This is a genomic window from Xanthomonas sp. NCPPB 1325, assembly GCF_041477645.2.
GTDB classification, from domain to species: domain Bacteria; phylum Pseudomonadota; class Gammaproteobacteria; order Xanthomonadales; family Xanthomonadaceae; genus Xanthomonas; species Xanthomonas cannabis.
The window spans coordinates 2,406,447-2,521,789 of the sequence record NZ_CM192985.1 but is presented as its reverse complement, the minus strand read 5'-3'; the positions used below and the strand labels follow the sequence as shown (position 1 = coordinate 2,521,789).

Here is a 115,343-nt window from a genome sequence, read left to right as displayed (position 1 = left end):
ACCGACAATGCGCCACCGCCCAACGCCGTGTTGCTGCCAACCGCCAGCGTGCCGGCGTTCAACACCGTGCCACCTGCGTAGCTGTTGGCGCCATCGAGCGTGAGCGTGCTGGTGCCATTCTTGATCAGGCTGCCCGCGCCGGCGATCGGCCCGGACAATGTCAGGTCGTTGCTGCCGAGCACATTCACCGCACCGTCGAGCACCACTGCATTGCCAACCGCCAACGCCTGATTGCTATCGAGGTTGGTGCCGGCCGCAGCCGTCAAGGTGCCAGTGCCCAGTGCCTGCGCATCGCCCAGCACCAGCGTGCCGCCGCCGAGCGCGGTGCCGCCGGTGTAGCTGTTGGCTGCATCCAGGACCAGGGTGCCGGTGTCGAGTTTCTGGAGCGCGCCGGTGCCGCCGATGGCGACATCGATCGTGCCGGTGACACCGGGGTCCACCCGGATGATGGTGGTGGCGGCATTGGCGCTCAGCGCGCCTGCTCCGCCATCGCCAAGCACATAGCCATCGGTGATGAACTGCATGCCGGTGATGCCCTGGGTGCCCTGCACGCCCACCGTGCCGGCGCTGCCGGCAAACACTGCAAAGCTGTTCTGCCAGGGGCTGTTGGTGAGACCGTCGATCGAGGTCCAGTTGGTGCCGCCCGCGGTCCACGCGGCGGTTCCGCCATCGACGCTGCCGTTGGCCACGGTCTGCGCGCCATCCCAGAACTGCACATTGCTGCCAGGCGACAGCACCACCACGTTGACCTGCTGGGCGAGTGCGGTCTGCAGCGTCAGCTGGGTCGGGTCGATGGTGCCGGGCAGCGTGCCGATATCCAGCCCATTGTTGGTCAGCGCGCCGACGTAATCGATCAGGCGATACACACCCGTGCCGAAGCCGCCGATGTCGGTGATGTTGAGCGTGCCATCCAGGGTCAGGTCGCCGTTGACCGCCAGCACACCGGTCTGGCTGGGCGTGCCCAGCAACGCATCGAGGGTGGCGTTGGGGGCCATGTTCAAGCTGCCGGTGGTCAACACTGCACTACTGGTCACCACCAGCCGACCACCGTCGTTGACGGTGACAGCCGCATCGACCACGCCGCTGCCGCTCAGCGTGCCGCCGGTGCCCACATTGACCCCGCCGATGCTGGCGAGCGTGCCGTCCACATCCAGCGTGCCGCCAGAGATCTGCGTGGTGCCGCCCAGTGCGCTGGCACCGGTGAGCTGCACGGTGCCGTTGCCCACCTTGTCCAGGTTACCGGCACCGCTCAGGCTGCCGGCAAAGCTGCTGCCGACGTCGTTGACGCCGAGCTGCAAGGTGGTGCCGCCGAGGATGGCGACGTTGCCCTGCCCGGTCACCGCGCCCAGCGCGGCATTGCCGCCCAGCGACAATCCGGCGCCTGCCGCCACATCCACCGTGCTGGTGGTGCCCAGACCGCCGGCAGCGGACGTGGCCAGCACGCCGGCCTGCACGGCCACCGGACCGCTGAAGCTGTTGGCGCCGGACAGGGTCAAGGTGCCCAGACCGGTCTTGGTCAACGCACCGGTGCCGCTGAGCGTGCCGGTCAGCGCCAGATCGGCTGCATTGGCAATGCTCAGGTCCGCACTCAGGTTGATGCTGTTGCCCAACGCTGCGGCAATCGCGTTGCTGAGCACCGAGTCGGCGGTGACCGACAATGCGCCACCGCCCAACGCCGTGTTGCTGCCAACCGCCAGCGTGCCGGCGTTCAACACCGTGCCACCGGCGTAGCTGTTGGCGCCATCGAGCGTGAGCGTGCTGGTGCCACTCTTGATCAGGCTGCCTGCGCCGGCGATCGGGCCGGACAATGCCAGGTCGTTGCTGCCGAGCACGTTCACGGCGCCGTCGAGCACCACTGCATTGCCTACCGCCAACGCCTGATTGCTATCGAGGTTGGTGCCGGCCGCAGCCGTCAAGGTGCCAGTGCCCAGCGCCTGCGCATCGCCCAGCACCAGTGTGCCGCCACCGAGCGCGGTGCCGCCGGTGTAGCTGTTGGCTGCATCCAGGACCAGGGTGCCGGTGTCGAGTTTTTCAATGCCACCGACGCCGGAGACAGCGACGTCGATCGTGGCCGTGGCGCCGGGGTCGACACGGATGGCGGTGAGCGGCGTGGTCAGGTCCAGCGCACCGCCACCGGCATCGCTCAGGCGGTAACCGTCGGTCACGAACTGCAGCCCACCCACGCCTTGCGTGCCCTGCACGCCTACCGTGCCGGCGGTGCCGGAGAACACCGCAAAGTCGCCCTGCCAGGTGCTGTTGGCCGTGCCATCCTGGCCGGTCCAGTTGGTGGCGGCGCCCCATACACCCGCGCCGCCATCGACCGTGCCGTTGGCCACGGTCTGCACGCCGTCCCAGAACTGCACGATGCTGCCCGGCGCGGTGACCACCAGGTTGATCTGTTGGCCGATGGCGGTCTGCAGTGCGAGTTGGCTGATGTCGACACTGCCCGGAATGGTCCCGAACAGCACGCCGTTATTGGTCAACGCGCCGGTGTAGTCGATCAATCGATAGACGCCGGAACCGAAGCCGCCGATGTCGGTGATGTTGAGCGTGCCGTCCAGGGTGAGATTGCCGTTGACCGCGAGCAGACGCGTGGTGCTCGGTGCCGCAAGCGAGACATCCAGCAAGGCACCCGGTGCCAGCGTCAGCCCACCGACGCTGAGCGAGGAGCCGCTGGTCAATGCCAGCCGCCCGCCGTCGCCGATGGTCACCGCACTGGCAATGCTGCCATTGCTGCCGCTACCGGTCAGGGTGCCGCCCAGCGCCACATTCAACGCGCTGGTGCCCAGGCTGCCAATCACGTCCAGGGTGCCGGCGCTGACCTGCGTGGCACCTCCGATCAGGCTGTTGCCCAGCAGCCGCACGGTGCCGGCGCCGACCTTGTCCAGGTTACCGCCCCCCCCAAGACTGCCGGCGAAGTCGCCACTGCCCAGCTGCAAGGTGGCGCCGGCATCGGTATCGACGCTTCCGGCGCCGCTGAGGGCGTTGATCAAACCGCCACTGGTCAGGTTCAAGGACGCGCCAGCGGCCACATCGACCGTGCTGGCGTTTCCGAGCGAGGCGGCCGTGCTGGCCACCAGGGTGCCGGTCTGGATCGCGAGCGGGCCGGTGTAGGTATTGCTGCCACTCAGGGTCAAGGTGCCCAGACCGGTCTTGGTCAGGCCGCCCGCACCGCTGATCGTGCCGCTGGCCAGCATGTCTGCTGCGTTGTCGACGGTGAGTGCCGCACCCAGATCGATGCCATTGCCCAGCGCCACCGCAATGGCACTGCTCAACACCGCGTTGCCGGTAACCGACAGGCTGCCGGTGCCCAGCGCGGTGTCTGCGCCAACCGCAATGGTGCCGGCGGTGAGTGTGGTGCCCCCGCCGTAGCTGTTGCCGGCCGTGAGCGACAAGGTGGTGGCGCCGTTCTTGATCAGGGCGCCGGTCCCGCTGACCACACCGCTCAAGGTCAGGTCGTTGCTGCCGTCCAGGCTGAGCTGGTCATCCAACTGCACCGCGTTGCCCACAGTCAGCGCCGCCGTGGTGTCCAGTTGCGCTGGCCCGCCGACCAGCAGGCCGCCTGCACCCAGGGCCGCCGCGTTGCCGAGCACCAGCCGGCCTGCATCCAGCGTGACGCCACCGCTGAACGTATTGGCATTGCCCAGGGTCAATGTCGCGGCGCCCTGCTTGTCGAGACTCCCGGCACCGCCGATCACCCCGTTCAATGCGATGTCCTGGGTGCCGGGCAAGCGCAACGCGCCGTTCAACACGAGCGCGTTTGCCAGGTTCACCGAAGTGCTTGCATCCAGCGTGGTGCCACCGGCCGCCGTCAGCGTGCCGATGCCCAACGCCGCATCGCTGCCTGCCACCAGCCCGCCGGATTGCAGCTGCAGGCCGCCGCCCCAGGTATTGGCGCCGTTGAGGGTGAGGGTCTGAGTTCCGCTTTTGACCAGGCTTCCTGCACCATCGATGACGCCGTTGAGTGTCAGGCTCCCACCGTCGATGCCGAGTGCGCCGTTCACCGTGAGCGCATTCTGCAAACTGAGCGCCGTGCCAGCAGTGAGTTGCGTGCCATCGGCTGCGGTGAGTACCCCGGTGCCGAGCGCGGTGTTGCTGCCGACCACCAGGGCGCCGGCGTTCAACGCGGTGCCGCCGGTGTAGAGGTTATTGCCGGTCAGCGTCAGTGCGCCGGTGCCTTGTTTGATCAGGCTGCCCGCACCGCTCACGGTGCCGCTCAGGTCGAGGGCGTTGTTGCCGGTGAGCGACAGCGCGCCGTTCAAGGTGACGTCGTTACCTACCGTGGTGGCCGTCGTGGCCTGCAGCTGCGTGCCATCGGCTGCGGTCAACGCGCCGCTGCCCAAGGCGGCGCCCGTGCCGATCAGCAGTGCCCCCGCGTTGAGATCCACACCGCCGGCAAACGTGTTGGTACCAGTCAGTGTGAGCGTCGCGTTGCCGTTCTTGACCAGACCGCCGGCACCACTGACAAGCCCGGTGAGCGAAAGATCCTGGCTGCCGCCGAGTAGCAGATCGGCATCCAGCACCACGCTGTTGGCGAGCGAGCGCGCGGCCGTGCCATCCAGCAGGCCGCCGGCAACGGTCAGGGTTCCGGTGCCCAGCGCTGCGTCGCTGCCCAGCAGCAGGCTGCCGGCGGTCAGACGCGTGCCACCGGCATAACTGTTGTTGCCGGCCAGGGTGAGGCTGGCGGGGCCGAGCTTGTCCAGGCTGCCGACGCCGGTGATGTCGCCAGTGAGTGAGAGTGCATTACTGCCCGCGATGTTGACCAAGCCGGTCAGTGCAATGGCGTTGGCGAGCGTGCTGACTGCAAGGGTATCCAGCGTGGTTCCCGCCGCGGCGGTGAGCGCGCCGACACCCAGGGCGCTGTTGCTGCCGATGGTGAGCTTGCCCGCACTCAGCGTGGTGCCGCCGGTGTACGCATTGGTGCCGCTCAGGGTGAGATCGCCGCTTCCGGACTTGACCAGGCTGCCGGCACCGGTAATGCCGCCGTTCAAGGTCAGCGCCTGCGCGCCGTCGAGCGTCAGCGCGCCCGTGGCGAGCGCGATCGCATTGCTCAGCACCGTCGGCGTGGTGCCCTGCAAGTTGGCGTTGCCGGTCACGTTCAGCGCGCCGCTGCCCAACGCGTTGCCATTGGTGAGCTGCAAGGTGCCGGCGCTGAGGGTGGTGCCGCCGCTATAGGTGTTCAGCCCTCCCACGGTAAGGGTGCCGGTGCCGAGCTTGTTCAATGCACCGGTGCCGCTGATGGTGCCCGCCAGATTCAGGGCGGTGCCATTGCTGCTCACCCCTACGCTGCCGGTCAGTGCGATGGCATTGCCGAGCGTGGCCGCAGCCGCTGCATCGAGCACGCCACCGCTGGCAGTAAGGGTGCCGGTGCCAAGGGCGGCATTGTTACCGACCACCAGGCGCCCACTGCTCAGCGTGGTGCCACCGGTGTAGCCATTGGTGTTGGACAGCGTGAGATCACCCGCGCCGCTCTTGATCAGGCTGCCGCTTCCGTTGATGACACCGCCCAGCGTCAGGGCCTGGGCGCCGGTCCAGCTCAGGGGCCCGGACAGGTCGACGGCGTTGCTCAGGGTCAGCGGTGCACTGGTGCTCAGGTTGGAGGCACCGGTGACATTCAACCCACCGGTACCCAGTGCAGCTGCATTGCCCACCTGCAAGGTGCCGGCGGCGAGCGTGGTACCGCCCGTATAGGTGTTTGCAGCATTGAGCGTGAGTGCGCCGGTGCCGGTCTTGGTGAGGCCGCCCGTCCCTGCAAGCGTGCCGTTCAAGGTGAGCGCATTGCCGCTGGCGCCCAGCCCCAGGGAGCTGTTCAGCGCGAATGTATTGCCCAAGGTCAATGGCGCCGTCGTGTCCAGCAGCCCGCCTGCCGCAGTGACGGTGCCGGTGCCGAGTGCGCCAGCGGTTTCCAGCACGGTCGTGCCGGCACTCAGGGTCGTGCCGCCGGCATAGGTGTTGGTCCCGCCAAGGGTCAGCGTGCCCGTGCCGGTCTTGTTCAGTGCTCCGGTTCCACTGATGGCGCCTCCCAGGCGAACGTTGTTCGTACCGCCGATGCCCAGCGCGGCATTGAGCACCACCGCGTTCGGCAGGTTGAGGGCGGTGCCGGCCACCAGGCTGCCACCGGCTGCGGTCACGGTGCCGGTTCCCAACGCGCTGTTGTTGGCAACGGTCACTGCACCGGCACCCAGGTTGACGCCGCCGCTGAAGGTGTTGGTCCCGGTTAGAGTCAATCCGCCGGTCCCGGTCTTGGTCAGTGCCCCGACACCGGCCAGCGTGCTGCCGATGGTGAGGGCATTGCTGCCCTGCACCGTCAGGCCGCCGGCAGCGAGGGTGATGCCACCGGCGGGCGCGAGGGTCAGGCCGGCGGCAGTGGATTCCAAGGTGCCGCCATTGGCAGTGATCGCGGTACCGAGCTGCGCCGGTGTCGAAAATTGCAGGACGCCACCATTGAGCGCGCTGCTACCGAAGTTGCTTGCACCACCCAAAGTCCAGGTACCGCTGTTGACGCGCAGGCTGCCGAAATTGATGTACTGATCCGTGCTCACGGTGCCGGCGCCGGTGGTGCCACTGCCGGTCCCGGTGACGGCGTTCTGCAGGATCAATGTATTGGTGCCGCCGGCACCACCGTCCACGACACCGGTGCGCGCAAAAGTCAGCAGGCCGCTGGGGCCCAGCAATTCCAGCGCCAGGCCACCGCCATTACCGATGCTGCCGCCGGTGACTGCGGTGAAGGTGTTGGTGCTGTTGGCACCCATCGACACGCTACCGGTGATGGTGCCGGCATTGACGAAACTGTTGCCTGTGGCCGAACTCTGAAAGCCGACGCGCCCCTCGATGGTGCCGGTGTTGACCGCGTTGACGGTTCCGCCGCCCGTGACTGCAATCACCGGCGTATCAGCCCCCAGCACCGACAGGTTGAGCAGCGGGCGGTTGCTGATCAGGCCAGCATTGTTGATCTGCACGACACCGCTGTTGGCCGAGGTGAGGCCCAGCGCCATGCCGTCGAGATTGAGCAGGTTCGCTCCCAGCAGGCCTCCGGTGCCGTAGATGCTGCCGCCGAGAAGATTGTTGGCCACCACCGACGTGGACGTCGCATTGCCCATGGTGACGCCGCTGCTCAACACGGACAGCAGGCCGAGCACGGACGGATCGATCGAACCACTGTTGTTGAGCGTCGCGTTGGTGCCGTTCAGTGCGATGGCGGTGCCACCGAGCAAACCGGCGGTCATCTGCGTACCGGATGCCACATTGACGGTCAGGTTGTTCGCGCTGCTCGCAAACGCATTGCCGGTCAGCGCCAGCCCCGTGCAGGTGACAGTTGCGCCCGCTGCAGGCAGGGCCGGTGTACACGCGCCCCAGGCCAGCGCCGGCGCGGCGGCCCCCACCGCAAGAATGATCAGGCTCGGCAGTGCGCGGCGTGTGGACCCAGGTTTACGTCGCCGCCGTACCAATTCATGCGTGACCACCCAATTGCCAATGGCCGCATTCCAGACAAGCGCAAATGCACGATTCATCCTGATTCCCCCTGATAGCCGCGCTAAGAAGTTGCGTGCACACGCACACGCGCCCCCCAAGACGAGTGAAATAACCATCGAGATGCTGAAAGCGTGAGCCGCTTCAGCTCAGTCGCTTGAGGCCGATAATGATTAATACCAATCCCGGTCAACCGACTGCGCAGATTAATAGGCGATCCGCCTCGAATTAAACTGTGACGAATATCAATAACCTTGAACGCACCTGTTGCACGGATATAATCTGCGAACCAGTTTGCATCTGCCCGCTTAGACGTGAAGTGCCGGGAATCGCGAGCGAGAAACTCGTTCTTGCGAGGTATCTTTCCTAGCTATATCAGCCGTTTGGCGGCCCGCGCCATACGGTTATCGCGCTGCTCTGGCTGAATTCATCAAGCGAGCTCATTGGAATAACGAAGGTGAAAGCGAGCCGAGCGATATGTCGACATGGTTTTGGAAACCATCTCGCACTGCAATACAGGAGCGGCAAGGGATTATCTGCCTGAGTCCGTTTAGATCGATATAACCACTGCAATGGTCGACGCCGATTGTCCGATGCGTTATTGGTATATCGCATCCGTCCTCAGCCCTTTAAATTACTAATCGCATGCCGCGGTCGCGCTTGTTACTTCCGGCGCTCCGGGCAACGGGTGAGGAGTGTGTGATGGAATATGGCGGCGCAGGTCGTCACTCATCGATGACCTCGGTTTGTTTCTAGTAGCCATGCAGTGTGTGATCTTCAACACGGAACCTGACGACATGACGCTTGCTCTGGACGACAAAACGCAGGACCGCCAGTTCGACTGGTCAGGTGTGCCAATCGATCTTGGCGGAATGGAACCGTTGGAGCAGATTGCACGGCTGGTGTGCCATGCACTGGTAGCGCCGGCCGCCGCGTTGACCATCACCGAAGGCGGCCGCATGCGGGTTCTTGCGGCGCGCGGCATCAGCACCAGCCACGTCGAACAAGCCATGGCCCTGTGTGAGCGTGTGCCGGCGTCGGCCAATGGCGTCTTCGAACTCATCGAACACGCGGCGCTCGCGCCGATCCAGCTCGGCGATGCGGCATTCCCGGGTCTTCCCGCACGTTTCATCGCCTGCGTGCAGGTCGGCGCGCCGCAAGCCGGGATCACCGGCGCCTTGTGCGTGATCGATACACGCGAACGCAGGCTGGCCAGTCAGGAGCATCAACAGCTGCTGATGTTTGCCAACGTGGCAGCCGCGCAGCTGGAACTGCAATTCGGTGCCGGCCGCCGCGAGCCGCATAGCGGCCTGCTCAATGCGCGTCAGCTGCAATCGGATCTGGATGCGCTCGCCTTCGGCAGCCATGCAGTGCCGACCATCGCCGCCTTCATCGAGGTCTACGACACGCAGGCTGCCAATGAGGCGCGTCAGGCACTCGGGATGCAGCCCCTGGAAGAATTGATCCGGCATGCCAGCTTCGTGCTGACCCGTGCGCTGCGTGGTAAGGCCACGGTCTACCACGTCGCGCCGATGCGCTTTGCGTTCTTCCTTCTGAACTCCGCGCCCGACGAAATGGAGGACCTGCTGCTGGACCTGCGCGACATGCTGCACAAACCAGTGGACGCGGCCGGCGTACCGATGTCGCTGACCTTCCATGCCGGTGTGGTGCGCTTCGCACCGCAGCAGCCGGACACCAACGATGTCATGCGCAAGGGCCTGGTGTCGCTGGGCGATGCGATCAACAACCATGCCGTGGTGTGCTGGTACAGCGCCTCGCAGGACGACGCCATCCAACGCTCGTATCGCCTGGCGCTGGATGCGGAAAAGGCGCTGGACGCCGGCGACTTCCGGTTGGTGTTCCAGCCGCGTATCGATCTGGAGGATCTGTCGGTCATCGGTTTCGAGGCGCTGCTGCGCTGGCATCACGCCAGTCTGGGACCAATTGGCCCGGATGAATTCATCCCGCTGTTCGAAAAGACCGCGCTGATGTGCACCGTCACCAACTGGGTGATCGAGAGCGCCCTGACGCAGTTGGCGCAATGGCGCGCCCAGGGGCTGGATTTCTGCATCTCGATCAACCTGTCTTCGCGCGATTTCGGCAACATCAATCTGGCCGCGGACGTAATCAACCGCTGCAACGACCTGGGCATTCCGACCACGCGGATCGAGCTGGAAATCACCGAGGGGCGCTGGTTGCGCAGCAATGTGGAGGCCGTGCCACGCCTGCGCGCCTTGCGCGACGCCGGGGTCAGCGTGGCGATCGACGACTTCGGTACGGGCTACAGCAATTTTGGCTATCTCACCGAACTGCCGGTCAATGTGCTCAAGCTGGATCGGTCACTGGTCACCGGCATCGCCACCAAGGCCGGCATGCAGATGCGCGCCGAAGCAGTGGTACGGCTGGCCAGCGCCCTGGGATACCGCACCGTCGCCGAAGGCATCGAGCATGCCGACGAGATCGCGCTGCTGCGCAGTTGGGGCTGCGATGAAGCGCAGGGCTACCTGCTGTCCAAGCCAATGGAAGCCCACTTGGTCGCCGCCTATGTGCAGGAGGCCAGCGCACGTCGCCGGCTGCCCTGACCTGCGTGCCCGGGGCGCATGCGGCGCCGCTGCCGTGGCCCGGCCACCTCAGTTCCGCACCAAGGCGGCAGGTTGAACGCGCCGTGCCGGCGCAGGCCGCTCAGCGATGTTGCAGCGCGTACTCCAGCGCGGCGCAGACGGCCGTCACCTGCGCCGTATTGCATTGTGCAGGCGTGGCGCGCGGGCTGTCCGGATAGACTTCGGTGGTGGTGCGATAGCGTGCGTTCGTGACTCCCGCACACAGGCCCAGACGCCGCACCGGGTAATGGATGAGGCCATGGCCGGCCACCGGCGCGCCGATGAGCTGGCCTTGCGCATCGGCCGGCGCAATATGCGTCACCTGCCCCACCGCAGCGATCACCGCCTGCTGAAAGGCGGGCTGCGGGTCTTCGCTGTCGCCGACCAGATAGAAACCATCCGGGATGCTGCCGGGAACGAATGCAACGCCGTCGCGTGCCGCCAGCGCAGGACGGAACTCGCTCTCGTCGCTGTCGGTGGTCTCATGCAAATCGATATGCACCAGCATCGTGCCGACGGTGGCCGCCACCAGTTGCATCAGTGCCGCAGATTCCGCGGCCGGGCTGTTGGCGCGGAACGCGCGATTGGGGTCGACTGCCTCGGCGTTCCAGCGCTGGATCCGCTCATAGCCCCACGGATTGACGCAGGGCGCGACCAGCAGATTGCACTTGCCCGCGTAATCGGCTGCGCGCTGCTGCAGGAACTGCAGCGCGCCGTGGACCCCGCTCGTTTCATAGCCATGCACGCCGCCGGTCACCAGCGCGCACGGCAGGCGCGGGTCCCAGCGGGCGCTGCGCAGCGCCAGCAACGGGTACCGGGTTTGTTCGGCAACGAGAGTGCCGTAGGGAATCAGTTCGTAGCGGTCGGCCAAGGCCTCGACCAGGCGCACAACCTCGTCCCTGTAACTGCGCTGCACGCGCTGACGGGCGCGCCATGCCTTGCGTTCGCCCTCGCCCCAGGCGTGGCCGGGGGTGCCGATCGGATAGCCGGAATGCGCAATCATACGTAAAACCATTGCCAGAGAGGGCGCTAGGGTAAGCGCTTGCATTGCAGAAACAAAAAGGGCCCCGCCGTGCGGGGCCCATCGGGCTGCCGTTGACATCAGCAGACCAGGTTCACTTCTTGGCAGTGACGCCCGGTGTGGCATCGCGGACCAGGAATTCTTCGGTCAGCTCGGGCAGATGCGCCAGCAGCCAGTCGGACATGGCCTGCTCCTGCGGCAGGATCTGCTCGCACACGCGCTGGGTCTCGATGTCGCCCACCGTCTTTGCCGCACCCAGCAGCGCGGTGTAGGTGGCGATCTCCAGGTTCTCGAACACGTAACTGGCCATCGCTCCCTTCACGATCTCGTCGGAGGTGGTCATGCCGCCCATCGCCTGGCCGAAGGCAGCCATCTTGCCCATGGTGTCCTTGATCACCGACGGCGAGCCGCCGAGGCGTTCGATACAGGACTCGACCAGGCGCTGCTGGCCCAGGGTCTCTTCCAGGTGCTGCTCGATGCGCGCCTTGAGCTTGGGGTAGTGCTCGATACGCGCGGCCTGGGCCTTGAGCATCTGCTCGGCCTGCTGCTCCATGGCGTGCGCGTCGCGCAGCCAGTCCATCAAATTCTCTTTGGGTTCGGCCATGTGCAATCTCCTGTTGGTGTGCGATGGCTCCAGCCTGGCCCGCAGCGCATGAAAGATGCGGCTGCTTGGAGTGAATGGTGCGTGGCGCTTGCACACGCCGTTGACATGGGGGCTGCATGCGTGACAGCGCAGCGCATGTAGCAGCCGCTGGCTTGGCCAGCGTGGTCCTCAGGAGCGTGGGCTTCAGACACGGGGCAAGACGCGTTGGCTCGGCATCGTGCGTGGTCGCGGCTGATCACACCACACTGCATCGTCAACTTTCTTGCCGCGCAGGCAAGGCGCTCGTCCACGCCCCTGCAAATTCTGCCGAACGTGCCCCCTGCGTACGGCCAATAGCGAAATTTTTCCCTGCAATCGATGGCGTGCGAGCGGAGGGGTGCAAAAATTTCCGCTGGGCGCGTCGGCATGTTTCGGATCAGGCGGTTATCGCTGTCCCGTTTATTGCGGTATCACCATGGGTGCTGTCGAAGCCGGCGGCGTGCAATCGATTGTCTACCAAGCCCGTAGCAAGCGCCGGGCGCACAACGCAGCAGGCCCCACGCCGCATGGCGCAGGGCCTGCATTCCACGCGCCGCGTCGGCATGCCCTCGCATGCCGCTGCGGGTTACGCGGATTCTTCCTGTGGCTTGGCCTGCTTGGAGCGCCCGCCCTTGCTGCCGATACGCGACATATGATCGCGATCGCGGCTCACCGCCTGGCCGCCCTTCCGACCTGCTTCGCGTGCCTCGTCACTGGTGAATTCGTGCGCATTGCCGCTGGCATGCGCGGCCTTCCCACCGCTGCTGGCCAGCAGGCGGCGCTTTTCCGGGTCCAATGCGGCAAAGCCGCGCCGGCTACGAGTACTGTTCTGACCGTCTTCCACTGTGCCTCCTCTCGATGCTTCGGGTACGTCATTGGGTAATGGGCTTACCGCAACAATCGTGCCAACCCGAAACACCAGGCCCGGCGGGGGCAGACGGACACAGGCAGGAAAAAACCGCTGCGCTCGCTGTGCAAATCTTGCACACCTGCCCGACCTGCGCCGGGCCCACTGCGGTGCAAATGCAGGTAGCGCTACCAGCCCAACCCGAACGGCATCACTCCGAGGCCTCCGGCGCCCCTAAAGCAAGGTGACGTCATGCGCGCGGACGATCAGCTGGTCCTGCCGAAAGCGCCGTTCCAGCTCGGCGCGATAGCTGTGCCACCAGGCTGTATCGAGGGTGTCGGCCATGACCTCGTAGATCACCAGATCGTCGCGCACCAACCGCGCGTCATCTTCCCGCCAGGCCCCGCTCACCGGCGCCCGGGTGTAGGCGGTGATGCCGCCGAAGCGCTCGGCCAGCTCGCTGTGGACACGGTCGAACAGGCTCGATGCGAACGGCTGGCGCTGGTTATCGGTCAGCGGCAGCAGCAACTGGATCAGATACATGCGGTGCCCACCTTTGGGTCGGTCGGAGGTATGTCGACAGGAGCCGGGTGTTCCTGCAGCAGCGCCAGCACATGTTCGGCGATGCTCAGGCACGCGGTCAGCCCCGGCGATTCGATGCCGAACAAATTGACCAGGCCAGGGATGCCGTGCCGTGCCGGTCCATCGATGCGGAAGTCCGCGTCCGCAAGCTCCGGCCCGTGGATCTTCGGGCGCACGCCGCAGTAGCCGGGCTGCAGGGCATCGTCCGGCAGGCCTGGCCAGTACCGACGGATGGCAGCGACAAACGCGGCCGTCGGCGCCGGTGCGCAACGGTAGTCCGGTTGCGCCACCCATTCCACGTCCGGGCCGAAACGCGCCCGGCCGTGCAGGTCGAGGGTGAGATGCACGCCCAGCCCACCCGGCTCGGGCAGCGGATAGATCAGCTGCCGAAATGGAGCCCGACCGGCCAGGGTGAAATAGCTGCCCTTGGCGAAGTACGCCTGCATCTGCGCATGCGCGGGCAGGCCCGCGATCGTAGCGGCCAGCGATGGCGCGCCATGACCGGCCGCATTGATCAACCAGCGGCAGGTGAGCGAGGTGGCAGCGTCGTCGGCAATCACCACGCGCACTCCCTGCGCCACCGGTTCGACGCGCTGCACCGCCGTGCGTAACGCGAAGGTGGTGCCGTGCGCCTGTGCATCGCCCTGCAATGCCAGCATCAGCGCATGGCTGTCGACGATGCCGGTGCTCTGCGATTCCAGTGCAGCGACGCACTGCAGTGCGGGCTCGCGGGCGCGGACCTGGGCAGCGCTGAGCGGAACCAATGCGGGGGCATGACTGAGCGCCGCATTGTGCTGCAGGCGATCGAGTTGTTGCTGCTGTGCGTGGTCGCAGGCGACGACGAGCTTTCCGCAGCGTCGGTGCGGCACGTTGCGGTGTGCGCAGTACGCATAGAGCAAGGCATTGCCGCGGACGCACAACCGTGCCTTCAACGAACCGGGCCGATAGTACAGACCAGCATGTATCACCTCGCTGCTACGCGCACTGGTGCCCGTACCGATGGCCGCTTCCGACTCCAGCACCAGCACCGTGTGGCCCTGCACGGCGAGGCAACGTGCGATGGCGAGCCCGACGACGCCTGCGCCCACCACGATGCATTCGACGTCATGCATGACTACGCTCGTTCGACGGCGGGCCAGTGTAGCGACACGGCGCACTGCGCGGGTTGTTGCGACCGTTCTCACCGGCCTCTCACGATCAGCTCCTACTATCGATGTGCGTTTTGCCACGATTTACAGCTGTTTTCGAGTGGCCTCCCCCGCCGCATTCGACACATGCACGTCTACCCCACCCGAGCGCGACCATCGGTCGCACGGTTCGGATGTGCATTGGTCAAAGGAGTTTCAATGGACGCACCGCGTTCGGTCTTGCTGGCCTCCAACTACCAGGCCTGGCCAGAAGCATTCAATGGACAGGCGTATGCATTGCTCAACGTCGTCCGCAACCTGGAACATGCACAGCTGCTGTGTCCGCCGGCAGCGGACTATACAAGCGGGCGCGGCGTCACGCCGAGCGTGTCGTACCTGGTCAACGAGCTTGCGTATCGCAGTGTGTCCGCACTGCGGCGTTTGAGCGGCCGCCCCGCCCTGTCCAATGCGCAACCGCAGCGGCTGGACCGTGACTACGACCTGTTCTTCTACGTGTGCCAGTTTCCCAAGGAGTTGAGCACGCTCGCGCGCATCGATGGCTGGCACCAGCGCTGCCAGCTACGCGCGGTGTACCTGCTGGAGACCTGGCCGGAACTGCTGCACGCGCAGAGAGCCGAGCTGCAGGTGCTGGATCAGTTCGATCACGTGTTCGTGCTCAATGCCAGTTGCGTGGATGCATTGCAGCAGTACACCCGCACGCCGGTGTCGTTTCTGGCCAGCGCCTGCGACACGGTGCTGGCCACCCCCGTGCCACGGCCGCCGCAGCGCTGCATCGATGTGCTGAGCATCGGGCGGCGCATGCCCCAGGTCCATGCGCAACTGCTCGACCATGCGCGGGCACACCCGGAGTTCTTCTACCTGCACGATGCACTGCGCGGCGGCGCGGTGCCGGACTGGTCTGCGCATCGCTTGCAGTCCGCGGCGATGATCAAGCGCGCCAAGTTCTTCATGGCACACGACTTCACCGTGGATACGGCCGGCGTCTTCAAGGGCGTGCAAAAGCAGGCGTTGGCTACACGGTATTTCGAAGGCGCGGCCGGCGGCGCCGTGATCGTCGGCTCGGCGCAACGCTGCCCGGAGTTCGGCCAGTTCTTCGATTGGGAGGACGCGGTGATCGAGCTGCCGCCGGCACTGGACGACATTGGCGCCTTTCTGCAGGAGCTGGAGCAGCAGACCGACCGCCTTGCACAGGCGCGCGTCCACAACACGGTGCAGTCACTGCGCCGGCACGATTGGGCACACCGCTGGGTGCAGGTGCTCGACACCCTGCAGTTGCCGCGCCCACCGTTGCTGGCCGAGCGCATTGCCCTGCTCGACAGTCTGGCCGCCATGGCCGAGCACGCCGCCTCCCCGCCGATGCTGGCGATGAGCATGACCGCGTGACCGCAGCGCCGCATGTGTTTCAGATCAAGGGATCAGCAATGAAAGCAGTCATTCTGGCGGGCGGGCTGGGCACGCGCCTTTCCGAGGAAACCGCCATCCGCCCCAAGCCCATGGTGGAGATCGGCGGCAAGCCGATCCTCTGGCACATCATGAAGATCTACGCCCATCACGGCATCCAGGATTTCATCGTCTGTCTGGGCTATCGGGGCGAGGTGGTCAAGGATTTCTTCATGAACTACCACATGCGCGAATCGGACGTGACCTGCGACCTCGGCAGCAATACCACCACCTTGCACAACACCCGCGCCGAGCCGTGGCGGGTGACGCTGGTGGACACCGGCGCGCAGACCATGACCGGCGGGCGCCTGCGTCGGGTGCGTGAGCATCTGCGTGGCGAATCGGCGTTCTGCATGACCTATGGCGACGGCGTGGCCGACATCGACATCGGTGCGGCCATCGCGCTGCATCACCGCGAAGGACGGCTGGCCACGGTCACCGCCGTGCAGCCACCGGGGCGCTTTGGCGCACTGCGCCTGGACGGTGGGCAGGTGACCGGTTTCCGCGAGAAGCCGGTCGACGGCGATGGACTGATCAACGGGGGCTTCTTCGTGCTCGACCCGCAAGTGATCGACGTGATCGAGGACGACAGCACGGTCTGGGAAAACAGCCCGCTGGAAGCGCTGGTCGACCGCGACCAGTTGAGCGTCTATCGCCACGACGGGTTCTGGCAGCCCATGGACACCCTGCGCGACCGCAACCATCTGGAAACCCTCTGGTCCACCAATCGCGCGCCCTGGCGCGTGTGGGAGTAAGCATGCGCATTCTGATCACCGGCAACATGGGCTATATCGGCCCGGTCGTGGCCGCGCACCTACGTCAGCGCTATCCGCAGGCCTGGCTGGTCGGCATCGACCGCGGCTGGTTTGCGCACTGCCTGTCCGACCCGCGACGGCTGCCGGAAGTGGTGCTGGACCAGCAATGGTTCGGCGACGTGCGCGATCTCGATGCGCAGCAGCTGCGCGGGTTCGACGCGGTGGTGCATCTGGCGGCGATTTCCAACGATGCGATGGGCAAGCGCTTCGAGCAGGTCACCGATGCGATCAACTGCCGTGCCAGTGTCGCCGTGGCCGAGGCCGCCGCGCAGGCGGGCGTGGGGCATTTCGTGTTCGCGTCCAGCTGCAGCGTGTATGGCGCAGCAGCCGATGGCACGCCGCGGTCGGAGCGCAGCGATGTCGCGCCGCTGACCGCCTATGCGCACTCCAAGATCGACACCGAACGTGCGCTCGCGCGCCTGGACACCCGCATGGTGATCACCTGCCTGCGCTTTGCCACCGCATGCGGCGCGTCGCCACGGCTGCGGCTGGACCTGGTGCTCAACGATTTCGTCGCCGGCGCGGTGGCCAACGGCAGCGTCGAGGTGCTGTCGGACGGCTCGCCGTGGCGGCCATTGATCCACGTGCGCGACATGGCACGTGCCATCGACTGGGCATCGCGTCGCGCACCGGACAACGGCGGGCAGTTCCTGTTCGTCAATGCGGGCGCGCAGCGGTGGAACGTGCAGATCCGCGATCTCGCCCAGGCCGTGGGCGTGGCATTCCCCAGCGCAAGCGTGTCGATCTGCGCCGATGCACCGGCAGACAACCGGTCGTACCGGGTGGATTTCTCCCTGTTCGAACGGTTGGCGCCTGCGCATCAGCCGCAGGAGACACTGCGCTCCACCATCACCGAACTGCGCGACGACCTGCAGCGTGCCGGCTTTGACGATCGCGACTTCCGCCGGAACTCGGACTTCATTCGCCTGCGGATCCTGCAGCAATTGGTCGACGCGGGCACGCTGGCCCCGGACCTGAGGGCGGCGGCATGATCTTCCATCCCACGCCTCTGGCAGGTGCGTTTGTGATCGCGCCGGAACCGCGCGGCGATGCGCGCGGCTGGTTTGCACGGGTGTTCTGCAGCGACGAAATGGCGCAGGCCGGTCTGGCCTCTGCGTTCGTCCAGGTCAACAACTCGTTCAATGCCGAATCCGGCACCTTGCGCGGCATGCACTACCAGTTGCCGCCCGCCGCCGAGGTCAAGATCGTGCGCTGCATCGGCGGGGCGCTGTGGGATGCCATCGTCGACCTGCGCCCGGATTCGCCCACCTATCTGCAGTGGTACGGCACCGAGCTCAGTGCTAACAACCGTCTGGCGCTGTATGTGCCGCGCGGCTTTGCGCATGGCTTCATCACCCTGCAGCCGCAGACCGAAGCGCTGTACTTCGCCAGTGCCATGTATGCACCGCAGGCCGAACGCGGGCTGCGCTGGAACGATGCGCGCATCGGCGTGCGCTGGCCGCGCGTACCGCAGTGCGTCTCCGACAAGGACACCGGCTGGCCGGACTTCGATGCGCAGGCCCACGGCATTCCCCTGCTGGCCGGGCTCACCGCGCAGGAGCGCGCATGAACGTCGATCGCTTGTTGCAGGCGCGTGCAGCCGCCGGGCGCCCGTTGCAGGTGGGGTTGTACGGCGCCGGTTTCATGGCGCGCGGGCTGGTCGACCAGATCGCCCAGGCAGTACCGGGCATGCGCGTGGCGGTGATCTGCAACCGCAGCGTGGACAAGGCGCTGGAGGCCTATCGGCAGGCCGGCCAACAGGCGCAGCGGGTCGATGGCGCCAGCGCCTTGCAGCGCCAGATCGCTGCCGGCATCCCGGCCGTCACCGACGACCCGGCGCTGGTCTACGAATGCGCCGGCCTGGATTGCCTGATCGATGCCACCGGCGCCATCGACTACGGCGCCCGCATCAGCCTGGGCGCGATCGCCAACGGCCGCCATATGGTCACGATGAATGCCGAGCTCGATGGCACCGTCGGCCCGCTGCTCAAGCGCAAGGCCGACGCGGCCGGGGTGATCTTCAGTGCCTGCGATGGCGACCAGCCGGGCGTACAGATGAACCTGTACCGCTTCGTGCGCTCGATCGGCCTGACCCCGTTGCTGTGCGGCAACATCAAGGGACTGCAGGACCCGTATCGCACCCCGGCCACGCAAGCCGCATTTGCGGCGCAGTGGGGGCAGGACCCGCACATGGTGACCAGTTTCGCCGACGGCACCAAGATCAGCTTCGAACAGGCCATCGTGGCCAATGGCACCGGCATGTCGATCCTGCAGCGTGGCATGACCGGCTACACGCACCGCGGGCATGTGGACGAGCTGACCACCCGCTACGACATCGACGCCTTGCGCGCGGCCGGAGGCGCGGTGGATTACGTGGTCGGCGCCCTGCCCTCGCCGGGCGTGTTCGTGCTGGCCAGCCACGACGATGCCAGGCAGCGGCACTATCTCAATCTCTACAAGCTCGGCGAGGGCCCGCTGTACAGCTTCTACACGCCGTATCACCTGTGCCATTTCGAGGTGCCGCTGTCGGTCGCGCGCGTGGTGTTGATGGGCGATGCGGTGTTGCAGCCGCTGGGGGCGCCGCTGGTCGAGGTGGTCGCCACCGCCAAGCGCGACCTTGCCGCGGGCGAGATCATCGACGGGCTGGGCGGTTACATGAGCTACGGCCAATGCGAGCGTGCCGACCTCACCGCGGGGGCGCGGCTGCTGCCGATGGGCGTGGCCGAAGGCTGCGTGCTGCGCCATGCGGTGCGCAAGGACCAGGTGCTCAGCTACGACGATGTGCAGCTTCCCGGGCACCGTCTGATCGACCGCCTGCGCGCCGAGCAGGCCGACATGTTCGGCAACGCTGCCGTGCCGGCCGCCTGACCGCAGGCGGGCCTCCCGCACCTGCGCTGCCGCTCGCGATGGTGTCCCTTCCCGCCCGCCCCACCATCCGCATCCTGCAGGCCGGGCGCGCACTGGCCGCGCTGCTGGTGGTGCTCAGTCATAGCGTGCTGCCGACCACGCATCTGGTGGAGCCATTGCCGGCTGCCGTAGCCGCCGCGCTGGCGCACGGCTATCTGGGCGTGGATTTCTTCTTCGTGCTGTCCGGCTTCATCCTCTACTACGTCAACCACGCCAGTACCCACACGCCGGGCTGGAGCCGCGACTACGCCAGCAGCCGCCTCACCCGGATCTATCTGCCGTACTGGCCGGTCGGCCTTGCGCTGGCGTTGGCCTACACGCTGCGTCCGGCCTGGGACAGCGGCGAGATGGGCTGGTCGTGGCTGGCCACGCTCAGCCTGCTGCCGGTACACGGCCAATCCGCGTTGGGCGTTGCGTGGACGCTGAGTTACGAGCTGATGTTCTATGCGCTGGCGTGGCTGTTTTTTCGCAGCGGCTACCCGCTGCGCTGCGCGCTGGCATGGGCCGCGCTCGTCGCGCTCCATCATGTTGCCGGTGCGCCGTTCGAGCAGCCCGTCGATCTGTCCTGGCGCGCGTTGCTGCTGCACCCGATCACGCTGGAGTTTGTGTTCGGTCTGTTGGCTGCACGGGCAACGCTCGGCACCGCACGCTGGCCGGTGTGGGCTGGCGGTGCGATCGCGGCGGTGGCGCTGTGCTGCTTCGTCGGCAGCGGGCTGCAGCGCGCCTATTCGCCGCTGTTTGGCCTGGCGGTGGCCGGTGCCCTGGTGGTGCTGGTGCGTGCGGAATGGCGCGACTGGCTGCGCGTGGGCCCAGCGCTGGTGTTGCTCGGCAATGCGTCCTACGCCATCTACCTGGTGCACATGCCGCTGATGTCGCTGGTGGCGCGTGCCACCCGGCGCCTCGGTGCGCTGGCGAGCTGGCCGGTGAATCTGCTGCTGAGCGTGGCCGCTGCGCTGTTGCTGGGCGTGGCGTATCACCTGCTTTACGAGAGGGTCGCGCTGCGCTGGGCCAAGCGCGTGCTGGCGCGCCGCTAGCGTGAGTCAACGCTCGCAATCACCTTGCAGCATCGCGCCTGCGGTGCCCGCACCGCTCAGCCAACGGCCTGCTCCGGCATCGAAGCAAGGCGGTCGTCGCACCCGGCAGAAGCCTCGGACAGCGCCTCTCCCACCAGCAGCAAGGTCGGCAGGCCCGGCAGCATGGCGGCGGCGGTAACGCCGAGCTCTCCCAGCGTGGTGAGCCGGCGTTGTTGCTCCGGCCGCGTTGCCGCCTGCACGATGGCGGCCGGCGTGCTGGCCGGCAGATGCGCCAGTAATGCCGTGGCCACGGCATCGGCGCGGCGCAAACCCATGTAGATGCCCAGCGTGGTGCCGCTGGCAGCGAGCGCACCCCAGTTCGGCTCGCCATGGTCGTGGGTGTGCGCCGTGACGAAGCTGATGCCGTGGCAGTGACTGCGATGGGTCAGCGAGACGTCCAGCGCCGCCGCTGCCGCAAACGCCGCGCTCACCCCGTTGATCACCTGCACGCCCACACCGGCGCGGCGCAAGAAACCGATCTCTTCGCCGGCACGGCCAAACAACAATGCGTCGCCGCCCTTGACCCGCACCACGCGCAATCCCTGCAACGCATACCGCCGCATCAGCCGGCAGATGAACTCCTGCGGCGTGGAGCGGCAACCGCCGCGCTTGCCCACGCGGATCACCCGCGCCTGCGGTGCCAGTTCCACGATGTCGGGGTTGGCCAGGTCGTCGAGCAGCAGCACCTGTGCCGAGGCCAGTGCCTTGACCGCCTTGAGGGTCAGCAGGTCCAGATCGCCGGGGCCGGCGGACAACAACACCACATCACGCGCGCAGGAAGGAATGACGGACATAGGAGATCTCGCAGTGTGTGGAGGGTGGAGGTGCATCAGGCCAGCCGCGGTTGCCGGCACAGCCGGGTCAGTTGCGGAACGCACGAGCCGCAGACGGTGCCGCAGCCGAGCCGTTGCTTGAGCTGCGCCACATCGGCGCCGTCGTCGATGGCAGCGTGGATCGCCGACGCCGCAACGTTCATGCAGGTGCAGACGATCGGGTCGCTGGGCGCGACCGGCGACTGCGCAAATACCGCCAGCCGCGCCGCGCGCCACGGCTTGCCGGCCAATGCGGTGGCCAGCAGCGCCTGGTCGGCGTCACTGGGCTGGGCTGCGGTGAGCAACAGGCCATCGATATGGCTGTGCCCGTCCTGGGTCCGCCAGCCGACCCGGCGCATCAGCCCACGGCGCAGATCGCGGTATTCCAGCACGTCGGCGCCGGCCGGCAGTTGCAGCGCCGCCACCAGGCGCTCGATCCACGCCGTCTCGGGTGCGCGTTCGCAGGCAGCATGCAGGACCGCCCATTCGCCGCCGCCGTCGCTCGGCGCTTCGGCATGCAGGCGCAGGCTGGCATAGCCGCACTCGCGCAGCAGCGGTTGCAGCGCCTGCTGCAGCGCCAGCGCATCGCCGCGGCGTGCGGCCAGCAGATGCCAGCCGAACACCGCCTTTTCCACTCGCACCGCCGCATGCTTGAGCTCGGGCTGCTGCGAGCGCGCATCCACCGCCGGCGTGCTGACCTCGTTGATGCCCCCGCTGGACAACGCCTGCCCGCTCCAGTGCATTGCCGCAAACACCGTGCCGGAGCGCAATTCGTCCGACAGTTCCAGCGGCAGCACCAGCGCCCCGCGCTTGCTGGCCACCTGCACCAGCTCGCCCGCAACCAGCCCGCGCCGTGCGGCATCGTCCGGGTGCATGCGTAGCGCTGGCTCGGGGCTGTGTGCATAGGCGGCGGCCACGCGACCGGTGCGCGACATGCCATGCCATTGGTCGCGCAGGCGGCCGGTGAGCAGGCGCATCGGAAAGCGCGCCGAGGTGGCTTCGGCCACCTTGCGATACGGTGTTGCATGGAACTGCGCGCGGCCATTGGCAGTGGCGAACACGCCATCGGCATAGCGTCGTGCCTGCCCATGCGCAGCGCCGGCAGGAAACGGCCATTGCTGCGGGCCGTTGTCCAGTTGCGGGTAATCCAGCCCGCCGATGTCCAGATCGCGCCCCACCGTCAACGCACGGTGCTCATCGAAGATCTGCGCGGCGCTGTCGAATGCGAACAGCCCCGCGCCGGTTGCCGGCACCAACCGGGCTTCCAGCCGTCGCGCAACTTCGTTGGCGATCCACCAGTCCGCACGCGCCTGGCCCGGCGGCTCCACGGCCTTGCGCACCCGGGTGATGCGGCGTTCGGAGTTGGTCACCGTGCCGTCCTTTTCGCCCCAGCTGGCCGCCGGCAGCAGGATGTCGGCATACGGCACGGTGTCGGTGCCGGAAAAGGCGTCCTGCACGATCACCAGCTCGGCCTGTTCCAGCGCGGCGCGGATGCCGGCCACCTCCGGCATCGAGTGCACGGGGTTGGTGCAGACGATCCACACCGCCTTCAGCGTGCCGGCACGCAGGCGCTCGAACAACTGCACCGCCGGTGTGCCGGGGGTCGGCGAGATACGCCCGGCCGGCACGCCCCACAGGTGTTCCACCTCCGCGCGATGCTCGGCATTGCCGATCTCGCGATGGGCGGCCAGCATCGTCGCCATGCCGCCCACTTCGCGCCCGCCCATTGCATTGGGCTGGCCGGTCAACGAGAACGGCCCGGCGCCGGGCTTGCCGATCTGCGCCGTGGCCAGATGCAGGTTGATCAACGCCAGATTCTTGTCGGTGCCGTGCGCCGACTGATTCAAGCCCATGCAATACAGCGACAACGCCGCCGGGCTGCGCCCGAACCACTCGGCCGCCTGCACCAGGTCCTCGTGCGAGATCCCGCAAATCTCGGCGCTCATGCGCGGGGTGTATTCGCGCAGCATTCGCTTGAGGGCATCGAACTGATCGGTATGCGCCGCAACGAAATGCGCATCCACCAGACCCTCCCAGATCAGGTGGTGCAGCATGCCGTTGAACAAGGCGACGTCGGTGCCGGGTTCGATGGCCAGGTGCAGGTCGGCCATGGCCGCGGTATCGGTGCGCCGCGGGTCGATCACGATCCAGCGGGTGTCCGGGTTGCGTGCGCGCGCGTCTTCGAGCCGACGAAACAGCACCGGATGGGCGTACGCCATATTGCTGCCGGCAAACAGCACCGTCTGTGCCAGCTCCAGATCGTCGTAGCAGGTCGGCGGACCGTCGGCGCCGAGCGCAAGCTTGTAACCGGTGACCGCGCTGGACATGCACAGGCGCGAATTGGTGTCGATATTGTTGGTGCCGAGCAGACCCTTGGCCAGCTTGTTGAAGACGTAGTAGTCCTCGGTGAGCAACTGCCCCGACAGATAGAACGCCACGGCATCGGGGCCATGCTCCTGCACGATCGCCGCCAGCTTGCTGCTGACATGCTGCAGCGCCTGATCCCAGCTCACCGCTGCACGCGGAGCCTGCCGATGACGGCGCAGCTCCGGCGCGACAACCCGCCCCTGCGTGCTCGCCACCGTCTGCGGCAGCGCCAGGCCCTTGCTGCACAGACGCCCGCGGTTGGCAGGATGCAGCGGGTCGCCTTCGATCCCGACGATGCGTTCGCCGTCGGCGTCGTGCTCGCTGTGGATCAGCACACCGCAGCCCACCCCGCAGTAGCAACAGGTCGAGCGCGTGATGCGATGCATCGGCGCAGCCCCTTGCGGCAGGGCTGCGGTGGCGGGCGACGGCGGCTGCAGGCCTTCGCTCATGCGGCCGGCTCGGCAACGGCGTCCGGCTGTGCCACCGCCTGCAGCACGATCCACACCGCGTCGGCCTCCACCTTGATCGGGTAGCGCGGCGCGCAGCCCACGTCCGGTGCGCAGGCCTGCCCGCTCTGCAGCGCGATCGCCCAGCCGTGCAGCGGGCAGGTCACGGTGTCGCCGGCCACGATGCCTTGCGACAGCGGACCACCCTTGTGCGGGCAGCGGTCGCGCAACGCGAACACCTGGTCGCTGGCGGTGCGGAAGATGGCGATCGGCGGCAGGCCCTCGACCTCCAGCACGCGCGCGCCCAGCGTCGGCAAATCCTGCAAGGCGCACACGCGCACCCATGCATCGTGCGGCATGTTCATTCCTCCACCGTGGCGGCCGGCGCGGCAATGCGCAGCGGTTGATATTCCTGCCGGCGCTCGCCGGCGATGCGCGCCTTCCACGGGTCGACCAGGCCTTCGAGCGAATACAGCAGCCGCTCGTACAGCGCACGCCGGTTGGCCGCGTCGTCCACCACCTGCGCGCGGATGTAATCCAGGCCGACGCGCGCGATGTAGTGCACGGTGCGGTCCAGGTAATAGGCCTGCTCGCGATACAGCTGCAGAAAGGCGCCGGTGTATTCGCGCACTTCCTCGGCGGTGCTCACCTTGACCAGGAAGCGCGCCACCTCGGTCTTGATGCCGCCGTTACCGCCAACATGCAGTTCCCAGCCCGAATCCACCGCGATGATGCCCACGTCCTTGATGCCGGATTCGGCGCAGTTGCGCGGGCAACCGGACACCGCCAGCTTCACCTTGTGCGGGCTCCACATGTTGGCCAGCATGGTTTCCAGGTCGATGCCCATCTGCGTGCTGTTCTGCGTGCCGAAGCGGCAGAACTCGCTACCCACGCAGGTCTTCACCGTGCGGATCGATTTGCCGTAGGCGTGACCGGAAGGCATGCCCAGATCGCGCCACACATCCACCAGATCTTCCTTCTTGACCCCGAGCAGATCGATGCGCTGGCCGCCGGTGACCTTGACCATCGGCACGGCGTATTTGTCGGCCACGTCGGCAATGCGGCGCAGCTCGCCCGCATTGGTCACCCCGCCCTTCATCTGCGGAATGACCGAGAACGTGCCGTCCTTCTGGATGTTGGCGTGCGCACGCTCGTTGATGAAACGCGATTGCGGGTCGTCGATGGCTTCATGCGGCCAGGTCGAGAGCATGTAGTAGTTGATCGCCGGCCGGCAGGTGGCGCAGCCGTTGGGCGTGCGCCATTCCATGAAGGCGTAGGCCTGCGCATGGGTGAGCAGCTTGTGCTCGCGGATGGCGCGACGCACCTCGCCATGACTCAGGTCGGTACACGCGCACACGGCCTTGGTCTTCGGGGTTTCCTGGAAGTTGGAGCCCAGGCAATTCATCAGGATCTGCTCGACCAAGCCGGTGCACGAGCCGCAGGAGCTGGCCGCCTTGGTGTGCTTCTTCACCTCATCGACGGTGAACAACCCCTGCTCGCTGATGGCTTTGACGATCGTGCCCTTGCACACGCCGTTGCAGCCGCAGACCTCGTCGCTGTCGGCCATCACGCTGGCGCGGTCCTGGCCGCCGGTTCCGGCGTCGCCCAACGCGCTCTCGCCGAAGATCAACTGGTCGCGCTGCGCCTGGATCGGCGTGCCGTCCTTGAGCAACTTGAAGTACCAGCCGCCATCGCTGGTGTCGCCGTACAGGCACGCACCCACCAGTACGTCGTCGCGGATCACCAGCTTCTTGTAGACGCCGCCGGCCGGGTCGGACAGCACGATCTCTTCGCAGCCATCGCCGCCCATGAAATCGCCTGCAGAGAACAGATCGATACCGGTGACCTTGAGCTTGGTCGAGGCCACCGAGCCGCGATAGATGCCGATGCCGAACTGCGCCAGATGGTTCGCACACACCTTGGCCTGCTCGAACAACGGCGCCACCAGGCCATAGGCAATGCCGCGATGGTTGGCGCACTCGCCCACCGCATACACCCGCGGGTCGAAGCTCTGCAGGCTGTCGTTGACCACGATGCCGCGCGAGCAGTGGATGCCGGCTTCTTCGGCAAGGCGCGTATTGGGGCGGATGCCGGCGGCCATCACCACCAGATCGGCCGGAATCTTGCTGCCATCGGCAAACTTCACCCCGATCACTTCGCCCTGCGCATTGCCCAGCAACGCGCTGGTGGCGGTGTTGAGGCGGAACTCCAGCCCGCGTGCACGCAGCGCCTGCTGCAGCAGATTGCCGGCCACCGGGTCGAGCTGGCGCTCCAGCAACCAGCCGGCCAGATGCACCACGGTGACGTCCATGCCGCGCAGCTTCAGGCCATTGGCCGCCTCAAGGCCCAGCAGCCCGCCGCCGATCACCACCGCGTGCTGCTTCGTGCGCGCGGTGTCGATCATGGTGCGGGTGTCCTGGATATCGCGATACCCGATGACGCCTTTTAAGTCATTGCCCGGAACCGGCAGCACGAACGGGACCGAGCCGGTGGCGATCAATAACCGGTCGTATTCGGCCTCGGTGCCATCGGCGGCAATCACGCGGCGGCGCACCCGGTCGATGCGCGTGACTTCGGTGTCCAGATGCAGCTGGATGCCGTTGTCGCGGTACCACTGCAACGGGTTCAACACGATATCGTCGAACTCCTGCTCGCCAGCCAGCACCGGTGAAAGCAGGATGCGGTTGTAGTTGGGATGCGGCTCGGCGCCGAACACGGTGATGTGGTACATGCCCGGCATCAGCTTGAGCAGTTCTTCCACCGTGCGGATGCCGGCCATGCCGTTGCCGATGACGACCAATCTGGGTTGCTTCATTGCCTGGATTCCTGTCGACATGTCAGACGCGTGCCGCGCCGGCGGTGGACCATTCGCTGCGCCACTGGGTCTTCACGCCAGCCAGCAAGCCCCAGCCGCCGAGTGCGAACGCGGCAAACAGCCACATGCCCAGGGCGTAGTTGCCGGTGTGCTGCTTGAGAACGCCCAACCCGGCGGCAAGTGCAAAGCCGCCGATGCCGCCGGCCATGCCGATCAACCCGGTCATCACGCCGATCTCCTGGCCGAACCGCTGCGGCACCAGCTGGAACACTGCGCCATTACCGGCGCCCAGGCACAGCAACGTCAGCACGAACAACGCCAGCGTGATGGTGGCGCCGCCTGCGCCAAACCCGGCAATGCCCACCAGCGTGGCCACCAGCAGATACACCGCCAGCAAGGCGCGGGTACCGCCGACGCGGTCGGCAATCACCCCGCCCAGCGGCCGCATCACCGACCCGGCCAGCACGCAGGCCGCGGTCGCCCAGCCGGCGGTACGCGCATCGAAGTCGAACTGGTCGTGGAAGTAGCCCGGCAGCGCGCTGGCAAAGCCGGAGAACCCGCCAAAGGTGATCGCGTAGAAAAACATGAAGCGCCACGCGTCGCGGTTGCCCACCAGCACGCGCCCGTAGTCGGACCACTGCTTGCGTGCCACTGGCGTGGGCGCCTCCTTGGCGATGGAGGCAAACACGATCAACGTCAGCACCAACGGGATGCACGCCAGCCCGAACACGTTCTGATAGCCGAACGCTGCCGCCAGCATCGGTGCGAACAATGCCGCCAGCACCGTGCCGGAATTGCCGGCACCGGCAATGCCCATCGCAGTACCCTGATGCTCGGGCGGATACCAGCGCGATGCCAACGGCAATGCCACCGCAAACGAAGCACCGGCGATACCGAGCAACACGCCCAGCAGCAGCACCTGGCCCATGCTCTGCACGCCCAACTGCCAGGCACCGAACAAGGCCGCGATCACGGCAAGCTGCGCCATCACGCCGGCACGCTTTGCCCCGATGCGGTCGGCAAACATGCCCAGCACCAGGCGCAAGACCGCGCCGCACAGGATCGGCACCGCCACCATCAGGGCGCGCTGCTGCGTGTCCAGCCCCAGCGATTGCGCAATCGGCACCTGCAGTGGTCCCAGCAGATACCACACCATGAAGCTCAGGTCGAAATACAGGAAGGATGCGAACAAGGTGGGCGTGTGCCCGGATCGCCAGAACGAGCGCTGCATGGAGACCTCTTCGAGTGCGATGGCCAAAAAAAAACGGCGCCCCTCCGGTAAACCGGAAGGACGCCGTTGTCCTGGATGCGTGCGGGTCGCCGTTGAACCGCTGCACCGTGTACGTGTTGTTGCAGGCACGCCGTTGCACCTGCACGTGAGTGCTACGCAATCACCGTGCCAACTTATTCACCATGGCGTGACGGCATCGCAAGTGATTGAAAAATAGTCATTTTGCGTGGGAGGTCCGTGGCTTTTCCAGCGGCCCCGCAGTGCCGCTTGCATCTTCCCGTTCCCGGCTTTCGTGCAGTGATGCACCAAGACCGTGCGGTAGCCGTCGGGCACCGAGGTGCCAGGTAGCGACGCGTGCATCGCGCGTATTGCGATCGCTTGGCGATCCTCAAGTCTGGTCGAGGGCGCGGCGTCCTCACCGCTCGCGGGATTGAGCAATCAGGTAGCGACACTCGCATCGTGCGTGTCGCGAGTGCTTGGCGATCTTCAAGTCCGGTCGAGGGCGCGGCGCCCTCACCGCTCGCGGGACACGCCGTGAATCCGTCCGTGGAGGCTCGGTGGCGGCATCCATGCCGCCACACGGTCCCGCAATCGGTGAGGACACCACGCCAGACAGTTGGCTTGCGGTTTTGTCGAAGAGCAAAGGTCACCGCGCAGCCAGCTTGCGAGGCGCTGTTGAGATCCATGCACACCGACCAACTCCACTGGTCCTTGCCCGCCCACCGTCGCGGGACCCTTGGCGGCATGGATGCCGCCAAGGAGCTACATGGATGTACTTGCGGCGTGTCCTGCGATGGTGGGCGGGCAAGGGCTCTGCAGCAAAGGCGCAGATGATCCGCTTTTCGCCTGATCTACCAGTATTGAGCAATCAGGCAGCGACGACCGCATCGTGCGTCTCGCGATCGCTTGGCTATCTTCAAGCCTGGTCGAGCGCGCGGCGCCCTCACCGCTCGCGGGACACGCCGCAAGTACGTCCCTGTAGGCTCGGTGGCGCGCCACACGGTCCCGCAATCGGCGAGGACACCACGCCAGACAGTTGGCTGGCGGTTTTGTTCAAGAGAAAAGGCACCGCGTCGCCAGTTTGCCAAGCGACTGGTTGAGAGCCATGCTTACCGACCAACTCCACTAGTCCTTGCCCGCCCACCGTCGCAGGACCCTTGGCGGCATGGATACCGCCACGGAGCTACATGGACGTACTTGCAGCGTGTCCCGCGATGGTGGGCGGGCAAGGACCCTGCAGCAAAGGCGCAGATGATCCGCTCTCTGCCTGATCCACCAGTATTGAGCAATCAGGCAGCGACGACTGCATCGTGCGTCTCGCGATCGCTTGGCTATCTTCAAGCCTGGTCGAGGGCGCGGTGCCCTCACCGCTCGCGGGACACGCCGTAAACCCGTCCATGGGGGCTCGATGGCGGCATCCATGCCGCCAACGGTCCCGCAATCGGCGAGGACACCACGCCAGATAGTTGGTTGGTGGTTTTGTCGAAGAGCAAAGGCCACCGCATCGCCAGCCTGCTCGTCGCTTGTCATATACAGGCGCACCGACCAACTCGACTGGTCCTTGCCCGCCTCACCTTCGCGGGACCCGTGGCGGCATGGATGCTGCCACGGAGCTACAGCGACGTACTTGCGGCGTGTCCCGCGACGGTGGGCCGGCAAGGCCCTGCAGCAAAGTCGCAGTGCATCCGCCCCGCGCTGATCCCCACTCCAGCGCGTCACCACCGCGTGAGTTGTCAGTCGTCGCTGGGTGTATCGAACAAGCGATTGCGGCGGTCATTGCCTTCCGGCACAGCCACGCCAATGCGCGCGGCGGCGCTGCGGTAGTTATCCAGGCGATGGATGTCCCGTAGCCGCGCGAGGTCGTCGTCCCTGATGTCGTGCCACCCCCAGCGCTGGAACTGGCTCAGGAACCACCGGCCATCCGATAGCCACGGCATGTTGACCGCGCCATCGCGATGGAAGGCCAGCGCCGTCGCATCGACGTTGGCCGCATCGGCGTCGGCATTGGCATCCAGGCACGCGGCAAGATGCGCTGCCGACACCCCGATATGCTGCGGCTCGGCCAGCCACTGCGCACACTGGGCCCGGTTGGCCGGCCCCGCATCCAGCCAGCGGCAGGCGTCCAGCACGCAGGCGGTCAGCTGCTGCGTCAGCTCCGGCTGCAGGGCGGCGAACTCGCGCCGGCACGCCAGCACCTTCTCTGGATGGCCAGGCCAGAGCTCGCCACTGCGGATCACCCGCGCACCACTGCCCTGCGCCTGCGCCACCGCTGCCCACGGCTCCCCGGAGCAATACCCATCGACCAGCCCACTGGCCAATGCCTCGGGCATCCGTGGTGGCGGAATGGTGAGCACATCGACATCGTGCATCGGGTCTACCCCGCCTGCAGCCAGCCAGTAGTACAGCCACAACGCGTGCGTGCCGGTGGGAAACGTCTGCGCGAACACTGCGCGCCGACCCAGCCCGGACAGTGCCTGCGGCAGTGTCTGGCCATTGGCCAGCGCCTGCGCCAGGCCCGGCGCCATGGTGATCGCCTGGCCGTTGTGGTTGAGCGTCATCAACAAGGCCATCGGACATTGTGGCCCGGCAATGCCCAGGTCGATGGCGTACACCAGGCTGGCCAGGGCATGCGCCGCATCCACCTCGCCGGCCAGCAGGCGGTCGCGCACGCCGGCCCACGAGGCTTGCCGCTGCAACTCCAGGTGCAGGCCATGCGTGCGGTCCAGGCCCAGCCGCTGCGCGGCAACCAACGGGGCGCAGTCGATCAACGGCATGTAGGCCACGCGCAGCACAGGAACGTCAGGTTGGCTCATGTCATCATCCCAGCAATTCGGCCATGGCCACGATGCGTCGCGCCACCTCGGCCAGCTTGACGCCCTGCTTCATCGCCTGCTGGCGCAGCGCAGCGTATGCATCGGCCTCGCTGAGGCCGCGTTTTTCCATCAACAAGCCCTTGGCGCGGTCGATCTGCTTGCGGTCCTGCAACGCCTGCTGCACATCGTCCAGGCGTTTGCGCATGCTGCTTTCGTGCGCAAACCGCGCCAACGCCACCTGCACGATCGGCGCCAGCCGCGCCGGCGCCAGGCCATCTACTACGTATGCCGTCACGCCCGCACCGACGGCGGCGTGGATCAGCGCATCGTCCCCATCGCCGGAGAACATCACCACCGGGCGCGGCGCATGGGCATGCAGCATCGACAATTGTTCCAGCGTGTCGCGCGAGGGCGAATCCACATCGATCACCACCACATCCGGTTGCTGGCTTTGCACCGCGTGCAACAGCGCACCGACCGAGGCCACATCGTCGAGCACCGTATAGCCGGCGCGCGTCAATGCCTGGCGCAGTTCGCCGATGGGCTTTTCGGTATCGTTGACGAGCAAGACACGCATTGGTGGCAGCGAGGCGTGTGGACGTGCGCCGATGGTGCCATGCAACATGCCGTCGGTGCGAGTCATCCTTTCGGAGCGAGTCTGATGCCGTTGTTTCCGTTGTTCGCAAATCTGCAAGGACGCGCCGTGCTGGTGATCGGCGGTGGCGAGGTCGCCACGCGCAAAGTGCTGGCGCTGCTCAAGGCCGGCGCGCACATCCGCCTGTATGCACATGCACTGTCGCCAGAGCTCGCAGAACTGATGCAGGCCGGGCGCTTCGAGCAACTGGGGGGTACGTTCGATCCGGCGTGGATCGACACGGTGTGGCTGGTGGTCGCCGCCACCGACGATACCGAGCTGAATCAGCGCGTGGCCGCAGCGGCCGGCGCACGTCAGCGCCTGGTCAATGTGGTGGACGATGCCGAGCTGTCCACCTACCAGGTGCCGGCGATCGTGGACCGCGACCCGCTGGTGATCGCCATTTCGTCAGCCGGCGCCGCGCCGATGCTGGCGCGTCGCCTGCGCGAGCGGCTCGAGCGCGAGCTGGATTCATCGGTTGGCCGGTTTGCCGCTCTGTTCGCGCGTCATCGCGAGCGTATCCGCAGCCAGTTCCCCGAGATGAACCGCCGCAGGCGCTGGTTCGATCGCGTCATCGACGGGCAGGTGCCGCTGCTGTTGCAGGCCGGCGACGATGCGGCCGCCGAGGTGGCCTTCAACACGGCCCTGGACGATGCCGGCGCCGTGCCTGCGCGCGGCAGCGTGCAACTGGTCGGCACCGGCCCCGGCGACCCGGGGCTGCTGACCTTGAAGGCGCTGCGTGCGATGAACCTGGCCGACGTGCTGCTGGTTGCCGCCGATGTCCCCGATGCCGTGCTCGAGCTGGCGCGCCGCGATGCAACGCGGCGTGCGCTGCCGGCGGATGCGCAGGCACAGCAGGCCTTGCTACTGGAACTGGCCAACGATGGCTTGCACGTGGTGGCGTTGCGCGGCGGCACGGGCTACGACGACGCAGCGGCGGCGCCCATCGAAGCGGCGCTGAAAGCCGGCGGGATTGCCTGCGAGCGCGTGCCTGGCCTCTGCCGCACGCCATGTGTGCGCCTTGGCAGGGTGAACGTCGCGCGTCATGCAGGCGTGTCGTCCAGGAACACGCAATAAAACCCACCCGTAGCGGCCAGGCTTGAGCAGCCGGTACGCCGACGCGGCAGGGACCAGCCGCACTCCGGTTCACCCGCGCCGCGCGCACCCACCTGCGAGTGCTCACGCCGTTTTGCTGGCCGCTCAAGCCGCAGCGCTGCAGGCGTCGGATGCCTGTGCACTGCCCCGGTCCGCTGGTCGACTTATCTGGCTGGCAACAGGCGCACCCGCTGAGCTGCCCGCTACGTCTTCGGAAACCGCGTGCGCGCACTGTCGCGCACATCCACGTCGAAGGTCACCTGCAGCGTCATCGGCTCGGCGTGCCCGGCGCCCGCATCGAAACGGAAGCTCAGCCCATCGCGGCTGGGCAGTTGGCGCGCATGCTCTTCGAGTACACCGCGCGGCACCTGCAATTGCCAGTGGTCGGTGGCGCAGTTGCACGCCGCATGGCCGCCGGTGAGGCTCACGCTGTGCCGCACCAGCCGTGCACCCTGCCCGCTCGGCAAGCGGCTCAGATTCTCCACGCTGCGTCCGGCGAGCAAGGTGGCCAGCTCGGCTTCGTCGATACGGAACCGCAGGTGCTGGCCGTCAATCTGGATTTTCATGGATGAGCTGACTCCACTGCTCGGGCGTATTGCAATTGACGAACGCGGCGCGTTCGCTGGCGGTGACTGCAAGGCGATGGCACTGCAGTGAACGCTGCAGGGCGCGCAGCGAACGTGACGATGCCTCGCCTGCCATCAGCCTGGCTAACGCCGTGCGCACACGGGTATCCACAGCCAGCCGCATCGGCAGCATCTGCTCCTCGAAGGTGACGCAGCGCTGCGCTGAGGGCGCCAGCAGCCGCGCCAGCAAGGCCGTGGACAACAGCGGCATGTCTACCGGCACCACCACCAGCGTGGTCGCATCGGGCACGCGCTCGATCACGCTTGCCAGGCCGCCGAGCGGGCCCAGGTCCGGTTGCGTATCGGCGATGCCGTCGTACTCCGGGCGCAGGCCGCTGACAAGTACCGTCTGCGCCCCGGCGCCGCGCAGCAGGGCCTGCATCTGCGCGATCAGCGGACGCCCATGCCAGGGCAGCAAGGCCTTGTCGCGGCCCATGCGCGAGGAGCGCCCCCCGGCCAGCACCACGCCGGTCCATGCAGGGAGCGCGCTCATGCAGTGCGCACAAGCGGACGAATGGACACTGGCCGCTTCACAACAACGGCACCGGGGCCGCCGGCTGCAGATGCCCCAGCCCGAAGACGTCCACATGGGTGACGGGTGCGGCCGCATCCGCCTGCGGCTCCAGCACCGCCCAGACATTGGCCTGCAACAACGGCGCCACCCGAAACGACTCCTGCTGCGGCAGGATGTGCACGCCCAACACGCCCGCCGCGTTGCACTGCAGCCGGGCACGCAAGTGCTGGCGCCAGATCGGCCGCGCCTGTATCGGGGTGTCCAACGCCACGTGCAGTCCCCCCTCGGCAGGCATGCCCAGCAATCCACGCAGCGCCGGCTCGACAAAAAACCGCAGCCCCGCCGCGCTGGCCATCGGGTTGCCCGGCAACCCGACATACAACACGCCATCGCCAAAGCGCGCCAGCAGCACTGGCTTGCCCGGGCGCACCGCAACCTTGTGGAACAGCAGGCTGGCCGCATGCCGGGCCAGCGCATCGGGAACAAAGTCGTAGCGCCCGCGCGACACCGCACCGGTACTCAGAATCACATCTGCGCCGGCACCACGCGCCTGCGCAAGTGCGGCGTCGAACGCGGCATCGTCATCGCCTACCTGCCCCTGCCATACCAGCTGCGCCCCCGCCGCGCGCAACTGGCTGCGCAGGTAGCTGCTGGTGCCATCGCGGATCTGGCCGGGCTGCAAGGGCTGCGTGGGGTCGCTGATCAACTCGCGCCCGGTTGCGATCAAGGCGACGCGTGGCCGGCGTACCACCTTGACCTGCGCGCACCCCAGGCCGGCCAGCAGCATCAGGTGCGCACCACGCAACACGGTACCGACACTGATCACTCCGTCCTGCAGGCGCACATCCTCGCCACGGCGACGGATATGCTGCCCCGCACGCACATCGGCGCGCAGACGGATGCGCCCAGGACCCGAGCCCACCGGGCTCAACACGTCCACCTGCTCGATCGGCACCACCGCATCGGCGCCGGCCGGGATGCCAGCGCCGGTCATGATCTCCCACGCAGCGCCCGCCTCGGCATCGAGTGCATCGGCGCCGGCGGCAATGGTGCCGGCCACGTCGTGCGCGCTGCCGGCCGCCGCACCACGGCCACCCGTGGCGATGGCAAAACCGTCCATCGCACTGTTGTCGAAAGGCGGCAGCTCGGCCGGGCTGGACAGCGTCTGCGCAAGCACCCGGCCCTCGGCCGCGGCGCTGTCCACCCACTCGCCGGCGAGCGTGGTGACCTGCTGCTGCACGAGGGCAAGTGCTTCGGCGTAGCTGATCATGAGCGAGACACTGCCGACCGAGAGACGTGGCGGTTAGGATACCGGGCTGCAGCGTGGACGGTACAGCCGGGCTGGCCGGGTGCACGCGGAACGGCGTGGCTAGCGCGCACAGGCGCCGCGCTTGAACTTGCTCGTACGCGCTGCCCACATCATGCGTCGCACAGTCGCCGGCATCTCCCTCACCATTACAGCGCATGCACTTCGTCGACCTCGTCGGATGGCTGGCCAGCGCCATCCTCATCGCCACCCTGATTCGCCAAATCTACAAGCAATGGACGTCCGATGAGGCGCAGGGGGTGTCGCGCTGGTTGTTCATTGGCCAGATCAGCGCCTCGGTGCTGTTCATTCTGTACAGCTATCTGGTGGGCAATGCCGTGTTCATCGTCAGCAATGCGCTGATCCTGCTGACCGGTATTACCGGCTTTGTGTTGCACCGGATCAAGCGGCGGCGACTGGGCCTTGCTGGTTGAAAGGTGTTGGCTGTGTCAGTCACTGCGCCTGCGTGTGCGTACTCCGATTGGGGCATCGAAACACGCGCGTGCAAACAAACGGTTGAACATTGCTCAAAGGCGACGGCAGAAGCCGTAGGCGAACAGCGGCACCGGCCCGGCTGCGTCGCTGCATGGACATGCCAGCGCCACCGGTCGTTGGCGCGCGTGAGGGGCCAGGCGTAACGAAGTGACTGTGGCTGGCTCCGGATGTGCGCCACAGCGAGTGACGACCGCTTTCCTGCGCAATCTCGCTACGATGTGCCGACTCGACGCGTACGCTTCTTCGCTGCCGCCTTGCGGGCGGGCGCAGCCTTGGCAGAAGGCACACTGCTGGCCTTGCCTCTGTTCGCCGCCGCGCCTGCACCGGCAGTCGTCGCCACGCGCTTGGCGACCGCCTTGGTTGCCTTCTTGGCTAGCGCCTTGCGCGCTGGCGTTTTCTTCGCCGCCACACGTTTGCGTGCTGCCGGCGCTGCCTGCGTGCCGACAGTCGCTTCAGGCATCGCATCGGGCACGCGCACGCTGATCCAGGTCGGCGCATGATCGCTGGCCTTCTCCAGCGCCCGCACCCACTTGTCCACGCCGGCATCCTGCAGGCCCGGTGCCAGTGCGCGGTTAAGCAACAGATGGTCGATACGCAGACCGCGATCGCGCGCGAAGTGCTGCCGAAAATAATCCCAGAAGGTGTAGATCGGCGCGTCGCCATGCACGGCCAGCAGGCTGTCCGTCCAGCCCTGCTCCACCAATGTCTGGTAGGCCTGGCGGGTTTCCGGTTGCAGCAAGGCGTCCTTGCGCCAGCCCTTGGGGTCATAGATATCGGCATCGGTGGGCACCACATTGAAGTCGCCGATCAGGGCCACCGGATGCGGCAGGTCCACCAGCGTCTTCGCATGGCGGATTAGGCGCTCAAACCAGCCAAGCTTGTAATCGAACTTGGGCCCGGGCTGCGGGTTGCCGTTGGGCAAATACAGGCAGGCCACCACCACGCCATGAATCGCCGCCTCCAGATAGCGGCTCTGCGTGTCGCCCGGGTCCCATGGCAGGCCGCGGCGGATCTCCACCGGGTCGGCGCCGCGCGCCAGCAATGCCACGCCATTCCAGGCGCGCTGGCCTTGCCAGATCACGCCGTAACCCGCGTCGCGAATGGCCTGTTCCGGAAACGCCTCCTGCACCGCCTTCAGCTCCTGCAGGCCCACGATGTCAGGTTGCTCGCGCTTGAGCCATTCCAGTAGATGCGGCAGGCGGCTGGCGATTCCGTTGACGTTGAACGTGGCGATCTTGCGGATGGTGGTTGCCATGGCGTGCCGGCCGGTGCTCGCAGTCGTAAACGCGCAGCATGGCGGCCAGCGCATGAAGCCGATGCTCAAGCGAGGTGAAGCTGCGCCGCGTCAGCCCGCCAGCGCTCACGTCGTGCCCACCGCCGGCGCTCTTAGCTTGGGCACACTCACCTGTATTGGATTGCCATGCGACAGTCAGCCTTGTTGATCGGTATTGCCCTGTGCGCCAGCTGTTCGCGCAGTCCACCATCGGTCACCCCGCCGGGCGCACCGGAAAGCGCCAAGACCAATGTCCTGGAGGCCGGCGCCAAGGTACTGCAACCCAACGGACCAGTCGGCAAGCTCGACATCTATCTGGTGGGCTTCCATCCGATGAAGGACGCGCCGGACCAGCAGATGGAAGCGCATCACTACTGCCAGCAGGTTAACGAAGACCTGGCGCAATGTGCGCTCTACGACGGCAACACCGCCCGCGCCAATCTCACCGGAGTGGAGTACATCATCTCCGAAACGCTGTTTGCGCAGCTGCCCGAACCGGAGCGGGCGTTCTGGCATCCGCACAATGGCGAAATCCTGTCCGGCCAGCTGTCCGCTCCCAACCTGCCGTTGGTAGCGGAAAAGGAGCTGATGCGCAGCAAGATCAATAGCTACGGCAAGACCTGGCACACCTGGCATTCGCGCAAGGATGGCGGGCCTGGCGATACGCTTCCGCTTGGCGAGCCGATGCTGGCCTGGTCGTTCAACCGCGATGGCGAGTTGCAGAAACCGTTGATGGATCAACGTGATCGGGCCACGTCGGTCTCCACCGCCGAGCGTCGCGCCAATCGCCAGGACCTTACCCCGCTGGCAAAGCCGCAGCACGGGGTGGACGCATTACGCAGCCACTTCAACGACGCAACAGCCATCCCGGGCGTTGTCGACGCAGATGCACACGTAGCCGGCCACTGACGCCAGCAAAAGAACCCTGCTGCATCTGCAGCAGGGCGACTGATCGCTGCACGCGCGGTGCGCGTGAGCTAGGGAACAAATCCCGCACGCACGCAGCCGTCGTGTTTGTGCTTGAACATGTCATAGCCGCGCACGGCATCTTCCAGCGGCATCTTGTGGGTCAGCAAGAAGCCGGACTTCAGCCGCCCGGCCTGCGCCAGCTCCAGCAACCTGGGCACATACCGCTGCCCGTGCTGCTGCGCGGTACGCACGGTGAGCCCCTTGTTCATCACGGCGCCCAGCGGAAATTTGTCCATGACCCCGTACACGCCCAATACCGAGAGAATGCCGCCCTTGCGGCAGGCCAGGATCGCCTCGCGCAGCGCCTGCCCGCGGTCGGTATGCAGATGCAAGGCCTGCTTGACGCGGTCATACGCATGGCCGATGCCGGTGCCATGGGCTTCCATGCCGACCGCATCGATGCACGCATCCGGCCCGCGACCAGCGGTCATTTCGCGTAGCACGTCCACCACGCTGTCGACCGCCGTGTAGTCGATCACTTCCAGGCCCAGCACGTCGCGCGCCATCGCCAGGCGCTCCGGTAGCCGGTCGATGCCGATCACGCGCTCGGCACCCAGGATGCGCGCGCTCTGCATCGCCATCAGCCCCACCGCACCGCAGCCCCAGACCGCAACCGTATCGCCGGGCTGGATATCGCAGAAATCCGCGCCCATGAAACCGGTGGGACCGGCATCGGACAGAAACAAGGCGTCTTCATCGGAGATGCCGTCAGGCACCTCGAAACAACCCACATCCGCATGCGGAACGCGGATATAGGTGGCATGCGAGCCGGCATATCCCCCGAATGCGTGCGTGTAGCCGTATATCCCGGCAGTGGGATGGCCCAACAGCGGCTCCTGCAGGTCCCAGTTGGGGTTGGTGTTGTCGCACAACGAGAATTCCTTGCGCTCGCAATGCCAGCAGCCGCCGCAGGAAATAAACGACGGCACCACCACCCGTTGCCCGACGCGCACATGCTTCACCGCACGCCCGACCTCGACCACCGTACCCATGAACTCGTGGCCGATGACATCGCCCTCGCGCATGGTGGGCAGATAGCTATCGATGAAATGCAGATCCGATCCGCACGTGGTGCTGAGCCCCACTTTCAGAATGACATCGCGTGGGTTGACCAGCACCGGATCGGGCACGGTTTCCACGCGCAAATCGTTGACGCCGTTCCAGCAAAGCGCTCGCACGGAGTAGCCTCCTCAGGAAGTGGGGTGCGCGCTGCCGCGCGCCGACGGGGTATGCAACAAGCTGGGCATCTCGCCGGCTTCCAGCCATGCACGCAGGCGGCGTAGGCCCTTTCCAGCCAGGACGTACGGTGCCGGGTTCACCAGCTTGGTCAGCAGTTGCGCGATGACCCCATCCACGGCGTACTGCAGGGTCAATATGGCCTCGCAGCCCTCGCGTCCGCGCGCCGGTTGTACCTGCAACAAGATGTCCAGCCGCAGCCCATGCTCGCCCTCAACCTCGTAGCGCACCGATTCGCCCATGCGCGCTTCGCCGCGCCGCAGGGCCACCGCCAACTGCTGATGCAAGGGTGCTTGCAGTGTCCAGCGCGACGCATGGCCGTCGCCGGACACCAGGTCTGCAGCTCCCTGCAACAGCGCTTGCTGCACATTGGCGTCGCACCAGGCATCCAGGATCTGATGCGGCTCGGCACGGATGGTCATGCTGCGCACGATCCGCGTGCCGTCGCCGTCGACGATGACAGGGTTGAGCGTCGATACAGACATGACTTAGCGGGCTCCGCCCTTGGTGCCGGCCTGCAAGGCCTTGGCGTCGGCCAGATGATCGGCCACATGATGACGGGTGGTCTGCAGGTGCTGACGCACCTGCGGCGAGGTGGCATCGGGGATCAGCTTCTTGTCGAGCGCGGCCAGCGCATCGGTGTGGTCCTTGACCATGGCCGTCACATAAGCGGTCGAAAACGCATCGCCTTCGAGCTTCTGCAACTTGCCTAGCTCGGCCTTGGACTTGGTCATCTGCAACTTGGCGCCCATGGCCGAGGTGTCGGGCTGCCATTTGGCGATCTTCTGGTTGTTGTCGGTGTGCTCCTTGACCATACGGGTTGCATAATCGCGCACGCCGCCCTGTACCTGTTTCTGCAACGCAAGGTTGGACGCATTGATTTCGCCCAGATTGATCGCGCTCAACATGCCCAGCGCCTCGCGCTCGTCCTCGCTCGGCGCGGCGGCGCCGGTCGGCTGCTGAGCCGATGGCCTGGCGCCGGGCGCCGTGTCCTGCGCGTGGGCAGAGAGACTGATGCCGGCGCACAGCGCCATCAGGGCGAAAAGCGGGCGACGTGTCTTCATGGCAAAACTCCAGCTGGATGAGGTGCCTGTCATGCTGGGCAGCATGACGTGACTCGGTCGTCGCGCCCGCGTCGCAACGTGGCGAAGGAATGTTGCTGCGCCGCACTGCGTCCTCACACGGCATGAAGGTCGCGCGGTGTGCGTCTGGCGCCCGGCTGGAAATGGCTGAGCACCATGCCGCTGCGCGGCTGGCTCGGGAAGCGGTTCAGGGGATAACGCAGGTCCTGCACCGGCAGCACGTAGTCGCTGGCGGCCAATGCATCCACCGCCGCCATCAGCAGCGAGATGGTCGGGTTCTCTCCGGGACACCGATGGTCGCGGTCGAATACACCACCACCCTGCGCGACAAAATCAAACGCGCTGCCCTGCCACTGCCGAAAACGTGAGGGGTCCAGCACATGCGGCTGTCGCCACACGCCCGGGTGGTGGTTGCTTCCGTACAGGTCCAGCATCATCCGGTCGCCTTGCCGGAACGGCCGGCCGCGCCATTCGAAGGGTACCCGCACCCGCCCCGCCACCATCGGAAAGAGCGGATAGTGGCGACGCACTTCCTGCACCAGGTTCTGCAGCAATCCCGGCTCGCCGGCGCATAACCGCGGGCGCAACGTCGGGTCTTCATGCAGCGCGAGCGCGGCAAAGCTGATCCAGCGTGCAATCGCCACAATCGGCCGCAGCAGATTGATCAGCTCGGTCGTGGCGACGGCCTCACTCACTGGCTGGCCATCGAGCTCGCGGTGCGTCACCACGGCCGCTGCAATGCTCGACTGCGCAGGGGTTTTTGCCCGGCACAGATTACGTACGCTACGCCCTAGCCACTGCTCGACCCGCCGACGACCGTGCCAGCCGCGTAACCAGCGCAGGCCGACTGCACCGGCGCCGTCGATCATGGCCGCCACATCGCGTGCCATCGTGCGGCTGTCCTGCCCGTGCAGCGCCAACCCGGCCCAGCGACACGCTGCGCGATACAGCACATGCTCGGCTTCGTGCTGCAGTACGACGTAGGCGCTGCGTGCCCAATTGCCGGCCTGCTGCTGCCACTCGTCCATAAAGAAGTCGACCAGGCGCGAGGTCTGCGCCGGCGATAGCACGGCCATGAACAACTGCTTGCGGTGCAGGTGCGCATCGCCATCGAGCTGCTGCACGCTGCCCTTGCCCTGCAGCAGGCGCAAGGTCGTAGGTGGGAGCGCCGCAACGCGCGTGAAGCGCCCCGGATGATAGAACGTGGCAACCGCATCCGGGCCGCGTGCAAACACGACCGGCCGCAATGCCAGCCGCGCGGCAAACGCGTCACTGCCCAGTGCGTCGCATTGTTTGCCGACAAACAGATAGCCATCGCGTAGCAACTGCGGCAATACATCCCAGTGGGGTGCCTGTGCGATGGCTGCATCGGGTGGAGCGACATCTGACACCGGTGCCTGTGGGCACTGGTGCGGCGTGGTCGGCGACGGCATCGTGAGTCCTTGTGCATGACCTGGCCACGCTGCGGTTTGCCAGGCTAGCAGCGCGTGAACCCGGCGCAGCGTGCGGAACGCGGCGCATGCGCCGGCTTCACGTCTCGCCGAAGCAGCGTGTTAGCGGCGCATCGCGTCGCTGGCCAGGCAGCCAGTTGGCTTCACTGGCTCGCAATCCCAGGGCACATTGGCCCATCCGGGCAAAGGTAACCACGTGCACCCCGAGCACACGGCCGGCTGATGCGGCGACGGAAGTAGCCGGTGCCGCGCTGGTGAGAACCGGCCGGCATCGGGGCCTCTACCAGGCAGTCACGCCAACGGAAGCATTCGCCAGATCGCATTGGATGCGCACACGTCCCGCCGGTCACGCACCGGGATCGGCGGGCCCAAGCTGGTTGGCTGCCAGAATCTCGTCGATGCGCTTGACGATCTGCGAGGCCTGTTCCTGGGATTCGGCCGCGCCGGTGATCTTTTCGGCACGCGCATGGAACACATCCCAGAAATCGTCCGGATGCTGGCTGCGCATCTCGGGTAATTGCTCTTCCAGCTGTTTCAGTTGCGCATCGATGTCGGGGGTCATGAAGGATTCCTTGTACATAAAGCCGAAGACGGAAGGCCTGGCGATCATCAGACGGAATGCGGCTGCGCTGGGCATGCCAGCGCCTGCGCGCTGCCGCGAGCGCGAAGCTGGCGCCGCACCGTCCGTGTGTGCTTACGGTACCGCTGTGGCGGTGAGCCTGATGCCAAGGCCGGTCATAGCCGGAGCCGAAAGCCCAGCGTATAGGTGCGCTCCGGCGATGCGATCTCGCGCGGAAAATCGCCGCCACGACGGCCAAAGTAATTCGTGGTCGTGGTTCCCAACAGATTGGTCGCCTCGGCGAACAGGGTCAGGCGCTCATTGAGCTCGTAGTTGAATGCCACGTCCAGCCACTTCTCCCGCCCCTGATTGATCTGCTCGGGCTGGTCGCCGGAGCTGTTGAAACTCACCGCGTAATCGCCGCGCCAGTTGTAGGCCACGCGCGCAGAAAAGTGCGCGTACTCATACATCAGGATCGCGTTGTAGGCATTCTTGGACACGTTGGTCAGTGGCTGACGAATGCCCTCTGGCGAGTCGGCTTCTGCAGAAATATAGGTGTAATTGAGCTGGCTGCCAAAGCCGGACCACCAGCCCGGCAGGAAGTCGTAGAACTGCGTGTACCCTACTTCCACACCCTTCAACGTGCCCTCGCCCGCATTGCGCGGCCGGCTGATCGAATACACGACGCCGCCGATCGGCTCGTCGGCCGCGTAGTTCTGGATATAGCCATCGATCCTGCGATGGAAGCCGGCCACCGACAGCAACGAGCCCGGGCGGAAATACCATTCCAGCGACACATCGGCATTGCGTGATTCCACCGGGCGCAGCTGTGGATTGCCGCCGTTGCCGCGTGCCGGCAGCGATTCGGTGGACTGGTACAAGGCCAGCTGCGGGTTGAGGTCGGCAAACTCCGGCCGCGTGATGGTGGTGCTGCCGGCCAGGCGCAGCATCAGGTTGTCGTGCAGGGTCAGGTTGGCGCTGTAGTTGGGCAACACCTTGTCGATGCGCCGATCGATGCTGACCGGGCTCAATACACCATCCAGCGACTGGCTCCCCTGCAGCACGGAATCCAGCCGCGTCGCGCGCGCACCGATACGTCCATCCACCGGAATCGAGCCCATGGAAAAGCCGTAATTCACCTGCGCGTAAAGCGCGTAATTGTCTTCGCGGTCGTCGAAGAACAGCGCAGGATTCTCGTCCGGCGCATCCGCGCCATGCCCCATCGCCGAGCGCAAACGTGCGCTCTGCTGCAGCAGCACGTCCTGATTGGCTGCGGCCCAGCGGTCGCTGGTAAACGCACGCGCACCGTCGAGCATGTTGCCCGGCGTCACCGATGCCAGCCCAGGCACACCGCTCAACAGCAGCGGCGCACCGCTGATGTTGTTGCGCGCACCGGTGTCGCCGGAATGGTTGGTCGCCGTGCGCCTGCTGGCGCGCGCACCGACCTCCAGCGACCGCAGCGGCCCAAGCTCGAGTGTGATGTCGGCATCGCCGCGCCACGCCCACTCCTCGCCTTCCTGCGCGTTCCAGCTGTCGTAGTACTGCGTCAGTTCCCAATTGCCCGGCGCGGCGATGTCGTACCTGCTGCCGTCGGCCTGGGTGATCCAGGTGTCGGCTGCGCCGCCGCCGGAGCGCATGTGCAACAGCGGCGCCTGGGTGGTCATGTCCAGCGTGAAAGAGCGGTTCTTGGCGGTGCTGTAGGTATAGGCAACCTCGCTGCTCAAGCGCATGCGTTCGCCGCTCCAACGCCCGCCCAGGGCGGCCTGATAGGTATCGGAGGCGTTCTTGTGCGCCTGCGTGCTCGACAGGGTACGCATGTCGCGCGCGACCAGGCCATCCAGCACGTTGGTGCCGGGCCGCACGCTCACCGACGCGGTGTTTTCCGGCGTGGCCAATCCGGGAAATGGCAGCCAGTAGTTCACCTGTGGCCGATTGTCGTAACCGATGTACAGCGTGTCGACATATACCTCGCTGTTGTCGCTCGGCGCCCACTGAAAGGAAAAATTGGCCGATTTGCGCTTGCGATCGCCACGCGCCATCAGCCCGCCCGCGCTGTAGGGCACGTAGAGTTGCTGGCTGGGATCGGCCGGATCCGGTTTGAGATCGTAGGTGCCGTAAAGCGTGTTGGATTCCTGATACGGCCGACGCTGGTACGACACGCTGCCCATCCAGCCCATCCGCCCCACCCCGGTATCGCGGCGCTGGCTCAGGGTGAGGCTGCCGTTGGGAACGGTCTTGCCGGACTGTTCGCCGCGCAATGCGCTGACGCTTCCGGCAATGGTGCTGTCCTGATCGAAATCGAACGGCCGTCGCAAGTGCACGTCGACCACGCCGGCAATGCCGCCTTCCTGAAACTGCGCGCCGGTGGTCTTGTACACATCCACGCTGCGCAGCAACTCGGCCGGCACATCGGCCAGCTCCATGTCGCGCCCCACCGTGGTGAACGCGTTACGCCCGTCCAGGGTGGTGACCACGTTGGGCAAGCCGCGCACCAGCACCTGCCCCACCTCGCCACCGGCACGCGCCACCTGCACGCCGGTGACACGCTGCAGCGCTGCAGCCACGCTGTTGTCGGGCAGCTTGCCGATGTCTTCGGCCACGATCGAATCGCTGATCTCCGCGTTGGACTGCTTGGTCGCAATTGCACTTTCCACGCTGCTGCGCACGCCCTTGACCTGTACCGCGTCCAGGGTGGCGGTGGGCTGCGCGGCGGCCGGCTCCGGTGCATCGGCGGCGTCTGGCATGGCCTGCTGCGCCTGTGCGCTGCCGCTCAACGCCAGCCCGATCCAGAGCGCCAGCGGACGACGGGCAACGAGGTGGCGCGCAACAGCGTTGCGCGGGGATGCGATGAACATGTGTCTCTCCTGAGGCGGTCGTTGCGATGGCCCGCGAGGGAGCGCGTTACGCAAGACGGGGCGAACCGGGCCGGGCAAGCCGCACTGCCCTGACGGGTGCGAATTACAGCCGCGCCGCAGGCAATGCAGCGTGATCCCGAGGACACGCATGCCTGCGCTGTAACGCGGTCTTCATCGGCGTGCGGCAGCTTCGAGCAAAGCGACACCACACTGCAGCTACGGCGCCTGCGTTTGCGCGACAATGGCCCCATGAGCAGCCACGACATCTCTCCCGCCGACGCGCGCGCGCGCGCCCTGCACGGCGCCCTGCTGATCGACATCCGGCAGCTGCACGAACGTGCCGGCGGCCAGGCCGAAGGTGCGCTGGCGATCGCGCAGACCGATCTTGAAACCGCACCCGACCAGCATCTCTCCACGCTTTCGCGCGAGATCGTGCTGATCTGCCAGAGCGGCAAACGCTCCGCACACACGGCCGAGGTGCTGCGGGCGCACGGGTACGGCAACGTCACCTCCGTGCTGGGCGGCACCACTGCCTGGCTACGCGACGGGCTGCCGGTCGTGCGCCCGACGCTGCCAGCGGACGAGCAGGATTTTCTCGAGCGGTATTCGCGGCATCTGCGCCTGCCGCAGGTGGGCGTGGAAGGGCAGCGGCGGCTGTCGCGCGCGCGCGCGCTGCTGATCGGCGCGGGTGGGCTTGGCTCGCCAGCCGCGTTCTATCTGGCCGCCGCCGGTGTCGGCCACGTGCGCATCGCCGATGACGATGTGGTGGACCGCAGCAATCTGCAGCGCCAGATTTTGCACACCGAAGACAGCGTCGGCCTCGCCAAGGTGAACTCCGCAGCGCAACGCATCGCTGCGCTCAATCCGCGCGTGCAGGTCGATGCGGCGCAGACACGCGTCACCGTGGGCAATGTCGAAGCATTGCTGCACGATGTCGATGTGGTGATCGATGGCGCGGACAACTTTCCAGCGCGTTATCTGCTCAACGATGCCTGCGTCAAACTTGGCAAGCCCCTGGTGTACGGCGCGGTGCAGCAGTTCGAAGGCCAGGTGAGCGTCTTCGATGCCGGGCGCCATCGTGGACATGCGCCCTGTTACCGCTGCCTGTTTCCCGAACCCCCACCGCCGGAATTTGCACCCAGCTGCGCCGAGGCCGGCGTGCTCGGCGTGCTGCCCGGCGTCATCGGGCTCTTGCAGGCCACCGAGGCAATCAAGTTGCTGCTCGGCATCGGCGACAGCCTGGCCGGCCGCCTGCTCAGTTTCGACGCACTGTCGATGCGCTTTCGCGAGATCCGCCTGCCACCTGATCCGCAGTGTCCGGTGTGCGCGCCAGGCGCGGTATTTGCCGGTTATGCCGATTACGCCGTGTTCTGCGGTAGTGCGGTTGGTTGAGAGTGGGTAGTGAATTGACCGTGTGATGTCGGTTGGCCGACTGACTGATTGGGGTGCGATGCGGGGTTTATTGGCTTGAGGATTACGGCAGCTTGGGCAGCACAGATGGCTGTCTTCCGGCGTACCCTCACCCCAACCCCTCTCCCGCAGGGAGATGGGCTATAGAGCGACTCGCTGTGGCTGTTCAAGGCTTCAGCTGCAAAGCCACGCCACCTGTGCGCACGCCTGAGGAATGCGCACCGTGCCGTATTCACGCTCGGCGCCAGGCGCGTCGCATGCTTTGCGCCGTCCATCATCCTTCCAACAACGCACTACATGGCCGAGCACAGTCGATCCATGGCGCGCTCACAACGCGTAAGGAATCACCCGCACGATCTCGCCGGCCTCGAAACGCCGCGCCTGCTCGGGCAAGACGATCAATGCATTGCTGTCGGCCGCGCCACGCAATAAGTGCGAAGCGTCGCCGCGGTGCGGCAGCGCGGTCAGACGTCCGTCTTCGCTGCACTCCAGCCGTCCGCGCAGGAACTCCAGGCGTTCGTGGCGCTTTTCCCATGGGGCTGCCAACGCCGCATGCCAGACCGGGCGCGGCTCGCTGCGCCCCTGCAATCCATCCAGCAACGGCACCCCGTAGGCGATCAGCGTTGCCAGCACCGACACCGGGTTGCCCGGCAGGCCCAGCACCAGGCAGCGGCCAATCTGCCCCAGCACCGCCGGCATGCCCGGGCGCATGCGCACGCGCCAGAAGTGGATGCGGCCCAGCTCACCGATCAGCCGCGGCAGATAATCCTTTTCGCCGGCGGAGACACCGCCGCAGGTGATCACCACATCGAACGCAGCCGCCGCATCTTCCAGCACCGTGCGGATGCGCTGCGGGTCGTCCGGCAAGGTCGGCCACGCAGTTGGCGCGTAGCCCAGCGCCCGTAGCTGCGCCATCAGCATGTCGCGGTTGCTGTTGTAGATCTGGCCCGGCCCGAGCGGCATGCCCGGCTCGACCAACTCATCGCCGGTGGCCAGCACCGCGATGGTCGGGCGCGGCGCCACCGCAAGGCGCGACACGCCAAGTGCCGCCGCCAGGCCAATCCGCGCCGGCGTCAGCACCTGCCCGGTCTGTATCACCAGATCGCCTGCACGTACGTCGCTGCCGGCCAACCGCACAGCTGTGCCCGGTGTGGGCGTGGTGCGAAACCGCACGGCGCCGTCGTGCTCGTCGGCCTCTTCCTTGGGAATCACGGTGTCGGCGCCATCGGGCAGCGGCGCGCCGGTGGTGATGCGCAGGCATTGGCCTGCGCCGAGCGTGCCGGTCCAATGCTCGCCAGCGAATTGTTCGCCGACCAACTGCAACGTCGTATCACCCGCAGCGACATCGGCATGCCGAAGCGCAAAGCCATCCATCGCGCTGTTGGCGAATGGCGGCAGCGCCAGCGGTGCAATCAGATCGCCGGCAGAGATCCGCCCATCGGCACGCGAGGTGGCGATGTTTTCATCGGGCGAACGGTTGCTGGCCGCGACAGCACGCAGAATCTGCAGCGCCTGCGCATAGGGGATGCGGGAAGGATAGTCGGTCATGCCGCGCAGGATACCAGCGCCCCGCTACCGCGTATGACGGCCGCGTCACTCGGCTATTGAAGCAGCATGTGCCTTCGAACAACGCACGCCATTGCGCGTGAACTCAAGATTTCGGCCGATCTCGAGGTCGCCAAATGCTGAAAACAGGTACGTCCACGTGGTGGAGATTACGTTAGCCGTTGGTCGAAAGCTCAAGCACATCGTTCAGAGCTTCATGGCCCCGATCTACAGAGCTGATCTGCAACTCACAGTTCGACAGACCAGCGCGCTTCCAACACCGCCTGAAACATTGCGTGTCAGGCAGCCTCGATGCACTTACTTACCCTTGACGTGCCGGATCAGGCGCCGCTTGCGTGCGACCTGACGTTCGGTCAGCACGTTCTTCTTACCCTCGTAGGGGTTTGCACCCTCGCGGAAGATAAAATGCACCGGCGTGCCGACCAGCTTGAAGCGCTTGCGGAAGAAGTTTTCCAGGTAGCGCTTGTACGACTCAGGCAGCACCTTCAGGCGCGTGCCATGCACGATGAAGGTCGGCGGGTTCGCCCCGCCCGGATGCACGTAGCGCAGCTTGGAGACGTGGCCACGAATGCTCGGCGGCGGATTGGTCTCATAGGCGATTTCCAGCGCCTGATTCACTTCGCTGGTGCTGAACTCGTGCGTCGCTGACGCGTGCGCGCGGTGGATCGCCTGGAACAGCTCGCGCATGCCCGAGCCATGCAGCGCGGAGATGCGCACCGCCTCGGCCCAGCTGACGAAGCCGAGCTTGCGCGACAGCAGATCTTCGGCCTGCGCGCGTTGGTAATCGCTTTGCCCGTCCCACTTGTTGATCGCAACGACCAGGGCACGGCCGGCATCCAGGATCGCACCGAGAATCGTCGCGTCCTGATCGGTCACACCTTCGGTGGCGTCCAGCATCAACACCGCCACCTGGCATTGCTCGATCGCCTGCAGCGTCTTGAACGCACTGAACTTCTCGACCGCCTCTTCCACCTTGCCGCGACGGCGCAGGCCGGCGGTATCGATCAGGCGGTACTGGCGATTGTCGCGCTCCAGATCCACCGCAATCGAATCGCGGGTGGTGCCGGGCACTTCGGAAGCGATCATGCGCTCTTCGCCCAACAGGCGATTGACCAGCGTCGACTTGCCTACATTCGGGCGGCCCACGAAGGCGATCCGCACGCGCGCCGGGTCGTTGTCCAGCAACTCGCCGGACCCTTCCTCGGGCAGGCGTGCGCCCACTTCCTCCAGCAGTTCGTCGATACCCTGACGATGCGCCGCAGACAACGCCACCACGTCGGAGAAGCCGTAACGCGCAAATTCCGAGCGCACGGTCTCTTCGTCGGTGCCGTCGATCTTGTTGATGACCAGCACGGTCGGCCGCGCCAGCTTGCGCAGCCAGGCCAGGATCTCGTCATCAAGCGAGGACGCACCTTCGCGGCCATCGACCACGAACAGCACCAGATCCGCTTCGCCGGCGGCGGCACGCGCCTGACGCGCCGTGGCGCCGGCAAGGCCTTCCTCATCACCGGCGATACCGCCGGTATCGACAACGATGAAGGGTTGCTGCTCGTCCAGCCGGCAGACGCCGTAGTTACGGTCGCGGGTGACGCCGGGCTGGTCATGGACCAGCGCGTCGCGGGTGCGCGTCAGCGCATTGAAGATGGTGGACTTGCCGACATTGGGCCGTCCAACCAGGGCGACCAGGGGCAGCATCGCAAGGTCCTTATTGTGCCAACCGGAAGGCGGTGAGATCGCCGTCGGTGTTTTGTACCAGCAGAATGCCATCGACGACCTGCGGCTGCGCCAGCAGCGTGTCGCGTCCAGCGCGAGCGCGCGCGGCCAGTGCACCGTCGCTGAGTTTCAGCCAGTGCAGGTAGCCCTTGTAATCACCGACCACGGCGTAGTCGCCCTGGATGGCAACACCGGTCAGCGAGCGACGTGCCAGGGCAGCCTGCGACCACATCGCCGCGCCGCTGCTCTTGTCCAGGCCCCACACCGAACCGGCGTTATCGGACACCACCACCACGGCCGACGACACACCGACGCCACCGGCGCCGCCGTGATCGCGCGTCCATAGTGGGCGACCGCTCGGGCCTTCCAGCGCCAGGGTTTCGTTCTTGAAGCTGGTGGCGTACAGCGTGGTGCCATCCAGCACCGGCGCACCATCCACGTCGGACATGCGCTCCAGCTCGGTGCGGCCTTCCGGCACGCCGATGGCCTGCTCCCACAACGGACGACCGTCCTGCAGCGCCAGCGCGCTCAAGGTGCCGCTGTCGTTGCCCACGAACAGCACGCCCGGGCCGGTCACGATCGGCGCGTTACCGCGCACCGACAGCGTCGGACCTTCTTCGGCATGGAACCAACGACGCTCGCCGGTGGCTGCATCGAAAGCGCTGACGCGTCCATCGTTGCTGCGTACCAGCACCAGGCTCTGCGCAATGGCCGGCGCGGCGATCACTTCGTTGGGGACCTTGGCGCGCCACTTTTCGGTGCCGTCGGCCTGGTTCAACGCGATCACATCGCCGGACAAGGTCCCGATCACCACCAGGCCTTCGCCCACGCCCGGGCCACCGGACAGGCGCTGCTTGAACTTGCGATCGTTGCGCTCTTCCTTCTTGGGCTTGTATTCCCATACACGCTTGCCGGTCTGCAGGTCCAGCGCCTGCACGCCGCCGGTGATGGCCGCTGCATACACCTTGCCATCGGCCACGGCCGGGCGCTGACGCACGCCGATATGCCCCTCGCCCTTGCCGACGCCGGTTGACCAGATCTTGTCAACCTTGACCGACGGCTCGAACTTGACCAGCTCGGCAGGTTCCTGCGCCTTCTTGGCAGCAGCATCCTTTCCGGCAAACCAGCCCTTGACCGTGCTGCAGCCAGCCAGCGACAGACCCATCACCGCAATCAACGCAACGCGCTTATACATATCAACCTGCTTCATCAAATCTGCTCCGCCGGATCGGGCACCTTGCCGCCTACATCCATCAGCTTGGTTTCCAGCAAGCGGCGCTGCGGCGAGGCCACATCCACCGTGGTCAGGGCCTTGGTGTACAGCGCACGCGCCTCGTCCGGCTTGCCCTGGGCCACCAGCGCATCGGCGCGGATCTCCAGGCTGGCGTGGTCCTGCGCATCGGCCAGCAGCTTGATCGCTTCGTCCGGCTTGCCACTCTCGGTGAGCACACGCGCCAGGCGCTGCTGCACGATCTGCTTGAGTTCGCCTTCGGCGGGCACGTCACGCAGGGTCTTGATCGCTTCGGCATTCTTGCCGGCATCGACCTGCGCCTTGGCCAGGCGCAATGCGGCCAATTCGGCGTAGATACCGCCCTTGCCGTCGTCCAGCGCCACGATGTCCTTGGCTGCTTTCTCCAGGTCCTTGCCCTGGATCGACTTCACCACTGCTTCGTAGCGGGTGTTGGCTTCCACCAATGCAGTCGTGGTGTGCTTCTGCCACCACTTCCAGCCCAGGATCAGGGCCAGGCCGAGCACCACACCGCCCACCAGTCCCGCCCCATTCTTTCTCAACCAGGAACGAACGCGTTCGCCTTGTTCGTGTTCGTCCAGCAGATCGTCGATCGCCATGCGTACTCTCGCTCCGTCATCCCGGAGGCGCGGAACATCAAAAGGGATAAATGAAAAACCGCAGTCCGCTTCACTCGGAAGCAGGTACCACGGAGCCGTCGGAGGATACCGCAAAACGGGCCACGTTAGCGCGCTGGAACGGTTTCACGTCGACGATACTGCCGCCTTGCTGAACCTGTACCGCCGACGCATTGCCCAGCACGATGCGGCCCACCTGACCTGGCGAATAACTGCGGCGTTCGCCAGCGCGGATCAGCGCCTTTTCGACCGCGCTGCCGTCCGGTGCCAGGATCTGCACCCAGCTGTCGCCGCTGAAACTCAGCGACAGGTCGCCGGATCCGGCAGCTGCCGACGCTTCATCGGCGGTGGTGGTACGCGGCACCGGCGTCATCGACGCGATATAGGGCGCCGGCTGTTCGCGCGGTGCGGCAGCGGGCGGCATCGCGGCAGCGGGAGCGCCGGCCTTGGCCGCAACCGGCATGCTGTCCAGCGATACCGTGCTTGGCGCCTTGCCATCCAGGTGCGAACGCGTTGCGTACCAGACCGGCACGGCGAACACGCCGGTGATGACCACATACATCGCCTTGCGCGCAGTGCTTTCGAGAATGCGCCGGGCACGCGGGGTATGCGTATGACTGACCAACTTGACCGGTTCGATGGGTGCAATGGTCGCCTGCTGCAGCAGCGGCTCCAGGTCGACCTGCAGCAGGCGCGCATAACTGCGCAACTGGCCGCGTACGAACACCGGCGCACCCATGCGCTGCCACTCTTCCTGCTCCAGAGAATGCACCACCCGCGCAGGCATGCGCAGCTTGCCGGCGACCTCGTCCACGCTCAGACCTGCAGCTTCACGCGCCTCGCGCAACTGCGTTCCGCAGCCCTTTTCCTGCTCGAAAGGGTTCGGATTGGAATCACTGATCACAATGCATTGGCCCCGGGGTTAGCGGTCGCTGCGTCAGGAAATTCCTTGACCAACCGCTGTTGGTAACGGCTGGCAGCTACCTTGTCGCCTAGCCCTTGCTCAATCTGAATGGCGAGTTGTAACACGGAAGCCGTTGCCCGTGCAGCCGCAAGCCGCCGTTCGATGAAGGCGCGCGCCTCAAAAAAATGACGACGCCCCGCTTCCAGGCGCGCCATCGACTCCAGCGCATAGGGATTATTCGGGTCCAGTTCGAGCGCCTTGCGCAAATCGCTGGTTGCGCGTTCGGGTTGGCCGGCCTTGATCGCACAGCCACCGGCATTACCGAGCGCAGACGCTGGAGATGCATAGGTGCGGTCGGTCAGCGCCCGGTCGAACCACAGCAGCGATTCGGCAGGCGAGCCGTTGGCGCACAGCCAGGCACCGTAGTTGTTCAGCACATCGCCCCGCTGCGGCGCCAATTCGGCCGCACGGCGATAAGAAGCGCCGGAGCCGGCCACATCGCCCCGCCCCCCTTGGATCAGCGCCAGCATGCCGATGGCATCCACCGACTGCGGATCCTTCTTCAGTGCGGCTCGAACCTGCTCCTCGGCACCTGCGTAGTCGCCGGTTTGCAGCCGGTTACTGGCAAGCCCCAGCTTTTCCTGCACGGCAAGGCGATTCTTGGTGGCCTTGTCGTCGCGGAAAGAGTACACCGGCGCGACTTCCTCCACGCTCTTGGCCGAGCCGGCCTTGGCATTACGACCACCGCAACCGACCGCACACAACGCGATCGCCACGGCCGCCATTAACGCGAGTTCACGCTGCCGCATCTCGATCGGCCTGCCCTTCCAATGTGCGGCGGAACTCCGCCTGGCGACGGGTACGGTCCATGACCTGCCCCTTGAGTTGCCCGCATGCCGCATCAATGTCGTCGCCACGGGTGCGGCGAACCATCGTCAGCACCTGCGCATCGAGCAGGATCTTCTGGAATGCGCGAATCTCCGTCTCGCCCGAGCGCTCGTAACGCGTACCGGGGAACGGGTTGAACGGAATCAGGTTGACCTTGCCGGCGTCCTTGGACTGCACCGCATTGTCGAACTGCCGCATCAACCGGGCCAGCTGGCGCGCATGCTCCGGCTGGTCGTTGATGCCCTTCATCAAGGTGTATTCGAAGGTCACCGAATCGCGCTTCTTGCTGCCGCGCAGATAGCGCGCGCACGACTCCATCAACTCGGCGATCGGGTACTTCTTGTTCAACGGCACCAGGCTCTCGCGCAGCGTGTCATTGGCGGCATGCAGGGACACCGCCAATGACACGTCGCTTTCCGTGGAAAGCCGGTCGATCATCGGCACCAGGCCGGAGGTCGACAGCGTCACCCGCTTGCTGGCCAGGCCGTAGCCCAGATCGTCGCGCATCACGCTCATCGCGCGCACGACGTTGTCGAAATTCATCAACGGCTCACCCATGCCCATCATCACCACATTGGTGAGGCGGCGCTGCTGATGCGGCACGTTGCCCAAGTGACGCGCAGCGACCCACACCTGACCGATGATCTCGGCGGTGGTGAGGTTGCGGTTGAAGCCCTGGGTGGCTGTTGAACAGAACGTGCAGTTCAAGCCGCAGCCGACCTGGGAGGACACGCACAGCGTGCCGCGGCCCTTGTCGGGGATGTACACGGTTTCGATGGCGTTCTTGCCGTCGGTACCCATGGCCAGCAGCCATTTGTGGGTGCCGTCGGTAGAGGGCTTGTCGAACACGACGTTCGGGACGAGGACCTCGGCATGCTGGTGCAACTTCGCACGCAATGCCTTGCCGAGGTCGGTCATCTGGTCGAAATCGGTGACGTAGCGATGGTGGATCCACTTCATCACCTGATGGGCACGGTAACGCGCCTCGCCGAGTGTGTCGGCGAAGAAGCGCTCCAGTCCCTCGCGATCGAGGTCGAGCAGGTTCTGCTTGCGCAGTTCCGGGGTACGGACAGGTACGTCCTGCAACACGGAGGGGATCACGACCTCATTCACGATTCGACTCTCTCGGCCTCAGCGCGAGACCACTTCGGTGGCGGCAAAGAAATACGCGACTTCGTTGGCAGCGTTCTCGACCGAGTCCGAGCCGTGAGCGGCGTTGGCATCGATCGAATCGGCGAAGTCGGCGCGGATGGTGCCCGGCGCAGCGTCCTTGGGATTGGTCGCGCCCAGCAGGTCACGGTGTGCGGCAACGGCGTTCTCGCCTTCCAGCGCCTGGATCATCACCGGGCCGGAGATCATGAACTCGACAAGCGCGTTGAAGAACGGACGCTCACGGTGCACGGCGTAGAAGCCTTCGGCTTCGCGACGCGACAGCTGCTTGTACTTGGCGGCCACGACCTTCAGGCCAGCCTTCTCGAAGCGGCTGTAGATTTCGCCGATGACGTTCTTGGCAACGGCGTCGGGCTTGATGATGGACAGGGTGCGCTCCAGCGCCATGGGAAGTTCTCCGTTGGGCGGGCCACTGAAGGCCCGAGGTTATCATGAAAAAAACCCGCGTCAAAACGCGGGCTTAGGCTTCTTTGCGATGGTCAATTCTATCGTGTCGCCCATCCATTTGCACACCGCCCCCTGAATCGTGCTGCATTGCCGCATGACGCGCCTGCAACCAAGCCCGTAGACTCAAACAATCGTTTGATTGAGCCTCACCCTTAGCGCATGCCCAAGCCTGCCCACTTCTCCACCAAGGACCGCATTCTCGGTGCCGCCGAGGAGCTGTTTGCCCAGCATGGGTTTGCCGGTACCTCGCTGCGGCAGCTGACTACCCAGGCCGACGTGAATATCGCTGCGGTCAACTATCATTTCGGCTCCAAGGAAAACCTGGTCAACGAGGTGTTCCGCCGCCGCATGGACGAGATGACTGCCGCACGGCTGCAGCAGCTAGAGGCAGCAAGGAAATCACGGCCCGGCGAACTTACTGCCGTGCTTGCGGCCTTCGTCGAGCCGGCACTGGCGATGGCGCAGGACCGCCAGAACGGTGGCGCCTTCGTGCGCGTGATTGCCCGCGCCTATGCGGAAAAGAACGACAACCTGCGCAAGTTCCTGTCCGACCATTACGGTCATGTGCTGCGCGAATTCGGCAAGGCCATCGCCGTCTGCGTGCCGGGCCTGAGCAAGGAAGAGCTGTATTGGCGGCTGGACTTCCTGGCCGGCGCGCTCACCTACGCCATGGCCGACTTCGGCCTGATCAAGCGCCCGGCGGGCGTCAGCGAGGCCGACCACCGCGCGCGCGCGGCGCGCGAACTCATTCGTTTCGCGGAACCCGGGTTCCGCGCTCATTCCACACCGTAAACGCTCCACCAAGAGGCCATTGCTATGTCCAATCCGTTGCTAGTCCGTCGCGCCGCCGTGCTCGGTGCCGGCGTCATGGGCGCGCAGATCGCCGCGCACCTCACCAATGCCGGTGTCGACACCGTGCTGTTCGACCTGCCTGCCAAGGAAGGTCCGGCCGACGGCATCGTGCTCAAGGCCATCGCCAATCTCGGCAAGCTCAGCCCTGCCCCGCTCGCCAGCAAGGCGCTGGCCGAGGCGATCACCCCGGCCAATTACGAGAGCGGCCTGGAGCAGCTGCGCGACTGCGACCTGATCATCGAGGCGATCGCCGAGCGGATGGACTGGAAGCAGGACCTGTACAAGAAGATTGCTCCGTTCGTGGCCGATCATGCCGTGCTGGCCTCCAACACCTCCGGCCTGGGTATCAACAAGCTTTCCGACGTGCTACCCGAGCAGCTGCGCCACCGCTTCTGCGGCGTGCATTTCTTCAACCCGCCGCGCTACATGCACCTGGCCGAACTGATTCCGGCCAAGGGCACCGACAAGGCCGTGCTCGAAGGTCTGGAAGCCTTCCTGGTCACCACGCTCGGCAAGGGCGTGGTGTATGCCAAGGACACCCCGAACTTCATCGGTAACCGCATCGGCGTGTTCTCGATCCTTTCCACCATCCACCACACCCAGGAGTTCGGCCTGGGCTTCGACGAAGTCGATGCGTTGACCGGCCCGCTGGTCGGCCGCCCCAAGTCGGCGACCTATCGCACCTCGGACGTGGTCGGCCTGGACACCATGGCGCACGTCATCAAGACCATGGGCGACACCCTGCCGGACGACCCGTGGCACCAGTACTTCACCGCGCCGAAGTGGCTGGAAGCGCTGATCGCCAAGGGTGCCCTGGGCCAGAAGGTCGGCGCCGGCATCTTCCGCAAGGTCGGCAAGGACATCGTGGTGCTGGACCTGCAGAAGCAGGACTATCGCGCTGCCGATCGCACTGCTGCGCCGGAAGTGGTGGAGATCCTGAAGATCAAGAACCCGGCGGAAAAGTTCGCCAAGCTGCGTGAAAGCCAGCACCCGCAGGCGCAGTTCCTGTGGGCCACGTTCCGCGACCTGTTCCACTACAGCGCGTTCCATCTGGCCGACATCGCCGAAACCGCGCGCGACGTGGATCTGGCGATCCGCTGGGGCTACGGCTGGTCGCTCGGCCCGTTCGAGACCTGGCAGGCCGCCGGCTGGAAACAGGTGGCACAGTGGATTGCCGAAGATATTTCCAGCGGCAAGAGCATGAGCAGCGCGCCGCTGCCGAACTGGGTGTTCGACGGCCGCGATGGCGTGCATGGTGCGGAAGGCTCGTACAGCCCGGCGCGCGATGCCAAACTGCCGCGCTCTGCCCTGCCGGTCTACAAGCGCCAGCGCTTCCCCGATCCGTTGCTGGGCGAGCAGTTCTCGCCGGGCGAGACCGTGTTCGAAAACGACGGCGTGCGCATGTGGCACGACGGCGACGATATCGCCGTGGTCAGCTTCAAGACCAAGATGAATACCGTGTCCGACCACGTGCTCAACGGCCTGCAGGAAGTCGTCGGCCGCGCCGAGAAGGACTTCGCCGGGTTGGTGATCTGGCAGCAGAAGGAGCCCTTCTCTGCCGGTGCGGACCTGGCCGGCGCGCTTGGCCTGCTGCAGGCCGGCAAGGTCGATGCGTTCGAAGCGTTGGTCGCCAATTTCCAGGCCACCAGCCAGCGCATCAAGTATGCGCAGGTGCCGGTGATTTCCGCGGTGCGCGGCCTGGCACTGGGCGGCGGTTGCGAGTTCCAGATGCATAGCGCCAAGACCGTGGCCTCGCTGGAAAGCTACATCGGCCTGGTGGAGGCCGGCGTCGGCCTGCTGCCGGCCGGTGGCGGCTTGAAGGAAATCGCGGTCCGCGCTTCGATTGCGGCGGGTCCGGGCGGCGACGTATTCGCCGAACTGAAGAAGACCTTCGAAACCGTCGCGATGGCCAAGGTGTCCAACTCGGCGGTCAACGCCAAGGAGCTGGGCCTGCTGCGTGCCACCGACAAGATCGTCTTCAACAGCTACGAGGCACTGCACATCGCCAAGGCCGAAGCCCGTGCGCTGGCCGAGGGTGGTTACCGCGCTCCGCTGCCGGCCCGTCGCATCCAGGTCGCCGGCGATGTGGGTATCGCCACTTTCAAGATGCTGCTGGTCAACATGCTGGAAGGCCGTTTCATCAGCGAATACGACTACGAGATCGCCACCCGCATCGCCACCGTGGTCTGCGGCGGCGAAGTCGATCGTGGCGCACTGGTGGACGAAGAATGGCTGCTCAAGCTCGAGCGCAAGCACTTCGTCGAACTGGCCCAGCAGGAAAAGACCCAGGCACGGATTGGGCACATGCTCAAGACCGGCAAGCCACTCAGGAATTGATTGAAGCCGGGACCCGGGACTCGGGACCCGGGACCCGGAAAGGCAAGAGCCGCTACTGGGCGCTTTTGACCTTCCGGGTCCCGGGTCCCGGGCCCCGGGACCCGAACAAGCACTCTCCCAGCCATTCGAGACCCATCCCATGACCCGACAGATCCAAGAAGCCTACATCGTCGCCGCCACCCGTACCCCGGTCGGCAAGGCGCCCAAGGGCGTGTTCCGCAATACCCGTCCCGATGACATGCTGGCGCACGTGCTGCGCGCAGTGGTCGCGCAGGCGCCGGGCATCGACCTGTCGCGGATCGACGATGCCATCATCGGTTGCGCCATGCCCGAGGGCGAGCAAGGCATGAACGTGGCGCGCATCGGCGTGCTATTGGCCGGCCTGCCGAATTCGGTCGCCGGTCAGACCATCAATCGCTTCTGTTCGTCCGGCATCCAGGCCGTGGCGATGGCGGCCGACCAGATCCGCCTGGGCAATGCCGACCTGATGCTGGCCGGCGGCACCGAGTCGATGTCGATGGTGCCGATGATGGGCAACAAGGTCGCCATGTCGCCGAGCGTGTTTGCCGACGACCACGTGGCCATCGCCTACGGCATGGGCATCACCGCCGAAAAGGTCGCCGAGGAGTGGAAAGTCTCGCGCGAAGATCAGGATGCGTTCGCATTGGCTTCGCATCAGAAGGCGATTGCCGCGATTGCTGCCGGCGAATTCCGCGACGAGATCACCCCGTACGAAATCCATTCGCACCAGCCCGACCTGGCGGGCAACGTCATCGCGCTGCGCAAGCGCCTGGTCGACACCGACGAAGGCCCGCGCCCGGACAGTTCGCTCGAAGGCCTGGCCAAGCTGCGCCCGGTGTTCCGCAACGGCCAGTTCGGCGGCAGCGTGACGGCTGGCAATTCGTCGCAGATGAGCGATGGTGCCGGTGCGGTGTTGTTGGCGTCCGAGCAGGCGATCAAGGATTACGGCCTGACCCCGCTGGCCCGCTTCGTCAGCTTCTCGGTCGCCGGCGTGCGCCCGGAAGTGATGGGCATCGGCCCGATCGCCGCCATCCCCAAGGCACTCAAGCAGGCCGGTCTGACCAAGGATCAGCTCGACTGGATCGAGCTCAACGAAGCCTTCGCCGCGCAGGCGCTCGCAGTGATCCGCGACAGCGAACTGGACCCGTCCAAGGTCAATCCGCTGGGCGGCGCGATCGCGTTGGGCCATCCGCTGGGCGCCACCGGCGCAATCCGCGCCGCCACCCTGGTGCACGGCCTGCGCCGTCGCCAGCAGAAGTACGGCATGGTCACCATGTGCATCGGCACCGGCATGGGCGCAGCGGGCATCATCGAGGCGCTGTAAGTCAGGCATCGCAAGATCGGCCGCCATGCCGCTCTCGTCAAACAGGTCAGATGCTCACCGAAGGCGTGCGAAAGCACGCCTTCGGATTTTTCGAAGAGCACGGCTTACCGAGCACGCAAGACGCGTCTGCCTGTCGCGAGGATGCGGCAAGCCGCAACCTAGCGTGCAATCAACCACTGCCCGGCACGCGCACCGGCAAACACCAACGCCAGCCCAGCCACCAGGGTCACCGCCAGATACACGCCGATCAGCGTCGAGCGGTCGCTGCGCGCGAACATCAGGCACTCCATCATCAGCGACGAAAAGGTGGTCAGCCCGCCGATCACGCCGACAATCAACAAGGCGCGTAGCGGCCAGCTCGAAGGACCACGCGCCTCCAGCCACACCATCAGCACGCCGGCGACGAACGAGCCCACCAGGTTGACGGTCAATGTTCCCCACGGGAACCCGCTGCCAAAGCGCTGCAGCAACGATGCGCCGATCGCAAACCGCAGTCCCGACCCCAGCGCTCCGCCGGTCATTGCCAGCAACAGTTGCTGCCACCACACCGGCGCGCTCATGCAGGAACCCCGCAGTCGGCGGCCGGCAGTGTCTTTGAAGAACCAGCATGCAAAAACGGCATCATCCATCCTCGGTCAAGAAGCGATGCCGGCCACGGACCTGCCGCCCCGGCGGGGTGGGCAGGCATCATCAGCACGCAGAACGCGTGCGGTTCAAGGAGGAATGCCATCTCCTGCGGCTCGATTATGCCGTGGACTTGCCAGCCTTGTCAGCCCGCGCCTGGGCACGCGCGGCGCGCAACCGATCGAGCTTTTCCTTGAGCTTGATCTCCAGCCCGCGCGGTACCGGGTTGTAATAAATCCGCTCTCCCATCGCATCCGGAAAGCCGGTCTGATCCAGTGCGATACCGCCTTCGGCATCGTGGTCGTACTGGTAATCCTGGCCGTAACCAAGCGTCTTCATCAGTTTGGTCGGTGCATTGCGCAGATGCAGCGGCACCTCTTGCGTGCCGGTGGCGCGCACTTCGGCCTTGGCCTGATTGAAGGCGGCATAGCCGGCATTGGATTTGGCCGTGCTGGCCAGATACAGCACCAACTGCGCGAAGGCCAGTTCGCCTTCCGGACTACCCAGGCGCTCGTACATATCCCACGCCTCCAGCGCCATGCTCTGCGCGCGCGGATCGGCCAGGCCGATGTCCTCGATCGCCATGCGGGTCAGCCGGCGCGCCAGATAGGCCGGGTCGCAGCCGCCGTCGAGCATGCGGGTGAGCCAGTACAGCGCGGCATCCGGGTTGGAACTGCGCACGGACTTGTGCAGTGCCGAGATCTGGTCATAGAACTGTTCGCCGTTCTTGTCGAAGCGACGGGTGCGGTCGGCCAGCACCTGCAGCAGCGTCTGCGGCGTGATCTCGCCGCCCTCGCCGGTCGCCAGCTCTGCAGCGATTTCCAGCAGGGTCAAGGCGCGCCGCACATCGCCATCGGCGGCGCCGGCGATTTCCAGCAGCGATGCATCGGTGACCTGGATCGTCTCCTGGCCCAACCCGCGCTCCGGATCGTGCAAGGCACGCTGCAGCGCTTCGACGATGTCCTGCGGAGACACCGCTTCCAGCACGTGCACGCGGCAACGCGACAGCAGTGCCGAGTTCAATTCGAACGAGGGGTTTTCAGTGGTCGCGCCGACGAACAGAATCGTACCGCGCTCGATATGCGGCAGGAACGCGTCCTGCTGCGCCTTGTTGAAGCGATGTACCTCATCGACGAACAGCACCGTGCGGCGACCACCAGCAAAGCGCTGCGCGGCTTCGGAAAGCACCTGCCGCACCTCCGGCAACCCCGACAACACCGCAGAAATCGCCTTGAATTCGGCATCCGCGTAATGCGCCAGCAGCAGCGCCAGCGTGGTCTTGCCGCAGCCCGGCGGGCCCCACAGGATCATCGAATGCACGCGGCCGGATTCCACCGCGCGGCGCAGCGCGCTGTCGGCTGTCAGCAGACGCTTTTGACCGACCATTTCATCCAGCGTGCGCGGACGCATGCGCTCGGCCAGCGGACGCAGGTGATCGGCGTCCACGCTGAGCAGATCGGCGGTGCCTTCAATGGGGGATCTGGTTCGTGCCACGCCCCATTCTATCCCGCCATCGCGTTAGGGCATTGCGGTGACGGTGCGCGTTGGCGGCATGCACCGTGCCGGCCACGCATGGGTCTTGAATGCGAACGACGATGTGGCGGCAGACGCCTTCCCAAAGAAAGACATCTGCACGTGCAAGCGACCCGTTACTGCGCATCGCCTACCACATCCACACCCTTGGCCGGGGTGTAGCGGAAGGTGTCGGCGGCAAACGCAGGATTGCGTTTCCACCCGCTGAAGCTGATCGCGGTGCGCTGGCCGACCGCATCGACGACTTCCATCCTGGCCAGGCCGTCCTTGCCGAACCCGAGCGAGGCCATCTGGAAGCTGGCTTCGGTGTCGACCTTGGGCGTCAGCGACAACCACTGCAGCCCGTCGCGCGGTGCGGCTTCTTCGCTGACGTCGTACTGCTTGTCCAGGCGCGCCGGGTCGATCAGGGCCACCAGCGGGCTGTTCTGCTCTTCGCTGCCCTGCGCACGCACCGTCACCTGCTCCAGGTCGGGGTCAAATACCCACACCTTCCTGCCGTCGGCCACGATCAATTGCTTGTAGGGCTTGGCGTATTCCCAACGAAACAGGCGCGGTGCCGACAAGGCTACCCGCCCGCTCGAGCGCTCCTTGACCCGGCCATTGCCATCGGTGACCTGCTGGTTGAACTGCCCGTCCAAGCCTTTCAGGCCGCGCGTGAACGTATCCAGCTCCTGGCGCGCACCGGCAAACGCGGTACCGGCGAACAGGGCGGTGGCGAGGACGGCATAACGGAGCTGGCGATGCATCGCGGTCTTCCTGAAGGAGTGCGTCAATTCTGAAGCTTCGTAGATGAATGGGCGAGCGCTATCGCATCGACCTGTTCATGCGGCGCACTCGCCCGCCGTCATGGCGCGGTCTGCCCCTTGGCGAGATCGCCATACACGATCTGCCCGCGAAAACCGCGTCGCACCTGCTGGTAGAGCTCGCGAAACGCGCGGTAGTCCTGCGGCTGGCACAGCGCCTGCGGCCCACGCACGGCGGCACGCTGCAGGCGATGCACCGCGGTGACGGTCTGCCCCTGCCGCGTCCAGTCCACCGCGTACTCGCCCGCGGCATTGCGAAACCTGCTGCTGCGCGGAATGGCGATGATCGGCACCGTCTCCGGGAAGGTCACCACGTAGGTTTCCTCGCGCACGCTGTCATTGCAGTAGAACGGGGTCAGATTGTCTTCGGCCGAGGTGGTGGTGTAGATGCCGCGCGTGGATTCGGCCCCCGGCATGTCCGGCAAGGTCATGCCGCCGACCACCGAGAAATCCACCGCGTCGTCGGCCTGGAAGCGATAGCGATAGTTGAACGGCGCGTCCAGATCCAGCGGGTCGCCCTGTATCAGCAGATCGCCGGTGCCGTCGAAGCCGGACTGGGCAATGATCGACTCTTCAATGCGGTTGCGGTTTTGCGCATTGAGCTGCACGAACATCGCGCGCAGGCCCACCTCGCCGGTTTGCCCGCTATCCAGTGTGGTCAGGCCCTGCAGGCCGCCCTGCGGCGTGAACCGGTACTCGGTGCGCGCGACATAGCGATTGACCTTGCGGTCGTTCGGCGGCGTGTGCGTGACCTTGCCGTCGCGCGTGTGCACTACCGGCGCACCGAGATCGCCGGCCGGCAACTGCCCGAAGCGTGCGTACGGGTTGGTTGAATCGACATACAGATCGAACGCCGGGATGTAGGTGATGGCGTGATTGAAGCGCCCCAGCACCGGGATCGGCGGCAGCGTCGGCCCGCCCTCGGCGCCGATCAGCACCGGCGTGCTGGCGATGCCCTTGGCGGCCAGCAGCGCTTCGAGGATGACGGTGTGGTCCTTGCAGTCGCCGTAATGGTTGGCCAGGATGCTGTCGGCGCTATTGGGTTCCAGCCCGCCGTTGCCCAGATACACCGCGACATAGCGGATGTTGCGCGCCACCCAGGCGTACAGTGCCGCCGCCTGCGCGCGCGGGTCGTCGATGCCTTGGGTGACCTGGTCGGCCACTGTCTGGATCGCCGGCGTGACCGCCGCCGCGCGCCCACCCTTGACGTGATAGGCCAGGCCCATCTGCGACCAGCTGTCGAAGGTGCTGGCCATCAAGGTGGGGCTGAACTCCCAGGTCGCCGCGCTCCAGTTCTGGTTCTTCATCGGCACGGCGCGTTGATACCGCCACTCCCAACGTGCCTGATCGCCACGGACCACCGGCTTGGTGCCGCCCTGCAGGCCACGCACGGACAAATGCATCGGCAGCGCCTTGGGCGCCACCAGGGTAACCACCGCATCGTCGTACTGCGCAAACACGCTGAAGGTCTCCCACAGGCTGAAATAGCCGGGAAAATACGGGGTATTCTGCGCCCGACGGACGCGGTAGACGATGCGCGCGCCCGGCGCCAGATTCGGGAACACCACCACCTTGACCTTGCGATCGGCGTACATCGCCGCCGAGGCACTGGAGTAGCTCTCCTGGGTATAGATTTTGTCGGTCGCCACGTCCTGGCGCAGGCCTTCGGCGGTAACGGTGTAGGCCGCCAGTACCTCGAGGGTTTCCATCTTCTCGCTATAGCTCAGCCGCACCTGGCTGAACTGCTCCACCGCCGACTTGGTCTTCAGCAGGATCTCGTACTCGTCGGTCTCCACGCTGCTGGCGTCGGCACGCACTTCGTAGTCGGCGCGATAGCGCACGAAACTGTAGTTGGTATCGGCCTGCGTGCGCGGTGCAGCTGCGGCAGGCGCGGCCTGCTGTTGCGCCTGGGCAAGCAGCGGAGCGTAGACGATCAGCACAAACAACAACAACGGACGACGCAGCATGGGTCTCGATCGCGGCGGGCCGGAGCGGCCCTTCGTCAGACAGGGTAGCCGGTGTGCCGCGCGATGACAGGCACCGACTTCCAACATTGCCGTATTGCCGGGCCCGGTTGCGCTCGCCACTGCGCTGCACGCGGTGGACCGCGGCGGCCTGGGCGGGCCGCCTCAGTGAGCCGCCAACGCCAAACCAGAATGACCCAAGGCGCAGGCGTCAGGCGCGGCGGCGGGCCGCAATCGGCACGCCACGCACCGCCAACCCATCCCGATCGCCGGCTAGCCCGCCGCGCTCGCCGCCGCACTCACTTGGGCGGCGGCGGTGCCAGCACCGTGCGGTCGCCGTTGTGTTCAGGCGGGCTGACCACGCCGGCGGCTTCCATTGCCTCGATCAGCCGCGCAGCGCGGTTGTAGCCGATCTTCAGGCGACGCTGCACGCCGGAAATCGAGGCGCGTCGGGTTTCGGTGACGATGCGCAAGGCTTCGTCGTACAACGGGTCGGACTCGTCGCCGCCACCGCCACTGCTTTCCGGCAGGCCGGTGGCACCGACCACCGTGCCATCGCCCATGGTCTGCACTTCGTCCAGTACGCCGTCCACATACGACACCGGCCCGCTGGCCTTGAGGTGCTCGACCACGCGATGCACTTCTTCGTCGCTGACGAAGGCGCCGTGCACGCGGTCCGGCAGCGCGGTGCCCGGCGGCAGGTACAGCATGTCGCCATTGCCCAGCAGCGCCTCGGCGCCGGACTGGTCCAGGATGGTACGCGAGTCGATCTTGGAGCTGACCTGGAATGCCACGCGGGTCGGGATGTTGGCCTTGATCAACCCGGTGATCACGTCCACCGACGGCCGCTGCGTGGCCAGGATCAAGTGGATACCGGCCGCACGTGCCTTCTGTGCCAGACGCGCGATGAGCTCTTCGACCTTTTTGCCGACGATCATCATCATGTCGGCGAATTCGTCGATGAAGATGACGATGAACGGCAGCGTTTCCAGCGGCCGCGGCGCTTCGCCCAGTTCCGGATTCGGCTTGAACAGCGGGTCCATCAGCGGCTGGCCGGCATCCTCGGCGTCCTTGACCTTCTTGTTGAAGCCGGCCAGGTTGCGCACGCCCACCGCGCTCATCAGCTTGTAGCGCCGCTCCATCTCGGCCACGCACCAGCGCAGGCCATTGGCGGCCTCCTTCATGTCGGTGACCACCGGTGCCAGCAGATGCGGGATGCCCTGGTAGACGCTCAGTTCGAGCATCTTCGGGTCGATCATCAGCATGCGCAGTTCCTTGTGCGAGGCCTTGAACAACAGGCTCAGCACCATCGCATTGACCGCCACCGACTTGCCCGAGCCGGTGGTACCGGCCACCAGCAAGTGCGGCATGCGCGCCAGATCGGCCACCGTCGGGCGTCCGGCGATGTCCTTGCCCAGCGCAAGCGTCAGCGGGCTGGCCGACTTGTCGTATTCCTTGGAGCGCAGAAGCTCCGACAGGAAGATCATCTCGCGGGTGACGTTGGGAATTTCCAGGCCGATCACCGACTTGCCCGGAATCACGTCCACCACACGCACCGACTTCACCGACAGCCCGCGCGCGATGTCCTTGTCCAGCGAACTGATCTGGCTGACCTTGATGCCCGGCGCCGGCTCGATCTCGAAGCGGGTGATCACCGGGCCCGGATAGGCCCCGACCACCTGCGCCTCGATGCGGAAGTCCTTGAGCTTGAACTCGATCTGCCGCGACAAGGTCTCCAGGGTTTCTTCGGAATAGCCCTTGGCCTGCGGCTTGGGGTCGTCCAGCAGTGCCAGCGGCGGCAGGTCCGAGCCGTCGGTACTGACGCCCTGGAACATCGGAATCTGGGTGTCGCGCTTGGCGCGTTCGCTTTTTTCCACCACCGGTGCCGGCGGCGGCTCGATCTTCACCGGCTCGCGCTTGGCCTGCTTGACCGCATCGACCTTGCGCACTTCCTCGCGCTCTTCGCGCATCACCCGGGTCTGCTGCCACTCGCTGGCCTGGTGGGTCTTGCGCTGCATCAGCGGCCCCAGCGCCAGCACCCACCTACCGATGCGCTCCATCACCGCAAACCACGACAGGCCCGTGGCCAGGGTGATCGACACCAGCAGCAGCACCAGCACGAACAGGTTCGCGCCCAGCGCGCCGAAGCCGGCGCTCAGCGAGTTGCTCACCAATCGCCCAAGAATGCCGCCCGCCCCCGCGACGTCGCCATTGAACAGGCGCAGGTGCAGGAAGCCGGTCGAGGAGATCAGGAAGCCGACCATGCCGACCAGGCGCAACGCCGGCCCCAGGTCGGCCTCGGCCTGCCCTTCCTTGTCCATGCCGAACAAGGCGATCCAGGCCACCGCGCCCAGCACCACCGGCAGCAGGAAGGCCACGTAACCGAACAGCTGCAGCAACACGTCGGCGATCCAGGCACCGACCCGGCCGCCCATGTTGTGCACCGGCGCGACCACGCTGCCGGTCTGCGACCAGCCCGGGTCGGCGGCCGAATAGGTGAACAGGCTGGCCAGCAGATACAGCAGCAATGGCGCCACCGCAATCAAGGCCAGATCGCGCCAGAGCTTTTGCCGACGCGGATTGTCGGCCACCGCCGGCTTGCGCGACGACGACTTGCCCTCTGCGGGCTTGCTGCGTTCGGGAACCTGCTTTGCCACCTGTAGCCAGACCTTAGAAAAATGCTGTTAGTGGTTGATAATAAACGACTGAGGCCACGCTGACAGCTGTTGAATGACCACCGGTTGCCTCGCCGCATGCGGATCAACGAAAAACGCCGCACGAGGCGGCGTCGGACATGCACTGCGGGCGGACCATGCCATCTGCGGCTCAAGCAGTTCCATCGCGCCGCCTTGATTCACCGGGTGGGGACCGCCACTCTATGCCGCCACGGGGGCGCGATTGACCTGCGCCATCCCCATCAATTCCTAGATCGCGAGTATACATGAGCGCCTCTTCTGCCAGTCCTGCCAAGCATTCCCGCCTGCTGATCCTCGGCTCCGGCCCGGCCGGCTGGACCGCCGCGGTGTATGCCGCGCGTGCCAATCTCAAGCCGGTGGTCATCACCGGGCTGCAGCAAGGCGGTCAGCTGATGACCACCACCGAAGTGGACAACTGGCCCGGCGACCCCCATGGCCTGATGGGCCCGGACCTGATGAACCGCATGCAGATGCACGCCGAGCGCTTCGACACCGAGGTGATCTTCGACCACATCCACACCGCGGACCTGTCGCAGCGGCCGTTCCGCCTGGTCGGCGACAGCGCCGAGTACACCTGCGACGCGCTGATCATCGCCACCGGCGCCACCGCCAAATACCTGGGCATTCCCACCGAAGAGGCCTTCAAGGGCCGCGGCGTTTCGGCGTGCGCCACCTGCGACGGGTTCTTCTACAAGGATCAGGACGTGGTGGTGGTCGGCGGCGGCAACACTGCGGTCGAAGAAGCGCTGTACCTGTCCAACATCGCCCGCAAGGTCTACCTGGTGCACCGCCGCGATACCCTGCGTGCGGAAAAGATCATGCAGGACAAGCTGTTCGCCAAGGTTGCCGCCGGCAAGATCGAAACCGTCTGGCACCACGCCATCGACGAGGTGCTGGGCAACGATGCGGGCGTGACCGGGGTGCGGGTCAAGTCCACCATTGACGGCAGCACCCGCGACATCGACGCGCATGGCTTCTTCGTCGCCATCGGCCACCATCCCAACACGCAGCTGTTCGATGGCCAGCTAGCCATGAACAACGGCTACCTGGAGATCCGCTCCGGCCTGAACGGCGCGGCGACGGAAACCTCGGTGGCCGGCGTGTTCGCCGCCGGCGACGTCGCCGACCAGCACTACCGGCAGGCGATCACCTCCGCCGGTTTCGGCTGCATGGCCGCGCTGGATGCCGAGCGCTATCTCGACAAGAGCGCCTGAGGTGCCCGCTGACCGCCGGCCGCGCCGTGCGGCCAGCGCCAACGGCAGGCCGCGCACATGCGCGTGACTGCCCGCTGGTTGCGTCGACTGGATGAGCTGCCGGCCGGTGCCTGGGACGCGCTGCACGATGGGACGCACCCCTTCATCAGCCATGCGTTCCTGCAGGGTCTCGAGCGCGAAGGGTGCCTGCGCCCGGACTGGGGCTGGAATCCACTGCACCTGACGCTGTGGGAAGGCGACACCCTGGTTGCGGCGGCACCGGGGTATCTGAAGAACAACTCGCACGGCGAGTTCGTGTTCGACCACGCCTGGGCGCATGCGTATGCGCGCTATGGGCAGGAGTACTTTCCCAAGTGGTTGTGCGGGGTGCCCTACTCGCCGGTGACCGGCCCGCGCCTGTTGGGCGCAGCCCGGTGGCGCGGACAGTTGCTGGCGGCGATGCAGGCATTGGTCGAGCGCAGCGGGCTGTCCTCGGCGCATGTGAATTTCCATCCGGCCGACGAGGATTCCGCATTCGCTGCCGACTGGCTGGAACGCAACGATCTGCAGTACCACTGGCACAACGCCAGCGGCTGGAGCGACTTCGAGTCGTTCCTGGCGGCAATGGACCACAAGCGACGCAAGAACATCCGCCAGGAGCGCGCCAAGGTGCAGCGCGCCGGCGTGCAGCTGCGCGCCGTGCATGGCGATGAAGCCAGCGACGCCGACCTGGACGCGATGTACGGCTTCTATCTCAAGACCTTCAACGAATACGGCAACTCGCCGGCGTTGACGCCGCGATTCCTGCGCCATCTTGCGCAGTATCTGCCGCGCCAGCTGGTGATGTTCCTGGCCGACCTGGATGGGCAGCCCATTGCCGGCGCGCTGTGCCTGCGCGGACGCGACACCCTGTACGGGCGTTACTGGGGCGGCGAGGCGCTGCCCGGCCTGCATTTTGAAACCTGCTACTACCAAGGCATCGAATACTGCCTGCGCGAAGGCCTGAGCCGCTTCGAGCCGGGCGCGCAGGGCGAGCACAAGATTGCGCGCGGCTTCCTGCCGACCCTGGTGCGCAGCCGGCACTGGATTGCCGACGCCGGTTTCCGCGAGCCGCTGGCGCAGTGGTGCGCCGATGAGCGCCAGGCTGTCGCGCGGCACGCGCTTGAGCTGGCCGAGCACAGTCCGTTTCGCGACTGACGCGCGGTGATCGCGACATGGATCGCGCCAGCCATTGCCGCGCGAGGGCTCGCCCCATGCCACATAAGTGGCCCGCGCAAGGTGGATGGGGCTCGTCGTCAGCGCATGGCAACCAATGTGGCGCGCAGCCGTCAATGGGCCGGCGTTCGGCCCGTGCTCGCCCTGGCCCTGCTGCTTGTGGCCAAGTTGCATGGCATACCGCGCGCCACACGCCACGCTCTAAACTGCCGCGATGTCGCGCCCCCTTCCCTTTCTGCTTCCCGCCGATCCGGCCGCACCGTTTCCGCCGGCCGACCAGGCATTGCGCGAGCCGGACGGCCTGCTGGCCATCGGTGGCGACCTGTCGCCGCAGCGGCTGCTCAACGCCTACGCACATGGCGTATTCCCGTGGTTTTCCGACGGGCAGCCGATCCTGTGGTGGAGCCCGGACCCACGCATGGTGTTCCGCACCGATGGCGTGCGCCTGTCCTCGCGCTTCAAACGCCAGCTGCGCAACAGCAGCTGGACCGTGCGCGCCGATACCGCCTTTGCGCAGGTGATCGCTGCCTGCGCGGCGATTCGACGTGCCGGCCAGGATGGCACCTGGATCACCTCACCGATGCAGCGCGCCTATATCGGCCTGCATCGGCTGGGCCATGCGCACTCGGTGGAGGTATTCGATGGCCAACGCCTGGTCGGCGGCATCTACGGCGTGGCAATCGGCCGGATGTTCTTCGGCGAGAGCATGTTCAGTGCGGAAAGCGGCGGCTCCAAAGTAGCGCTGGCAGCGTTGGCTGCCGATCTGCAGTCGCGCGGCTGGCCGCTGCTGGACGCGCAAGTGGAAAACCCGCACCTGCTGAGCCTGGGTGCGCAACGCGTGCCGCGCTCGCAGTTCCTGCAGTTGGTGCAGCATCAGGTGGCCCAGGCAGAGCCGGCAGCCAGCTGGTCCGAGCGCTACGGCGAGCGCCCCGCAAGCGCCCTGGGTGAAGTCCGCTTAACATAAAATTTGCGCCGCGGGGAGATGGGGCGTAAAATGCTGTCCCTTACGGCCCTGCCGGGCCAGCCGTGATTGCACAGGATTACATGTCGAAAGACGACTCCATTGAATTCGAAGGCAGCGTCAGCGAGACGCTTCCCAACACCACGTTCCGGGTCAAGCTGGAAAACGGGCACGAGATCATCGCCCACATCTCCGGCCGTATGCGCAAGAACTACATCCGCATCCTGACCGGTGACCGGGTCAAGGTCGAGATGACTCCGTACGACCTGACCAAAGGCCGTATTACCTACCGTATGAAGTAAGCGGTTTGGGTGCTGAGACGCGAGGCGGCCCATGGCCGCTTTTTGTCGTGGCTGAGATTTTTGATTCGGATCGAAGCTGCTATCGCTCGTGGGGCGTTGACGCCTAGGGTATACGCCCAAAAAAAAGCCGCTCGTTCGAGCGGCTTTCTCGTTCGAGCGGCTTTTTTGACAGCAATCGCTGCGATCAGTCGACCGTGGCAGGCAGCAAACGCTCCGGCTCCGGATGCGCTTCCACGACCAGCTCGCCGTCCTTGACGTCGATGTTGACCCGCCCGCCTTCCACCAGCTTGCCGAACAACAACTCGTCGGCCAGCGGACGCTTGATCTTCTCCTGGATGACGCGCGACATCGGGCGCGCACCCATCAACGGGTCGAAGCCGTGTTGCGCCAGCCAATCGCGCGCGGTGGGCGTGGCCGACAGCGACACGTGCTTTTCCTGCAGCAGCATTTCCAGCTCGATGATGAACTTGTCCACCACGCGCAGGATGTGGTCGAAGCCCAGCGGCTGGAACTGCACGATCGCATCCAGACGGTTGCGGAACTCAGGCGTGAACCCGCGGCGGATCGACTCCATCGCATCGGTGGAATGATCCTGCTTGGTGAAACCGATCGACCGACGCGACGCCTGGGTGGCGCCGGCATTGGTGGTCATCACCAGGATCACGTTCTTGAAGTTCGCCTCGCGCCCATTGGTGTCGGTGAGGATACCGCGATCCATGACCTGCAACAGGATGTTGAAGATGTCTGGATGCGCCTTTTCCACCTCGTCCAGCAACAACACGCAGTGCGGGGTCTTGACGATCTTTTCAGTCAGCAGGCCACCCTGATCGAAGCCGACATAGCCCGGAGGTGCACCGATCAGGCGACTGATCGAATGCGCTTCCATGTACTCGGACATGTCGAAACGCACCAGTTCGATACCCAATTGCAGCGCCAGCTGCTTGGTGACCTCGGTCTTGCCCACGCCGGTCGGGCCGGCGAACAGGAAGTTGCCGATCGGCTTTTCCGGATTGGCCAGACCCGAGCGTGCCAGCTTGATGGAGCCGGCCAGGGTTTCGATCGCCGGGTTCTGGCCGAAGATCACCATCTTCAGGTTGCGCTCCAGATGCTGCAGCACGTCCTTGTCGGTCGCACTGACCTGCTTGGCCGGAATGCGCGCCATCTTGGCGACGATGGTCTCGATTTCTTCGATGTCGATCAGCTCCTTGCGCTTGCCTTCCGGCAGCAGCCGCTGACGCGCACCGGCTTCGTCGATCACGTCGATCGCCTTGTCCGGCAGCAGCCGGTCGCCGATGTGCTTGACCGACAGATCCACCGCCGCCTGCAGCGCATCGTCGGCATAGGTCACGCCGTGGTGCGCCTCATACTTGGGCTTGAGGCCCTGCAGGATCTCGAAGGTTTCGCCCACGGTCGGCTCGACGATGTCGATCTTCTGGAAGCGACGTGCCAACGCACGGTCCTTTTCGAAGATGCCGCGATACTCCTGGAACGTGGTCGAGCCGATGCAGCGCAATTCGCCCGACGACAGCGCCGGCTTGATCAGGTTGGACGCATCCATGGTGCCGCCGGACGCCGAACCGGCACCGATGATGGTGTGGATCTCGTCGATGAACAGGACCGCGTTGGGGACCTTCTTGAGCGCGCTCAACACGCCCTTGAGGCGCTTCTCGAAATCGCCACGGTACTTGGTGCCGGCGACCAGTGCGCCCAGGTCGAGCGAAAAGATCACCGCGTCGGCAAGCACTTCGGGAACGTCGTTGTCGACGATGCGCTTGGCCAGGCCCTCCGCAATTGCGGTCTTGCCCACGCCGGCCTCGCCCACGTACAGCGGGTTGTTCTTGCGGCGGCGGCACAGGACCTGGATGGTGCGCTCGATCTCGTCGCCCCGTCCGACCAGCGGGTCGATCTTGCCGTTGCGTGCCAACTCGTTGAGGTTGGTGGCGTACTCGGCCAGCGCATCACTCTTGGCCTCGCCTTCCCCGCCCTCGCTCTTGGGCTCGCCATCGGCTGCGGATGGCTGTTCGCCGTCCTCGCCCAGCTTGGCGATGCCGTGGGACAGGTAATTGACGATATCCAGGCGGGTGATGTCCTGCTGATTCAGGAAATACACCGCGTGCGAGTCCTTCTCGCCGAAGATCGCGACCAGCACATTGGCGCCGGTGACTTCCTTCTTGCCGGAGGACTGCACGTGATACACGGCCCGTTGCAGCACACGCTGGAAGCCCAGTGTGGGCTGGGTGTCGCGCCCGTCATCTTCGGCCAGGCGGGAGACCGAGGCTTCGATGGCCTGCTCCAGATCGTTATGTAGGCGCAGTTGATCCGCGCCGCAGGCCTTGAGCACGGCTTGCGCGGAAGGGTTGTCCAGCAGCGAGAGCAGCAGGTGCTCGACGGTCATGAACTCATGACGCGCCTCGCGTGCTCGCTTGTAGCACTGGCCGATGGTTTGCTCTAGGTCTTTGCTGAACATTGGTCACTCCGAACGGCTGTTGCCAACAATATGCGGCTTTTGTCGGGATTTTCCACAACCCTATCGGATAGGCATGTTCAGACGGCGTTAGCACGTGATTGCAGCCACACTGTTGCGCTGCTGGAATGATCTGGCGAATGCCTCAGGTCTGTTCCATCGTGCACAGCAGCGGGTGCTGGTTCATGCGCGAAAACTCGTTGACCTGGGCGACCTTGGACTCGGCCACCTCACGGCTATAGACCCCACAGACGCCGCGCCCGCGGGTATGGACGTGCAGCATGACCTGGGTGGCCCGCTCCAGGTCGAGGTTGAAGAATTGCTGCAGCACCGTCACCACGAAGTCCATCGGGGTGTAGTCATCGTTCAGCAGGAGCACCTGATAGCGCGGCGGTGGCGCCACTTCAGGCTTGCTGGCTTCGACGGTGAGGCCGTGATCGTGTTCGTGGGAGGTCTTCCGAGGCATCGGGCCATTATACGGTTCATCGCCGTGCGCATTGGACGATTTACGCTGCGGCCCGCACAATTTGTCTCCGATTCCCCGACTGGCCCTCGATGACTGACACCCTGACCGCGCTGCGACCGGCGCCGTCGCTCACTGCTCCCCGGCACGTGGCTCCGGTACTGCATGCGATGCCGGGCCCCGCACCGCGCGCTGACGCCATGGCCGCGCCGGATGTGCTGGCCCACCATCTGTTTGCGCAGGAGCGTCACCGATGAGCACCACCGATCCGCGTTGGCACCCGGACGTCACAGTGGCCACCGTGGTGGTGCGCGATGGCCGCCTGCTGCAGGTGGAAGAGACCATCGGCGGCCGCCTGTTGCTGAACCAGCCTGCCGGCCACCTGGAGCCAAACGAGAGCCTGCAGGACGCAGCGGTGCGCGAAACCCTGGAAGAAACTGGCTGGGACGTGCGGCTCACCCACTTCATCGGCACCTACCAGTGGGAAGCGCCTAACGGCCAATCCTTTCTGCGCTTCGCCTTCGCCGCCGAGCCGGTGACCCATCATCCCGAGCGCCGCCTGGACACCGGTGTGGTGCGTGCGCTGTGGATGACACCTGAGGAATTGCGCGATGCGACCGAGCGGCTGCGTAGCCCACTGGTGTGGGAGGTCGTGGCGGATTACCTGGCCGGGCAGCGCCATCCACTGGCCTTGGTGCGGCACGTCGCATGAGCACGCCGCGCATTGTGGTGGGCGTGTCCGGCGGGGTGGATTCGTCAGTGGCCGCGTGGAAACTGGCCGGCCAGGGCGAGCCGATTGCCGGGCTGTTCATGCAGAACTGGGCCGATGACGGCAGCGGCGATTGCCGCGCCGAAGACGATCGTCGCGATGCGGTGGCGGTGTGCGGTGTGTTGGGTATTCCGTTTCATTTCCGCGATTTCTCCGGCGAATACTGGAGCGGCGTGTTCGAGCATTTTCTGGCCGAGTACGCGGCCGGGCGCACGCCCAACCCGGATGTGCTGTGCAACCGCGAAGTGAAGTTCAAGCACTTTCTGGACGCCGCCCAGGCGTTGGGCGCCGAGCGGATCGCCACCGGGCATTACGCCCGGGTGGCGTACAGCGGCGGACGCTGGCGGCTGCTGCGCGGTGCCGATCGCGGCAAGGACCAGAGCTATTTCCTGCATCAGCTGGGGCAGACCCAACTGGCAGCCACCTTGTTCCCGATCGGCGACCTGGAAAAGAGCACGCTGCGCCGCATCGCCCAGGATGCCGGCCTGCCGACACATGCCAAGAAGGATTCGACCGGCATCTGCTTCATCGGCGAGCGCGATTTCCGCGAGTTTCTGGGGCGCTACCTGCCCGCCCGCACCGGCGAGATCCGTGACCCGCAGGGACAGCGCATTGCCGAGCATCCGGGGGTGTTCTATTTCACCCTGGGCCAGCGCGAGGGCCTGAACATCGGCGGCGTGCGCGGCCGGGCCGCGGCGCCGTGGTACGTGGTCGGCAAGGATGTGGCCAGCAACGTGCTGTATGTGGATCAGGACCGCGACAGCCCGCTGCTGCAGTCGCGCTGGCTGCAGTCCGAGCAGGCCCACTGGGTGACCGGCGCGCCGCCGGCACGCCGCTTCGACTGTACCGCGCAGACGCGTTACCGCCAGCCGGATGAGCCGTGCACGGTGGAAGTCCAGGACGATGGCAGCGTGCAGGTGCGCTTCGAGCGGCCGCAGCGGGCGGTGACGCCCGGGCAATCGCTGGTGCTGTACGACGGGCAGGAATGCCTCGGCGGCGCGGTCGTTGCCGCCACCGACGCACCGCTGGAACGTCAATTGGCAGGATCTTCTTTCTCCCCCGAGGGTGTGGCTTGATGAGTGTTTCCATGGATCACCGTGTGCTGGCGCTTGCCGGCGTCGCCCAGGCCCTGCAGCAGGTGCGGCGGATCGCCGAGACCGGGCATTCGGAGGCCGCGACGGTGCGTACCGCCATGGACAGCGTGTTCCGGGTGGACGCAGCGTCACCGGAGGCCGTGTATGGCTCGGCCGCCGCGGTGGCGCCGGGTCTGCGCTTGCTGCACAACTATTTCCGCAACCAGGGCCAGGACGATGTACTGCCGCGCCTGGCGCTGGCCGTACTGCAGCTGGAGCGCCGGTTTGTCCGCGACACCGCAACCGTGGCCACGGTGTCCAGCGGGATCGAAGCCGCTGCACGCCAGGCGCAACAGCTGAACGACAGCGCGCACCCGGATGTGCTCAGTTCGCTGGGCGGGCTGTACGCGCAGACCATCAGCCACCTGCGCCCCAAGGTCATGGTGCAGGGCAACCCGCACTACCTGGGCCAGGCCGGGGTGGTCGCCGAAATCCGCGCGCTGTTGCTGGCGGCAGTGCGCTCTGCGGTGCTGTGGCGGCAGATGGGCGGCAGCCTGTGGGACTTCCTGTTTGCCAAGCGCGCGATGAGCGAGGCAGTCGATCGCGCCTTGCGGTGAGAGGACGCAGAAGACGGTTTCAAGCGCCCGCAATGGGCGCTGGCGTGAGCCGCTGACGGCAACGCGGGCGAGACGATGTGGCGATCGTCGCTAAAGACAATGGGGGCAGTGCCGATACAGCAACCGTGACTCTGCCGAGAACGCCCATGTATTCACGTCCACTCATCCGTCTGGCCGCCCCTTTGGCCCTGACCTTGCTGTTTCCCTTCGCTGTCGGATTCGACTGGCCCGCTTCGGTGCGCTGGGCGATCCTGGCGACCATGACCCTCAGTTGGTTGGGTTTCGCTGCCTGGGTGACGTATTCCCAGTTCCGGCGTAATCCGGACCAGACCCGCATCCTGCGCGAGCAGGACCAACTGCTCAACGAACTGCGCACGTTCGTCAGCAACGAAGTCGACGGTTCGCGCTCGGAAGTCGAGCGTGCCCGCGAACTGATCCGCCAGGCCGTGTCCGGCCTGGGTGGCAGCTTCGAAGCGATGAACCGCAAGTCGCGCCAGCAAAGCCAGGCGCTGGCCCGTATCGTCGACCGTGCCGGTGACGACGGCAGTGCCGGCGTCGACGTCGCCCGCTTCGCCCAGCACGCCAGCTCCCGCATGGAGCAGTTGGTGGAAGCGCTGGAACAGGTGAGCGGCCAAAGCACCAATACCGTCCATCACATCGATGAGATGGCGCAGCATCTGGACGGCATCTTCGCGCTGCTGGAAGACGTCAAGTCGATCGCCGACCAGACCAACCTGCTGGCCTTGAACGCCGCCATCGAAGCAGCACGTGCCGGTGAAGCCGGTCGTGGCTTCGCGGTGGTCGCCGACGAGGTGCGCAACTTGTCCGAACGCTCCACCACCTTCAACGAGCAGATCCGCAAGCTGGCACACAGCTCCAAGGAATCGATCGCCAAGGTGCGTGAAACGGTCTCGCAGCTGGCATCGCGTCACATGGACCGCTCCCGCGAGGCGCGCCACGAATCGGCCGCCATGCTGGAGAACGTCGCCCAGATCAACGCCTCGTTGGGTGATGGCATGCGCGAAATCTCCGAGTGCGCACGCTCCATCGATGGCAGCGTGGCCGAAGCGGTACGTGCCCTGCAGTTCGAGGACATTGCCACGCAGACGCTGAGCGGTATCCACACCCACCTCGATCGCCTCACCGCGATCAACCGCGAAGCGGTGGCGCTGCAGGAACTGCTGCATCGCAATGGTGGCGTGTACGACAGCGATCTGGTCGCCTCGCTCGCCAAGGTCTCCAACCGTCTGCGCGACATGCGTGTGGAGTGGGAACGCCCGCCGCACAAGCCGGTGGCACAGCAGGGCATGGGTGCCGGCACGGTCGAGCTGTTCTGAGACCAGTGCCGCCGCGCAGCTTCTGATTCCGACATTCCCCGGCCTTCCGGGGATTTGTCGTTCCGCAACGACCTGGTGTTTCGCTCATGACGCTTCTCGCCCCGCCCCTCGATGACGCTCCCACCGCCGCGCTGCAGGCCGCGGCACTGGCCGCCGCACATGCCGAGCGCATCGCGCAAAGCGCAGCCGCCAAGCCGGGACTGCGGCGTGTCCGGATGCCGGCCGCACTGGAACGACTGGAGCTGGCCGCTCTCGCCGAAGTCAAGGCGCTGATCAACCCGCGCCGCGATTGCAGCGAAGAGGAGCTGCTGTTTGCCACGGTGGCCTGGGATCTCGGGCTGGACGGGGCCGCAGTGGGCGCATCGGGACGCTGATGCAGTGACGGCGGGGCGCGCCTCGGCAGGCGCCCCGCGGTGTTGTGGAACTGCCTGACTCCAAGGGTTGCCTGTCGTCATCCAAGGGTTCCCTGTCGTCGGCCTGGCCGAATCGCCGCCACTCTCGCTGGCGGGCGCGTGCGCCGACCATCCCTGCCTTGACCTGCCCTGCCCGACCGGATCGTCGCGCATGGCCGGGTGGTCCCGGCGATCACCTGGATCACCTGGGGATGATCCGTTCCGAATCCTGAGGCTGGGTGTCAGTTAGTCAAAGCGGCGAACTCGCTTTGGTTCTCAGGGTGAGCGTCACAGACGCCATGAAGAACGCTTGTCTGGGTCACTGCCGCGGCAGCACTCGCGCGCGCGTCAGATGCGGCAGACGATGAGCTATCTATCGAATTTCGATGGGACGCCCGCCCCGCGCATTCGCCTGCTCGCCAGCCAATCCGCCAGTTCCCGAGCGATGCCCAGCGCAATCACCAGGCCCGCGTCGCGACCAGCGTTGCCGACGAACTGCATCTGCTACAGGCACCTCGCAGCTGGAAACAACCTGACGACGCGCTCGCACCCGTGAAGACATATTCCAACGATTCGAGTGCAGGATGCAGCGTCAGCGGATTGGTTCGACGTTGCTGACAAGGGCGGCATCAAGGCGTTACGCGCACCTTGCCGCTCCAACACCCGTTGGGGCGGTCAACGCGAGCATGATCGGAAACTGGCGTTCAAGTCCGCGGCTTTGGTTCGTGGTGCGGGGCGGGAGGCCCAGCCCACCGCACGACGACAGGCCGCCATCCTGCGGCAGCAAGCGGATGAAACCTCTGCAGGGGCTGCGCGACATCAGGATGACGGCGCTGGCCTGGCCTGGGCGTCAGCTGGCAATCACCAGCCGCGCGCCCAGCCGCATGCCGGCTTCGGCCTCGCGCAGCCACTGCGCCATGTCGCGCGGCGACAGCGGGCGTGAGTAGAAATAGCCCTGGATTTCGTCGCAGCCCTGCTGGCGCAGCAACGCGTCTTCCTGCACGGTCTCCACGCCTTCGGCGACGACCTGCATGCCCAGCGCGTGGCCCAGATGCACGATGGCCTGGGTTACCTCGGCGGTGTTGGCGTCGTCGAGCATGCCCTGCACGAAGCTGCGGTCGATCTTCAGACGCTGCACCGGGAAGCGGTTGAGGTAATGCAGATTGGAAAAGCCGGTACCGAAATCATCTACCGCCAGCAGCACGCCGTTCTGTTCGAACAGTTCGAAACAGCGCCGCAGCGAATCCGAATCGCGAATCAGGGCAGATTCGGTGAGCTCCAGCTCCAGACGTGACGGTGACCAGCTGTTGTCGCGGCAGATCTCCAGCACGCGCTCGGCAAAGCCGCGCTCGCGTAGCTGCACGGCCGAAACGTTGACCGCGATACGGCTGAAATTGAGCCCGGCACGGTCCCAGACCACGGCCTGACGGCAGGCTTCACCGATGACCCATTCGCCCAGCCGTACGATCTCGCCGCATTCTTCGGCAATCGGGATGAATTCGGCGGGGCTGCAGGGGCCATGGCCCGGGCGGTTCCAGCGCATCAGTGCTTCGATCGCCGGTGAGGCGTCGCCCACGGTATTGACCAGCGGCTGATAGACCAGGGTGAATTCTTCGCGCTCGAGCGCGCCTTGCAGGGCGTGTTCGAGCTCCAGCCGGCGCTGCGCTCGCATGAGCACGTCCTGGCTGTAGTAATGGAAGGTGTTGCGGCCCGATTCCTTGGCCGCGTACATCGCCGCATCGGCGGCACGCAGCAGGCTGTCGAAGTCCGACAGCCCCTCGCCCTGCAGCGCGATGCCGATGCTGGCGCCGAGCTTGAGGGTGACGTGATCCTTGCGCAGCGGTTCGCCCAGCGCGCTGATCAGCTTGCGCGCCACGTGGCCGGCATCTTCCGGCTCGGACAGGTCGCGCAGCAGCACGATGAATTCGTCGTCGCTGAAGCGCCCGAACAGGTCGCTGTTGCGCAGATGCTGATGCAGGCGCGCCGAGGCGAGCTTGAGCAGGTTGTCGCCGGCTGCATGACCGAACGAATCGTTGATGCTCTTGAACCCGTCCAGATCGATCAACAGCATGGCCAGCACCTGGCCGCGCTCATGCGCTTCGCGGATCGCGTTTTCGGCCTGCTCGCGCAGCAGGAAGCGGTTCGGCAGGCCGGTCAGGCGGTCGTAATGCGCCAGCAGCTCGATACGCTCATTGGCCTCGCGCTCGCGGGTGACATCGCGAAACAGGGCGACATAGCGCGGCGGCAGACCTTCGCGGCGGTCCAGTTCGATCAGCACCTGCACCCAGATGCGCTGACCGGAGTTGCGGTAGAAACACAGCTCCAGCTGCTCGGGCAGGCCACCATCGGAAATGCGCAGCAATGCCGCCTCGAATGCGTCGCGCGAATCCTGGGTGTACAGCGCAAGCGCCTGCTCCAGGGTGATGTTTTCCTTGCGCAGGCCGTGGATGCGGTAGCACTCCTCGGTCCACTGCATGCGACGGGTATCGACCTCGATTTCGCAGCCGCCAATCTTACCCAGCGCGGACACGCGGTTGAGCAGCTCGGTGCGCCAGCGGATCAACGCATCGGTCTGCCGCTGTTCGGTGACGTTCTGCAGCTGGCCAAGCACGCGCACCATGCTGCCGTCGCCATCGAACACCGGCTGCGCCCATACCCGCAGATGATGCGGATTGACGCCGGGCAGGCCGTTGATTTCCAGCTCGAAATGGACCGGCAAGCCTTCGTGCTTGATCTTGCGCCAGGCGCTGCGCAGTTGCGCCAGCGAGGACCGGGCGAGTAGGCGCAGCAGATCGCGGACGCCGTGCAGGCGCAGCTGGGCCATGCCGAGCTGCTGCAGGAAATCCTGTGAGACCCACAACGCGTCCTTGGTCGAATCCCAGCTCCAGCTGCCCATGCTGGCAATGCGCTGGGCGTCTTCGAGCTGGGCCTGCTGCTCGCGCAGCTGCTGCTCGAGTAATTTGTGGTGATGCACGTCGGTGTGCGTGCCGACCATGCGCAACGGGCGGCCGTCGGCGGTGCGCGAGACCACGCGGCCACGGTCCAGGATCCAGCGCCACTGCCCGTCGTGCTGGCGCAGGCGGAACTCGGCCACGTAGGTCTCGGTGCGCCCGTCCAGGTGCGCCTGCACCGCCGCGCTGACGTGCGCGTGGTCATCGGGATGGATCAACCCCGACAACGCGGTGAGATTGTTCGGCAGTGGCTGCTCGGAGTAGCCGAGCATGCGCGTCCAACGTTCGGAGCGGTACACCACGTCGGCCGGGATATCCCAGTCCCACAAACCGTGGTCGGCACTGTCCAGGCCCATTTCCCAGCGGCTGGTGCCATCGGCCCCCATCGGCTCGGGAATGCTCAAGGTGAAGGCCATGACCTGGCCGTGCTCGTCGCAGACCGCACGCAGCCAGCCTTCCAGACGTCCGCCGCCGGTTCCGGGCAGCACGCAGGCCGCCATGCCACCGCTGTCGGCCACCTGGGCGCGACTGCTTTCCAGCACTTCGGCATACGCACCAAGGGTCGCCGGCAGCCCAAGGGACTGCGCAACGCGGTTGGCCGCCAGGGGCTGGCCATGCGCATCCAACAACACCACCGCCGAGGTCAGCGGGTGCTGCAGCATGCTTGCAATGACGCCTGAGTCCACTCTGGAACACTCCGAAGGATCGACCCCTGCCTCGGAGTCGCAATGGATAACGGCCGTTCGGCGGATTAGTTGAGGCACCTGTTTCCAGCGCGACCGAACCGGACCGAGTTACGGCTAAGATGGTCCCATCGCCAGCTCCAAAGGTCGTCCGCGGACCCATGCACCAACCTGTCGCCGTGCCCGCGTTTTCGTCCCCTCCCGTGTCCCGACTTCGCCTCGCCGAGCGCCTGCAGCAGGGCTTGTGGACCCTGACCGGTCTGTACCTGCTGATCGGTGTGGTGTGGCTGCTGCTGGGCAATCGGTTGCTCAACCTGGCCGGTGCGGCGGCGCCGGAACGCTGGTCGGATGCCAGCTTCCTGCTGCTGTCCAGCATCGTCATCCACCTGGTGCTGCGCCGCTTCGTGGCACTGATCGTGGACGAGCATGCGCAGCTGGCGCAGTCGGAGGCCGTGCTGCGTGCCAAGTTCCTGGCGCTGCCCAGCCCGGCCTTCATCTATGACCTGGCGACCATGCGCATTCTCGATGCCAACCCGGCGGCGCTGGAATTCTTTGGCTGGGAGCGCGACGAATTCCTGCAGCAGACGCTGCAGGCGATCTGGCCCAATGCCGATGGCGAGCGGCTGGAAGAGATCATCACGCAGATCCGCGGCAAGGGCGAAGTCACCTGCGTCTTGAACGAAGACCTGCTGACCCGCAGCGGGCTGCGCCATGTCGAAGTCCGCAGCAACCAGCTGCATCTTGCCAGCGGCCCTGCCCGCCTGGTGGTGACGGTGGACCGCAGCGAAGAACGCCAGGCGCAGCATCTGCGCGACGAGGCGCTGGAGCGACTGGAAGAAGCGCAAGGCATCGCGCGGCTGGGCTCGTGGCAGCTGGATCGGGCCACCGGTCTGGGCCGCTATTCGTCGGCGGTGTACCGCATCCTGGGGCGCAGCGTACCCATGCACCGCCGCGAACATCGGCTGGAAGAGCTGCTGACCGCCTCCGACAGCGCCACCCAGACCCGCATCGAACGCATGATCGAAGACATGTGCACCGGCGGCGAGGTGCAGATCGATGTGCTGCTGCCGCTGACCGGCGGCGATTCGCAGCCGCGCACCGTGCACCTGCGCGCAGAGAGCGTGACCCTGCCCAGCGGCGCCCGCCACGTACATGGCACCTTGCAGGACGTGAGCGAACGCGAACAGTCGCGGCGTCTGCTGCGCGAGCGCGAAGAACAATTCAAGGAACTGGTGCGGGTGCTGCCGGACGGCGTACTGATCCTGGCCGACGAGCATGTGATGTACGCCAATGCCGCCGGCTCCGCCCAGTTCGGCTTCCAGGGCGAAACGATCCTGGGCGAGCCGTTGCAGACCCTGGTCGGTGACTCCGACCTGCCGATGGTGCGCGAGTACCTGCGTGCTGGCAGCGACCGCAACGAGCCAGTGTCCAGTGCGCGCGCCATGCGCCGTCGCGACGGCAGCACGTTCTATGCCGGTCTGTCGGCCGGCGACATCCGCTATGGCGGGCGCAGTTGCAAGTTGCTGGTGGTACGCGACCTGAGCGAACCCGAGCGCATGCGCGATGCGCTGGCCGAAAGCAATGCCGAATTGCAGGCGATGGCCAAGCGATTGTTCTCGCTGCAGGAGGACGAACGCCGCGCCATCTCGCGCGATCTGCACGACGATATCGGCCAGGCGATCACCGCGATGAAGCTGTCTGCACACGCGGCGCTGGACGAGCTCGATCCGCAGGCGCGCCGCGAGGACCTGCTGGAGGTGGTGTCGCTGGCCGACAGCACGGTGACCAAGTTGCGCAATCTGTCGATGTTGTTGCGTCCGCCACAACTCGATGCACTGGGGCTGGAAGCAGCCTTGCGCTGGCAGGCCTCGATGTTGTTCCGCGCCTCGCAGGTGCGGCTGGAGCTGGACATCCAGGCGCTGGACGTGCGCCCGGGCAACGAGATCGAACAGGCCTGCTTCCGCATTGCGCAGGAAAGCCTGACCAATGCGCTGCGGCATGCCTGCGCGGGCGAGGTGCGCATGAGCCTGCAGTCGATCGACCGCGAGAGTTTTCGTCTGGAGGTGGTCGATGACGGTGATGGCTTCGAGCCCGAAGGTCCGCGCGGGCTGGGGCTGATCGTGATGCGTGAGCGTGCGCAAACCGTTGGCGGTGTGCTCGCGATAGAATCGGCTCCCGGAGCAGGCACGCGCGTGACGTTGCGCCTGCCCTATCACCCGGCCGGCGAGTCCGTCCACGAAGATGGTGCACGTTGAGTCATGTGGAGCCCTGTAGTCCCGCCCGGATTGGAAATCGTCAAACCGACACGCCTGGGCGCAGGCAATCCCGAACTGCTGCACCTGGTCGACGCTGCCGCTTCCGGTGGCCAGCCGTTGATGATCTTCCACGTCGATATCGATCACTTCGCGTCGATCAACGAGAACATGAGTGGCGAGGTCGGCGATCAGGCGCTGACGCTGGCCGCGCGCCGGCTGCAGGAATTCCTCGGCAGCCGCGGCAAGCTGTGGCGGCACGGTAGCGACGAGATGGTCATCGTGGCGGTACGCCGCGACGACACGCCGTTGCCGGAAGATTTTGCCGAAGAGATCCGTCAGCAGCTGGAGCTGCCGTTGTCGGTATTGCCGTACACCTTGTTCATGACCGGCAAGGTCGGGATCAGCCTGTGTCCGGAACAGTCGACCTCGCTGTCCACCCTGCTCGACTACGCCGAGGAAGCCAGTTATCAAGCCGCGCGCGAAGGCGGCAACACGGTGCGGCTGTACACGCGCAATTCGGCCACCAACGCGCATAGCGAAAGCATCATCGCGCGGCAGATCGTCGATGCCATCCCGCACGGCGAGTTGCGGCTGCGCTACCAGCCGCTGGTCAGCGCACGCGATGGCCGCATCGTGGGCATGGAGGCGCTGCTGCGTTGGCAATCCCCGACCCTGGGCATGCTGGTGCCGGAGCGTTTCATGCGCACCGCCGAGCGCCTGGGCGTGATCGTGCAGATTGGCGAATGGGTACTGCAGAACGCGGTGCGCCAGGCGCGGCTGTGGCGCGACCAGGGCTTTGACGATTTCAGCATCGCGGTCAACGTCTCCACGCTACAGCTGCTGCGCCCGGGTTTCTTCAACGAAGTGATGGCCATGCTGCAGACCGCCGGCGTGCCGGCGCAGTTCGTGACGCTGGAGATCAACGAAAGTGCGTTGACCAACAACGTCAACTTCGTCCACGAAACGATGGCCAACCTGCGCAACGAAGGCATCAGCCTGAGCCTGGACAACTTCGGCACCGGCGATTCCAGCCTCAGCGCGCTGGTGCGCTATCCGGTGGACCGGCTGAAGATCGACCGCAGCTTCATCAAGAGCGCGCCGGCCGGCAGCCGCGAGGCGGCGATTGCACGCGCGATCATTGCGATGGGCCACCAGCTGGGCATGACGGTCATCGCCAACGGCGTGGAGTCGCAGGCGCAGCTGGGCTTCTTGCGCCGCAACGACTGCGACATCTTCCAGGGCTATCTGTTCGGCGAGCCGATGTCGGCCGAGTCTGCAGGCATGGCGCTGCGGCGCCGTTATCTCCGCCCGGAATCGTTTGCCGAAAGCCGCCCGGACCGCACCTTGCTGCTGCTGGATGACGAAGAAAACGTCCTGCGTTCGCTGGTGCGGCTGTTCCGCCGCGACGGCTACCGCATCCTGGCCGCCGGCAACGTACGTGACGCCTTCGACCTGCTCGCCACCAACGATGTGCAGGTGATCCTGTCAGACCAGCGCATGAGCGACATGAGCGGCACCGAGTTCCTGGGCCGGGTCAAGATGCTCTACCCCGACACCGTGCGCCTGGTACTGTCCGGCTACACCGACCTGGCCACGGTGACCGAGGCGATCAACCGCGGCGCGATCTATCGCTTCCTGACCAAACCCTGGAACGACGACGAACTGCGCGAGCACATTCGCCAGGCGTTCCGCACGCATGACGAGCTACGTAACGGCCGGGAATAGGGAATCGGGAGTGGGGAATCGTTAAAGCAGAAAGCAGCCTGGGCGAGTTTTGAGCCGCTGCATCGTGCTTCTTACCTTCCAGTGACGACGCAAACACATCGGCATCGTTCGTTGCAGGAATCAACCGGAGCGCAGCAACCAGCTCCAACGATTCCCCATTCCCGAATCCCGATTCCCCGCTACTTCGGCTGCCGGATCGGCAACACGATCCGGAAACTGGCGCCCTGCCCCGGCGTGCTTTCCACGTCGATGCGACCGTGGTGCTTGTTGATGATGCCGTAGGAAATCGACAACCCCAGGCCGGTGCCGCTGCCCACCGGCTTGGTGGTGAAGAACGGGTCGAAGATGCGCTGCAGCAGATCCGGGGCAATGCCGGCGCCGCTGTCCTGGAACTGGATCCAGACGTTATCCGCTTCATCCCGGCCGGTGGTGACGGTGATTGTGCCGCGCTCGACGATGGCCTGGCCGGCGTTGAGCAGCATGTTCATGTACACCTGGTTGAGCTCGGACGGCAGGCATTCCACCAGCGGCAGCTCGGCGTAATTGCGCTCCAGGGTGACCTTGTACTTGAGCTCGTTCCAGATGATGTTGATCGTGGATTCGAGGCCGGCGTGCAGGTCCACCATCTTCCACGACTCGGACCGGTCGGAGTAGGAGAAGTCCTTGAGGTCGCGCACGATGCGGGTCACCCGCTCGATGCCTTCGCGCGACTCGGCCATCAGCTGCGGCAGATCGCGGCTGATGAAGTCGATGTCGGCACGGTTGCGGATCTCGTCGATTTCCGGAATCAGCGCTTTCGGGTCCGGCGCCTGCAGTGCGCGCTCGTAGGCTTCGATCAGGGTGAACAGACTGCGCAGGTATTCCTGCAGGCTGCCGAGATTGGAGTGCACGTAGCCGATCGGATTGTTGATCTCGTGCGCCACGCCGGCCGCTAGCTGGCCGATGGAGGCCATTTTTTCGGACTGCAGCAGTTTGTCCTGCGCACCGTTCAAGCGCATGTAGGCCTGGCGCAGCTCGGCATGGCGTTGTTGCAGCTCGCGCTCGTAGTCCTGCTGGCCTTCGATGTTATGGAACAACGCAAGAAAATGGCCGACGCCCTGTTCTTCGTTGTAGTACAGATGCGCAATGACCACGCGCTCGGCCACCGGCAGGCTGCCGGTCCAGCTGCCCTTGCTGCGCGCCTGGTTGAGTGCATCCGACGGCAATACCTGCGAAATCCGCTCGCCGAGATTGCGATCGTCGGCCGGGTCTTCCTTGCACAGGCTCTGACGCGCGATGGCGTTGGCCAGGATCAGCTGCCCGTCAGCGCGGAACAGCAACACGCCTTCGAGCATCTGATCGCCGAAGGCGCGCAGCGTGGTCGAGGACGGCAACAATGCTTGATTGAGAAAGAACTTGGCGGTCACGGGACGAGGCGGCAGCAGGGACACCTCAATATACGCCGAACCCTTGGCACGCCATATCGTCGCTTGGTCTTAGAACGGCGACCAAAACAGGGGGCGTGGCGGTCATGCAGATGGGTGCGAGGTGTCATCCGGCGTGCTCGAGATGCGATCCGGATGGCGCTGCCTGGCGACAGGCAGGCATGCGATGCGTGCCATCACGATCAACGCACATGGGCGGCGGTGAGCACACGTCGCGGGTTGCGAAGTTGGCAAGCGTGCACGGCCGATGTGCCGGTTTTACAGGCGGCAGGCCTGCAGGGCGTGCACGCACCCTGGCCTGCGGCGGACCATCAGCAGCGGCCGGCGCGCGGTTGGCGCAGCGCGGGCAACTCAGGCAACGGCCAGCGAACGTCCGCCCCGCAGCACGTTGGATTGGCCCTTTGCGTCATACGACGGCGCACTCTCGGTGCGGCCCAGGTGACGCAGTGCCCAGTTCACTTCACGGCGCCGGCGTGCCAGCAGCGCGCCATTGGCGCGGTTGGCCTCGGCCAGCTCACGCAGGCGCTCTTCTTCGCCTTCGGGCATTGCCGCTTCGAGCGAGCGCAGTGCCGACAGCTTGTCCTGCGTGTGTCGCATCAAGCCATCGATGTCGTTCTCGAGTAATGCCTGGCGTTCGCCGGCCAGCGCATCGCTGAGACGTTGCAGGAACTCGTTCACGTTCATCCTTTCAGTCGGGAATCAACCCGCCAGTTGCTGATTCAGATCCATCATGCGGCTGGCGATGGCATCCGGGTTGATGGAGTAGCTGCCGTTCTGCAACGCCTCTTTCACCGCCTGGACGCGACCGGTGTCGATCGCCGAGGACTGCGAAAGCTCGCGCTGCAGGTTCTGCAGATTGGTGGCCTCGCCGGTCAGCTTGACGCTGTCGGTCGGCGGGGTTGCGGCAACCGGGGACGCGCGATCTTCGCCAGCCGAAGCGATCTTGCTGCTCGTGGCCGCGGTGCGAAGGGTGGCAGCGGTCGGTAGATTACCTTCGATTTTCTGGGTCATGTCAGGAACTCCTCTACAGGTCGTAGGGGATAACGGCACCCAGAAAAAAAACTTTATAGAAAATTTTTACCTGGAGACCACAACGGTTCCGCTCGCTTCGACAATGCCCTGCACCACCCGCCGCGACGAGGAATTCTCTACCGACACCCGTTCGTTTTCACCGGCATCGGACAGCGCACGACCACTCATGCGTACTTCCAGGCCACCGTTGCGCGACACCAGCGGGACGGTGTCGCCGCGCCGTACCAGCCGCTGCGTCACCAGATCGTTGGCCGAGAGCAGCGACCCGGCCGGCAGGATGCGGCGGGCCGACTTGCCCACCGCGGCCACCGGGTCGGCCAGCACTGCGCCGACGATGCGGGCGGCGTCACGCTTCTCGATACTGATATCGGCCAAAGAGATGGTTTCTCCAGCGCTGATGCCGCGGCGCAACACCAGCACATCCTGGTTGCGGCGCACCTTCAACGGCACGAACAGGCGCCAGCCAGCCGGCTGCGGGCAGGCCACTTCCACCGTATTGGTACCGGTGGGCTGGGCCTGCAGCGCGATCGGGCAAGCCGGCATGCGCAGCCCCGGATCGAGCGTGGCCTCGGCCTCCGCGTCCGGGCCAACAGTGGCCAACGCCGCCGCACGAATGGAATCGACAGACTGGTAGCTCTGGGCCCAGGCCGGAGCGGCAGCCAACAAGATGACAAGCAGGAGCAGGCGCATGGGACCAGATCCGGAGGAAGACGGGGCAGACAATGCAAGCGGCGTGCCTGTTTTCGAATCGGGAATCGGGAATCGGGAATCGGGAATCGGGAATCGGGAATGGGGAATCGGTTGGTGGCTGAGAGGTGGTCGGCCTTCGTTGCCGCCGTGCGATTTACTAGGTGAAAGTTATCAGCAAGCAAAGTCACTGCCCTTCGCCTCGGGCTTGCTGCGGAAAGCCCACCCCTCGCTTTTACGATTCCCCATTCCCAACAGCGCCCCCAACCAACCATAAAGCCCTCAAGTTTCCCGAGAGCGCTGTCGATATCTGCCCCATGACCCACGATCTGCTCAACCGCATCGACCAGCGCACCCGACTGGCTGGCCACAATCGCCTGGCCCTGCTGCTGTTTCGGCTGGGTGGACGCCAGCTTTTTGGCGTCAACGTCTTCAAGGTGCAGGAAGTGCTGCGCCGCCCGGAGCTGTTCCAGGTGCCGGGCCTGCCGACCGAGTTCGCCGGCGTGGCCGACGTGCGCGGGCGCTCGGTGCCGGTGCTGGACTTGGGCCTGGCCATCGGCCACCCGGAGCGCGATTCGCACTCCGAGAACGGGCCTGGCTACCTGGTGGTGGCCGAGTTCAACCGCTCGGTGCAGGGCTTTCTGGTCAGCGGCGTGGAGCGCATCGTCAATATCGCGGTGGAAGACATCCACCCGCCACCGGAACTGGGCGCCGAAGCCACTTATTTGACGGCAGTGACGCGCTTCCAGGGCGAACTGATCCAGGTCATCGACGTGGAAAGCGTCCTGGCCGACATCGCCAAGGTCAGCAAGGACGTGCAGCTGGACCCGTCGCTGCAGCTGGTGGCCTACGACCGCCAGTTCCAGGTGCTGGTGGTGGACGATTCGCGCGTGGCGCGCCAGCAGATCCGCAGCGTGCTCGACCAGCTGGGCGTCTCGGCCACCCTGCTCTCGGACGGCCGCCAGGCGCTGGACCACCTGCTGCAGGTGGCCGCATCCGGCGAGAACCCGGCAGACCGCTATGCCATGGTCATCTCCGACATCGAGATGCCGGCCATGGACGGGTACACACTGACGACGGAAATCCGGCGCACGCCGGGCCTGCAGGGCCTGTATGTGCTGCTGCACACCTCCTTGTCGGGCGTGTTCAACAACGCCATGGTCGAGCAGGTCGGTGCCAACGCCTTCGTGGCCAAGTACAGTGCCCACGAGCTGGCCGACTACGTGCTGGCGCGCCTGAAAGTAGTCGCCGAAGCGGCCTGATCCAATTGTGCGGCCGTTCCACCCTACGGGTGACGGCCAGCCCCCACTTCCGAAAGACCTGGGAATACAGTGGTTGCCGTACGCAAGCACACGCCTTGAACAGGCGACGGCGCAGCTGATCGCACGCTGCGCTGAGCTAGTTGCTGCCAAACAATCCTGGTTGGCCTGCAAGTTGCACAGCCAGTGGCAGCATCTACCCGAGCAGCAGCTCGCTTGGTGATTTCTGGCAGCCAAGCGCAGCTGACATATCCCCTGCGCAGCTGCCAGGCGAGCGCGGCCGCTGCGCGAATCGGCCTGTAGCACGCTTGCACTCCGATCTGCACGACGGCCGCACCTACCTGACGGCTGCTCGCGAGGTTTGTTAGCTGCTCCAAGGCCGTCCGTCGGGCACTGCGGATGTGTTGCCAGCTCCGCACCCGTACCATCCTGTGTTTGGCACAAACATTGCTTACTCCCTGGCAACACTTCGCGGGAGAGCACCGTGTCCAGTCCCTTCTCTTCATTCCTCGGCGTCCATGGCGACGCGTTGGCGCTGCGCGAGCAGCGCATGAAGCTCATTGCCAGCAATCTGAGCAATGTGGACACCCCTGGCTACAAGGCCAAGGATCTCAACTTCGAAGCGGCGCTGAAGTCGGCCCAGGGCGTGCAGGACGGCGGCCTGATGCAGGCCACCGATGCCAAGCACTATGAAGTGGGCGGCGCGGCCGGGCTCAACCCGTTCCAGATCACCCGCGAATCCGACCAGCCCAGCCTTGACGGCAATACCGTCGATCCCGATGCCGAACGCGCCGCCTACGGCCGCGCCGCGCTGGAATACCGCGCGTCGCTGAGCTTCCTCGAATCCAAGGTGCGCTCGATGCTCACCGCGATCACGGGCCAATAAGTCATGAGCAACCTTCCCATCTTCGATGTGGCCGGCTCGGCGCTGCACGCGCAGTCGGTGCGCCTGAGCACCATCGCGTCCAACCTGGCCAATGCGGACTCTGTCGCGGGCTCGGCCGAAGCGACCTACAAGCCGATCGAGCCGATCTTCCAGGCCCAGCAGAGCCGTCAGGACCCGAGCCTGACCTCGGTCAACGTCAAGGAGATCACCACCACCAATGCGCCGCCGATCCGTCGCTACGAGCCCGGTCATCCGCTGGCCGATGCCGACGGTTACGTGTTCTCGCCCGACGTGGACCCGGTCTCGCAGATGGTCAACATGATTTCCGCCTCGCGCAATTACCAGGCCGGCGTGGAAATGCTCAATACCGCCAAGGAACTGGCGCTCGCGACCCTGACCATGGGTCGCTGACCCGTCCTAGCCATTCCCTAACGGAACACTCCAGATGAGCACGATCGGTAGCGATCTCTACAAAAGTCTCGGCCTGAGCACCGGCAGCACCGTCGCCAAGAAGGAAGAAGCACTCGGCCAGGCCGACTTCCTCAAATTGATGACCGAACAGCTGCAGCATCAGGACCCGCTCAAACCGATGGAAAACAGCGCGTTTCTGGGCCAGTTGGCGCAGTTCTCCACCGTGCAGGGCATCGGCGACCTCAATACCAAGGTCGGCAATTTCACCACCTCGATGAACAGCGATCAGGTGCTCAAGGGCGCGGCGCTGGTCGGCCACAACGTGCTGGTGCCCTCCGCGCAGGTGGCGATCGACGCCACCGGCTCGGCCAAGGGCGTGGTCGCTGCGACCTCGGCCGGCACCGTCAACTTCGAAATCACCGATGCCAACGGCGCGTTCGTCAAGCAGCTCAGCGTGCCGGCCAGCGCCGCCGGTGAGGTGTCGTTCGCCTGGGACGGCACCGATGCCAACGGCAACCGCATGGCCGCGGGCAAGTACGGCATCACCGCGACCCAGACCGACACCGCCGGCTCCAAAAGCAAGTTGTCCACCTACGTCGATGCGCCGGTGGACAGCGTCACCATCGGCTCGGACGGCCTGTATCTCAACCTGACGGGGCTTGGCACCTCCCCGCTCGCCAACGTGCTCCGCGTCAGCTGAGCCGGCAACCGACACTTAAAGGAACTCATCCATGGCTTTCAATACCTCGTTGTCCGGCATCAACGCAGCCAATGCCGATCTGAACGTCACCTCCAACAACATCGCCAACGTCAACACGACCGGGTTCAAGGAGTCGCGCGCCGAGTTTGCCGACATGTTCCAGAGCACCAGCTACGGCCTGTCGCGTAACGCGGTGGGTTCGGGCGTACGCGTCAGCAACGTGGCGCAGCAGTTCTCGCAGGGCAATATCGACCCGACCGGCCGCAGCCTGGACCTGGCGGTCTCCGGCGAAGGCTTCTTCACCGTGTCATCCAATGGCGCCAAGATGTACACCCGCGCCGGCAACTTCCAGACCGACGCCAACGGCTATGTGGTCAACCCGCAGGGCGCACGCCTGCAGGTGTTCGCGCCCAACCCGAGCGGCAACGGTTTCGACGTGGGCCGCCTGTCGGACCTGCAGCTGCTGACCACCGACAGCCCGCCCAAGTCGACCTCCACGGTCAACCTGGCCTTCACCCTGCCCGGCAACGCCACCGCACCGGCCGTGACCCCGTTCAGCCCGGCCGACGACAAGACCTATAGCCACTCCACCGGCGGCATCAACGTCTACGATTCGCTGGGCGTCAGCCACGTGCAGACATCCTACTTCGTCAAGACCGCCAACCCGAACGAGTGGCAGGTGCACAACTACGTGGACGGCGCCGCAGTTGGCGCACCGACCACCCTGCAGTTCTCCGACACCGGCGCGTTGACCACCCCGGCCAACGGCATCATCGCCATGGACCCGTTCACCCCGAGCACCGGTGCCGGCGTGCTGAACATGCAGCTCAATGTCAGTGGCTCCACCCAGTACGGCGAAGCCTTCGCACTGCGCGACACCCGCCAGGACGGCTACGCCAGCGGCAAGCTCAACGAGATCAGCATCGACACCAGCGGTGTGGTGTTTGCGCGCTACTCCAACGGTGCCGACAAGCCGCTGGGCCAGGTGTCGCTGGCCAGCTTCGTCAACCCGCAGGGCCTGCAGTCGCAGGGCAACAACATGTGGGCCGAAAGCTACACCTCCGGCGCCGCCCGCGTGGGCGCCCCGGACACCTCGGACCTGGGCCAGATCGAATCCGGCTCGCTGGAGGCCTCCACCGTGGACCTGACCGAGCAGCTGGTGAACATGATCGTGGCCCAGCGCAACTTCCAGGCCAACTCGCAGATGATCTCGACCCAGGACCAGGTCACCCAGACGATCATCAATATTCGTTAATGACATTCGGGACCCGGGACTCGGGACCCGGGACTCGGGACCCGGGTCTCGGAAAAGCAAAAGCCGATGCTTCGTCGCTCTTGCTCTTCCGGGTCCCGAGTCCCGGGTCCCCGGTCCCGGCCCTTAAGGAATTCCCATGGACAAAGCCCTCTACGTCGCGATGACCGGTGCCCGCGCCTCCCTGCAGGCGCAGAGCACCGTGTCGCACAATCTCGCCAACGTCGATACGGTGGGGTTCAAGGCCGCGCTGGCCAATACCGAGGCGTTCAAGATCCAGGGCAAGGGCTATCCGTCGCGGATCGATGCGCTGCATGTGGACCAGGGCTTCGATCGCAGCCAGGGCCATCAGAAGGTCACCGGCAACCCGCTGGACGTGTCGCTGCAGCAGGACCGCTGGCTGGCGGTGCAGTCGCCCGATGGCAGCGAGGCCTACACCCGCAACGGCGAACTGGCGCTCACTGCCAATGGCCAGCTGGTCACCGCCAATGGGCACGCCGTGCTGGATGAAGGCGGCAACCCGATGACCATCCCGCCGCACCAGGCTATGGAAATCGGCAGCGACGGCAGCATTTCCATCATTCCGCAGGGCGAAGGCCCGCAGACCATGGCCATCGTCGGCAAGATGAAGGTGGTCGATGCCCCCGCCGACCGTTTGACGCGGCGCCCGGACGGGCTGATGCGCAACACCAGCACCGACCCGGCGCAGGCATTTGCGGTAGCCACCGGCAAGACCATCAACAGCGGCATGCTGGAAGGCAGCAACGTGGACGCCGCCGGCGCCCTGGTGGAAATGATCCAGTTGCAGCGCCAGTTCGAGATGCAGGTCAAGATCATCAAGAACGGCGACGACAACGCGCAGTCGGCCAATTCGCTACTGCGGGTGAGCGGCTAATAACGGCTCCAGGCAGGCAGCACCGTCGGATAGGCTGTTGCCAGCCACGCTGTCAGCAGTTGGGAGACAGTTTGGCGGGTTTATTGCAGAGCGAATGATCTGAGCCTTTGCCGCGGACGCGCTGATCTTCAGCTTGGCTGCAGGGCCCTTGCCCGCCCACCATCGCAGGACACGCTGCAAGTACGTCCTTGTAAGCTCCTTGGCGGCATCCATGCCGCCAAGGGTCCCGCGACGGCGGGCGGGCAAGGACCAGTCGAGTTGGCCGGTCTGTCTATGAGAGCAGTGCTTGAAGCGCATTTAGATCGTCACCCGCATGTCTGTCATCGCGCCTGGAGCTGCACCAAACAGTTGCACCAAACAAGCGATCCGTAACAACAAGCAAACCGAGGCCTGCAACGACCCGCTCTCGATTGGCTGCCAGCCAACTGTCTGGTGCGGTGTCCTCGCCGATTGCGGGACCGTGTGGCGGCATGGATGCCGCCACCGAGCCTACAAGGACGTACTTGCGGCGTGTCCCGCGAGCGGTGAGGGCACCGCGCGCTCAACCAACCCGACTGTTGACTGCGCCGCAATGCCAGCCTGCAAATCCCAAAGCCCTTTCGCACGCAGCACGAAGAATTCACACGTCGTCGGACACATCGCTGACCGGCGACCGATCTACCGCGCCTGATCGGCCGCGCAGGTTTCCACCGCTCCCGCTTCGCCGGTGCCTACTGCCGCCAGCACTGCCCCGCGAAGGCCGCCGCTCCCCCTCGGCGTGACCCACCGCACACCCGGCAGAAATCCGGCGCCACTTTGGCACGCCACGTGCATATACCCACCCGTACCCGGAACACATCCCCGGGTCTAACGAGGAATCGGGTCATGAATCAGGCTTTGTGGGTCGCCAAAACCGGGCTGGATGCGCAGCAGACGCGCATGTCGGTCATTTCCAACAACCTGGCCAATACCAATACCACCGGCTTCAAGCGCGACCGTGCCGCGTTCGAAGACCTGTTGTACCAACAAGTGCGTGCGCCCGGCGGCTCGACCTCCGCGCAGACGCAGCTGCCGACCGGCCTGCAACTGGGTACCGGCGTACGCGTGGTGTCCACCTTCAAGGGCTTCGACCAGGGCAGCCAGCAGCAGACCGGCCGCGCGCTCGACGTGATGGTCAACGGCCGTGGCTTCTTCGAAGTGCAGATGCCCGACGGCACCTCCGCCTACACGCGCGACGGCACCTTCCAGATCAATGCGCAGGGTGAGCTGGTCACCAACAGCGGCTACCCGCTGCAGCCGGGTATCCAGGTGCCGGAAGGCGCGCAGTCGCTGACCATCGGCAACGACGGCACCATCAGCGTCACCCTGGCCGGCCAGGCCGCCGCGCAGGAAATCGGCGCGCTGACGCTGACCGACTTCATCAACCCCTCGGGCCTGCAGTCCAAGGGCGAGAACCTGTTCGTCGAAACCACCGCCTCCGGCCCCGCGCAGAACGGCACCCCCGGCCTCAATGGCCTGGGCAACACCGTGCAGGGCGCGCTGGAAGGCAGCAACGTCAATACGGTGGAAGAGCTGGTGAGCATGATCGAGACGCAGCGCGCCTACGAAATGAATGCCAAGGCCATCTCCACCACCGACTCCATGCTCGGTTACTTGAACAACAACGTCTGATCGGCTCGCCGCTCACCGCCCTCTCAGGAACTTACGCCATGTCCCGCCTGCCTTCCCTCTCCTCTCTGTGCTTGGCCATCGCCTGCAGCGCGCTGCTGGGTGGCTGCGTGGCCGCCGGCGATGTGCGGCCGTTTGCAGCGATGGCGCCGATCGTGCCGGTGGTCGCGCCGGTGGCGCAGCCCACCGCCGGTGCGATCTACGCTGCCGGCCCGAGCCTGAATCTGTATGGCGACCGCCGCGCCCGCGATGTCGGTGACCTGCTGACGGTGAACCTGATCGAAAACACCACCGCCTCGTCCACCGCCAACACCACCGTCAGCAAGTCCGACAGCGTGGACATGAGCACCCCCACGCTGCTCGGCGTGCCGCTCACCGTCAACGGCACCGACGTGCTGCGCAATTCCACCAGCGGCGATCGCAGTTTCGACGGCAAGGGCAACACCGCGCAGAGCAACCGCATGCAGGGCAGCGTCACCGTCACCGTGATGCAGCGCCTGCCCAACGGCAACCTGGTGATCCAGGGGCAGAAGCAGCTGCGCCTGACCCAGGGCGACGAGCTGGTGCAGGTGCAGGGCATCGTGCGCGCCGCCGACATCTCTCCGGACAACACCGTGCCCTCGAGCAAGGTGGCCGATGCCCGCATCGCCTACGGCGGCCGCGGTGCCATCGCCCAGTCCAACGCGATGGGCTGGCTGAGTCGCTTCTTCAATTCCCGTCTGTCGCCCTACTGAGCCTGCGACCATGAATCTGTCTTCCCTGCCCTTCCGTCTGCTCGCTGCCGCCGTTGCGCTGTGCGCAATCGCCGCACCGGCCAGCGCCGAGCGCATCAAGGATCTTGCCCAGGTCGGCGGCGTGCGCGGCAATGCGCTGGTCGGTTACGGCCTGGTGGTCGGCCTGGACGGCAGCGGCGACCGCACCAGCCAGGCGCCCTTCACCGTGCAGAGCCTGAAGAACCTGCTCGGCGAGCTGGGCGTCAATGTTCCGGCGAACGTCAACCCGCAGCTGAAAAACGTCGCGGCCGTGGCCATCCATGCCGAATTGCCGCCGTTCGCCAAGCCCGGCCAGCCGATCGACATCACCGTGTCCTCGATCGCCAACGCGGTGTCGCTGCGCGGCGGCTCGCTGCTGATGGCACCGCTGAAAGGCGCCGATGGCCAGGTCTATGCCATGGCTCAGGGCAACCTGGTGGTCGGCGGCTTCGGCGCACAGGGCAAGGACGGCTCGCGCGTCTCGGTCAATATTCCCAGCGTCGGCCGCATTCCCAACGGCGCCACCGTCGAGCGCGCCTTGCCGGACGTATTTGCCGGCAGCGGCGAAATCACCCTCAACCTGCATCAGAACGACTTCACCACCGTCTCGCGCATGGTCGCGGCGATCGACAGCAGCTTCGGCGCCGGCACCGCGCGTGCGGTGGATGGCGTGACCGTGGCGGTGCGCTCGCCGACCGACCCGGGCGCGCGCATCGGCCTGCTGTCGCGGCTGGAAAACGTCGAACTCTCCCCTGGCGATGCACCGGCCAAGGTGGTGGTCAATGCGCGTACCGGCACCGTGGTCATCGGCCAGCTGGTGCGGGTGATGCCGGCCGCCATCGCGCATGGCTCGCTCACCGTGACCATCAGCGAAAACACCAATGTCAGCCAGCCGGGCGCCTTCAGCGGCGGCCGCACCGCGGTGACCCAGCAGTCGACCATCACGGCCACCTCCGAAGGCAGCCGCATGTTCAAGTTCGAAGGCGGCACCACGCTCGATCAGATCGTCCGCGCGGTCAACGAAGTGGGCGCGGCGCCCGGCGACCTGGTCGCCATCCTGGAAGCCCTGAAGCAGGCTGGCGCGCTGACGGCGGAGCTGGAGGTGATCTGACATGCGTATCGCAGCCTCGCCCATTGATCTCAACCCGAGCACCAAGGCCGATCCGGCAAAGATCGACAAGGTCTCCCGTCAGCTCGAAGGCCAGTTCGCGCAGATGCTGGTCAAGAGCATGCGCGATGCGAGCTCCGGCGACCCGATGTTTCCGGGCGAAAACCAGATGTTCCGCGAGATGTACGACCAGCAGATGGCCAAGGCGCTGACCGAGGGCAAGGGGCTGGGCCTGTCGGCGATGATCTCCAAGCAGCTGAGCGGCGACACCGGCGGCCCGGCGTTGAACACCTCGCTGAGCACCGCCGAGGCCGCCAAGGCCTACTCGCTGGTGGCCGGCAAGCGCGATGCCTCGTTGCCGCTGCCCGCCCGCGATGGCGCCGCCAGCGGCGGCGACGCGACCCTGGGCGCGGCGGCCAAGCTCGGCGCAGGTGCGCTGGGCGGCGTCGGCATGAGCCAGGTGCTGGACCTGATCGCCGGGCGCACCGGTGCTGGCGAATCCGGCGGCGACGATGCGGCCGCACTGAGCTGGCCGTCGGCCAACGACCGCTGGGCCGATGTGGCCGCCAGCGACGCGGCCGACGCCAATGCCGCCGTCAACGCCAGCGCCGCCAGCAGCGCCGCGGCCAGCCTGGGCGAACGCACTCCGGAAGGCTTCGTCGCCAAGATCTGGACGCATGCACAGAAAGCCGCGCGCGAATTGGGCGTGGACCCGCGCGCACTGGTGGCGCAGGCCGCGCTGGAAACCGGCTGGGGCCGGCGCGGCATCGGCAATGGCGGCGATTCCAACAACCTGTTCGGCATCAAGGCCACCGGCTGGAGCGGCGCCAGGGTCACCACTGGCACCCACGAATACGTCAACGGCGTCAAGACCACCGAAACCGCGGATTTCCGCGCCTACGGCTCGGCCGAGGAAAGCTTTGCCGACTATGTGCGCCTGCTGAAGAACAACAGCCGCTACCAGGGCGCACTGCAGGCCGGCACCGATATCAAGGGTTTTGCACGCGGCTTGCAACAGGCAGGGTACGCCACCGATCCGGGCTACGCCGCCAAGATCGCAGCGATCGCCAACGGCCCGACCATCGACCGTGCGGTGGCCGCCATCGGCAACGCGGCGGCCGATCTGTCCAACCGTTATGCCAGCACCGCCGAGCCTGCCGGGCTTGGCACCATCCGTCGTTGAGGTAAACGCTCATGTCCATCATGTCCACCGGGACCAGCGCGCTCATCGCCTTCCAACGGGCGTTGTCGACCGTTAGCCATAACGTCGCCAACATCAATACCGAAGGCTATAGCCGCCAACGTGTGGAATTTGCAACGCGCACGCCCACCGACATGGGCTACGCGTTCGTGGGCAATGGCGCCAAGATCACCGACGTGGGCCGCGTGGCCGACCAGCTGGCCATTTCGCGCCTGCTCGACAGCGGCGGCGAGCTCTCGCGCCTGCAGCAGCTGTCCTCGCTGTCCAACCGCGTGGATGCGCTCTACTCCAATACGGCCACCAACGTGGCCGGGCTGTGGTCGAACCTCTTCGACTCCACCAGCGCGGTGTCGTCCAATGCGTCCTCCACCGCCGAGCGGCAGAGCATGCTCGACAGCGGTAATTCGCTGGCGACGCGCTTCAAGCAGCTCAACGGGCAGATGGACAGCCTGAGCAACGAGGTCAACAGCGGCCTGACCTCCTCGGTGGACGAAGTCAATCGCTTGACGCAGCAGATCGCCAAGATCAACGGCGCCATCGGTAACAGCATCGACAGCGCCTCGCCCGACATGCTCGATCAGCGCGACGCATTGGTGACCAAGCTGGTGGGCTACACCGGCGGTACCGCGGTGATCCAGGACGGCGGCTTCATGAACGTTTTCACCGCCGGCGGCCAGGCGCTGGTGGTCGGCACCACGGCCTCCAAGCTCACCACCGTCGCCGACCCGTATCAGCCGACCAAGCTACAGGTGGCAATGCAGACCCAGGGGCAGAACGTCAGCCTCAGCGCCAACTCGCTGGGCGGGCAGATCGGTGGCCTGCTGGAGTTCCGCAGCAGCGTGCTGGAACCGACCCAGGCCGAATTGGGCCGCCTGGCCGTCGGCATGGCCAGCACCTTCAACGCCGGCCACAGCCAGGGTATGGACCTGTATGGCGCGATGGGCGGCAACTTCTTCAACATCGGCGCACCGACCACTGCCGCCAACCCGAAGAACACCGGCACCGCGTCGCTGAGCGCAAGCTTCAGCAACATGTCGGCCGTGGATGGGCAAGACGTCACGCTCAGCTTCGACGGCACTGCGTGGAAGGCCACCAGCGCCAGCACCGGCTCGGCCGTGCCGATGACCGGCACCGGCACCGCTGCCGATCCGCTGGTGCTCAAGGGCGTGAGCATGGTGGTCGGCGGCACTCCGGCCAGCGGCGACAAGTTCCTGCTGCAGCCCACCGCCGGGCTGGCCGGTACCCTGTCGGTGGCCATCACCGACCCTTCGCGTATTGCGGCAGCCACCCCGGTCAAGGCCACCGCCACCGTCGCCAACCTGGGCACCGGCAAGATCAGCGACGTCAAGGTCAGCAATGCGCAGAATCCCGCGCTGCTGGCCCCGTCCTCGATCGAGTTCATCGATGCCAACCAGTACACCGTCGACGGCGCCGGCCCGTTTGCCTACACCGCGGGCCAGACCATCAGCGCCAACGGCTGGAGCTTTGCGCTGGACGGTGCGCCCAAGGCCGGCGACACCTTCGGCGTGGGTCCGATGAGTGCCGGCTCCAGCGACAACGGCAATGCCAAGTTGCTGGCCAAGATCGACGATGCCAAGGCGCTCAGCAGCGGCACGGTCACCCTCAACGGCGCGCTGTCGGGCCTGACCACCTCGGTGGGTTCGGCCGCGCGCGCAGCCAGCTACGCCTCGGACGCGCAGAAGGTCATCAACGACCAGGCGCAGGCCAGCCGTGATTCGATTTCCGGCGTCAACCTCGATGAGGAAGCCGCCAACATGCTGAAACTGCAGCAGGCCTACCAGGCCGCCGCACAGATGATCTCCACCGCAGACACCATCTTCCAAGCCATCCTGGGCGCCGTACGCTGATGACCGACCGTATCTCCACCAGCATGATGTACAGCCAGTCGGTCGCCTCGATGGGGGCCAAGCAGGCGCGGCTGAGCCAGCTCGAATCGCAGCTGTCCAGTGGGCAACGCCTGGTTACCGCCAAGGACGATCCGGTCGCCGCCGGCACAGCCGTCGGCCTGGATCGCGCGCTGGCCGCCATCACCCGCTTCGGCGAGAACGCCAACAACGTGCAGAACCGCCTCGGGCTGCAGGAAAACGCGCTCGCGCAGGCCGGCGACAAAATGGCGCGCGTCACCGAATTGGCGGTGCAGGCCAACAACTCCTCGCTCAGCCCGGACGATCGCAAGGCGATCGCCTCGGAGCTGACCGCGTTGCGCGACAGCATGGTGAGCCTGGCCAACAGCACCGACGGCACCGGGCGCTATCTGTTCGGTGGTACCGCCGACGGCAGCGCGCCCTTCATCAAGGGCAGTGGCGGGGTCACCTACAACGGCGACCAGACCCAGAAGCAGGTGGAAGTGGCCCCGGACACCTTTGTCAGCGACACCCTGCCCGGCAGCGAAATCTTCATGCGCATCCGCACCGGCGACGGCACCGTGGATGCCCACCCTTCCAATGCCAATACCGGCACCGGGCTGCTGCTGGATTTCAGCCGCGATGCCAGTACCGGCAGCTGGAACGGGAGCAGTTACAGCGTGCAGTTCACCGCCGCCGACACCTATGAGGTGCGCGACAGCACCAATGCGGTGGTCGGCACCGGCACCTACAAGGATGGCGACGACATCACCGCGGCCGGCGTGCGCATGCGCATCAGCGGCGCACCGGCGGTAGGCGACAGCTTCCAGATCGGCGCCTCCACCACCAAGGACGTATTCTCCACCATCGACGACCTGGTCGGCGCGCTCAATTCCGACACGCTGACGCAGCCGCAGAAGGCGGCGATGATCAACACCTTGCAGTCGTCGATGCGCGACATCGCGCAGGCCTCGTCGAAGATGATCGATGCGCGCGCGTCCGGCGGCGCGCAGTTGTCGGCCATCGACAACGCCAACTCCTTGCTCGACTCCAACGAAGTCACGCTCAAGACCACCCTGTCGTCGATCCGCGATCTGGACTACGCCTCGGCGATCGGGCAGTACGAACTCGAGAAGGCCTCCCTGCAGGCCGCTCAAACGATCTTCCAGCAGATGCAGTCGTCAACCTTGTTCAACATGATCCGCTGATTTTCCGCAGCAAACCTGCGTTTTGCTTCGCTCCTGCACGGCAGTCCCGGTGCAGGCAGACGGAGTTTATTGCTTGAGTTTTATACCAACGCTAAAGATCTCCGGGGAGCTGCCGAATAAACCAAACCCCTTGATACACAACGCTTACGCTTTTCGTCCCGCGGCAGAAAAACAGTAAAAAAATACTGAATTTCGCTAAAGGTTCCCGACGCAACGCCGTTATTCATCTCAGCAGCGGCAACGGCCAACTTGATGGCCCCCCTGCGGAGGCTCCGGGCAAGTCCCCCTTGCCGGAAAAATCGCTTAGGAGAAATCAAAATGGCACAGGTAATCAACACCAACGTAATGTCGCTGAACGCTCAGCGTAACCTCAACACCAGCAGCGCCAGCATGTCGACGAGCATCCAGCGTCTGTCGTCTGGCCTGCGCATCAACAGCGCCAAGGACGACGCCGCCGGTCTGGCGATTTCCGAACGCTTCACCACGCAGATCCGTGGCCTGGACGTTGCCTCGCGCAACGCCAACGACGGCATCTCGCTGGCCCAGACCGCCGAAGGCGCGATGGTCGAAATCGGCAGCAACCTGCAGCGTATCCGCGAGCTGTCGGTGCAGTCGTCCAACGCCACCAACTCGCCGACCGACCGTGACGCGCTGAACTCCGAAGTCAAGCAGCTCACCGCCGAAATCGACCGCGTTGCCAACCAGACCAACTTCAACGGCACCAAGCTGTTGAACGGCGACTTCTCCGGCGCGCTGTTCCAGGTCGGCGCCGACGCCGGCCAGACCATCGGCATCAACAGCATCGTCGATGCCAACGTCGATTCGCTGGGCAAGGCAAACTTCGCTGCCGCCGTCTCCGGCGCCGGCGTGACCGGCACCTCCACCGCCTCCGGCTCGATCAGCGGCATGAGCCTGTCGTTCAAGGACGCCAGTGGCGCGGCCAAGAGCATCACCATCGCGGACGTCAAGGTCGGCGTCGGCGAGAGCGCTGCCGACGTCAACAAGAAGGTGGCTGCAGCGATCAACGACAAGCTCGACCAGACCGGCATGTACGCCTCGATCAAGACCGACGGTACGGTGCAGATCGAATCGCTGAAGGCCGGCCAGGACTTCACCTCGCTGACGGCCGGTACCTCCAGCGCCGCTGGCATCACCGTCGGCGCCGGCATCACCACCGCGTCGGCCGCTTCCGGCTCCACCGCCTCGACCCTGAGCAGCCTGGACATCTCCACGTTCTCCGGCTCGCAGAAGGCCCTGGAAATCGTCGACAAGGCGCTGACCGCGGTCAACTCCTCGCGCGCCGACATGGGTGCGGTGCAGAACCGCTTCACCTCCACCATCGCCAACCTGAGCGCAACCTCGGAAAACCTGTCGGCCTCGCGTAGCCGTATCCGCGACACCGACTACGCGAAGGAAACCGCCGAACTGACCCGCACGCAGATCCTGCAGCAGGCCGGTACCGCGATGCTGGCCCAGGCCAAGTCGGTTCCGCAGAACGTGCTGAGCCTGCTGCAGTAACTTGCAGTCATCTGTCGCAGCAATGCGGCAGCGCTTCGCAGCAGTCCAAAGCCCCTCTTCGGAGGGGCTTTTTTGTGGCCAGGTCAACGCAATTACGCGGCACGGAGTCTGGTCAAAATTTTTGACACCATCCAGGCATGGAAATTGCATCAGCCAAGCCGCGAGCGAAAGGTGGCGTCGTAGCTAAAGTCCGCCCGGATGCGGCCGATACCCGTTTCGTAATCCCATGCGTCCGCCTGTTTGGACGCTAACGCGAGGAATGCAACATGGCGACGTCTGGCATCAGCACCGGCTCAGGGCTCGATATCCCAACCTTGGTGTCCACATTGGTTGCGCGGCGCAAGGAGCCTGCGCAGGCGGTGATCAACAAAGCGGGCACAGCTGCCACCACCAAGCTGTCGGCAATCAGTCAGGTCAAGAGCAGCATGACCACGCTGAAGTCGTCGCTGGACAAGGTGATCGGAAGTGCCAATACGCCTGCCTTCAAAGCCACGGTGCAGACCGACGCAGGCTTCACCGCCACCGCCACTACCACCGCTGCACCTGGTAGTTACTCGGTGGAAGTCGTGAAGCTGGCCACCGCGCAGAAATTATCTTCCGGTGCCTACGTTGCCGATGCGAACGTGGGCAGTGGCACGCTGACCGTTGGCTATGGCGACAAGAGCATCACCGTCGATATCAGTGGCACCGATAAGCTTGTCGACATCGCGGCCGCGATCAACAAGGCGGCTGGCGGCAAGGGCGTGACGGCCAGCGTGGTGACCGCCAACGACGGCCAGCATTTGGTCTTCAACGCGATCGATAGCGGCACCAAGGGCGCGTTGACGGTTAGCGCCAGCGACCCCAGCTTGGATGCCCTCACCTTCGGCAACGGCGTCACCGGCGGCATGACCGAGGCCGTCGCAGCCACCGATGCGCTGGTACGCGTGGACGGGTTTGAGCGTACTTCCAGTTCCAATACCATCACTGATCTGGTGCCAGGCGCCGTGCTCAGCCTGACCAAGGCGGCAGAGGGCACTAAATTCAGCTTGAATATCGCAGCCGACAGCAGCGGCCTCAAAGGCAACCTGACGGCGTTTGCGGCCGCGTACAACACCGCCAACACGCTGCTCACAAAGAGTAGCAGCTACGATGCCGCTACCAAGACCGCTTCGGCGCTGACTGGCGATTCGCTGGTAAGGGGGCTGCAGTCGCAGTTGCGCGGCCAGGTGGCCGGCAACTTGAATGAACTCAAAGCGCTCGGGCTTACCCTGGACAAGGACGGCGTGATGAGTTTCGACGCCAGCAAGTTCGATACTGCCATCAATGCCGATCCAGACGCCGCCACTGCGGTGCTGGGCAAGGACAGCAAGTTCGGCGCGGGCATGACCAAGCTGCTGGACGCCAATCTCAACGTCAACAACGGCGCGCTCACCATGCGCTCGGACACCCTCAACAAAGAGATCAAGGGTTACGAAACCGAGCTGGACCAGCTCGACACGCGCATGGAAAAGCTGTCTGACATGTACACCAAGCAGTTCACCGCGATGGAGAAGATGATCACCCAGCTGCAGGGCAGCACCAGCTCGCTCAGCAGCCTGTTGAACAGCTGATTTCCGTGATGCAGATCCTCAAGTCCTGTCAGGGTATTGCCGATACAAGAAGGGCCTATCGTGATTTCGGCCTTGCCTTCCGGCAGGAGCGTCGTCGCAGGAGCGCAGCGCTCCGGGACCCGCGAAGGTCAGCCCATTGAGGAGTCATCCATGTACGGTTCCAATCGTCAGTACGCCGAGCAATACCGCAAGGTCGGCGTGTCCACCAGCGTGACCGAAGCCGACCCGCACAAGCTGGTGTCGCTGCTGTTTGCCGGTGCCTGCCAGCGCATCCGTCTGGCCCAGGCCTGCCTGGCGCAGGGCGACCAGGCGCGCAAGGGCAAGGCCATTGGCGAAGCCTGCGCGATCGTCGGTCACTTGAACGGTTCGCTCGATCACGAAGCCGGCGGCGAGATCGCTGGTAACCTGTCGGCCCTGTACGACTACGTCATGCAACGTCTGACCGCAGCCAATCTGCACAACGACGACACCGCGTTGACCGAAGCGCTGGATCTGCTCAGCGAAATCGATTCTGCGTGGAACTCCATTCCCCTCGAACAACGCGGCCTTTCCGCCGTTTCGTGAGTCCCGCCATGCATAGCGTGCAAAGCCTTCAGGCCGAAATGGCCGACATCCGGATCGCCATGGCGAACGAGGACTTCGAAGTCATGCCGCCGATGCTGGATGCGCACGACCTGCACCTGCGCCAGTACGCGCAACACGTGGACGTTGATCAGGATCGCGCGGCCCTGCAGACGCTGCTGACGATGCACCAGGACCTGATGCGGATGATGCGCGAGCGTCAGCGCAAGTTGCTGGACCTGATCCGCGCACAGCGCACCTCGTCCTCGGCTAGCCGCGCCTACGCACGGGTCGGCCGGATCTGATGTCCGCGCTCGGCACACTCGCGCCAGCGGCCGAGGCCGAGCTGTTTGCCGACACGCTCAGCTGCGAACTGCGCCTGCCGGCCGGCTTCCGTGCCGGTGGCGATCCGGGCGCACACAGCGCCGCGGAGACCCTGCTGCGTAGCCTCGGCCAGGTGGAAGACCTGCGCAGCGAAGAGACCAGCGAAGACCGCGGCGACCTGCCGCTGCTGGTGCAGCGCATGGACGCCAAATTGGATCTGATGCTGGCGCTGATCGGCCGCCTGGTGCGCCAGGGCGACAGCGGCCTGATCCAGAATCTGGTGCACTGGTCGGTGCGCGGCATCCGCCTGAATTGCGCAACCCCGCATCCTCCGGGCACCTTCGGCAGCGTTTGCCTGCAGCCCTCCGATTGGCTTCCTGAACTGGTACAGCTTCCCGCCGAGGTCCTGGCCAGCGCCAGCGATGGTCACGATCAGTGGCTGTGGCTGCGGTTCGCGCCCCTGTCGCCGGGTCTGCAGGACGCGCTGGAACGTCATTTGTTTCGCTTGCATCGCCGTCAGATCGCCGACGCCCGCCGCCAGCGCTGATCCCGATGGTTGGCGTCAGGCGCCGGGTCAGCTAAGGTGCCCTAATACCGAAAAAGGTCCCTTCTGCGCCGTGCGAGTCATCATCGTCGACGATCACACCCTTGTCCGTGCAGGCCTGTCCAGGCTGCTGCAAACCTTCGCCGGCATCGATGTCGTCGGCGAGGCGAGCAACGCGCAACAAGCCCTGGATATGACATCCCTGCATCGCCCGGATCTGGTGCTGATGGACCTGTCCCTGCCCGGCCGCAGCGGCCTGGATGCCATGACCGATGTGCTGCGCGCCGCCCCGCGCACGCATGTGGTGATGATGTCCATGCATGACGACCCGGTGCACGTGCGCGACGCGCTCGATCGCGGCGCCGTGGGTTTCGTGGTCAAGGACGCCGCACCGCTCGAGCTGGAGCTGGCACTGCGTGCCGCCGCCGCCGGCCAGGTATTTCTGAGCCCGCAGATTTCCTCGAAGATGATCGCGCCCATGCTGGGCCGCGAAAAACCGGTCGGCATCGCTGCCCTGTCGCCGCGCCAGCGCGAGATCCTGCGCGAGATCGGCCGCGGACAGAGCAACAAGGAAATTGCCGCCGACCTCGGTATCAGCGTCAAGACGGTGGAAACCCATCGCGCGCGCATGATGGAGTCGCTGGGCTGCCGGCGTGCGAACGACCTGGTGCTGCTGGCGGCCAAGCACCATAACGAGCTGGTCTGAGCTACTCCCGCAGGCTGTTTGCCCGGCTGTCAGGATGGTGAAAGGGGCATCTGGGCCACTTCGGCCCAAAACAGTGACGGAATTCCGTCAGGCACGCTCGAGCTCGCCGAAAACGTCAGGGGATTCCTGACAGGCTGTCAGGAAAATCACGAGTCACCTCACCTGACTCCCTGATTAGAAACCCGTCGCGTTCTCCTGCAAGATGCGTTCCATCGCTGCTGCGTGCAGCGCCCATCGGAAGCGCTTCCATGAAGACGACCATTTCCGCCCAGCTTGGCCAGCACCTGCACCTCACCCCGCAGTTGCTGCAGTCGATCCGTCTGTTGCAATTGGACGGCATGCAGTTGGAACTGGAAATTCGGCGCGCCCTGGAAACCAATCCGTTGCTGGAGTTGGAAGAGTTGGCCGATCACGGGGATGAGGCCACCACCAACGACGATGGCGCCAGCGATATCGCCGCGTTCGACGAGCTGCCGGAAAGCACGATGTGGGACGTGCAGAGCAGCAGTTGGAACGATGGCGACGATGACCGCATGCAGCGCGTGGCGGCCGGCGAGTCCACCGACCCGCATGTGCGCATCCTGCGCGAACTGGCGCTGGACCTGGACGAAGCGGCATTGGGGGCCGCCGCGTTCTGGCTGGAGCAGACCGACGACGCCGGGTATCTGACCGAAGCGCTGGCGACGCTGCAACAGCTGGGCGCCACCCGTCTGGGGATGACGGTCGAGGCGGTCGAAGCAGTCCGCCAGCGCCTGCTGCACGGCGACCCCGCCGGCCTAGGGGCCTGCGACCTGCGCGAATGCCTGCAGGCGCAGTTGACCGCCCTGCCCGGCCGCGTCCCGGCACGGCATCTGGCCGCGCGCATCCTGGCTGGCGACCTGGACCTGCTGGCGAGCCACGACTACGCGGTGCTGGCGCGCGCACACGATGCCGAAGTGGACGACGCGCGCGAGGCGGTGCGGTTGATCCTGTCGCTGCAACCGCGCCCGGGCGACGACCTCCTGCAGGAAAGCAATACCAGCGTGATCCCGGACGTGCTCGCCTGGCATGCCGACGGCAGCTGGCGCGTGGCACTCAATCCGGCCACCACCCATCGCGTCAGCATCAATCCGGTGCACGAACGCGCGCTGGCCGACGCCGGTGATGCCGGGCAGCCGCTGCGCGACATGCTGCAGGAAGCGCGCTGGCTGACCCGCGGGCTGTCGATGCGCTACGAAACCCTGCTGCGCGCCACGCGCGCCATCGTCGAGCGCCAGGCCGCGTTCCTGGCGCGTGGCGAGGAAGCGATGGCGCCACTCACACTGAAGGAAATCGCCGACGAGATCGGCATGCACGAATCGACCATTTCGCGCATCACCACCGGCAAGTACCTGCAGACGCCGCGTGGGACCTTCGAACTCAAACACTTCTTCGCCGTGCGCCTGGAAGGCGCCAGCGTCTCCGGTCAGGCGGTCAAGGCAATGGTGCGCCGCTTGATCGAAAGCGAGCCGGCCGGCCGGCCGCTGGCCGACGAAGCCATTGCCGGTCTGCTGTCGCGGCAAGGCGTTAACATTGCGCGCCGCACCGTGGCCAAGTACCGCGAACAACTCGACATCGCCCCGGCACGTGAGCGCCGCCGCACCAACAAACCGCTGCTTGCCCGGGCAGGATAAGGATTACTATGAGCAAACTCACCGTGCTGCTGGTCGACGACCACGAGGGCTTCATCAACGCTGCGATGCGTCATTTTCGCAAAGTGGAGTGGCTCAACATCGTGGGCAGTGCCGCCAATGGGCTGGAAGCGATCGAGCGCTCTGAGTCGCTGCGCCCCAACGTCGTGCTGATGGACCTGGCGATGCCCGAGATGGGCGGGCTGCAGGCCACGCGGCTGATCAAGACGCAGGACGATCCGCCGTATATTGTCATCGCGAGCCACTTCGACGATGCCGAGCATCGTGAACACGCTCTTCGCGCGGGTGCTGACAATTTTGTCAGCAAGCTGTCCTATATCCAGGAAGTCATGCCAATCCTGGAGGGCCTGACGGAAGGAGCCAGGAATGAGTGAGTCCCGCATTCTGCTGATCGATAGTGACGCCGTGCGCGCCGAGCGCACCGTCTCGCTGCTCGAATTCATGGACTTCAATCCCCGCTGGGTCACCGACGGCGCCGACATCAACCCCGGCCGCCACCGCCACGACGAATGGATGGCGGTGATGGTGGGGTCGGCGCAGGATGCGGCGCAGGCCGACAAGTTCTTCGATTGGCTGGCCGATGCCAAGCTGCCGCCGCCGGTGCTGCTGATGGAAGGCAGCCCGGTCACGTTCGCGCAGACCCACGGCCTGCACGAGGCCAATGTCTGGGCGCTGGATACCCCGTTGCGTCACGCGCAGCTGGAAGCCCTGCTGCGCCGCGCAAGCCTCAAGCGCCTGGATGCCGAGCATCAGGCCGGCGTGCAACAGGACACCGGGCCGACCGGCAACAGCGAGGCGGTGACCCGCCTGCGCCGGCTGATCGACCAGGTGGCCGCGTTCGACACCACCGTGCTGGTGCTGGGCGAATCCGGTACCGGCAAGGAAGTGGTGGCACGTGCCATCCACCAGCACTCGCCGCGCCGTGATGGGCCGTTTGTCGCCATCAATTGCGGCGCGATCCCGCCGGACCTGCTGGAAAGCGAACTCTTCGGCCACGAGAAAGGCGCCTTCACCGGCGCCCTGAGTGCACGCAAGGGCCGTTTCGAGATGGCCGAAGGCGGCACCCTGCTGCTGGACGAGATCGGCGACATGAGCCTGCCAATGCAGGTCAAGTTGCTGCGCGTCCTGCAGGAGCGCAGCTTCGAGCGCGTGGGCGGTGGCCAGACCATCCGCTGCAACGTGCGCGTGATCGCTGCCACCCACCGCAACCTGGAAGCGCGCATCAGCGACGGCCAGTTCCGTGAGGACCTGTTTTACCGTCTCAACGTGTTCCCGATCGAGATGCCGGCGCTGCGCGAGCGCGTGGACGATCTGGCCATGCTGGTGCAGACGATTGCCGGGCAGCTGGCGCGTACCGGCCGTGGCGAAGTGCGCTTTGCCGAGGAAGCCCTGCAGGCGCTGCGCAGCTACGACTGGCCGGGCAACGTGCGCGAGCTGACCAACCTGGTGGAGCGCCTGGCGGTGCTGCATCCGGGCGGACTGGTACGCGTGCAGGACCTGCCGGCGCGCTACCGCGGTGATTTTGCCGCGGCCGTGCCGGTCGAGCTTGCGCCCGAACCGGCGCTGGTTGCCGCCCCCGTCGAAGACATCGCGCTGCCGGGCAACGTGGTGACCCTGCCATCCACGTCAGCCGATGCCGAGCCGGCGACCAGCTCCAGCCTGCCCGACGATGGCATCGACCTGCGGGGCCACATGGCCAACATCGAGCTGGCGCTGATCAACGAGGCGCTGGAACGCACCCAGGGCGTGGTGGCGCATGCAGCGCAGCTGCTCGGCCTGCGCCGCACCACGCTGGTGGAAAAGCTGCGCAAGTACGGCATCGATCGCGAGCAGACCGAGCTGGCGAACTGAGCGGGCCGGCCTCACCGCCCGGCTCGCTGGCATAGCGCTTGCTTCAGCAGGATTGCCCCGTCCGCAGCCGTCGGCTGCGGCGGAATCCCGACATTCACCAGCACCTGCCGAGGCATTGATGCCCATCCCTGTCACCAGTCCGCTGCTGCCGCCGCTGGAAGAATTTCTGCCCTATCTGGAGCAGATCTGGTCCAGCCGCATTCTCAGCAATGGCGGTGACATGCATCACGCGTTCGAACGCGCGTTGTGCGAGTACCTTGGCGTGCCGCACCTGGCCTTGCTCACCAACGGCACCACCGCGTTGATCACAGCGCTGCAGGCGCTGCGCATCACCGGGGAGGTCATCACCACGCCCTACTCGTTCGTGGCCACTGCGCATTCGCTGCTGTGGAAAAGCATCACGCCGGTGTTTGTGGATATCGACCCGGTGACGCTCAACATGGATCCGTCCAAGATCGAGGCGGCCATCACCCCGCAGACCACCGCCATCATGCCGGTGCACTGCTACGGCACCGCCTGCGATACCGCTGCGATCACGCGCATCGCCGACATCTACAACCTCAAGGTGATCTATGACGCGGCGCATGCCTTCGGCGTGCGCGATGAGGGTGGCTCGATCCTGCGCCACGGCGACCTGAGCGTGTTGAGCTTCCATGCCACCAAAGTGTTCAACACCTTCGAAGGTGGCGCCATCGTCTGCCCGGACGAAAGAACCTATCAGCGCATCGGGCATCTGAAGAATTTCGGCTTCGTCGATGAGACTACGGTGGTGGCGCCGGGCATCAACGGCAAGATGAACGAGATCAGCGCAGCCTTCGGCCTGCTGCAGCTCAAGCACATCGATCACGCCATCGCCCAGCGCAGCGCCATCGATGCGCAGTATCGGCAGCGCCTGAGCGATGTTCGCGGCGTGCGCTGCGTGGCGCGGCCCGATCACGCCAATGCCAACTACGCGTACTTTCCGATCCTGGTGCAGGACGACTACCCGCTGTCACGCGATGCGCTGTACCAAGTGATGCGCGAGCACGGCATCCTGGTGCGGCGATACTTCTATCCGTTGATCAGCGACTTCCCGATGTATCGCGCCCTGCCCTCCTCGGCGCCGGCATGGCTGCCGGTCGCGCGCTCGGTGGCCGCACAGGTATTGTGCCTGCCGATCTTTCCTGGCCTGCCCCGCGACCAGGTCGATACCATTGCCGATCTGATCGCCGGCGCACACGCAACATGATCGCAACACGCTGCACCTGCATTTCAGACTCCCATCTCTTCAACAGGCAACCAGGCGAGCTCGCATGACCCAGGCAACATTTATCGAGAACTTCCTCTCCGCCACCGACTTCCAGGAGCCGGTTGATGTCACGCTGGACACCGTGCTGCTGGAATTGCCGGAGTGGGATTCGCTGGCCGCGTTGGGTGTGATCGTCATGTTCGACATGGAGTACGGCAAGACCATCACCGGCGACGACCTGACCGCCGCCGTTACCGTGGGCGATCTCTACAGACTGACCGAGGCGTAACATGCCGACCTCCACGCTGCACAACGTCCGCTTTGCCGGCATGGCGACCTGCGTGCCGAAGCGGGTGGTGTCCAATCTCACCGACTGCCGGCCGCAGATCCGCTCCGAACGCGAGCGCCTGGTGCGCAACATCGGCATCGAGACGCGCCGCATGGCCTCGGATTGGCAGTGCTTTTCCGACCTGGCCTTCGATGCGACCGAAGTGCTGCTGGAGCGTCTGCAGTGGAAGCGTGAGGAGATCGATGCATTGATCGTGGTGACACAATCGCCGGATTACCCGATCCCGGCTACCGCGATCATCCTGCAGGACCGACTGGGGCTATCGCATGCCACAGTGGCGTTCGACGTCAACCTGGGCTGCTCGGCCTACCCGTTCGGCATCAACCTGCTTGGCTCGATGATCGCCGCCGGCGGCGTCAAGAAAGGCCTGCTGCTGGTCGGTGACCGCAGCGCCAATCTGGAAGACCCGATCTTCTCCGACTCTGGCACCGCCACGGCGCTGGAGTTCGACCAGAACGCAGCACCAATGTATTTCGATCTCAACAGCGACGGGAGCGGCTATAGGGCGATCATCCTACCGGTAGGCGGCCACCGCGAACCGGTCGGCATCCAGCACTTGGTGCCGTATCGCGACGAGGCGGATGGTGCCTGGAAGCGTGGCGTGGACCTGATCTTGGACGGCGTGGCAGTGCTGAGCTTCTCTACCCAGCGCATTCCACCTGCCGTGCAGAAACTGCTTGAGTACACCGGCGTGGCCAAGGAAGACATCGATTACTTCGTGTTTCACCAGGCCAACCGCATGATCAACGAGACCATTCGCAAAAAGCTCGGCCTGCCGGTGGAAAAGGTGCCTTCGACACTGCGCGACTTCGGCAACTCCAGCGGCGCCTCGTTACCGGTGACCATGACCGCCCGCATCAACAAGGAACTGGAAGCCGGCCGCAAGCGCGTGCTGCTGTGCGGCTTCGGCATCGGGCTGTCGTGGGGCAGCTGCCTGCTCGACATCGAAGGGGCCGTTTTTCCGGATCTGATCGAATCGTGAGTATTGCCGCCGACCCTTTCTCGCTTGCCGGCAAACGCATCCTCGTCACCGGCGCCTCCTCGGGTATTGGCCGCCAGATCGCCATTTCCTGTGCCGAGCTTGGTGCCCAGCTGGTGATCAGCGGGCGCGACCGCGCGCGACTAGCCTCGACCTTGGAGGTGTTGCCGGGCGATGGGCACGTGGCAATAGCGGCAGACCTTGACCAGCAGGAGGACATCGATCGCCTGGTCGCCGACGTCGGCGTCTTGAACGGGATGGCGCACGCGGCCGGGATCTCCCGGCTGGTTCCGCTGCGCCTGGTCAATCGAGCCCATTTGAACGAGATCTTCTCCAGCAACACATTCGCACCGATGCTGCTGACCCGTGGCCTGCTGGCGAAGAAGCGCATCGCCGCGAATGGCTCGCTGGTGTTCATCGCTTCGGTTGCCTCGCACATCGGACCGATGGCGAGCAGCGCGTACGCGGCAAGCAAGAGTGCCCTGCTCGGCATGGTGAGATCGCTGGCGCAGGAAGTTGCCAAAAACGGCATCCGCGCCAACTGTATCGCCCCGGGTTACGTGCGCACGCCACTGCTAGATGGCCTGCAGGGCAGCGGCGGCAACATGGAAGGGCTGTTCGAACTGACGCCACTTGGCATGGGCGAGCCGGAGGACGTCGCCTACGCCGCCACGTTCCTGCTGGCCGATGCGAGCCGCTGGATCACGCGTAACTATTTCGTCGTGGACGGCGGCCTGACCGTGCCGATGGACATCTACGCATGAACACGCCAGCACGCACGGCGTTTTCGCTCGGCGGCAAGACAATCCTGGTGACGGGAGCGTCGTCGGGGCTAGGCCGGCAGATCGCTATCGCCTGCGCGCAGCGAGGTGCTCAGATGGTTCTCGCCGGCCGCGACAGAGACCGCCTCGCCCAGACCCAGGCGCAGCTGCAGGGCACGGGCCACGTTGGCGTGCTCGGCGACCTGACCAGCGCCGCCGATCGCGAGGCATTGGCTGCCGCGGCGGGTATGACGGTACATGGCGTGGTGCACTGCGCGGGCATGCAGAAGCACTGCCCGATCCGGCAGCTGAGCGAGGCGGCGATGACCGAGATGTACACGGTCAATTTTCTCGCTCCGGTGATGCTGACGCAGCGCCTGCTGCAGGCAAATGCCATCGCCCCGCAGGGCTCGATCGTGTTCATGCTATCCACTGCCGCGCACCTCGGCACACGCGGCGTAGGGCCGTATTCGGCGATGAAAGCCGGCCTCATCGGCATCATCAAGTGCCTGGCGCTGGAACAGGCAAAGCGCAGGATCAGGGTCAACGGTATTTCCCCGTCGGCCGTGGCCACACCGATGTGGGGCGCCGACCAGCTTGAGGCGCAGAAGGCGCGGCATCCGCTGGGCCTGGGCGAGCCGCAGGACGTAGCCAATGCCGCGATCTACCTGCTGGCCGACGCCAGCCGCTGGGTCACCGGAACCAGTCTGGTCATGGACGGCGGCTCGATCCTATGACCCATCCCGTATTGATCATCGGCGCTGGCGGATGGGGGCGCGAGGTCCTGGCGCAGATGCAGGGCGATCCGGCGTGCGGAACGCAGTGGCGTCCGATGGGCTTTCTCGACACGCGCCCGCAGATGCTGGACGGTCTGGGCTGCGATCTGACCATCGTCGGCAGCCCGCTCGCGTACCAGCCGCAGGATGAAGAACGCTTCGTCTGCGCGATCGGCGATCCGCATTCGCGCCAGCGCTATGCGCAGCCACTGCTGGCGCAAGGCGCGCAGTTCATCAGCATTCTCACCGGCGCGTTCGTGAGCCCGCGCGTACATATCGGCACTGGCTGCTTCCTGTGCCACCGCGTGCAGCTCAGCCCCGACGTATCGCTAGGCGACTTCGTCAACGTGCAAGCCAACACCATGCTTGGGCACGATGTCCGTGTCGGGGATTATGCGCAAATCGGGGCAATGACCTTCGTCGGCGGCGGCGCACGGATCGGTGAGCGCGCCATCGTGCACCCGCACGCCACCATCCTGCCCGGCATCCACATCGGCGACAGCGCCGTCGTCGGCGCCGGTGCGGTCGTGGTCAA

The 115,343-nt window shown here is 65.6% G+C and carries 96 protein-coding genes, 1 other RNA gene and 1 riboswitch (2 of these 98 cut by a window edge); of the genes, 54 read left to right on the top strand and 43 right to left on the bottom strand.

All coding sequences use genetic code 11. The annotated features are described in order from the left end of the window. A protein-coding gene (locus ACCQ10_RS10700) for an autotransporter-associated beta strand repeat-containing protein (protein ID WP_372360612.1) crosses the window boundary here: on the bottom strand, positions 1–7,511 show its 5' portion. It extends 2,689 nt beyond the left edge of the window; the window shows 7,511 of its 10,200 coding nt (coding positions 1–7,511); the start codon lies at positions 7,509–7,511; its stop codon lies beyond the left edge, outside the window. Positions 7,512–8,240: 729 nt separating this feature from the next. Between ACCQ10_RS10700 and ACCQ10_RS10695 the strand changes: the two genes are divergently transcribed. Then, complete coding sequence (locus tag ACCQ10_RS10695) at positions 8,241–10,052, top strand: EAL domain-containing protein (RefSeq protein WP_355603177.1); 1,812 nt, start codon at positions 8,241–8,243, stop codon at positions 10,050–10,052. Positions 10,053–10,152: 100 nt separating this feature from the next. Here the strand turns inward: ACCQ10_RS10695 and ACCQ10_RS10690 are convergent, their stop codons facing one another. The 5 genes from ACCQ10_RS10690 to ACCQ10_RS10670 all read right to left on the bottom strand — a co-directional run bounded on the left by ACCQ10_RS10690 (position 10,153) and on the right by ACCQ10_RS10670 (position 14,254). Then, positions 10,153–11,073 (bottom strand): M14 family metallopeptidase, encoded by a 921-nt coding sequence (locus tag ACCQ10_RS10690; protein ID WP_372360611.1) that lies wholly within the window; start codon positions 11,071–11,073, stop codon positions 10,153–10,155. A gap of 112 nt (positions 11,074–11,185) precedes the next feature. Continuing rightward, positions 11,186–11,695 (bottom strand): ferritin-like domain-containing protein, encoded by a 510-nt coding sequence (locus ACCQ10_RS10685; protein WP_039411375.1) that lies wholly within the window; start codon positions 11,693–11,695, stop codon positions 11,186–11,188. 604 nt (positions 11,696–12,299) lie between these two features. Then, on the bottom strand, positions 12,300–12,557 hold the full coding sequence (locus ACCQ10_RS10680; RefSeq protein ID WP_039411372.1) for a KGG domain-containing protein: 258 nt from the start codon (positions 12,555–12,557) through the stop codon (positions 12,300–12,302). 237 nt (positions 12,558–12,794) lie between these two features. Next, on the bottom strand, positions 12,795–13,103 hold the full coding sequence (locus ACCQ10_RS10675) for a hypothetical protein (RefSeq protein WP_372360610.1): 309 nt from the start codon (positions 13,101–13,103) through the stop codon (positions 12,795–12,797). Then, entirely contained in the window at positions 13,094–14,254 is a 1,161-nt protein-coding gene (locus ACCQ10_RS10670; protein ID WP_372360609.1) for an NAD(P)/FAD-dependent oxidoreductase, read from the bottom strand. The genes ACCQ10_RS10675 and ACCQ10_RS10670 overlap by 10 nt, the downstream gene beginning before the upstream one ends. A 234-nt stretch (positions 14,255–14,488) precedes the next feature. Here ACCQ10_RS10670 and ACCQ10_RS10665 point away from each other — a divergent pair, with 234 nt between their 5' ends. From ACCQ10_RS10665 to ACCQ10_RS10640, 6 genes are read left to right on the top strand one after another with little or no spacing between them, the layout of a single operon-like run. Then, on the top strand, positions 14,489–15,673 hold the full coding sequence (locus ACCQ10_RS10665; protein WP_372360608.1) for a glycosyltransferase family protein: 1,185 nt from the start codon (positions 14,489–14,491) through the stop codon (positions 15,671–15,673). 38 nt (positions 15,674–15,711) lie between these two features. Continuing rightward, positions 15,712–16,485: a glucose-1-phosphate cytidylyltransferase gene (gene rfbF / locus ACCQ10_RS10660; protein ID WP_104580641.1), complete on the top strand. Its 774-nt coding sequence runs from the start codon at positions 15,712–15,714 to the stop codon at positions 16,483–16,485. A 2-nt stretch (positions 16,486–16,487) separates the two neighbouring features. Next, complete coding sequence (locus ACCQ10_RS10655; RefSeq protein ID WP_039564450.1) at positions 16,488–17,537, top strand: NAD-dependent epimerase/dehydratase family protein; 1,050 nt, start codon at positions 16,488–16,490, stop codon at positions 17,535–17,537. Further along, positions 17,534–18,115 carry a dTDP-4-dehydrorhamnose 3,5-epimerase gene (gene rfbC / locus ACCQ10_RS10650; protein WP_372360606.1) on the top strand — a complete coding sequence of 194 codons (582 nt, stop codon included), beginning with the start codon at positions 17,534–17,536 and terminating at the stop codon, positions 18,113–18,115. Before ACCQ10_RS10655 ends, rfbC begins: the two co-directional genes overlap by 4 nt. Next, a complete protein-coding gene (locus ACCQ10_RS10645; protein ID WP_372360605.1) occupies positions 18,112–19,413 on the top strand; it encodes an NAD(P)H-dependent oxidoreductase in 1,302 nt (433 codons plus the stop codon). Before rfbC ends, ACCQ10_RS10645 begins: the two co-directional genes overlap by 4 nt. 38 nt (positions 19,414–19,451) lie before the next feature. Then, positions 19,452–20,486, top strand: coding sequence for an acyltransferase family protein (locus tag ACCQ10_RS10640; RefSeq protein ID WP_372360604.1), 1,035 nt, complete (start codon positions 19,452–19,454; stop codon positions 20,484–20,486). 56 nt (positions 20,487–20,542) lie between these two features. On the opposite strand, the gene cobA is transcribed toward ACCQ10_RS10640, so the two are convergent. From cobA to ACCQ10_RS10605, 7 genes are all read right to left on the bottom strand, one after another. Further along, positions 20,543–21,289 (bottom strand): uroporphyrinogen-III C-methyltransferase, encoded by a 747-nt coding sequence (gene cobA / locus ACCQ10_RS10635; protein WP_184440693.1) that lies wholly within the window; start codon positions 21,287–21,289, stop codon positions 20,543–20,545. A 65-nt stretch (positions 21,290–21,354) separates the two neighbouring features. Then, a complete protein-coding gene (locus ACCQ10_RS10630) occupies positions 21,355–24,090 on the bottom strand; it encodes a nitrate reductase (protein ID WP_506191975.1) in 2,736 nt (911 codons plus the stop codon). Between the two features lie 59 nt (positions 24,091–24,149). Further along, positions 24,150–24,515, bottom strand: coding sequence for a nitrite reductase small subunit NirD (gene nirD, locus ACCQ10_RS10625; protein ID WP_039403747.1), 366 nt, complete (start codon positions 24,513–24,515; stop codon positions 24,150–24,152). Then, on the bottom strand, positions 24,512–26,929 hold the full coding sequence (nirB, locus tag ACCQ10_RS10620; protein ID WP_372363101.1) for a nitrite reductase large subunit NirB: 2,418 nt from the start codon (positions 26,927–26,929) through the stop codon (positions 24,512–24,514). The genes nirD and nirB overlap by 4 nt, the downstream gene beginning before the upstream one ends. A gap of 58 nt (positions 26,930–26,987) precedes the next feature. Further along, positions 26,988–28,157: a nitrate/nitrite transporter gene (locus tag ACCQ10_RS10615; protein WP_372363100.1), complete on the bottom strand. Its 1,170-nt coding sequence runs from the start codon at positions 28,155–28,157 to the stop codon at positions 26,988–26,990. Between the two features lie 1,772 nt (positions 28,158–29,929). Beyond that, the gene (locus ACCQ10_RS10610) at positions 29,930–31,009 is read right to left on the bottom strand and encodes a CmpA/NrtA family ABC transporter substrate-binding protein (protein ID WP_372360602.1); all 1,080 of its coding nucleotides are present in this window, start codon (positions 31,007–31,009) and stop codon (positions 29,930–29,932) included. A gap of 4 nt (positions 31,010–31,013) precedes the next feature. Then, the gene (locus tag ACCQ10_RS10605; RefSeq protein ID WP_039403910.1) at positions 31,014–31,586 is read right to left on the bottom strand and encodes an ANTAR domain-containing response regulator; all 573 of its coding nucleotides are present in this window, start codon (positions 31,584–31,586) and stop codon (positions 31,014–31,016) included. Between the two features lie 84 nt (positions 31,587–31,670). Here ACCQ10_RS10605 and ACCQ10_RS10600 point away from each other — a divergent pair, with 84 nt between their 5' ends. Beyond that, the gene (locus tag ACCQ10_RS10600) at positions 31,671–32,720 is read left to right on the top strand and encodes an NAD(P)-dependent oxidoreductase (protein ID WP_372360601.1); all 1,050 of its coding nucleotides are present in this window, start codon (positions 31,671–31,673) and stop codon (positions 32,718–32,720) included. Between the two features lie 221 nt (positions 32,721–32,941). Here the strand turns inward: ACCQ10_RS10600 and ACCQ10_RS10595 are convergent, their stop codons facing one another. Genes ACCQ10_RS10595 through ACCQ10_RS10585 form a run of 3 tightly spaced genes read right to left on the bottom strand, consistent with a single transcriptional unit; the run spans position 32,942 to position 35,148 of the window. Beyond that, complete coding sequence (locus ACCQ10_RS10595) at positions 32,942–33,304, bottom strand: hypothetical protein (protein ID WP_372360600.1); 363 nt, start codon at positions 33,302–33,304, stop codon at positions 32,942–32,944. Beyond that, positions 33,288–33,857 (bottom strand): molybdenum cofactor guanylyltransferase, encoded by a 570-nt coding sequence (locus tag ACCQ10_RS10590; RefSeq protein ID WP_372360599.1) that lies wholly within the window; start codon positions 33,855–33,857, stop codon positions 33,288–33,290. Before ACCQ10_RS10590 ends, ACCQ10_RS10595 begins: the two co-directional genes overlap by 17 nt. Before the next feature lie 37 nt (positions 33,858–33,894). Further along, on the bottom strand, positions 33,895–35,148 hold the full coding sequence (locus tag ACCQ10_RS10585; protein ID WP_372360598.1) for a molybdopterin molybdotransferase MoeA: 1,254 nt from the start codon (positions 35,146–35,148) through the stop codon (positions 33,895–33,897). Between the two features lie 194 nt (positions 35,149–35,342). Between ACCQ10_RS10585 and ACCQ10_RS10580 the strand changes: the two genes are divergently transcribed. Beyond that, complete coding sequence (locus ACCQ10_RS10580) at positions 35,343–35,618, top strand: hypothetical protein (RefSeq protein ID WP_228315163.1); 276 nt, start codon at positions 35,343–35,345, stop codon at positions 35,616–35,618. Between the two features lie 272 nt (positions 35,619–35,890). Here the strand turns inward: ACCQ10_RS10580 and xth are convergent, their stop codons facing one another. Continuing rightward, complete coding sequence (gene xth / locus ACCQ10_RS10575) at positions 35,891–36,934, bottom strand: exodeoxyribonuclease III (RefSeq protein ID WP_372360597.1); 1,044 nt, start codon at positions 36,932–36,934, stop codon at positions 35,891–35,893. A 150-nt stretch (positions 36,935–37,084) separates the two neighbouring features. Here xth and ACCQ10_RS10570 point away from each other — a divergent pair, with 150 nt between their 5' ends. After that, on the top strand, positions 37,085–37,861 hold the full coding sequence (locus ACCQ10_RS10570; RefSeq protein ID WP_372363099.1) for an OBAP family protein: 777 nt from the start codon (positions 37,085–37,087) through the stop codon (positions 37,859–37,861). Between the two features lie 68 nt (positions 37,862–37,929). On the opposite strand, the gene ACCQ10_RS10565 is transcribed toward ACCQ10_RS10570, so the two are convergent. The 6 genes from ACCQ10_RS10565 to ACCQ10_RS10540 form a co-directional block, all read right to left on the bottom strand. Beyond that, positions 37,930–39,099 (bottom strand): zinc-dependent alcohol dehydrogenase, encoded by a 1,170-nt coding sequence (locus tag ACCQ10_RS10565; protein ID WP_372360596.1) that lies wholly within the window; start codon positions 39,097–39,099, stop codon positions 37,930–37,932. A gap of 12 nt (positions 39,100–39,111) precedes the next feature. Further along, positions 39,112–39,642, bottom strand: coding sequence for a hypothetical protein (locus ACCQ10_RS10560; protein ID WP_372360595.1), 531 nt, complete (start codon positions 39,640–39,642; stop codon positions 39,112–39,114). Positions 39,643–39,645: 3 nt separating this feature from the next. Then, on the bottom strand, positions 39,646–40,221 hold the full coding sequence (locus ACCQ10_RS10555) for a DUF4142 domain-containing protein (protein WP_372360594.1): 576 nt from the start codon (positions 40,219–40,221) through the stop codon (positions 39,646–39,648). A gap of 113 nt (positions 40,222–40,334) precedes the next feature. Next, a complete protein-coding gene (locus tag ACCQ10_RS10550) occupies positions 40,335–41,672 on the bottom strand; it encodes a cytochrome P450 (protein WP_372360593.1) in 1,338 nt (445 codons plus the stop codon). A gap of 364 nt (positions 41,673–42,036) precedes the next feature. Next, positions 42,037–42,252, bottom strand: a complete 216-nt coding sequence (locus tag ACCQ10_RS10545; RefSeq protein WP_372363098.1) for a hypothetical protein — start codon at positions 42,250–42,252, stop codon at positions 42,037–42,039. 173 nt (positions 42,253–42,425) lie between these two features. Next, the gene (locus ACCQ10_RS10540) at positions 42,426–45,104 is read right to left on the bottom strand and encodes a TonB-dependent receptor (protein ID WP_372360592.1); all 2,679 of its coding nucleotides are present in this window, start codon (positions 45,102–45,104) and stop codon (positions 42,426–42,428) included. A 249-nt stretch (positions 45,105–45,353) separates the two neighbouring features. On the opposite strand from ACCQ10_RS10540, the gene moeB reads away from it, so the two are divergent. Then, positions 45,354–46,496 carry a molybdopterin-synthase adenylyltransferase MoeB gene (gene moeB, locus ACCQ10_RS10535; RefSeq protein WP_372360591.1) on the top strand — a complete coding sequence of 381 codons (1,143 nt, stop codon included), beginning with the start codon at positions 45,354–45,356 and terminating at the stop codon, positions 46,494–46,496. A gap of 345 nt (positions 46,497–46,841) precedes the next feature. Here the strand turns inward: moeB and ACCQ10_RS10530 are convergent, their stop codons facing one another. The 8 genes from ACCQ10_RS10530 to ndk form a co-directional block, all read right to left on the bottom strand. After that, positions 46,842–48,062 carry a molybdopterin molybdotransferase MoeA gene (locus ACCQ10_RS10530; protein WP_372360590.1) on the bottom strand — a complete coding sequence of 407 codons (1,221 nt, stop codon included), beginning with the start codon at positions 48,060–48,062 and terminating at the stop codon, positions 46,842–46,844. Positions 48,063–48,377: 315 nt separating this feature from the next. Then, a complete protein-coding gene (gene der, locus ACCQ10_RS10525) occupies positions 48,378–49,775 on the bottom strand; it encodes a ribosome biogenesis GTPase Der (protein ID WP_372360588.1) in 1,398 nt (465 codons plus the stop codon). 10 nt (positions 49,776–49,785) lie between these two features. Beyond that, entirely contained in the window at positions 49,786–51,003 is a 1,218-nt protein-coding gene (bamB, locus tag ACCQ10_RS10520; RefSeq protein ID WP_039403800.1) for an outer membrane protein assembly factor BamB, read from the bottom strand. Further along, the gene (locus ACCQ10_RS10515) at positions 51,003–51,641 is read right to left on the bottom strand and encodes a YfgM family protein (protein WP_372360587.1); all 639 of its coding nucleotides are present in this window, start codon (positions 51,639–51,641) and stop codon (positions 51,003–51,005) included. Before ACCQ10_RS10515 ends, bamB begins: the two co-directional genes overlap by 1 nt. Before the next feature lie 70 nt (positions 51,642–51,711). Continuing rightward, positions 51,712–52,563: a helix-turn-helix domain-containing protein gene (locus tag ACCQ10_RS10510; protein WP_372360585.1), complete on the bottom strand. Its 852-nt coding sequence runs from the start codon at positions 52,561–52,563 to the stop codon at positions 51,712–51,714. Beyond that, positions 52,560–53,348, bottom strand: coding sequence for a type IV pilus biogenesis/stability protein PilW (gene pilW / locus ACCQ10_RS10505; RefSeq protein WP_039403808.1), 789 nt, complete (start codon positions 53,346–53,348; stop codon positions 52,560–52,562). Before pilW ends, ACCQ10_RS10510 begins: the two co-directional genes overlap by 4 nt. A gap of 10 nt (positions 53,349–53,358) precedes the next feature. Further along, on the bottom strand, positions 53,359–54,564 hold the full coding sequence (gene rlmN / locus ACCQ10_RS10500; protein WP_047695171.1) for a dual-specificity RNA methyltransferase RlmN: 1,206 nt from the start codon (positions 54,562–54,564) through the stop codon (positions 53,359–53,361). A gap of 18 nt (positions 54,565–54,582) precedes the next feature. Then, complete coding sequence (gene ndk / locus ACCQ10_RS10495; RefSeq protein ID WP_002812972.1) at positions 54,583–55,008, bottom strand: nucleoside-diphosphate kinase; 426 nt, start codon at positions 55,006–55,008, stop codon at positions 54,583–54,585. Between the two features lie 219 nt (positions 55,009–55,227). On the opposite strand from ndk, the gene ACCQ10_RS10490 reads away from it, so the two are divergent. From ACCQ10_RS10490 to ACCQ10_RS10480, 3 genes are all read left to right on the top strand, one after another. Beyond that, positions 55,228–55,860 (top strand): TetR/AcrR family transcriptional regulator, encoded by a 633-nt coding sequence (locus ACCQ10_RS10490; protein WP_047695173.1) that lies wholly within the window; start codon positions 55,228–55,230, stop codon positions 55,858–55,860. A gap of 24 nt (positions 55,861–55,884) precedes the next feature. Further along, a complete protein-coding gene (locus ACCQ10_RS10485) occupies positions 55,885–58,257 on the top strand; it encodes a 3-hydroxyacyl-CoA dehydrogenase/enoyl-CoA hydratase family protein (RefSeq protein WP_372360584.1) in 2,373 nt (790 codons plus the stop codon). A gap of 139 nt (positions 58,258–58,396) precedes the next feature. Then, positions 58,397–59,602 (top strand): acetyl-CoA C-acyltransferase, encoded by a 1,206-nt coding sequence (locus tag ACCQ10_RS10480; RefSeq protein ID WP_372360582.1) that lies wholly within the window; start codon positions 58,397–58,399, stop codon positions 59,600–59,602. Positions 59,603–59,760: 158 nt separating this feature from the next. On the opposite strand, the gene crcB is transcribed toward ACCQ10_RS10480, so the two are convergent. The 5 genes from crcB to ACCQ10_RS10455 all read right to left on the bottom strand — a co-directional run bounded on the left by crcB (position 59,761) and on the right by ACCQ10_RS10455 (position 67,183). After that, positions 59,761–60,162, bottom strand: a complete 402-nt coding sequence (crcB, locus tag ACCQ10_RS10475; protein WP_039564608.1) for a fluoride efflux transporter CrcB — start codon at positions 60,160–60,162, stop codon at positions 59,761–59,763. A 114-nt stretch (positions 60,163–60,276) separates the two neighbouring features. Then, positions 60,277–60,345, bottom strand: a riboswitch (Fluoride riboswitch). 1 nt (position 60,346) lies between these two features. Next, entirely contained in the window at positions 60,347–61,636 is a 1,290-nt protein-coding gene (locus tag ACCQ10_RS10470; protein ID WP_372363097.1) for a replication-associated recombination protein A, read from the bottom strand. Positions 61,637–61,875: 239 nt separating this feature from the next. Beyond that, a complete protein-coding gene (gene lolA, locus ACCQ10_RS10465; protein WP_166745008.1) occupies positions 61,876–62,505 on the bottom strand; it encodes an outer membrane lipoprotein periplasmic chaperone LolA in 630 nt (209 codons plus the stop codon). 98 nt (positions 62,506–62,603) lie between these two features. After that, positions 62,604–64,529 carry a DUF3857 domain-containing transglutaminase family protein gene (locus tag ACCQ10_RS10460; RefSeq protein WP_372360581.1) on the bottom strand — a complete coding sequence of 642 codons (1,926 nt, stop codon included), beginning with the start codon at positions 64,527–64,529 and terminating at the stop codon, positions 62,604–62,606. Between the two features lie 296 nt (positions 64,530–64,825). Next, positions 64,826–67,183 carry a DNA translocase FtsK gene (locus tag ACCQ10_RS10455; RefSeq protein ID WP_047695180.1) on the bottom strand — a complete coding sequence of 786 codons (2,358 nt, stop codon included), beginning with the start codon at positions 67,181–67,183 and terminating at the stop codon, positions 64,826–64,828. A 284-nt stretch (positions 67,184–67,467) separates the two neighbouring features. Here ACCQ10_RS10455 and trxB point away from each other — a divergent pair, with 284 nt between their 5' ends. The 4 genes from trxB to infA all read left to right on the top strand — a co-directional run bounded on the left by trxB (position 67,468) and on the right by infA (position 70,893). Next, entirely contained in the window at positions 67,468–68,436 is a 969-nt protein-coding gene (gene trxB / locus ACCQ10_RS10450) for a thioredoxin-disulfide reductase (RefSeq protein ID WP_039403874.1), read from the top strand. A gap of 57 nt (positions 68,437–68,493) precedes the next feature. Beyond that, complete coding sequence (locus ACCQ10_RS10445; protein WP_372363019.1) at positions 68,494–69,612, top strand: GNAT family N-acetyltransferase; 1,119 nt, start codon at positions 68,494–68,496, stop codon at positions 69,610–69,612. Between the two features lie 232 nt (positions 69,613–69,844). Further along, complete coding sequence (gene aat / locus ACCQ10_RS10440) at positions 69,845–70,594, top strand: leucyl/phenylalanyl-tRNA--protein transferase (protein WP_372363018.1); 750 nt, start codon at positions 69,845–69,847, stop codon at positions 70,592–70,594. An 80-nt stretch (positions 70,595–70,674) separates the two neighbouring features. Then, positions 70,675–70,893, top strand: coding sequence for a translation initiation factor IF-1 (infA, locus tag ACCQ10_RS10435; RefSeq protein WP_002813418.1), 219 nt, complete (start codon positions 70,675–70,677; stop codon positions 70,891–70,893). A gap of 184 nt (positions 70,894–71,077) precedes the next feature. Here infA and clpA read toward each other — a convergent pair whose 3' ends face one another. Next, positions 71,078–73,360: an ATP-dependent Clp protease ATP-binding subunit ClpA gene (gene clpA, locus ACCQ10_RS10430; protein WP_039403881.1), complete on the bottom strand. Its 2,283-nt coding sequence runs from the start codon at positions 73,358–73,360 to the stop codon at positions 71,078–71,080. Between the two features lie 142 nt (positions 73,361–73,502). Next, positions 73,503–73,823, bottom strand: coding sequence for an ATP-dependent Clp protease adapter ClpS (gene clpS, locus ACCQ10_RS10425; RefSeq protein WP_016901748.1), 321 nt, complete (start codon positions 73,821–73,823; stop codon positions 73,503–73,505). Positions 73,824–73,912: 89 nt separating this feature from the next. On the opposite strand from clpS, the gene ACCQ10_RS10420 reads away from it, so the two are divergent. The 6 genes from ACCQ10_RS10420 to ACCQ10_RS10395 all read left to right on the top strand — a co-directional run bounded on the left by ACCQ10_RS10420 (position 73,913) and on the right by ACCQ10_RS10395 (position 77,990). After that, the gene (locus tag ACCQ10_RS10420; RefSeq protein ID WP_372363017.1) at positions 73,913–74,077 is read left to right on the top strand and encodes a hypothetical protein; all 165 of its coding nucleotides are present in this window, start codon (positions 73,913–73,915) and stop codon (positions 74,075–74,077) included. Next, complete coding sequence (locus ACCQ10_RS10415; RefSeq protein ID WP_372363016.1) at positions 74,074–74,532, top strand: NUDIX hydrolase; 459 nt, start codon at positions 74,074–74,076, stop codon at positions 74,530–74,532. Before ACCQ10_RS10420 ends, ACCQ10_RS10415 begins: the two co-directional genes overlap by 4 nt. Then, the gene (gene mnmA / locus ACCQ10_RS10410; RefSeq protein WP_372363015.1) at positions 74,529–75,665 is read left to right on the top strand and encodes a tRNA 2-thiouridine(34) synthase MnmA; all 1,137 of its coding nucleotides are present in this window, start codon (positions 74,529–74,531) and stop codon (positions 75,663–75,665) included. Before ACCQ10_RS10415 ends, mnmA begins: the two co-directional genes overlap by 4 nt. Then, the gene (hflD, locus tag ACCQ10_RS10405; RefSeq protein ID WP_372363014.1) at positions 75,665–76,279 is read left to right on the top strand and encodes a high frequency lysogenization protein HflD; all 615 of its coding nucleotides are present in this window, start codon (positions 75,665–75,667) and stop codon (positions 76,277–76,279) included. Before mnmA ends, hflD begins: the two co-directional genes overlap by 1 nt. Before the next feature lie 146 nt (positions 76,280–76,425). Then, complete coding sequence (locus ACCQ10_RS10400; protein WP_039403891.1) at positions 76,426–77,616, top strand: methyl-accepting chemotaxis protein; 1,191 nt, start codon at positions 76,426–76,428, stop codon at positions 77,614–77,616. A gap of 86 nt (positions 77,617–77,702) precedes the next feature. Further along, positions 77,703–77,990, top strand: coding sequence for a hypothetical protein (locus ACCQ10_RS10395; protein WP_039403892.1), 288 nt, complete (start codon positions 77,703–77,705; stop codon positions 77,988–77,990). An 868-nt stretch (positions 77,991–78,858) separates the two neighbouring features. Here ACCQ10_RS10395 and ACCQ10_RS10390 read toward each other — a convergent pair. After that, entirely contained in the window at positions 78,859–81,645 is a 2,787-nt protein-coding gene (locus tag ACCQ10_RS10390) for a bifunctional diguanylate cyclase/phosphodiesterase (protein WP_372363013.1), read from the bottom strand. 119 nt (positions 81,646–81,764) lie between these two features. On the opposite strand from ACCQ10_RS10390, the gene ACCQ10_RS10385 reads away from it, so the two are divergent. Together ACCQ10_RS10385 and ACCQ10_RS10380 are read left to right on the top strand one after the other, a co-directional pair. Continuing rightward, positions 81,765–83,897, top strand: coding sequence for a sensor histidine kinase (locus tag ACCQ10_RS10385; RefSeq protein ID WP_372363012.1), 2,133 nt, complete (start codon positions 81,765–81,767; stop codon positions 83,895–83,897). A 3-nt stretch (positions 83,898–83,900) separates the two neighbouring features. Further along, positions 83,901–85,622 carry an EAL domain-containing protein gene (locus tag ACCQ10_RS10380; RefSeq protein ID WP_372363010.1) on the top strand — a complete coding sequence of 574 codons (1,722 nt, stop codon included), beginning with the start codon at positions 83,901–83,903 and terminating at the stop codon, positions 85,620–85,622. A gap of 179 nt (positions 85,623–85,801) precedes the next feature. On the opposite strand, the gene ACCQ10_RS10375 is transcribed toward ACCQ10_RS10380, so the two are convergent. The 4 genes from ACCQ10_RS10375 to flgA form a co-directional block, all read right to left on the bottom strand. Beyond that, on the bottom strand, positions 85,802–87,028 hold the full coding sequence (locus ACCQ10_RS10375) for an ATP-binding protein (RefSeq protein WP_372363008.1): 1,227 nt from the start codon (positions 87,026–87,028) through the stop codon (positions 85,802–85,804). Between the two features lie 369 nt (positions 87,029–87,397). Continuing rightward, positions 87,398–87,730: a flagella protein gene (locus tag ACCQ10_RS10370; RefSeq protein WP_039564602.1), complete on the bottom strand. Its 333-nt coding sequence runs from the start codon at positions 87,728–87,730 to the stop codon at positions 87,398–87,400. Between the two features lie 15 nt (positions 87,731–87,745). Then, the gene (gene flgM / locus ACCQ10_RS10365; RefSeq protein WP_039403903.1) at positions 87,746–88,057 is read right to left on the bottom strand and encodes a flagellar biosynthesis anti-sigma factor FlgM; all 312 of its coding nucleotides are present in this window, start codon (positions 88,055–88,057) and stop codon (positions 87,746–87,748) included. Between the two features lie 66 nt (positions 88,058–88,123). Beyond that, a complete protein-coding gene (gene flgA, locus ACCQ10_RS10360; RefSeq protein WP_039403905.1) occupies positions 88,124–88,768 on the bottom strand; it encodes a flagellar basal body P-ring formation chaperone FlgA in 645 nt (214 codons plus the stop codon). Between the two features lie 314 nt (positions 88,769–89,082). On the opposite strand from flgA, the gene ACCQ10_RS10355 reads away from it, so the two are divergent. The 28 genes from ACCQ10_RS10355 to ACCQ10_RS10220 form a co-directional block, all read left to right on the top strand. After that, entirely contained in the window at positions 89,083–90,027 is a 945-nt protein-coding gene (locus ACCQ10_RS10355) for a chemotaxis protein CheV (protein WP_003482947.1), read from the top strand. 294 nt (positions 90,028–90,321) lie between these two features. Continuing rightward, positions 90,322–90,394, top strand: a non-coding RNA gene (locus ACCQ10_RS10350) — sX9 sRNA. 114 nt (positions 90,395–90,508) lie between these two features. After that, the gene (flgB, locus tag ACCQ10_RS10345; RefSeq protein ID WP_039415202.1) at positions 90,509–90,910 is read left to right on the top strand and encodes a flagellar basal body rod protein FlgB; all 402 of its coding nucleotides are present in this window, start codon (positions 90,509–90,511) and stop codon (positions 90,908–90,910) included. Positions 90,911–90,913: 3 nt separating this feature from the next. Continuing rightward, entirely contained in the window at positions 90,914–91,321 is a 408-nt protein-coding gene (gene flgC / locus ACCQ10_RS10340) for a flagellar basal body rod protein FlgC (RefSeq protein ID WP_005914451.1), read from the top strand. 34 nt (positions 91,322–91,355) lie between these two features. Beyond that, positions 91,356–92,021, top strand: coding sequence for a flagellar hook assembly protein FlgD (locus tag ACCQ10_RS10335; protein WP_039564604.1), 666 nt, complete (start codon positions 91,356–91,358; stop codon positions 92,019–92,021). 31 nt (positions 92,022–92,052) lie between these two features. Further along, the gene (gene flgE, locus ACCQ10_RS10330) at positions 92,053–93,276 is read left to right on the top strand and encodes a flagellar hook protein FlgE (protein WP_372363007.1); all 1,224 of its coding nucleotides are present in this window, start codon (positions 92,053–92,055) and stop codon (positions 93,274–93,276) included. Positions 93,277–93,412: 136 nt separating this feature from the next. After that, complete coding sequence (gene flgF, locus ACCQ10_RS10325; protein WP_019300290.1) at positions 93,413–94,168, top strand: flagellar basal-body rod protein FlgF; 756 nt, start codon at positions 93,413–93,415, stop codon at positions 94,166–94,168. Positions 94,169–95,032: 864 nt separating this feature from the next. Then, on the top strand, positions 95,033–95,818 hold the full coding sequence (gene flgG / locus ACCQ10_RS10320) for a flagellar basal-body rod protein FlgG (protein WP_047696168.1): 786 nt from the start codon (positions 95,033–95,035) through the stop codon (positions 95,816–95,818). A 38-nt stretch (positions 95,819–95,856) separates the two neighbouring features. Continuing rightward, positions 95,857–96,549 (top strand): flagellar basal body L-ring protein FlgH, encoded by a 693-nt coding sequence (gene flgH, locus ACCQ10_RS10315; protein ID WP_047696166.1) that lies wholly within the window; start codon positions 95,857–95,859, stop codon positions 96,547–96,549. Positions 96,550–96,559: 10 nt separating this feature from the next. After that, positions 96,560–97,678: a flagellar basal body P-ring protein FlgI gene (locus tag ACCQ10_RS10310; RefSeq protein WP_047696164.1), complete on the top strand. Its 1,119-nt coding sequence runs from the start codon at positions 96,560–96,562 to the stop codon at positions 97,676–97,678. A 1-nt stretch (position 97,679) separates the two neighbouring features. After that, complete coding sequence (locus ACCQ10_RS10305; RefSeq protein ID WP_372363006.1) at positions 97,680–98,858, top strand: flagellar assembly peptidoglycan hydrolase FlgJ; 1,179 nt, start codon at positions 97,680–97,682, stop codon at positions 98,856–98,858. 11 nt (positions 98,859–98,869) lie between these two features. Beyond that, a complete protein-coding gene (flgK, locus tag ACCQ10_RS10300; protein ID WP_372363005.1) occupies positions 98,870–100,744 on the top strand; it encodes a flagellar hook-associated protein FlgK in 1,875 nt (624 codons plus the stop codon). Then, positions 100,744–101,949, top strand: a complete 1,206-nt coding sequence (gene flgL, locus ACCQ10_RS10295) for a flagellar hook-associated protein FlgL (protein ID WP_372363004.1) — start codon at positions 100,744–100,746, stop codon at positions 101,947–101,949. Before flgK ends, flgL begins: the two co-directional genes overlap by 1 nt. Positions 101,950–102,267: 318 nt before the next feature. After that, on the top strand, positions 102,268–103,467 hold the full coding sequence (locus tag ACCQ10_RS10290; RefSeq protein ID WP_184374252.1) for a flagellin: 1,200 nt from the start codon (positions 102,268–102,270) through the stop codon (positions 103,465–103,467). Between the two features lie 266 nt (positions 103,468–103,733). Next, complete coding sequence (gene fliD, locus ACCQ10_RS10285; protein WP_372363003.1) at positions 103,734–105,059, top strand: flagellar filament capping protein FliD; 1,326 nt, start codon at positions 103,734–103,736, stop codon at positions 105,057–105,059. 150 nt (positions 105,060–105,209) lie between these two features. Then, positions 105,210–105,623 carry a flagellar export chaperone FliS gene (gene fliS, locus ACCQ10_RS10280; RefSeq protein WP_047696154.1) on the top strand — a complete coding sequence of 138 codons (414 nt, stop codon included), beginning with the start codon at positions 105,210–105,212 and terminating at the stop codon, positions 105,621–105,623. A gap of 8 nt (positions 105,624–105,631) precedes the next feature. Further along, positions 105,632–105,925 carry a hypothetical protein gene (locus ACCQ10_RS10275; RefSeq protein ID WP_184557619.1) on the top strand — a complete coding sequence of 98 codons (294 nt, stop codon included), beginning with the start codon at positions 105,632–105,634 and terminating at the stop codon, positions 105,923–105,925. Then, on the top strand, positions 105,925–106,491 hold the full coding sequence (locus ACCQ10_RS10270; protein WP_372363002.1) for a PilZ domain-containing protein: 567 nt from the start codon (positions 105,925–105,927) through the stop codon (positions 106,489–106,491). The genes ACCQ10_RS10275 and ACCQ10_RS10270 overlap by 1 nt, the downstream gene beginning before the upstream one ends. A 70-nt stretch (positions 106,492–106,561) precedes the next feature. Continuing rightward, the gene (locus ACCQ10_RS10265) at positions 106,562–107,194 is read left to right on the top strand and encodes a response regulator transcription factor (protein ID WP_003482986.1); all 633 of its coding nucleotides are present in this window, start codon (positions 106,562–106,564) and stop codon (positions 107,192–107,194) included. A gap of 248 nt (positions 107,195–107,442) precedes the next feature. Next, on the top strand, positions 107,443–108,846 hold the full coding sequence (gene rpoN, locus ACCQ10_RS10260; protein ID WP_228891254.1) for an RNA polymerase factor sigma-54: 1,404 nt from the start codon (positions 107,443–107,445) through the stop codon (positions 108,844–108,846). A gap of 8 nt (positions 108,847–108,854) precedes the next feature. Beyond that, a complete protein-coding gene (locus ACCQ10_RS10255; RefSeq protein ID WP_005997154.1) occupies positions 108,855–109,238 on the top strand; it encodes a response regulator in 384 nt (127 codons plus the stop codon). Beyond that, positions 109,231–110,715 (top strand): sigma-54 dependent transcriptional regulator, encoded by a 1,485-nt coding sequence (locus ACCQ10_RS10250; protein ID WP_372363001.1) that lies wholly within the window; start codon positions 109,231–109,233, stop codon positions 110,713–110,715. Before ACCQ10_RS10255 ends, ACCQ10_RS10250 begins: the two co-directional genes overlap by 8 nt. Before the next feature lie 118 nt (positions 110,716–110,833). Further along, positions 110,834–111,943 carry a DegT/DnrJ/EryC1/StrS family aminotransferase gene (locus ACCQ10_RS10245; protein WP_372363000.1) on the top strand — a complete coding sequence of 370 codons (1,110 nt, stop codon included), beginning with the start codon at positions 110,834–110,836 and terminating at the stop codon, positions 111,941–111,943. Between the two features lie 64 nt (positions 111,944–112,007). Further along, complete coding sequence (locus tag ACCQ10_RS10240; RefSeq protein ID WP_115510986.1) at positions 112,008–112,232, top strand: acyl carrier protein; 225 nt, start codon at positions 112,008–112,010, stop codon at positions 112,230–112,232. Between the two features lies 1 nt (position 112,233). Further along, the gene (locus ACCQ10_RS10235; RefSeq protein WP_372362999.1) at positions 112,234–113,274 is read left to right on the top strand and encodes a ketoacyl-ACP synthase III; all 1,041 of its coding nucleotides are present in this window, start codon (positions 112,234–112,236) and stop codon (positions 113,272–113,274) included. Beyond that, a complete protein-coding gene (locus ACCQ10_RS10230) occupies positions 113,271–114,035 on the top strand; it encodes an SDR family NAD(P)-dependent oxidoreductase (protein WP_372362998.1) in 765 nt (254 codons plus the stop codon). Before ACCQ10_RS10235 ends, ACCQ10_RS10230 begins: the two co-directional genes overlap by 4 nt. Beyond that, positions 114,032–114,769, top strand: a complete 738-nt coding sequence (locus ACCQ10_RS10225; RefSeq protein WP_104645692.1) for an SDR family NAD(P)-dependent oxidoreductase — start codon at positions 114,032–114,034, stop codon at positions 114,767–114,769. Before ACCQ10_RS10230 ends, ACCQ10_RS10225 begins: the two co-directional genes overlap by 4 nt. Continuing rightward, positions 114,766–115,343, top strand: the 5' portion of a protein-coding gene (locus ACCQ10_RS10220; RefSeq protein ID WP_372362997.1) for an acetyltransferase. Its footprint extends 67 nt past the window's final position; the window shows 578 of its 645 coding nt (coding positions 1–578); its start codon is at positions 114,766–114,768; the stop codon falls past the right edge of the window. The genes ACCQ10_RS10225 and ACCQ10_RS10220 overlap by 4 nt, the downstream gene beginning before the upstream one ends.

Excerpts from the sequence above, each read along its gene's own strand:
- ACCQ10_RS10630 (WP_506191975.1), bottom strand. The coding sequence starts at position 24,090 with ATGCATCGCATCACGCGCTCGACCTGTTGCTACTGCGGGGTGGGCTGC.
- ACCQ10_RS10670 (WP_372360609.1), bottom strand. The coding sequence starts at position 14,254 with ATGCATGACGTCGAATGCATCGTGGTGGGCGCAGGCGTCGTCGGGCTC.
- ACCQ10_RS10585 (WP_372360598.1), bottom strand. The coding sequence starts at position 35,148 with ATGATCAGCTACGCCGAAGCACTTGCCCTCGTGCAGCAGCAGGTCACC.
- lolA (WP_166745008.1), bottom strand. The coding sequence starts at position 62,505 with ATGCATCGCCAGCTCCGTTATGCCGTCCTCGCCACCGCCCTGTTCGCC.
- ACCQ10_RS10655 (WP_039564450.1), top strand. The coding sequence starts at position 16,488 with ATGCGCATTCTGATCACCGGCAACATGGGCTATATCGGCCCGGTCGTG.
- ACCQ10_RS10335 (WP_039564604.1), top strand. The coding sequence starts at position 91,356 with ATGAGCACGATCGGTAGCGATCTCTACAAAAGTCTCGGCCTGAGCACC.
- nirD (WP_039403747.1), bottom strand. The coding sequence starts at position 24,515 with ATGAACATGCCGCACGATGCATGGGTGCGCGTGTGCGCCTTGCAGGAT.
- ACCQ10_RS10250 (WP_372363001.1), top strand. The coding sequence starts at position 109,231 with ATGAGTGAGTCCCGCATTCTGCTGATCGATAGTGACGCCGTGCGCGCC.
- fliD (WP_372363003.1), top strand. The coding sequence starts at position 103,734 with ATGGCGACGTCTGGCATCAGCACCGGCTCAGGGCTCGATATCCCAACC.
- ACCQ10_RS10555 (WP_372360594.1), bottom strand. The coding sequence starts at position 40,221 with ATGAAGACACGTCGCCCGCTTTTCGCCCTGATGGCGCTGTGCGCCGGC.
- ACCQ10_RS10420 (WP_372363017.1), top strand. The coding sequence starts at position 73,913 with ATGACTGACACCCTGACCGCGCTGCGACCGGCGCCGTCGCTCACTGCT.
- ACCQ10_RS10645 (WP_372360605.1), top strand. The coding sequence starts at position 18,112 with ATGAACGTCGATCGCTTGTTGCAGGCGCGTGCAGCCGCCGGGCGCCCG.
- ACCQ10_RS10400 (WP_039403891.1), top strand. The coding sequence starts at position 76,426 with ATGTATTCACGTCCACTCATCCGTCTGGCCGCCCCTTTGGCCCTGACC.
- ACCQ10_RS10480 (WP_372360582.1), top strand. The coding sequence starts at position 58,397 with ATGACCCGACAGATCCAAGAAGCCTACATCGTCGCCGCCACCCGTACC.
- ACCQ10_RS10600 (WP_372360601.1), top strand. The coding sequence starts at position 31,671 with ATGCCGTTGTTTCCGTTGTTCGCAAATCTGCAAGGACGCGCCGTGCTG.
- ACCQ10_RS10580 (WP_228315163.1), top strand. The coding sequence starts at position 35,343 with ATGCACTTCGTCGACCTCGTCGGATGGCTGGCCAGCGCCATCCTCATC.
- flgH (WP_047696166.1), top strand. The coding sequence starts at position 95,857 with ATGTCCCGCCTGCCTTCCCTCTCCTCTCTGTGCTTGGCCATCGCCTGC.
- ACCQ10_RS10490 (WP_047695173.1), top strand. The coding sequence starts at position 55,228 with ATGCCCAAGCCTGCCCACTTCTCCACCAAGGACCGCATTCTCGGTGCC.
- aat (WP_372363018.1), top strand. The coding sequence starts at position 69,845 with ATGTCGCGCCCCCTTCCCTTTCTGCTTCCCGCCGATCCGGCCGCACCG.
- rfbC (WP_372360606.1), top strand. The coding sequence starts at position 17,534 with ATGATCTTCCATCCCACGCCTCTGGCAGGTGCGTTTGTGATCGCGCCG.
- ACCQ10_RS10675 (WP_372360610.1), bottom strand. The coding sequence starts at position 13,103 with ATGTATCTGATCCAGTTGCTGCTGCCGCTGACCGATAACCAGCGCCAG.
- hflD (WP_372363014.1), top strand. The coding sequence starts at position 75,665 with ATGAGTGTTTCCATGGATCACCGTGTGCTGGCGCTTGCCGGCGTCGCC.
- pilW (WP_039403808.1), bottom strand. The coding sequence starts at position 53,348 with ATGGCGGCCGTGGCGATCGCGTTGTGTGCGGTCGGTTGCGGTGGTCGT.
- ACCQ10_RS10310 (WP_047696164.1), top strand. The coding sequence starts at position 96,560 with ATGAATCTGTCTTCCCTGCCCTTCCGTCTGCTCGCTGCCGCCGTTGCG.
- infA (WP_002813418.1), top strand. The coding sequence starts at position 70,675 with ATGTCGAAAGACGACTCCATTGAATTCGAAGGCAGCGTCAGCGAGACG.
- mnmA (WP_372363015.1), top strand. The coding sequence starts at position 74,529 with ATGAGCACGCCGCGCATTGTGGTGGGCGTGTCCGGCGGGGTGGATTCG.
- ACCQ10_RS10275 (WP_184557619.1), top strand. The coding sequence starts at position 105,632 with ATGCATAGCGTGCAAAGCCTTCAGGCCGAAATGGCCGACATCCGGATC.
- ACCQ10_RS10270 (WP_372363002.1), top strand. The coding sequence starts at position 105,925 with ATGTCCGCGCTCGGCACACTCGCGCCAGCGGCCGAGGCCGAGCTGTTT.
- ACCQ10_RS10550 (WP_372360593.1), bottom strand. The coding sequence starts at position 41,672 with ATGCCGTCGCCGACCACGCCGCACCAGTGCCCACAGGCACCGGTGTCA.
- flgG (WP_047696168.1), top strand. The coding sequence starts at position 95,033 with ATGAATCAGGCTTTGTGGGTCGCCAAAACCGGGCTGGATGCGCAGCAG.
- trxB (WP_039403874.1), top strand. The coding sequence starts at position 67,468 with ATGAGCGCCTCTTCTGCCAGTCCTGCCAAGCATTCCCGCCTGCTGATC.
- ACCQ10_RS10665 (WP_372360608.1), top strand. The coding sequence starts at position 14,489 with ATGGACGCACCGCGTTCGGTCTTGCTGGCCTCCAACTACCAGGCCTGG.
- flgF (WP_019300290.1), top strand. The coding sequence starts at position 93,413 with ATGGACAAAGCCCTCTACGTCGCGATGACCGGTGCCCGCGCCTCCCTG.
- ACCQ10_RS10530 (WP_372360590.1), bottom strand. The coding sequence starts at position 48,062 with ATGACCGACTATCCTTCCCGCATCCCCTATGCGCAGGCGCTGCAGATT.
- ACCQ10_RS10240 (WP_115510986.1), top strand. The coding sequence starts at position 112,008 with ATGACCCAGGCAACATTTATCGAGAACTTCCTCTCCGCCACCGACTTC.
- flgC (WP_005914451.1), top strand. The coding sequence starts at position 90,914 with ATGAGCAACCTTCCCATCTTCGATGTGGCCGGCTCGGCGCTGCACGCG.
- moeB (WP_372360591.1), top strand. The coding sequence starts at position 45,354 with ATGAGCAGCCACGACATCTCTCCCGCCGACGCGCGCGCGCGCGCCCTG.
- ACCQ10_RS10690 (WP_372360611.1), bottom strand. The coding sequence starts at position 11,073 with ATGATTGCGCATTCCGGCTATCCGATCGGCACCCCCGGCCACGCCTGG.
- nirB (WP_372363101.1), bottom strand. The coding sequence starts at position 26,929 with ATGGCCGGCATCCGCACGGTGGAAGAACTGCTCAAGCTGATGCCGGGC.
- ACCQ10_RS10445 (WP_372363019.1), top strand. The coding sequence starts at position 68,494 with ATGCGCGTGACTGCCCGCTGGTTGCGTCGACTGGATGAGCTGCCGGCC.
- rpoN (WP_228891254.1), top strand. The coding sequence starts at position 107,443 with ATGAAGACGACCATTTCCGCCCAGCTTGGCCAGCACCTGCACCTCACC.
- flgL (WP_372363004.1), top strand. The coding sequence starts at position 100,744 with ATGACCGACCGTATCTCCACCAGCATGATGTACAGCCAGTCGGTCGCC.
- ACCQ10_RS10515 (WP_372360587.1), bottom strand. The coding sequence starts at position 51,641 with ATGGCGATCGACGATCTGCTGGACGAACACGAACAAGGCGAACGCGTT.
- ACCQ10_RS10380 (WP_372363010.1), top strand. The coding sequence starts at position 83,901 with ATGTGGAGCCCTGTAGTCCCGCCCGGATTGGAAATCGTCAAACCGACA.
- ACCQ10_RS10685 (WP_039411375.1), bottom strand. The coding sequence starts at position 11,695 with ATGGCCGAACCCAAAGAGAATTTGATGGACTGGCTGCGCGACGCGCAC.
- bamB (WP_039403800.1), bottom strand. The coding sequence starts at position 51,003 with ATGAAGCAGGTTGATATGTATAAGCGCGTTGCGTTGATTGCGGTGATG.
- ACCQ10_RS10460 (WP_372360581.1), bottom strand. The coding sequence starts at position 64,529 with ATGCTGCGTCGTCCGTTGTTGTTGTTTGTGCTGATCGTCTACGCTCCG.
- clpA (WP_039403881.1), bottom strand. The coding sequence starts at position 73,360 with ATGTTCAGCAAAGACCTAGAGCAAACCATCGGCCAGTGCTACAAGCGA.
- flgA (WP_039403905.1), bottom strand. The coding sequence starts at position 88,768 with ATGCGCCTGCTCCTGCTTGTCATCTTGTTGGCTGCCGCTCCGGCCTGG.
- ACCQ10_RS10305 (WP_372363006.1), top strand. The coding sequence starts at position 97,680 with ATGCGTATCGCAGCCTCGCCCATTGATCTCAACCCGAGCACCAAGGCC.
- ACCQ10_RS10255 (WP_005997154.1), top strand. The coding sequence starts at position 108,855 with ATGAGCAAACTCACCGTGCTGCTGGTCGACGACCACGAGGGCTTCATC.
- xth (WP_372360597.1), bottom strand. The coding sequence starts at position 36,934 with ATGGCAACCACCATCCGCAAGATCGCCACGTTCAACGTCAACGGAATC.
- ACCQ10_RS10290 (WP_184374252.1), top strand. The coding sequence starts at position 102,268 with ATGGCACAGGTAATCAACACCAACGTAATGTCGCTGAACGCTCAGCGT.
- ACCQ10_RS10370 (WP_039564602.1), bottom strand. The coding sequence starts at position 87,730 with ATGAACGTGAACGAGTTCCTGCAACGTCTCAGCGATGCGCTGGCCGGC.
- ACCQ10_RS10385 (WP_372363012.1), top strand. The coding sequence starts at position 81,765 with ATGGTCCCATCGCCAGCTCCAAAGGTCGTCCGCGGACCCATGCACCAA.
- ACCQ10_RS10545 (WP_372363098.1), bottom strand. The coding sequence starts at position 42,252 with ATGACCCCCGACATCGATGCGCAACTGAAACAGCTGGAAGAGCAATTA.
- ndk (WP_002812972.1), bottom strand. The coding sequence starts at position 55,008 with ATGGCGCTGGAGCGCACCCTGTCCATCATCAAGCCCGACGCCGTTGCC.
- ACCQ10_RS10225 (WP_104645692.1), top strand. The coding sequence starts at position 114,032 with ATGAACACGCCAGCACGCACGGCGTTTTCGCTCGGCGGCAAGACAATC.
- ACCQ10_RS10245 (WP_372363000.1), top strand. The coding sequence starts at position 110,834 with ATGCCCATCCCTGTCACCAGTCCGCTGCTGCCGCCGCTGGAAGAATTT.
- flgE (WP_372363007.1), top strand. The coding sequence starts at position 92,053 with ATGGCTTTCAATACCTCGTTGTCCGGCATCAACGCAGCCAATGCCGAT.
- clpS (WP_016901748.1), bottom strand. The coding sequence starts at position 73,823 with ATGCCTCGGAAGACCTCCCACGAACACGATCACGGCCTCACCGTCGAA.
- flgK (WP_372363005.1), top strand. The coding sequence starts at position 98,870 with ATGTCCATCATGTCCACCGGGACCAGCGCGCTCATCGCCTTCCAACGG.
- ACCQ10_RS10590 (WP_372360599.1), bottom strand. The coding sequence starts at position 33,857 with ATGAGCGCGCTCCCTGCATGGACCGGCGTGGTGCTGGCCGGGGGGCGC.
- ACCQ10_RS10560 (WP_372360595.1), bottom strand. The coding sequence starts at position 39,642 with ATGTCTGTATCGACGCTCAACCCTGTCATCGTCGACGGCGACGGCACG.
- ACCQ10_RS10415 (WP_372363016.1), top strand. The coding sequence starts at position 74,074 with ATGAGCACCACCGATCCGCGTTGGCACCCGGACGTCACAGTGGCCACC.
- flgM (WP_039403903.1), bottom strand. The coding sequence starts at position 88,057 with ATGACCCAGAAAATCGAAGGTAATCTACCGACCGCTGCCACCCTTCGC.
- rfbF (WP_104580641.1), top strand. The coding sequence starts at position 15,712 with ATGAAAGCAGTCATTCTGGCGGGCGGGCTGGGCACGCGCCTTTCCGAG.
- ACCQ10_RS10595 (WP_372360600.1), bottom strand. The coding sequence starts at position 33,304 with ATGAAAATCCAGATTGACGGCCAGCACCTGCGGTTCCGTATCGACGAA.
- ACCQ10_RS10605 (WP_039403910.1), bottom strand. The coding sequence starts at position 31,586 with ATGCGTGTCTTGCTCGTCAACGATACCGAAAAGCCCATCGGCGAACTG.
- ACCQ10_RS10235 (WP_372362999.1), top strand. The coding sequence starts at position 112,234 with ATGCCGACCTCCACGCTGCACAACGTCCGCTTTGCCGGCATGGCGACC.
- ACCQ10_RS10610 (WP_372360602.1), bottom strand. The coding sequence starts at position 31,009 with ATGAGCCAACCTGACGTTCCTGTGCTGCGCGTGGCCTACATGCCGTTG.
- ACCQ10_RS10485 (WP_372360584.1), top strand. The coding sequence starts at position 55,885 with ATGTCCAATCCGTTGCTAGTCCGTCGCGCCGCCGTGCTCGGTGCCGGC.
- ACCQ10_RS10540 (WP_372360592.1), bottom strand. The coding sequence starts at position 45,104 with ATGTTCATCGCATCCCCGCGCAACGCTGTTGCGCGCCACCTCGTTGCC.
- ACCQ10_RS10355 (WP_003482947.1), top strand. The coding sequence starts at position 89,083 with ATGACCCACGATCTGCTCAACCGCATCGACCAGCGCACCCGACTGGCT.
- ACCQ10_RS10470 (WP_372363097.1), bottom strand. The coding sequence starts at position 61,636 with ATGCGTCCGCGCACGCTGGATGAAATGGTCGGTCAAAAGCGTCTGCTG.
- der (WP_372360588.1), bottom strand. The coding sequence starts at position 49,775 with ATGCTGCCCCTGGTCGCCCTGGTTGGACGGCCCAATGTCGGCAAGTCC.
- ACCQ10_RS10640 (WP_372360604.1), top strand. The coding sequence starts at position 19,452 with ATGGTGTCCCTTCCCGCCCGCCCCACCATCCGCATCCTGCAGGCCGGG.
- fliS (WP_047696154.1), top strand. The coding sequence starts at position 105,210 with ATGTACGGTTCCAATCGTCAGTACGCCGAGCAATACCGCAAGGTCGGC.
- ACCQ10_RS10395 (WP_039403892.1), top strand. The coding sequence starts at position 77,703 with ATGACGCTTCTCGCCCCGCCCCTCGATGACGCTCCCACCGCCGCGCTG.
- crcB (WP_039564608.1), bottom strand. The coding sequence starts at position 60,162 with ATGAGCGCGCCGGTGTGGTGGCAGCAACTGTTGCTGGCAATGACCGGC.